This is a genomic window from Streptomyces griseobrunneus, from assembly GCF_046713465.1.
GTDB lineage: Bacteria > Actinomycetota > Actinomycetes > Streptomycetales > Streptomycetaceae > Streptomyces > Streptomyces microflavus.
The window spans coordinates 8,013,153-8,124,509 of the sequence record NZ_CP177080.1; the positions used below are offsets into that span (position 1 = coordinate 8,013,153).

Genomic DNA, 111,357 nt, shown 5'->3' on the forward strand with positions numbered 1-111,357 from the left:
CGCCTCCGTGGCGATGTCGTGCTCGGCGCCGAAGGCCCGTACCTCCTCCTGGGTGAGGTAGGGGTGCACCTCGACCTGATTGACGGCGGGCACCACCGTGCTGCTCGCCAGGAGCCGCCGCAGGTGGTTCGGCTGGAAGTTGGAGACCCCGATCGCCTTGGTCCGCCCGGACCGGTAGATCTCCTCCAGGGCCTTCCAGGTCTCCACGAAGTCCCCCGAACCCGGCAGGGGCCAGTGGATCAGGAAGAGATCCAGGTACTCGAGACCGAGCTCCTCCATGGTGCGGTCGAACGCCCGGAGGGCATCGTCGTGCTGGTGCGCGTCATTGTTCAGTTTGCTGGTCACGAAGACGTCGGCACGGTTGAGACCGGAGTCCCGGACCGCCTGGCCGACCTCCCGCTCATTGCCGTACATCTCCGCCGTGTCGATGTGCCGGTATCCGGTCTCCAGAGCGGCCAGCGTGGTCTCGCGGGTCTCCTCCGGCGGGATCTGGAACGTCCCGAAACCGAGCTGGGGGATCGTCACACCGTTGTTGAGGGTGATGTCGGGCACTGCGGGCACAGTTACTCCTCTTGTTGTCGATGCCTCGGAAGGCGGCGAGAGATGTGTACGGGATGGCCGGTCGTACGGGTCCGTCTGCGGCCGGGTACGCCGGGCCCATGGGAATCGCACTCCTGGGGCGGGCGCGGCAAAGCCAGGGGGCTCCTCAGCCCGCGATGCCGCTCAGTTCGGCATCGGGCGGCAGCACGCGAACGAGCTTGCGGTTGACGAACTCCTGCATGCCGAGCTTCGAGAGCTCCCGCCCGTAGCCGGAGCGCTTGATCCCGCCGAACGGCAGATCGGGCTGGGTCGAGGTCGGGTGATTGACCCAGACCATGCCGGTCTCCACCCGCTCGGCCACCCGGCGGCCACGCTCCACGTCCGAACAGAAGACGGACCCGCCCAGGCCGTACTGGCTGTCGTTGGCGAGAGCGATCGCCTCGTCCTCGTCCTGGACCCGGTAGATCACCGCGGCGGGGCCGAAGAGCTCCTCCGCGTACGCACGCATGCCCGGCTTGACGCCGGTGAGGATCGTCGGCTGTACGAACGCACCGGGACGGTCGATCCGGCCACCGCCGATGACCAGCTCAGCGCCCTGCTCCACCGTCTCGCGGATCTGCTCGGCCAGGCCGGAAGCCGCCTGCTCGGACGAGAGCGGCCCCAGCGTCGTGGCCTCGTCGGACGGATCGCCGGGTTCCAGGCCCTCGAACGCGCGCCGCATCCCTTCGACGAAGCCGTCGTAGACATCCGCCAGCACGATGAACCGCTTCGACGCCACACAGCTCTGACCGGTGTTGGCCATCCGGCCGGCCACCGCGGCACCCACCGTACGTTCCAGACCCTCACCGTCCAGAACGATGAAGACATCGCTGCCGCCCAGCTCCAGCAGACTGGGCTTCATGTTCCGGCCGGCCCGTTCGGCGACCTGGGCCCCCGCACGTTCGCTGCCGGTCAGGGACGCCCCCTTCACCACGGGGCTGTCGATGATGCGGGAGATCTCGTCGTGGCTCACGAACAGGTTCGTATAGACACCCTCCGGCGCGCCCGCGTCGCGGAACAGCACCTCCAGTGCGAGCGCCGACTGCGGGCAGATCCCGGCGTGCTTGACCAGAACGGTGTTGCCCAGCACCAGATTGGGCCCGGCGAAGCGCACCACCTGGTAGAGCGGGAAGTTCCACGGCATGACGCCGAGCAGGGCCCCGAGCGGCTCGTTGACGAGGTACGCCTCGCCCTCCTCGACGTCGAGCGGCTCGCGGGCCGTGAATCCGGGCCCGTGCTCCGCGTAGTACGCCAGGATCGACGCGGCGAGGTCCACCTCTCCGCGGGCTTCGGAGATCAGCTTGCCCATCTCCAGGGTGATCAGGCGCGCCAAGGTCTCCTTGCGCTCCCTCATCAGCTCGGCGACGCGCCCGACGAGCTCGGCACGCTCCTCTACGGTCCGCTTCCGCCACGCGTCGAAGGCGCCGCCCGCGGTCTCCAGGACGGCGTCGACCTCCGCGCCCTCGATGGCCGGGAACTCCGCGAGGGTCTCCCCGGTGTACGGATTGACGGTGGCGAACGGACTCTTGCGCTGCTCTGACATGAAATCTCCAGAACGACGGTTGATGCGGTGAGGCGGAACGCTGCGCTCCGCCTCACTGCGGGGTACCCGACTGAGCGCACAGGAAACTACCTAAAAGCATCTATATGGCCAGTAATCGCTCACGTGGCGTTACGGAGTGCTGCTCTCTTCGCTCCTGCCCTCGTGCTCGGCACTCAAAGGGCCGCAGATGGGGGATCCCTCAGCCGAGGGCGCCGACCAGCAGGGCGAAGGCGGCGATGATGACGGCGACGCGGACGTAGTGGAAGCGGTCCCAGCGGTTCATCTGCTGCTTCCAGTCGCCGGGGAGACCGTCGGCGGTCCACGTCTTGACCCGGTTGTTGATCGGGACGAGCAGCAGGACCGACATGGCGACGCTGAGGATCAGCAGCGCGGCGGCGGTGACGACGAGGCCGGTGCCGTGGTGGTGCCATCCGGCGACGGCCCAGACGGCGACGAGGACGAGCGAGCCGATGTACCAGAACGGCATCACGGCGCCGAGCAGCCGGGCCCCGTGGGTGCGGCCGCGCAGACCGTTGTCGCCGGGGAGGCCGTCGAGGATCGGGTTGACGAAGAAGGCGACGGAGAACTCCACCCCCACCATGACGCCGACGGTCACGGTGGTGAAGACCTCGAGTGCGCTGAGCATGGTGACTCCTCCTGCTGTCTAGCGTTGCTAGGTGACAGTTCAATGCTAGCCTTGCTGTCGCTCGATTGTCTAGCGGTGCTAGGATTTCCTCATGTCGGTACAGGAACGCAAAGAGCGCGAGCGGGCGGACAGGCAGCGCCTCATCGTGGCGACGGCTCGCGAACTCGCCGAGGAGCAGGGCTGGGACGCGGTGACCACCCGCCGGCTGGCCGAGCGCATCGAGTACAGCCAGCCCGTCCTCTACAGCCACTTTCGTGGCAAGCGCGAGATCATCGGCGCCGTCGCCCTCGAGGGCGCCACCGAGATGGCCGCGGCGGTTCGGGCCGCCGCCTCCGCCGCGGACAGCCCGCGCGCCCGGGTCACCACTCTCGCCCTCGCCTACCTCGACTTCGCCGAACGCCACCCGGCTGTCTATGACGCCATGTTCCAGCTCGACGGCGGCCTGGCCTTCGCCCAGGAGGACACCCCGGAGCCCCTGAAGGACGCCTTCGCCGCCCTGTTGGAGAGCCTCGGCGAGGTCGCGGGGGACGGCGTCCACCCGGCGCTGTTCACCGAGGTGTTCTGGGCGGCCCTGCACGGGCTGGCGACCCTGACCCGGGCGGGACGGCTGCCACCCGGGGACGCGGGGCGGCGGGTGGAGCTGCTGGTGGAACGGCTCGCCATCGTCTGACGCACGGACGGGCCTTCCGGTCCCGGACCGCGACACCGCTCGCCGGTCTCACGGCCACGGCATTTCCTCGGGATCTTGGAAGTCCGTTCCGAACGCAGTGCCGAACAGGCCCTGCAGTGCCTCATGATGGGGCGGCCATGGTGACCGCCGCGCCCCCTGCCGAACGCTCCGCCCGAGAACTCCGGGCCGGAGCGGCGGTGGCGGCTGGCCGGTCCCTGGTGTTCGCGGTGACCAGTACCGGACTCGCTGTCTGCGCTCATCATCCGGCGTCCGGACAAGCGGTCCCAGGACACGCCGTGCTCCTCGCGGGCGGGATGCTGTTCATTCTCGCTCTTCCTCTCGCCGGGCGCGCTGGAACTCTGCCCGCGGTGGTCGTGGCCACGGGCGCGGGACAGGCCGCACTGCACCAGTTCTTCGGGGCCGTGCAGAGCGGCACGAACGCCATGCGGCCCGTGATGCACCGGCACGACACCGGGCTCGGCGCCGACCACGCATGGCACGCAGGCCATCACCACGCCGTGGCGATGGCGGCCGGACACACGATCGCGTCGCTCCTGGTGGGCTGGTGCCTCCAGCGTGCGGACAGCGCGTGCCAGTCGGTCGCGCGCCACCTGGACCACACGCTGGACCGATGGTTCAGGCACCTGGTCCCAGGACGTCCGTTTCCTGGACGGCAGCTCGGTACGGGCCCGCTACGGGCATGGTCCTGGCCATCGCCGTACAACCGCACAGCGCTCAACCACACGGTGGTACGCCGGGGACCTCCCGCGACGATCTGGTGCTCGCCGCTCTTCCCCCCGGGCCCGCTTCAGCGTGCCCCCACACCGTCACACCCCCTGGGAGATACCTGTGTCCACCCCTGCACGCGCCCGAACCGTCCGCCGGAGCGCCGGAGTCGCCGCCGCCGCGATCACGGCGTGCCTCCTTCTCGCCTCGCCGGCGTCCGCTCATGTGGAGGTCGAGTCCGAGGGCGCCCGTGCGCTCGCCGAGAACGTCACGCTGAGCTTCAGCGCCGCGACCGAGTCCGCCTCCGCGGGCATCAACAAACTGGAGGTGTTCCTCCCCAAGGGCATCACCCCGGCCGACGTCACCTACGAAGAAGGCCCCGAGGGCTGGAAGTTCACCGCGACCAAGGAGGGCTTCACCGTTTCGGGCCCGGCCATGGCCGTCGGCGAGGACGCCGCGTACTCCGTTGTCGTTCGGCAGTTGCCGGACGCGAAGTCGCTGGTGTTCAAGACCCTCCAGTCCTACGACGACGGCCGCGTCGACCGCTGGATCGAGGTGGAGAAGTCCACCGGCGGCGGACATGGACACTCCGCGCCCGTGCTGGAACTCAAGGAAGCCGCCCCCGGTGCCGAGCTGCTCACCCCCACCCCAAGTGCGAGTTCCGCCCCGGCGGCACCCTCGCCCTCGAGCCCGCCCGCCTCGGAGACCGCGGCCGCCGAGCCGGCGCCTTCGGGCAGCGCGACGGCCGCGACGGAGGATGAGGGCTCATCGCTCGCCCTGCCGATCGGTGTCGCTGTAGCCGTCCTGGTGCTGGCCGGCGGTCTGTGGTGGTTCCTCAGGCGCCGCGGCACCGGCACGGCCTGACCCACGCACCCCACGGCCCCGCCCCGGGGGCCGTGGGGTGCCCATTGCCCGGCCGTGCTTGCACAAGGGCGCACGCGTGCACAGTCAAGACGATCGCCTACGGAGGCATCGCACCGCCGGCCGTCGCGGGCGCGGACCATGTGCCTCTCCTGGCCCTACTCATCGCGCTGGGCCTCACCGTGCCGGTGTCGCTCCGGTCCTCCCGTCCGTCACCCGGTCCGGGCCGACCCGTCGTCGAAGGGGATGCCCAGCCGGCCGGCCAGGGTGGTGAGGGCCGTCCCCAGTGGGAGCGCGATACGGGTGACGGCGTGGCGGTCGCCCCGGGTCGGATCCCTGTTGACGATCAGCACCGGATGTCCGGCCTGGGCTGCCTGGCGGACGAACCGGAGCCCGGACATCACCGTCAGCGAGGAGCCCAGGACGAGCAGCGTGGAGGCCTCGCGGACCAGCGCGCGGCAGTGCTCGACCCGCTCAGGGGGCACCGCCTCCCCGAAGAACACCACGTCGGGTTTGAGGACGCCGCCGCAGACGGTGCACGGGACCACGCGGAAGTCCCCGACCTGCTCGTCGGTGAGGTCGGCGTCACCGTCCGGGTTGATCGCTGCGGCCACCGGCGCGAAGCCCTCGTTGGCCTTCTCCAGCCGCCGGGCGAGCTCGCGGCGCGCGCTGAGGGTGCCGCAGGAGAGACAGACCACCCGGCCCAGATTTCCGTGGAGCTCCACGACGTCGTCGCTGCCGGCGGCCTGGTGCAGACCGTCGACGTTCTGGGTGATCACACCCGAGAGCATGCCGTGCCGCTCGAACGCGGCGACGGCCCGGTGGCCGGCGTTGGGGCGGGCTCTGCCGAAAGTGCGCCAGCCGAGATGGCTGCGCGCCCAGTACCTGCGACGGGCCTGGGCGTCGGCAGTGAAGTCCTGGTACGTCATCGGGGTGTGCCGACTCAGACTCCCGCCCTCACCCCGGTAGTCGGGGATGCCCGACTCGGTGGAGATGCCCGCCCCGCTCAGCACCAGCACACCGCCACTGTTCAGCGCGTCGGCGACCGGCTCCAGATCGGTGGTGCCCGGCGACAGCTCCTCGGTGGGGGTCCAGCTCAGAGTGGGGCGCATGCGCATGCCCCCAGGGTACGGAACAGGCCGCTGATACCCGGCGCCGCCACCGATACGCGCCACGGCTGCCCGAGAGTCCCGGCGCTGTCCCGTGCCCCTGGGGACAGGCGCTATCCAGCCACGGCTGCGTGGGCCTCGTACCGGCTGGTACGGGAGAGGGCTGCCGACCCACGGTCGGGCACAGGTGTGTTTCCGGCCTACGTCGAATGACAGGAGCATGGCGAACCCTTCTTGATGGGCATAGGTTCTGCGGCTCCGGAGGTTCGGTAACCGGCCCTTCGGCCGGGCCTGTTCGCAGCAACCGTCCTCCCGCACTGTCGGTTCCGCCCGGGACCGAGCCCCCCCCATGAGTGAAGGGACAGCAATGCTGGATTCGATATGGCTGAAGGCGGCCGGTATCGCCGCAGCAATCACCCTGACCACGGTCACGGCGGCGAACGCCACGCCGGCGCCGACTCCGCGCGCCGCCGAGAGCGCAGCAGCGGTGGTGACAATCCGTTACGACGACAGTCGCGCGGGCGGCTGGGAGGCGGCGATCGCGGCTGGGGTCGCCTCGTGGAACTCCAACGTCGACAACGTCAAACTGGTCGAAGCCGCGCCCGGCACGCGCGCCGAGATCCAGATCGTGGCCACCAGCGGCTGGCCGCAGGCCACGCTCGGCCCGGTGCGCCCGGGCGGCCAGGTCCGGGTGGAGCTGGGCAGCCAGGCGGTCACCCAGGGCCATGACAAGACCCGTATCGCCGCCCACGAGATCGGCCACAGCCTTGGCCTGCCGGACACCAAGCCCGGCCCGTGCTCCCAGCTGATGTCCGGCTCCAGCGCCGGTACCAGCTGCCGGAACGCGGTCCCGAACGCGACCGAGCAGTCCCGCGTCGAGTCCTTCTACGCCAATGGCTTCACCTCACGCACCCCCGCTGACGGACGGGTCCTGGTGGACGCGTCGTAACGCCTCGCACAGCGAGCGGGAGGTACCCGCCCCATCCCGAACCGCTCCTCAGTCACTCCGGTCCTCGGGCGGCTTTCCGCCGGCCCCCGGGAACCGGAGTGCTGGGCCTCCGCCTTCCGGAGCGTGCTCCCGTACGGGAACGGCACGGGGTTCAGCTGTCCTGCGGGGTGCTCCGGAGCCGCTCCCGCCTGCCGAGGGCGGCCTTCGCGGGGAAAAGGGCGAGCCAGCACCACATGGCCGCTTGCGGGGCGAAGAAGGCGATGGGCACGGAGGCCCCGAACACGACGACCGTCGCACCCAGGTCCGCCGCGGTGTCCCGCCACTCGCCCACGGCGCGTACCCCGTGCCGGCCCCTCAGTGTCGCGAACATGGCGAGCTGCAGCAGATCGATGAGGCAGATGGTCGCGGCGTACATCGCCACCGCCAACGGCTCGCGGGTCCCGTACTCGGCGAGGATGGACGTGGGGAACGGGACCAGGGCGATCATGCCGAGCACCGCGAGGGCCAGATGCTGGGGGAGACCGCCCGTCTTCGCGGACATCAGCAGGATCTGACGCTGGTCGCGCCAGAAGATGTACAGGATGAGGAAGCTCAACGCGTAGGCGGCGAGCTGGGGAGCGGCCTCACGCAGCGCGTCGTGGAACTGCTCGGAGTCCAGATCGGGCGCGACCCTGACTTCGAGGGCGAGGAGCGTCATGGCGATCGCGAAGATACCGTCGGACAACGTGATCAGACGGTCGGGGCGTGCTGATGAAGGGCTGCCGTTACTCACCCGGTTCACCCTGGCCCCTCGCCCGCAGGCGAACGTGAATTGCTCCGACTGCGGGCACGCCGCCCTCCACTACTGATGACGGCCAGGGCCACGGCTCGGGAGCCACGACCGACAGCTCCGGCCTGGCCACGGGTCCCGCCGATGGACCGCCGCTGCTCGTCCGCAGCGTCAACTTCCCCCGCTGCCGATTCACCCTGTGCGGAGGTGAGGGCGGCGGCGCACGGTGAGCTTCAGGCCATGACAGGGGTGGAGGGAAGAGTGACGTGAGGCGAGTGGGGCGGGAGCGTTCCGACGGCGGTGGAGGGGCCGGGGGAACGACCGGGAACCGCGGCGCAAACGCGTGGTGAGGGGTTGGCCGACGATCACCCGATGTCGCTTTACGCAACAAGTCGAATGCGTTGAGCTACTGGCTGTTCGGTCCCGCTACGGCGCATGGAGGTACGTGCCGAAGGGCGGTGCAGTCCAAGAGCATCGACTTGAGGGGAAGACCCATGTCCACACCTTCTGCTCCACTCCGCGTCGCCCTGGCCAACGGCAGTTTCGAAGAGCCCGTGGTGACCGGAGTGGAGATCCTGCCGGACTCCTCGCAGACACAGGCCGCCAAGCGTGTCCCGGGCTGGCTGACCACCGCTACCGATCACAGGATCGAGCTGTGGCGCTCGGGCTTCAACGGGGTGCCGGCGGCCCACGGCGCCCAGTTCGCCGAACTCAACGCGAATCAGGTGTCCACGCTCTACCAGGATCTGCCGAGCACTCCCGGTACGACGCTGTACTGGCGGCTCTATCACCGCGGCCGCCAGGGGAACGACACCATGGCGCTGGACATCGGTGCGCCCGGCTCCGCGGTGGAGCAGCGGCGATTCACCGACGGTACGACCGCCTGGGGCTACTACACGGGCACCTACACCGTTCCGGCGGGCCAGGTGCTGACGCGCTTCGCGTTCCGCTCCATCTCGGCCGCCGGTGGCAATCAGGGCATCGGGAACTTCCTGGACGGCATCTTCTTCGGCACGGCCCCCTACGTGGAACTCAGCAAGACCGCCGTTCCCACGGGGCCACTGGAGGTGGGGGACACCGTCACCTACCGGGTCACCGCCAAGAACGAGGGCGGGGGAGCGGCCGAGAGCCTCGTCCTGACCGACGTCATCCCGCAGGGGACGACGTATCTGCCCGGGTCCCTGCGCGTCGTGGACGGCCCGAACGCCGGGACGAAGAGCGACGCGCAGGGCGACGACCAGGCGTACTACGACGCCGCGGACGACAAGGTCGTCTTCCATCTCGGCAACGGCGCTTCGGGAGTCTCCGGCGGCAGCCTGCCCAACACCGAGACCCTGCCGGCAGGGACCACCGTTGAGTACCGGGTCGTCATCTCCCGGGAAAGCGGCGGCAGCCAGATCAGCAACACGGCGACCGCCTCCTACGAGAACCGGCTCGGCGACACACCGCAGCCACTGACGTCCACCTCCAACGAGCAGATCACCCAGGTCAAGCCGGCCGCCGACCTGACCGTGACGAAGGCGGCCGACGCCACGACGGTCACCGTCGGCCAGACGGTCACGTACCGCATCACGGTGAGCAACACCGGCCCGAACCCGGCCACCGGGATCTCCGTCACCGACCGACTCCCCGAAGGCCTCACCTTCCTGTCCGCCGACGGAACCCAGGGCGGCTACGACCCGACGACCGGCCGCTGGGCCGTGGGAGACCTGGCCGACGGCGCCACTGCCACGCTCGTGCTGCGGGCCAAGGCCACCAAGCCGGGCCCGATCACCAACACCGCGACGGTCACCGGCCAGGAGAAGGATCCCGACGTCACCAACAACACCGACACCGTCACCATCTGTGTGGAACCCGCCCCTTCCTGCTGCGACCCGTGCTCCACCGGAAAATAGCGACGAGGCCGAGGTCCAGGCCCCACGCGCTGCTGTCGGCATGAGCCCCTCGGCGCTCATGCCGACGACAGTGCCCCGAGCGTGCTGAGGTTGCCTACTCCTTGATGAACGCCAGGAGGTCGGGATTGAGGACCTCGGGGTGCGTCGTCAGCATGCCGTGAGGAAAGCCGTCATAGCTCTTGAGACGGCCGTTCTTGAGGAGTTCGACCGACAGCGGCGCCGAGTCGTCGTAGGGCACGATCTGGTCATCGGTGCCGTGCGCCACCAGGACCGGCACATCGATCGCCTTGAGGTCCTCGGTGAAGTCCGTCTCGGAGAACGCCTTGATGCACTCGTAGTGGGCGTTGGCGGCACCCTGCATACCCTGGCGCCACCAGTTGTCGATCACTCCCTGGGGCACTTCGGCACCGGGCCGGTTGAACCCGTAGAACGGCCCTGAGGGAACGTCGACGTAGAACTGCGCCCGGTTGGCGAGGAGGGACGCGCGGAACCCGTCGAACACCTCGATCGGCAGGCCACCGGGGTTGGACGGCGTCCGCACCATGATCGGTGGCACCGCCCCGACCAGGATTGCCTTGGCGACTCGTCCCGGCTTCGCGCGCGCCACATACCGGGCGACTTCGCCACCGCCGGTCGAGTGGCCGATGTGGACGGCCCCGCGCAGGTCGAGAGCGTCGGTCACCGCTGCCACATCGGCGGCATAGGTGTCCATCTCGTGACCGCTCTGACTCTGGGAGGATCGCCCATGGCCTCGACGGTCGTGGGCGATCACGCGGTAGCCCTCGCCGAGGAAGAACAGCATCTGATTGTCCCAGTCATCGGCGCTGAGCGGCCAGCCGTGGTGGAACACGACGGGCTGCGCGTCGCGCGGACCCCAGTCCTTGTAGAAGATGCTCGTGCCGTCGCTGGTGGTGACCTTGCTCATGGCAGACCTTTCCGCCTGGCGGATGTGAATGGTGAGTTCGGTGATCCTTCAGCCGGCCGCGAGGTACGCGGAGGACGAAAACTTTCCTCCGTCGCCCGGGGGCGCGGCACGGCCAGTACGGCCAAATGCGACATTACACCCAAGCTGAATATTGGGCATATGTGCTCCCCGGCTTACGGCCGGGCCTGCGGGCCGACGGCGTTTGTCGCCGATGCCGGCGGCTTTCCCGCACCTCCTGGCGATGCCGGGCCGTGTCTGTGCGGGATCCCGCCCGAGGGCAGTTACCCACACGCACCCTTGGAGGAGGAGACCACGCTCGGACTACGGACTACGGACTACGGACTACGGGTTGCGGGTGGAGTTCGAGTGCCTCCTCGTCCGTCCCTGCCGCTCAAAGGCATCGGCGGTATCCTGAGGAGACGGCGGCTGGGTTCGCCCCCACCCGACCGAATGCCGGTTGCGCGACTGCCGAGGGCGTGCTGCTGAAGCAACCGCCTGCTGCGGTTCCGTCCGGGGCCGCCCTTTCCGGGAGAGGCGTATGAGTACTCAGTTCGAGGCCACCGTCACTGTCGACCGCCCCATCGAAGCTGTCTTCACGTACCTGGCGGACGGGCGGAACGACCCCGACTTCAGCCCGCGTGTGCTCAAGATCGAGAAGACTCCTGACGGAGCCACGACGGCAGGTACCGTTTTCCACAGCACCGTCAAGGATGCGGGAATGAAGTCCCAACGGGACTTCGAAATAACAGAGTTGACCACCCCGAGGCGAATTCGTTGGCGTGAGGCCTCGCACAACTCGATCACTGTGCGAGAAGGCGGCTACGACCTCGAGCCGACTCCCGATGGAGGCACGCGTGTACGCCTCTTCAACGTCCTCGACGGTCACGGCGTAGGCAAATTGCTGCTCCCGCTGGCCGGCGGTGCAGCACGCAAGGACGCCCCGGAGTTCGGCCGGCGCATCAAGGTCGCTGCCGAGCGGGCGATCTGATTCAGAGTATCGACCGTATGTGGTGAGAGGTGTCGCTGCGGTGAGCACCACCGCTACGCGGAGCCCGCTGGGCCACCGTGTCTGCGGCGAGGGCCGGTGTTCACCTCGGCCGTCGCTTCGCTGTGCCGCTACTGCCCCGCCTGGAGGTCGCTTCCTTGCTCGGGGACGCCCGGAGTCGTGGAGTCGAGGACTTGCCAATTGGTAACCCATGGGTTACCGATAAGGAGTGGACCCGTTCATCGCCCTGGCCGACCCCATACGCCGTGATCTGCTGCGTGCACTCGCCTCCGGCCCGGCCCGAGTGGTCGACCTCGCGGCACGGCACCCGATCAGCCGGCCTGCGGTGAGCAAACATCTGCGACTGCTCACCGAGGCAGGGCTGGCCACCGTCGAGGACCACGGTCGCGAGCGCCACTACGCGCTCGCCCGCCCGGGCCTCGCCCCGGTCCGCGCCCTGCTCGACGAGCTTGCCGGGGGCCGCCCCCCGATCCCCGAGAGCGCCTTCGACGCCCTCGACCTGGAGGTCCGCAGAACCGTCCACGACCGCCGGGCCGGCACCGACGCCGCTCCCGGCACCGGAAGACCTCAGGAGGAATCCGCATGACCAGCACCCCCACCGGGCGTCGCGTGACCATCGACGGCCTGGACAGCATCGCCTTCGACCGCACCTTCCGGGCCGGCATCAAGGACGTCTGGGCGGCGGTCACCGAGTCGGACCGTCTGGCTCGCTGGATCGGCGAATGGACCGGCGACCCGTCGACCCGCTCGGTCGACTTCCGGATGCTCTACGAGGGCGACGAGCACCAGGCCGAACTCCTCACCATCCAGGAGTGCCAGGCCCCCCACCGTCTGGTCCTCACGTCGCAGGTGCCCGGCCAGGAACTCATCTGGCACATGACTCTCACGCTCATCGAGCATGAGGGCACCACCACGCTCACCTTCACCCAGTCCGTCGGCGACGACCCAGCGATGGCCGGTGGAGTCGGCCCCGGCTGGGACTACTACCTCGACCGACTCGTCGTCGCCGAGACCGGCGGTGACCCGGCATCCGTCGACTTCGGCGACTACCACCCGGTCCACGCACAGCACTACCTCGACATGTTCAGCTGAGCCCGACGAGAACGCCGAGTACGAGGGTCGGCGGCTTTCGTCCTGGAGGTGCTCCTGCCGGGGAACGAGCCGGACTCGGCGAGTGCGGTGAGGATCACCGGGCCGGGCCGGGCCTGGCAGGAGTCGAAGTGGCCCAGGCGGGCGGCGGGCCCTTCGTCGGAGAGCTGCGGCTCGGTCCGCAGCGGCAAGCGGGGAAAGCCGCGCGACCGGTAGCCACCCACGGCGTCCCGGACCGGCTTCGAAGCATGCGCCCATATGCGTCGCTCTCGTCGGTGAGGTGAACGCCACCCCGAGGCGGTGCTCTCGTTGGTGAGGTATCCGCCGTACCTCTGGGGAGCACCCGTCCGATGCGAAGCAACCGCAGTACCAAGCACCTCAGCCTCATCGGGATGCTGCTGATCGCCGTGGCCTTCGCCGGGCTCCAGCTGACAGCCGTCACCGGAAGGGCCTCGCCCGACACGAAGAACTACCTCTCCTACGCCCTGTCCCTCAGCGGCGAGAGCCGGGCCGAGGCGGGCCGCCGCGCCATCGACTACTCCTGCGCCAGCCAGCAGCACGGTCCCCTGTCCTCCATCCCCTGGACCAGCAGGAAGATCGCCGGGGAGTCGCAGGAGCAGTGCGTACGCCGGCTGAACGACTCGGTCGCCCATTGGTCCCGCAACGGCAACACCTCAGGGATGATCGCGCCGTTCGCGAACCATCGCTTCATGGCCATCTTCGAGGCCCGCCCGGGGTATCCGCTCTTCCTGGCCCCCTTTGTCACGGCCTTCGACGCGACGTGGGGTCTCTGGCTCGCGGGCCTGGTCGTCGCGCTGGCCGGAAGCGTCTGCGTCCTGCTCACCCTTCGCTGCGCGGGCGCCTCCCGGCGCGCCGGCCTGGCAGGTCAGGCGCTGTACCTCGCGCTGCCCACCGGAACGGTCGCCATGAACCCGCTGAGCGACGGGCTCTCGCTGGCTCTGGGCATGGCGGTCGTCCTCGGGTGCACGCTGCTCTCCCTGGACCGTACCCGTACGGGCGTGGCGCTCGTCGTGTGCGGCCTGGCCCTGATGTTCCTGGTGCGCTACTCGCAGGCGCTGCTCCTGGCGGTCGCTCTCACGGCCGGGTTCGCACTCCGGTGGGCGTGGTTGCGCCGCTGCCGGCGGCCGTCGGCACGGACGGGGCAGGCGGCCGTACTGTGCGGGGCCCTGGCCGTGGCCGTCTACGCGGGCGCGCACCTCCTGTCCTGGCCCACGGGTCAGGACAGCGCCCAGGATCTGCTGACCGACCACTACCGGCGTCCCGATCTGCCCAACCCCTGGCCGGAGTTCCTCGTCCAGGAACGGGTCTTCTGGACGGCATGGCTCCGTCGCCAGGCCACCTATCCCGTGCTCCCCGTCCTGCTCGCGCTCTCGGCCTGGGCGCTGCTGAGGCGGCGCTCGGCGGTCCTGCCGGTCGCCCTGGCGGCGGCGTCCGCAGGAATCCTCAACCAGGCGGGCCACCCGAACCTGGACCAGCTCCTCGGCCATCGCCTCATCGTATTCGTCTGGCTGCTCCCGGTCCTGACCGTTCCGCTGCTGCTGGACCGGGAGCCGACGCCGCGGGCGGGAGAAGGGCGGCAGCGCTCACCTCTGAAGCGCCGGCGGCAGCGGGACCCAGCGGCGAGCCGTGCCGCGGCCCGCCGCCGCCCGGCCGTCGCCGACGGTCATTCCGGCCGCGGCACAGGCGTAGGCGAGAACGTCGGCGCCATACGCGAACGCTGACCCGCGCTGCCAGAAACGGAAGGTCCAGTAGGCCGCAGGATCCGACGCCTGCGGTGAGAGGCCGATCTCCTCGCCGGTGACGATGCCGCCGTCCCGGGCCAGGGCGCCGAACGTTCCTCCCTTGGGATTGAAATACACCCCGTAACGACCTCGTGCACGGTTAGCGGTGAGACGTCGCAGTGCCAGGCGGAGCCGTGGTGCTCACGTTTGCCAAGCCAGGATCCGGTCTGCGGTCTGCGGTCTGCTGTTGGGACAGTAGGCTGGCAATGGCTTGGACGGTGTCGTCCATGTGCTCGCGGCGGCCGAGGTGACGGGCCAGCGCCCGCCAGTTCTTCAGGTGGGCGATGCCGTGTTCGACCCGGATGCGGCGTGAGGAGTGCGCCTTGCGCTGGCGTTCGTGCATTTCCTCGTACCAGTCCGGGGCCTTCTTCCTGAACTTGCGGTGCGGTGGCGTCACGGCGCGTCCGCCGGTCTGTGCTCCGAGTCCTTGATAGCCGGCATCGGCAAGGATCTCGACCCCCGGACCGTCGGCCAGGAGCTTGACCAGCCCTAACTCGCGGGCGTGGGTGATGTCCGCACAGCTTCCGGGCTTGGTCGGGCTGCAGAACAGCAGTCGCCCGTCCCCGTCGGTGAACACCATGGCCTTCACGGCGTCTGCTTGTTCTTGCCGGAGATGAACTTGTCCCGGTCCTTGTGGCCGAGGGCCGGGCGGCGGACCCGGATCTCGGTGCCGTCGATGATGCCGGTCTTCCCGGCCTGGCCGAGATGATCGACGACCTCGGCCAGGGTTCGCAGCCGCACGTCGGGGCTGACCGTGCATCCTCGCTCCGCGAGCAGGGGCCGCACCTCGCCGATGGCCCGGGTGATGGTCGAGCGGTCCACGGCGAACCAGCAGGCCAGCAGGCCAGCACGTCATGAGTCACTCCGTGGCGAAGGTGCACGAGCGTGGCCAGGAGCCGGTCGACGAAAACCATGCGGTGCTTCGCACCAGCGCCAACCGCACGCTTCCGCGGCCTGGACGCAAGCCTGGCCTGATGACGTTCATGCCACAACGGCCCCACCTCAGCAACGGTTTCAGCGATCACAGCGGCCGACAAGCCCGTGATCCTCCGGTCGCTGATGATCGCTGTGCGCGTCACGTTCCCCACCACACAGCCATGATCGCCGATCCGAGATCGACGTCTCACCGCTAACCGTGCACGAGGTCGTTAGGCGGCTGCCGGGGCCAGGACGCGGCTGAGCTCTCGCAGTGCGTTCCCGCGGGCGGCGGCGCGTCCACGTACACGATGCGGTGGGCGCAGCCGTCCGGGAGGCCGGTGTTCTCCACCACGGCGACGCGCAAGCCGCCGCGGTCGGCGCCGTCAAATCGTGGCTGACCGTCCAGAGCTTGGCACGCTGTATGGGCGCTGTAGCCCCGCGAGGCGTTACACCTCAGACCTGTGCACCAGTGCCTTCCTGCTGGGGCTGAGGCTGTCCGACGCTCTCCCGGATTACCGCGTCGCTCGCCCGCAGCGCCTCCCTCATCCTTGCGAGCCAGGGCTCGGGGAGGCTGCCGCTTCCCAGCGCACATACACGGACAAGCTGCTGGGCTGCCTTGACCTGGCGCGGCTCGGCGAGGGCAGTGAACCGGGCGTCGGCCAGGCACTCACGGGCGGCGTAGCCGTCCGTAGCCGCGATGGCCCGGCGGTGGAGCTCTTCGACCATCCGGTGCGCTGCGTCCTCCTGGTGCGGCTCCAGCAGGTCCAGGATCGTCAGACCGAGGCGCGTGTCGAAGACGGTCATGCCCTGGTCTGGTTGGTGCTCGACATAGTCCTCGACCAGCGCGTCGAGGATGGTAACGGCTGGGCCGAGAAGGGCTTGGTTGCACATCACGTTGAGGCAGCCGGTGACGGCGTTCTCCCAGCGCTCTCCCGGGGTGGTCACGGTGACGAGCGCGGCTGCGTCGGCGGGGGAGTGGCCGAGCGCGGCCAGGACGGCGACCTGGCGGCCGTCCAACATGCGCTGCCCGACGCCCCGGTGCTCCTCGATGTGGGCCAGCGCTTCCGCCCAGCGGCCGGCCGTGGTCAAGGTGCGGGTGCCGTCGGCCAGTACGACCTTCCACAGCCAGGTGCGGACCTCGTGGCGGTCGGTGTCGGTGGGGGTGAGGTCGGCCGGGACGTGGACCCCCTCGACTTGAGTGCTGGTGCCGTTGGTGACGGTGTTGAAGAGGTGCAGCAGACGATGGCGCCCGTCGTCGGCGGCGCCCGCGCGGATCTGGAGGCGGGCGAGGTTCATGACGGGTTCGAGGGCGCGGATCGCGGTCATGCCGGGCAGGGGCGCGGCGTGGAGGTAGGCGGCGGCGTGCTGGTGGCACATCTTCCGCGCGAGGTCGGGCAGCCCGAGCCGCCCGGGGCCTGCATAGCCGCCCAGACCCTGGCCCTTCCCCTGCGTGCTGTCCGTGTTCGATTACCTCCTCACGAGCCAGGCGGAAACCTGTGGTGGCTGGGGTAGACATTGGATGGTGGTGTGGTTATGGTTTCTCTCGTAGCCCAGAGGACAGCAGGGCCCGGCAGAGATGAACTGCCGGGAGCAGCACCGCAGTACACGCAGGACCGTAGTTGCAGGATGTTGGACGGTTCGGTGGTGGAGTTCCGAAGCCAGAGCAGTTGCAGGACGGCGACGGAACTGATCCCGGACCGGGTGGCCCGCAGTGATCAGGGGCTGCCGTGAGGAAGTACCGCAGTACACGCAGTGGCATCACACAGCAGCAGGACCAGAGCAGCACCTCGGTGAAGGCGTCTGGCTGTGGACGTGCGCACCGGGAAGTTCGGCAGTGGGGTTCTAAGCCAGAGCAGTTGCATCACGGGTGACGGGGCTGGCTGCCGGAGGAGTGGCGCTTTCACAGGTCACTGAGCAGTACGCACCACCAGTAGTACGCAGTGAAGCAGTACCGGTAAGTGATTCAGAGGGTAAGAAACGGAGGAGTTGGGCGCCATCAGGATCGCCCGGGCGGAACTTTTGGGCCCGGGTACCGCAGGACATCGTGAGTGAGGTGGTCTCCGGTCGAGCAACCGCGATCCCGCACGTCCCTTTCCCTCCCGGGTGGACGAGCGGAACAAGAAAGGCCGGCAAAGCTGTTCACAGCCGGCTGATGGTGTAGCAGTTCCTTCGGGGCCCTGGTGCCATTGGCACCAGGGCCCCTCCACGCGTGTTCCCGCACCCTCGAGACTTCTATCAATCCCACACCCCGAGACTCCGCTTTCCCAGTGAGGTGCAAGTGACAGCAGACGACTCGTTCCACCGCCTTGATGATGATGACTATCCCGCCTACACGATGGGCCGGGCCGCCGAGATGCTCGGCACCACCCAGGGCTTCCTCCGCGCGATCGGCGAGGCCCGCCTGATCACCCCGCTCCGCTCGACGGGCGGTCACCGCCGCTACTCCCGCTATCAACTGCGTATCGCGGCCCGTGCCCGCGAGCTCGTCGACCAGGGCACACCGATCGATGCCGCGTGCCGCATCGTCATCCTCGAGGACCAGCTCGAAGAAGCCCAGCGCATCAACGCCGAACACCACCGCACCACCGACCGCTGATGCGGCTGCCCATGACTGAAAGGGTGAGAGACCGGTGCCGTGCGGCCTCCGGCCCATCATCGCGACTGGCCTGGCCCTGCTGCGCGAGTAGGGCCCTGCCGGCCCGGTGTTCCTCCGCTTCGACACACCCGCATGAAGCCACTGCGCGAAGCGATCGGCAACCCCTGCCGTGAGGCAGCCGGCACTCGCGAATTGGAGGAGTGGCGGGCCGCCCAGCAGCAGTGCCGGGAGCGGAGGCGGTGTGAAGCCGAGCGGAAGGCTGCCGAACACGGAGCCCGCCGCTCGTGTGTCTCATGGGGGGCGAGATTCACCGGCGATCGGTGGGGAAAGCAGCCGAGACCACCCCGAAGCTCGGACCGCGGTGGGACCAGGCTCTGAGTGACCCGTGTGTGAGGACAGCACTGTTGCCCACCAGCTGGCCGAGCGCGAGCGCCAGGACGTGCCCGAGCAGAAGGTCGGCGGCTGGATCCCGAGGCTGCGCACCTGACCGGGGCAAGCCTTCCTGGCCGGCGGCGCGGGTAAACCAAGGCCTGGGTATCCCCGTGTTTGTTGGTGGCAGCTGGGAAGCTGGGACTCATGAACAGGGATGACGAGTTGCCGCGGGGGCGTATCTACGGGCAGGATCAGGATCACCCCAGGCCCGGTGCGGTGCCAGGCCGGGACTACGCCGATCTGGTCGGCGGGCCGCTGGACGGGATGTTGCTCGACATCACCGGCTGGACTGCGCAGGAGCTCCAGACCGGCGCCGCACTGATGACCGAGGCCGGGCAGTACGGCGCCGGCGGCCGCGCCCGGTACAGTCCGCGTCCCGGGGAACGGAACCGGTGGGACTGGACCGGAGATGCTCCATGAGGCGCTGCCGGAGCGGATGTCCGGGGATGTGGACAGGCGGGTGACCGCTCTTCCCGTCAGGTCCACGATGAGGAAGGAGAGCTTCGTCGCGGAGAAGCGCCGTCGCAGGTTCTCCGCGACCACGTCGACGGCCTCGACCGGCGCGGACGCCGCCGCTGCTGTCAGGAGCCGGGACGGTTCACCGCGCCAGCCGCTCGTGGACGGCTCCTTCCGCAGTTGGACCGGGCGTCCCACTCCTCTGACGGCTGCTGGCGACCCACATGCTCCTGGGTCATGCGTTGGAGTGCGTGAAGGCGAACGCGGCTGAGAACTCGTCCGGGAACCTGGTGAGCGTGTAAACACACCGACCTCACCCTCGCCGCTGGCCTGTCCGGCTTCGTCATCAGTGCACAGGGCCTATGGCTGCACGTACCCCTCGCCTCATGCACGGGCCCGAGACTTCAAGGCTCTGCCGGAACGGGCGATTTGTCATACCCGCGAGCGTTGACGGAACGAACGGACATGTATCCCCTGCCGTCCGGGCGCGGCTCACCGTAGGCGCTGCCGACCTGCCACGCCGGAACCCGCCAAACCGCGCATATGCCCTTAAAGTCACCACTAAGTTGCCTTGGGTGACGGTGCTGGGCATGGAGCCCCCCGCCGGGGCCGTCGCGGGCCTGGGGTGTTCCGTTTCGCCTGCGCGAGGAGCCTGATGAGTAGCCAGTGGGCCGTGGTGGTGGCAGGCGGAGCACTGGCCTGTTACAGCATGTTCTCGCGGCGGTTGTCGACGACCCCGCTGTCCGGGCCGCTGGTCTTCGTAGCGGTCGGTCTGGCCATCGGTCCGCTGGGCCTGGACCTGCTGAGCCGGGCCAAGGAGCCAGAAGTGACGAGGGCGTTGCTGGAGAGCGCGCTGGTTCTTCTGCTGTTCACCGACGCGGCCGCGATCCGCACTCAAGATTTGCGACGAGAGGAATTCCTCCCGGTGCGTCTGCTCGCGATGGGCCTGCCGGCCGCAATCGTGCTGGGGTGGCTCGTGGCATGGCCGCTGCTGCCAGGCTTGGGCATGTGGGAACTGGCGTTGGTCGCCATCATCCTGGCACCGACAGATGCAGCCCTGGGGCAGCAGGCGGTCTCCGACAAACGGGTACCGGCGCTGGTACGCGGTGGCCTGGGGGTCGAGTCGGGGCTGAACGACGGGTTGGCCCTGCCCTTCTTCGTGCTGGCACTGGCCGCAGCCGGCGAGGACCACGGCCGGACGGGCGTCGTGGAAACATTCCTACGGGCACTGCTGCTGAGCAGCGTGATCGGCCTCCTCGCCGGCTGGGCCGGAGCACGCGCACTGCGCTGGTCGGTAGCCAGGGGCTGGAGCAGCCCCGACTGGCGTCCGTTCCTCACCCTCGCCGTCCCGGGCCTCACCTACGGACTGTCCCTCGCCGTGGACGGCAGCGGGTTCATCGGCGCCTGGGCAGCCGGCCTTGCCTTCGGCACCGGTCTGCGCCGACCGCTGCTCGGCCCAACCCCGCAGGAAGACACCTCCGACCCCCTCCAGAGCGTGACCTTCACCGAGCGCCTCGGACTCCTGCTCACCTCACTCAGCTTCCTCGTCTTCGGCGCGGTCATCCTGGGACCCGCCCTTCAACATCTCACCTGGCGGACCGCGGTCTACGCGCTGATCAGCCTCACCGTCGTACGGATGCTGCCGGTCGCCCTCGCCCTGATCGGCACAGGACTGCGCCCGGCATCCATCGCCTACATCGGCTGGTTCGGCCCACGCGGACTCGCCTCGCTCGTGTTCGGGCTTCTCGCCTTCGAGGAACACCTGCCCGGAACAGATTTGCTCAGCGACACCGTCGCGATCACCGTGGGCCTGAGCGTCCTCCTCCACGGCGCCTCCGCCCCGTTCCTCGGCAAACGCTACGGAACCTGGTTCGCAAGAACGCTGCGCACAGAACCCCACCTCCGTGAGAACACGCTCGCAACCAGCAAGTGAAGTGACCGGGCCACCGAGCGCACACCGAGACCGCATACCCGCGCCCCGTCCGGCCACATGCGTCGTCGAAGGCCGGACTCTGAAACCGGCACGGTTGGCGCCCGCCGTTGGCCTGGTCCGGCTTGGTTACCAAGACGCTGTCCTCACCGAGCCCCGCCGCCCGGCAGGAGCCTCAGCGGCCGTACGTCTGACAGCAGAGCCGGGAGACTGCAAGAGACACGACCTCCCCGGCTCGCAGGCACAGGCCCAGGGGGCGGGCGTACGGAGCGGTGAGATACGGCGCCGGATCGGCAACTGACGGAGTGGGGAAGCCCGGGGTAAGGGCCCACGGGGCTACGCGGCGCGGTACAGCAGCCGGCGGGTGGACGGGTTCACGCAGTGCCAGGCAGAGCGGGAGGGTCTGCACTACGCCCCTGTCGGCTCCGGGGATCGTCCTGGCCGTGGTGCCGTGCGTCTTCTCGGACGCGCCCTGGCTGAACCCGGGCGAGACGGCCAGGCTGCTGGCGGTGGCCGGTATCGTGCGGCTGGCTCATGGAGGACCCAGGGATCGTGCTTGGAGACCGACGTCCGTTACGCCCCGGCCGCCTGGCCCCGCCCTGCCGGGCGGGAGCACCAGCGAAGCCCTTCATGGCCACCTGCTCCCGTCCGGCGGGGGCACAGGGACCGGCGCCTGGGCTGGGGCCGAATTGTGAGTGGCCGCTCGTACCGTCGAAGACAGGTACCGGCGGGACCGGACCTGGATGAGAACGGAGCGGGCCATAGGCCAGGTCAACATGAGCAGCCACAACCGCGAGCGGCTCTGGCCCCGACATCGTCCGCATCCCGGCCGCTCCTACCAGACGGCGTCGCCGAGCTCGCCGAATCCCGCCGGGCCGGCGGGCTGCGGAGATCGTTGCCCTGCCGCGCCGTGCGGCGGACGGAGCGCTGCTCGGGTTCATGGCCGCGGGCTTGTACGAGCGCCTGAGAGCCGTTCGGCCTGCCCTGCTCCGGTTCTTCCGAAGGACACTGGAGAAGGGGAACGAACGGAGGCCCTCAACGCGCACCCTCTCCCCGGCCCGACTGGCCAACACACTTGCGACGCCCGACCGGGAACGCCTCATGAAACACGGTCATGAGGCCAACTTCGCCGAGGGCACTCGGCTCTTCGAAGAAGGCAGCACCGCCGACCGTTTCTGGATCGTGCGATCCGGCACCGTCACTCTCGACATGCGTGTACCCGGCAGGGAGCCGACCCTCATCGAATGGCTCGGCCCCGGGGAACTCGTCGGCTGGTCCTGGCTTCTTCGGCCTTTCACCTGGCACAACAGCGCTGAGGCCGAGACGCCGGTACGCGTGTATGAGTTCAACGCAGTGACTGTACGTATGGCCATGGACGCAGATCCGGCCTTCGGTTCACTGATCGGCAACTGGGTGACATCAGTGCTTACCTATCGCCTGCAGGGCACCCGGCTCCGGCTGCTCGACGAATACGCGCTTCATGGCGGCGCCGACACTGTCTGAACAGCGCTGCTGTATGTCGTCAGGTGACACGGTTCTTACGTGGTGGTCAGGCGGGTAGCCGGGTGGCCAGGCCGTCGAGGACGATGTCGAGGCCGTTGATGAATTTGAGGTCGCGGATTGTGACGGGGTCCAGGTCGGCGGTGGCGTTGTGGTCATCGGGGTCGTGCCCGTGTTCGGCGAGCGGGGGTTGCAGGAGCCGGGCGAGCAGTTCGGCTTCGGTCTGTCCCGAGCGGGCGACTGTGGTCAGCCATGCTGACTCGGTGGTGGTCATGCCGATGGAGTAGGAGAAGAGGGCGTCGACCGCAGTGTGCGGATCGGCAAAGCCTGTGTGGGTCAGCAGGTTGCGCAGGTGCTCGATCATGGACGCCAGGTTGGGGCCGAGGTAGGCGAGGCCCGCTTGGCCTAGTTCCGTGCACACCCAGGGGTGGCGCAGGGCCGTGGCCCGGAATGACTCCGCGCATGCGTTGACCGCATCCCGCCAGTTCCTGGCGCCGTCCTCCGGCACGACGACTTCCCCGAGGACCTCGTCCACCGCCAGTTCCATCAGTTCGTCTTTGGTGGCGACGTGCCGGTACATGGAGGTGGCGCCGGCGTTCAGCCGGGCGCCGAGTTTGCGCATGCTCAGTGCCTCGATGCCGTCCTCGTCTAGCATCGCGATCGCCTCGCGAACGATCGTGGCCCGGTTGAGGGCGGGCGACCGGGGCGCTGTCGTGGGGCGTGTCCACACCGAGGGGACGGGCTTCTTCTCTGCCACGGGTGTTTTCCTCCAGTGCGCACGATGTTCGCATGAAGGGTACAAGGGGGGGCGACTGTGCCCACGCACGGTAGAGGTGGGAGGCGAGTGTCGAGTCTCTTCTTGCTCTTCCGGCGCACACGGTCGAAGTTGCGCACGATGTTCGCATACGGGTACAGTGTGCCCACCTGTCGGGGGCCTGCACGGGGGAAGAAGTGAGTATGGCTCCCGGCAGGGCCGACTCGCCGCCAAAGGTTGTCCTGTTGAACCCGACTTGCCGCCTGCAGTGAGACCTCAGCCAATCGGTGCATACCGGACTGCGTCGAGCGGCACGATTAGTTACGGGACAGCCTTTAATTCGACCTCAGCAGGAGTCTTGTGTGAAAAAAATCGCCCGCTCTCTGATGGCCCTCTTTGCCGCGTCTGTGGTTTCTCTCTCGATCAGTACGCCCGCCAGTGCAGCTGGACAGGGATCGGCATGTTATACCGCCCATGTGGCTGGCAATGGATGGGATGCCAATTGGTCCTGCAACGGGAATGTTGTTGGCACGTGGGGCAAGAATAAGGCACTGGAAGCCCTGGGTGTTTCAATTGGCGGAGTCGGCCGCTACTGCGTGAACGCTCACCTGCGTGATTACGGTTGGCAGGGAGAGAGATGCTCGGACGGCATCGGAGCCATTCATTCTGTCACGGTGGGAACAACAGGACAGAATCGCCCGATTGAGGCACTGGAAATCTGGACCGAGTATGGGTACATTCACGGGGTAGCTCATGTGCAAGACATGGGTTGGATGGACGAGGCTCACGGACGAACCATCCGCTTGGGTGTCACAGGAAAGGCTTTGAAAATGGAAGCTGTTGGACTGTGGTTCTGAGTTGACGAAGGCTCCGGTCGCCGCCGTAGAGCGCCGCAAGTATCAACGCAGGGCGAGGCATTCCCGGGTCGACGCTGTGGTGCAGCCGCGCGACGTGTGCGAGCGCGACGGTGCCTTGGTGTTGCCGGGTGGGATCGGTGGCGCGCAGCGCCTGGGCGACGCGGTGCAGGATGGTCCGGGGGTCGGGGTGGTGCAGGGCGAGCCCGATGACGACGATGCAGGCGTGCTGCCTTCGCGCTGGGAATCGTGCCAGCGCAGCCGCTCCGGGCGAAGACGGCGCCGCAGTCCCTCTCGCCTGATTCGCTTGCCGCATGCGCTGCCTGCGACCAAGAGCAGGAGCAACGCCATCAGGGTGGCCATGACCGCCTGGGCCGTGCAGGCTATGGGCAGATCAGCCGAGGACAAGCCGTAGGCGATCGTTGCCGAACATGCCGACCCCGTGCTCAGCACCAGCACTTGCCGGCCCGTCGGATCAGGCACCGCCTGCCCGTGAGCGGCCCGCTGAGCCTTTTCCAACCTCACGCTGATGTGTGGTGAAGGACGAGGACGGCCTTCACCACGTCGGTGATTCGGTTGGTGCTGCAGCGGAGCTTCCGTAGGAAACGCCAGCTCTTGAGTGTGGCCATGGCCTGCTCTCCGAGGCAGCGGATCTTGGCGTGGGTGGTGTTGTGGCGACGCTTCCATCGCTTGAGGCGGCTGCCCCGAAACGGAACCCGGACGGATCCGCCGGCGCCTTGATATGCCTTGTCCGCCCAGCATTTGAGCCCCGCATCGGCGAGGGCTTCGATGATCCCGTGCTGCCGCGCGGCGGTCAGGTCGTGAGTCGAGCCGGGCAGAGCCGGCGAGGCCCAGAGCAGTCGTCCGAAGGGATCGGTGAGGACCTGGACGTTCATGCCGTGGCGTTTATGTTTCCCGGAGTAGTACGGGGTATCGGCGGCGATGCGGTCGATCGGCAGCAAGGTGCCGTCGAGGATCACGAACGCCTTCGCCCGGATCGTCGTCATCGCCTCGTCCAGGGACGGGGCGAGGGCGGCCAGGGCCTGACGTCCGGCAGGAAGGCGCCGCCACCGCGTTCCGATCTCCTGCCGCCGGAATGTCAGTTGCCTGGTCAGGAACCGCAAAATGCGGCTGGACAGATCAATCGAGGACGGGTAGACAAGCACGCGAAGCTCCTGGCGGACACGGGTGATCTTGGTCGAGAACCCGTCTACCAGGAGCTTCGTTGTTCCGCAGGACAGTCCAACTCGCGGTCAGCGGCCAGCTTGAAAAGGGCTCACTGCTTGAGGCCTTCAGCGAACCAGAAGTCCACCAGCCCCAGGGCTCCGAGCGCTGACAGCAGCACGGCCAGGCCGAGGTCCGCAAAGAACTCCATGTTCGCCATGCTCTGGCAGGCGGCCAGCAGCCCGCCAGAGTACGGCTACTCAGATACGCGGCTTGCACGGCTTCACCGACAAGTGCAGTCAACACACCACGTTCGGACAAGAGAGGCGGTGACGGCCGACAGGCCGAGGGCCGAGTGCAGCAGAAGGTGGGGTCGCGGCTGGCTCGAGTGGTCAGCGGGTGAGCTGGAAGGCCAGACCGTCGAGGACCAGTTCGAGGGCGTTGTCGAAGTGGTCGTCGCGGATGGTGCGCGGGTTCTGGGTGTCTGCGCCGGAATGCCCATCACCGTCCGCGGAGGGCAGCAGGCGGGCCAGGAAGTCGCTTTCACTCTGCTGGGAGCGGGCGACGGTGTTCAGCCAGGCCAGCTCGGTTGTGATCATTCCGATGGTGTAGGAGTAGAGGGCGTTGATCGCGCTGTCGGGGTCGGGGAAACCGGCGTTGGTGAACAGAGCGGCCAGTTGCCGGGAAACGCTGCTGAGGTTGGGCCCCAGGTGCGCCAAGCCTGCCTGACCCAGGACGGCGCACAGCCACGGGTGGCGCAGGGCGGTCGCTCGGAAGGATGCGGCGAACTCCGTGATGGCTGTACGCCAGTCTGTAGTGTCCTCGGGTGGTGGGACGACTTCACCCAGAACCTCGTCCAGCGCCAGTTCCATCAGCTCGTCCTTGAGCGCGACGTGGCGGTAGAGGGAGGTGGCGCCGGAGTTGAGGCGGGCGCCGAGCTTACGCATGCTCAGTGCCTCGACCCCTTCCGCGTCGAGCATGGCGACCGCCTCCCGGACGATCACCGTGCGGCTGAGAGCGGGTTGGCTCGCTGCAGGCGTGGCGCGCGTCCAGACGGACGGGACTTGGTCGGTCGGTTCTGCCGCCATGCGACTCCTATTATTGCAGTGCGTACGATGTTCGCGTAGAGGGTACAGCGTGTGCCTTCGCATTTCCTGCACGACTCCTCGCCGACCACCCGCGGCCCATCGATGGACGACCCCGGCGAGGTCGATGAGTGGGCACCGGCGCACTCGCCGGTCGGCCGCACTGCAGCGGATTCCCGGTCTCCACGCGCCCGCCTGGCGCAACTAGCCCTCCGCTGGTGATGCGGCCCTCCGGGGGGCCGGTGCACATGGTGGCTCGTGCGGATCACTGCCTCTCACCCCGCTGCACCCAGCGCGAGAGATCGCGCCTGGATGATCTCATCCACATTGCGCACACTGTTCCTGTGAGCGTACGATGTGCGCATCCCGGTGGGGTGCCTGCCCGGGCGCCATGAGCGCAGGCCAAGTCCGCAGTAGCAGCATGCCTGGGACAGATCGAGCCCTACGGAGCTTCATCCGGCATGGGCCGGTACCGCGCGACCTGCGGGCCGGTGACACTCGTAGATTCTGAGGAAACATGATTCGCAAGATATCGACCGCGCTGTTCGCGCTGGTCGCCATGATCGGGTTCAGCTCGCTGACCGCAAGCCCGGCGCAGGCCGTCGGTACCTCTGTCCTATGGAACACAGAGAACAAGTGCGCTACCCCCGAGGGGAATAGCACTGCCAACGGCACAGTAGTCACGGTCTGGTCCTGCACGGGCAGCAGCCTGCAGAAGTGGCACTGGAACGGCGCGCTCCTCGTCCACGACGCGAGCGGCAAGTGCCTGACACCTCGCGGCAACGCCTCGGGTACCAACGGCGCCGTACTCACCCTGTGGACCTGCAACCCCAATGCAACGCCCAGCCCGCAGCGGTTCTACAACGAGCACGACAACGAGCGCATCTACACCTATCACGGCTCGAAGTGCATCACCGCCAAGGGCAACTCCCTGGCGAACGGAACCTGGCTCACGCTGTGGACCTGCGGCGCGCCCTTCAACCACCCCCAGTCATGGGTCGTCGTCGGCTAACAGCACCGCCGATCCACCGGCACCACTGACAACCCGGCACAGCGACATTGCCCCACCCCGCCTGCCGTCAGTCGCGCCAGGACGAGCCCCGCGGCGCTCCGCCCCGACATACGAGACGCTGTTGGTTAATTCGGAGCTCGGCGTGACGTCGGCCTTCAAGACATGGTTGTGGTCTTGAAGGCCGACGTTGTCGTATGGGGTGGGTGCCGATGTCGATGCAGCCGACGGAGCCGGGAGACGTTCCCGCTGAGACCCTGCGGGTGGCGCGGGCTGCCTTCCCGAAGGGGAGTCTGGCAATCCGGATCCGGGACGAGCTGGGGGTACTGTTCCGCGATTAGGAGTTCGCAGACCTGTTCCCCGCGCGGTAGGCCTGCGTGGTCGCCGGGTCGGCTCGCCGTGGTGTTGGTTCTGCAGTTCGTGGAAGGCCTGCCTGACCGGCAGGCCGCAGAGGCAGTGCGGGCGAGAATCGACTTCAAGTACACGCTCGGACTGGATCTGACCGATCCGGGCTTCGACTTCTCGGTGCTGTCGGAGTTCAGGGACCGTCTGGCCGGGGTGGATGCAGGACGTCGGCTACTGGACGGCATCCTGACCGCGGCCCGGGAGAAGGGCCTGCTAGCCAGTGGTGGGAAGGCACGGACCGACTCCAGTCATGTTTTGTCCACGGCTCGGGAGCTGAGTTGGCTGGAGGTGGTGGCGGAGACGTTACGCGCCGCGCTGAACGAGCTGGCCCTGGTTGCCCCCGGGTGGCTGACCGGGGTCGCCGCCCCGGATTGGTTCCGGCACTACGCAACCCGGGCCGAAGATTCGAGGTTTCCCAGGGCTCGCTCCAAGCAGGACGAAATCGGTCGGCGGATCGGCGCCGACGGCATGCGGCTGCTCCAACTTGTGACCGCGTCGGATGCGCCCGGCTTGCTGAGGTCTTTGCCACAGGTGGAGATCCTGCGGCAGATTTGGATCCAGCACTTTCACCTGGTCGAGGGCGAGGTGCATCGCAGGGACCCAAAAGACCGCCCGCCTGGCTCAAAACGCCTGGTCACCCCGTATGACTCCGAGACCCGCACCGGCTCCAAACGAGACCTGGACTGGGACGGTTACAAGGTCCATCTGACCGAGACGTGCGGCCCTGGGGACGTGCGTCTGATCACGAACGTGGCCACCACCGCCGCTGCGATCAATGACGACCGCATGGCTGCGGTGGTCCATGCCAGTCTGTCCCAGTGGGAGCTGCTACCTGAGGAGCACTGCGACACTGAGATCGTTTCATCTTGAAGTGGCTGGTCACGGTGCTGGTGTGATCGTTCAGGGTGGCTCTCGCCCTGGTCGGCGGGTTGATCAGTAGCAGGAGATCGTCTGTCAGGGGGCAGTTCGCCGGAACTTCTGTCCGGGCCTTGTCGTGTCTCCTACTGTCCGCAGGGCAGCGGGAGTTCGCGGACGGGAGGATGTGCTGGTGGCCGAGGTGTTGACGTGGGTGATCCAGCGACGGGTCGTGCTGGCTGACCGGGCCGAGCAACTGCGCAAGGAACTCGTGGAGATTGAGGCCGAAGTGGCCCGGCTGGAGGCCGCCGAGGTCGTGATCGGCCAGTTCATCGAGGCCGAACGCGTGGGTGAGGCTGATGATCCGGCCATGGACGTGGAGTTGGAGCGGGTCACCGCCTCGCCTGGCGCAGGCGGGATGCGACTGATCCCGGACCGCGGGCCGGGCATGAGTACCGACGTGTTGCCCGACGACTACCAGGCGATCATGAAGGTCGTGGCGGACGCCTCCGAACCGGCCCAGGCCGGGCAGGTGAGCGAGGCTCTCGGCAAAAGCACGCTGCCCGGCCAGGTCGAAGGGGTCCGCGCGAAACTGAAGCGGCTCGCCGAGCGGGGCTGGCTGCACCGCACCCCGGGCGGCCGATTCACCACCCTCGGCGACCGGCCACAGTGATCAGCGTCACCCGTAACGAGCGGGCCCCCGAAGCCAGTTGGGGTGTTCATGCCGATGAACGCCACTGCCGCCGACGGCCCGGACTCGCTTGTCTACCAGTGCCGTCTGCCGCTGTCGAGTACGACCCTGGACCTGGTCGCGGACCTGATCAGGGCCCGCCTGAAGAAGATCGGCTCGCGGTGGCGCAAGCTCCCGCCGGGCCGCATCGCCCTGATCGTCCTCGCTGTCCTCCGGCATGATCAGCGCCTCGCCGACATGGCCGGCGCCTACCAGGTGTCCGCCTCGACTGTGCGCCGCTGGCTGCTGGAAGTCGTCCACCTGCTGGCCGCCCGCGCCGAGCGCCTGGACCGTGCCCTGAAGAAGATCACCAAGAGGGGCGGGCAGGTCGTGCTGATCGACGGGACGCTGATACCCACCCGGCGCCGCACCGGGAAGGACGACCGCCCCAACTATTCGGGCAAACGCAAGATGCACGGCCTGCACGTCCTGGCACTCACCGACGAGAAGGGCAACCTGATCTGGGTCTCGGCCGCCCGGCGCGGACGCACCCACGACATCACCGCCGCCCGCCACGACCACCTCACCGCCCACCTGCGCGAGGCCGGACTCGGCGCGATCTGCGACCTCGGCTTTCTTGGCCTGGACGACGACGCGGACAACCCGGTGATCATCACCGGCTACCGCGCCGCTCGCGGACGCCGCCTGACCGCCGCGCAGAAGGAGGCGAACAAGCTCGTCGCCCGCGAACGCGCGGCGAACGAACACGGCTTCGCCGACCTCAAGAACTGGCGCGTGCTCACCAAGCTCCGCCTCGGCGCCCGTCACGCCACCGCCCTGCTACGGGCCCTGCTCGTCCTCACCCGCGCCGAAGTCTCCCGGTGACAGACGATCTCCCGCTACCGATCAACCCGCCGACCAGCGCGAGAGCCACCCTGAACGATCACACCAGCACCGTGGCCAGCCACTTCAAGATGAAACGATCTCACTGGCTACGCCAACAGTCCTGCCATGGTTGCCGCCCGCCGCGACTACGGGGTTGAGCTGCACAGCCCTCTCCAGGCGGTCAACAGCGTGCAGTCCTCGCGCGGTGATGGTGCTTACGGCCAGGATGCCTTCACCATCGACTGGGATAACGAGCGCGTGACCTGCCCGAATGGTCGCACCAGTAGATCGTGGGCCGTTCACAGCTCACAGCGGCGGATGCCTGTGCTCCGGGTCGGCTTCTCGGTCCTGGACTGCCGCCCCTGCCCGCACCGGCGTGACTGCCTGAGCACACCAACGACGCAGCGACGACAGATCACGCTGCGGCCCCGCGCAGAGTACGACGCCCTCCGGCAGACTCGTGTTCTCCAGCAGACCGACGAGTGGAAAGAGCGCTACAAGATCCGTGCCGGCGTCGAGGGCACCATCGCTCAAGGCGTCCAACGTTGCGGTATACGCAGGTCCCGCTATCGCGGCCTGACCAAGACCAGCCTCCAGCACCAACTCACCGGCGCTGCCATCAACCTCGCCCGCATCGACGCCTGGCTCTCCGGTACCGGCCATGCCCGCACGCGCGTCTCACACTTTGCGGCTCTTCAGCAGAGCGAGGGCTGAGCAGTGCTCACGGATTGATGGCCCCAAAACCCCTTACAACTTTGCCGATGTCGGATGGCCAATTGGGCCTGTATCGGGCAACGAAGTCGGCGAAGTCCTCGCACAGGTACTCCGGGTCAGAGGGCTTCAGCCGTATCTGCTGGTGACCGCTGTGCACCCACCAGACCTCGAAATCGGTCACTGTTCCCTCGACAGGCCAGTCCTCGCTTCGCCGACGAGGCAAGAGCACGACGTCGACGAATCCTCCGACACTGAGGCCAATGTCCACGAAGACACCGATCGCCCCCGGCCTGGGCACCCGGACGACAGTGCCCGTGAAGACCTGACCGAAGCGCAGCTCGCCTTGCACTCGCTCCCACTCTGCTTCCGTCACCACTTACGCATCCTCGCACCTCAGCCCCGGCATGGACAGGAGAGCCCGGTGCGAGCTTCAACTCACGCCGGGCTCAACATCTGAATTCGCCAACAGCGTCATACGAGGCGGGGCGCCGCTCCATAACCGCCCCGACCTGGGTGCCTGACGCCGCGGGAGTGGTCGTGCCCTAGCCCTAGCCTCCCACCACCACCGGGGGCCCTGGTGAGTTCCACTCACCACAGCGGCCGAGCCGTCTTCTCGACAGCCTGGCCGAGATCGGCCCACAGGTGGTAGCGGTCAGCGACCTGCTCGGCTTGCGGCGCCCCGACACGTGCACCTTCTGCGTAGCCGCTTCGGGATGGTCGCGGAGCCAGCCGGCCAGGTCTTCGCCTTTGCGCCCGTCGTAGATGTGCAGTGGACGGTGGGTGGCCATGTCGATCAGTACCGTGCCGTAGTGGCGGCCCTTGCGGAAAGCGAAGTCGTCGACGCCGAGGACCTCCACTTGGCCGACCTCCGGCTCGGGCAGGGCCCTGACCAGCCGCAGTAGTGTGCACTTGCCAACCGTGATGCCGACTTCGGAGGCCAAGCGGACTCCTGCCCGGCCGGCCAGGGCCAGCCCGATCTGCGTCAGCACCCCACTCAACTGCGGGGTCTGCCGGCTATGCGGGGTCGTCAGTCCCACGATCTGTTCAGCGAACGTCACCGCCGGGCAGGCAGGGTTCTCGCAGCGGAAGCGGCGTATGCATAACTCGATCACGACACCGAGTCCGCCCACGGCGACGTCACGGAGCTTGCGTACATATCGTCCGTGCACCCGTGCCGAGATCCGGCCGCACTGGCAGGCCGCGGTTGCGGCCCGCACCCGCGTCCGCAGCACCACCTTGTCCGGACGCCGCTCGACCTCCTCGATCAACAGGGCGGACAGATATGGGAACAGCTCCAAGAGAACATCACGAGAGCACGCGATGCATGATCGCGAGCATCCAGAACGGCTCGCTTACGCGTCCGGATCACAAGATCATCGACAGAACCCGGATCTTTACGTGGATGGCGTCGATGAAGACCACCGGGTAGACGGGCCGGTTCTGCCATTCGGCCATGCCTTCGAGGACCTTGTCGGTGATCGTGGAGATCGTCTGGCGCGACACGTCGGCGCCATAGACCTCGGCCAGGTGGGCCTGGACCTCGCCGGTGGTCAGGCCCTTCGCCGCGAGTGAGATGACCATCTCGTCGACGCCGGACAAACGCTTCTGGCGCTTCTTGACGATCTTCGGTTCGAAGGAGCCCTCGCGGTCGCGGGGCACGGTTATCTCCACTGGGCCCACGTCAGTCAGTACGGTCTTGGCGCGGGTGCCGTTGCGGGAGTTGCCGCCGTTCTTCCCCGCCGGATCGTGCTTGTCATAGCCGAGGTGGTCGGTGATCTCGCCCTCGAGGGCCGACTCCAGGAGCCGTTTGGTCAGCTGCTGGAGCAGCCCGCCCTCGCCGGTCAGCTGCAGGCCCTCCGCCTGAGCCCGGCCCACCAGCTCGTCGATCAGCCGGTCGTCCACAGACTTCGATGGCACCGTCTCAGACGGCTCGACGGGCTCGGCCTTGGTCACGTTGTTGCTGGTCATCGATGCATCTTCCATGATCGGGAGTTACACCGAACGTTTTACAGTCCCGTCGAGAACGAGACGGGTGGTTCGCGGTCAGCGGAGAAGCTACCGATGCCGGTACGCGGGAATCGGACATATGAGCCAAGGGCGACAGTCACCCGATTGGCCGGTCAGGATCCTTTCGCGCCGTCAGACTCTGGGAGGGAACGCGCCGGTGGGGCGTGGGTATGGGCGAGACGGGGTGGGCGTGACCGAGCGCGGTAGAGCCGACCGTGCCGTTCCGGGTGAGACGGGGCTGGGCGTGACGGACCACGGTGCCCCGCCCGCCCGCCCGGCCACGAAGGACCGGCCGGGCGGGCAACAGTACGGCGACGAGCTGCGGCAGGACGACAGGCCGGTGCGTGCGGTGCCGCGACACGTAGCCTGCGTGATGGACGGCAACGGCCGCTGGGCGCAGCGGCGTTCGCTTCCCCGGACAGCGGGCCACCGGGCTGCGGAGACGACCGTCATCGACATCATCGAGGCGGCCCGGGCCGCCGGTGTCGAGTGGCTCAGCCTGTACGCCTTCTCCACCGAGAACTGGAACCGCCCGGGCACAGAGGTCGACTATCTGATGCGCTTGGTCCGCCGGGTCGTGCGGAAGCATGCGCCGTTGCTGCTGGCCCGTGGCATCCGCTGTCGCTTCCTCGGGGTCGCCGACCCGCGTATCCCCCGTGAACTGGCCCGAGATTTCGACGATCTGGCTGCGCTGACCGCCGACAACCGCGGGATGACGCTGACCGTGGCCTTCGACCACGGCGGGCGCCGGGACATCGTGGAGGCCGCAAGATCGCTCATCCGCAGCAAGACGCCCGCTGATGAGGTGACCGAGCGGCTCTTCGCGGACCACCTGCCGTTCCCCGACACCCCCGACGTGGACCTCGTCATCCGCACCTCCGGCGAACAGCGCATCTCCAACTTCATGCTCTGGCAGGTTGCCTACGCCGAGTGGATCTTCCCCGAGGTGCTCTGGCCGGACTTCCGAGCCCCCGAGTTCCTCGCGTGCCTACATACCTACCGGCGTCGCGACCGCCGCTTCGGCGGCGTGCCGCCCCGGACGAACGGAGACCCATCATGACCGCCGAAACCACGGACACGGCCGACGAGGCAACCCTGTTCGGCCCGGAATCGCAGTTCAGCGCCTTCTTCGACGACCCGCGCTGGGCGCTGGCCATGATCCGCGCCACCGTGTTGGAGGCCGCTCACCCGCAGATCGGCGCTGCCCTCGTCGACAACTCCACCTTCGTCGCCCACCCCTGGCGTCGGCTGCGCAACACCTTCCTCAGCATGCGGCGCATGTTCGGCACCGACTTGGCGGAGCGCGAACGGGAAGCCGCCCGGCTCAACCGGCTGCACGCCCGCATGAGCGGCTCCGACTCCCGCGGCCGCGCCTACGACGCGATGGACCGCGCGACCCGGGCCTGGGTGGTCGCCACCCTCTTCGAGAGCGCCGTCACCATGTGCCGGCTGAGCGGCCAGCCGCTCGACCAGGACACGATGGAGCGGATGTACGCCGAATACCGCACGTTCCTCGCCGCGCTCGACGGCGACGCCGCAGAACTCCCCGAGGACCTGAACGACTTCTGGCGATACTTCGACCGGGTCGTCGAAAACGAGCTCGAGAACACCGAAGCGGCCCGCGTCATCCTCTACCGGCTCTTCGACCACCTGCCCGCCCCGGCACTGCTCGACGGCGCGCCGACGCTGTGGGCGGCCGGCCGGGCCGTCGCCGGCCCGCTCCTCGGCGCGATCACCGTCGCCTCACTCCCCGAGCCGTACCGGCGCAGGGCCGGGCTGCCGGAGATGCCCGGTGCCCAGACCCTCATGCAGGGCGCCTACCTCACCGCCGGACTCGCCCGCTTCCTACCCGAGGGCTGGATCAGCGCCGAAAGCATCATCGAAGTCCTCTCCCTCTCGTCTGGCAGCGACGACCCCCGCGCCCGCACCGTGGCCGCTCTGCGCGCCCGCATGAAGCGGGCGTCGGCCCTGCTCCGTCTCCTCACACCACTGGGCGGCGACGCCGGCCCCGGCCCGGACCCGGCGCCTTCCGCGGGCGCGGGAGAGGGTCGACGCTCGGCGGGAGAGTTCTTCCGCCAGGTGCTGGACCAGACGGGCGACGGCTACCTCGACTGGCCTGACCTCGCCGCCATGGCCCGCGAACTGTCCACCCGCCTCGACCTGGACGAGCCCGAGGAGACCCGGCTCTACGACGCCTTCGCCGCCTGGTGGCGCGAGCTCCAGGCTGCCCTCGACACGGACGGCGACGGCCGCGTCAGCGCCGACGAGTACGCCGCCGCCATCCCCTCCCTCGCCGGACCCGCGCTCATCCGCGTCGCGGAGGTGCTCTTCGACGCCACCGACAAGGACGGAAGCGGGAGCATCGATGCCGACGAGTACCGGACCCTCTTCCGCACCGCTTTCCACCGCGACATCACCGCCACCGACGGCGCCTACGGCCGGAGCACCTTCGTGGGTGACTTCCTCTCCTTCATGTCGGGCCGCCGCACGAGCACTCCGTACGACCCCCTTCTCGCCGACGCCTAAGCTTGACGTTTATCGTCCGTAGTCGAACGTGACCTCGAACTTGCCGACGTTTCAGCTGAGTAGCTGACGTGAGAGCGGCCTTCGTCTGATCCTGTGCTCCGTCACAGAGGCACTTGACCAGTACGAAGGCCGTAGCCATGAGTCTGCCGCAGCGGGATGCCCCGCGGGATGCGTTTGTCGACCTCGCTTCCTTCCGGACGGAGTTGTATGCGTGTCTGACCGGACGGCGCGACGCGTTGTTCGAGCTGAGTGACGCCTTGCTCTGCGCGGACGGCCCGGTGAGGACGCTGGTCGAGCTCTCGCTGACCCCTGAGTACCGGCGTGGGCATGGTGCGTTGTACGGCGGAGTGAATCGAGGGCACCTCGACGTGTCCCGGCTGCGTAGGGCGCTGGTGGGACTGCCGCTTCCACGGACGGCGGAGGGGCAGCTGGTCCTGGCGGTCGATGTGAGCAACTGGCTGCGGCCGGATGCGAATACCAGCCCGGACCGGCTGTTCTGTCACACGTATGGCCGTGGCAGGGGCTCGGCCCAGATGATCCCGGGGTGGCCCTACTCTTTCGTGGCCGCCCTGGAGCAGGGGCGGACGTCGTGGACTGCCATGCTGGACGTGGTCCGGCTGTGTCCGTGGGACGACGCGATCGCCGTCACCGCCGCCCAGATTCGGGAAGTGTTCCAGCGACTGTATGTAGCAGGCCAGTGGCAGATCGGAGATCCGCCCGTCCTGGTCGTCGCCGATGCCGGCTACGACGTGACCCGCCTGGCCTTCCTGTTGACGGACCTGCCCGTCGAGATGCTGGGTCGGATGCGTTCGGACCGCGTCCTGTACTTCCCACCCCCGCCGCAGCCGCCGGGCAAAGTCGGCCGCAAGCCCAAGCGCGGGGCGGAGTTCGCGTTCGAGGTTGCGGCAACTCAGCCGGCCCCGTCCGTCACCACGGCGACCGACACCACTCATTACGGGAAGGCCGTCGCCACAGCCTGGGACCGGCTGCACCCGCTACTGGTCCGGCGCTCGGCTTGGGCCGAATACCCCAAAGGAGAGCTACCGGTCATTGAAGGCACCGTCATCCGCCTTCAGGTCGACCACCTTCGTGGGGACCGCAGTCCCAGGCCAGTCTGGCTGTGGTGGTCGGGCACCGCTGCTACTGCCGGTGACGTGGACCGGCTCTGGCAGGCGTTTCTGCGCAGATTCGATCTTGAGCACACCTTCAGGATGCTGAAGCAGACAATGGGGTGGACCACTCCCAAACTCCGAGAGCCGGCCGCCGCCGACCGCTGGACCTGGCTCGTCATAGCTGCCCACGCCCAGCTCCGTCTTGCCCGGCCCCTCGCAGAGGATCTCCGCAATCCTTGGGAACGGCCCGCGCGTCAAGGGCGCCTCACACCCGCACGCGTCCGTCGAGGATTTCGCCGCCTCCACAGGAAGACCCCTCAGCCGACCGGCGCACCGAAATCCACCATTGCAGGCCCCGGTCGGCCAACCGGCACGAAGAACAGACATCGTGCACGTGTGCACCCCGTCGGGAAACGGGACAAACCAGACCCGCCGCTGTCGTCATAGTCAGCACGACTGGATAAACGTCAAGCTAAGAGGGCGTTTGATCTAGTCAGATTGCCCTTTATCTTCTAGTAAGTTCCTCGCCAGGTGGGTGTGGTCTCGTCCGTTATGCGCTTGGCGAGGTTGTCGATCGATGCGATGTGGATCATGGCTTCGGAGCTGGTGGTGAGGGTCTCGTAGTCGCGGGCGAGGCGGCGGTGCATCATGATCCAGCCGATGCTGCGCTCTACCACCCAGCGCCTTTTCACGACGTGGAAGCCGCGTTTCTCGGGATTATGGTTGACGACCTCGACGTCGATTCCGAGGGCGGCGCCGTGTTCGATTACGGCATTTTTGAAGCCGGTGTCGACCCAGCTTTTCGCGATGGTGGGGTACATCTCCTTGGCCTGGTCGAGGAGGCGTATTCCCATGGCGTTCTCGGAGAGGCCGGCGCCCGCGACGGTCACGGCGAGGATGAGTCCGATCGTGTCGGTGAGGATGCCTCGCTTCCGGCCGACGATCTTCTTCGCGGCGTCGATTCCCTGGCTGGCCAGGGGCACGTTGGTGGAGGTCTTGACGCTCTGTGTGTCGATCACCGAGGCGGTCGGTTCGGGCTTGCGGCCCTCCTTCACGCGGGCGAGCGCGGTCAGGTCGTAGTTGAGCTGGGTGAAGATTCCTTCGTCGCGCCAGGCGGTGTAGTAGAAGTAGACGGTGCCGTGGCCGGGGAAATCGTGTGGGAGGTATTTCCAGGGGATTCCGGTGCGGTTCAGGTAGAGGATCGCGTTGAACTCGTCGCGCAAATCGACCCGGGCCGGTTTTCCGGTGGGGCGGCGTTCGAGCCGGGCATTCCGCCAGGCCGTCAACGTCGGCTCGATCAGGGCCCATCGGGCGTCGGACAGGTCGCTGGGGTATGGCTTGCGCTCACTCACGGCACAGTGTGAGCATGGACATGCCGGAAGGCCCTGTTCCGCAGGAGAGTGGGAGGTTCTGGAGTATCTCTACGTCAGACGGGTTTCAGTGGTGATCGTGTAAGTGCGGCCGCCGTCCTCCAGCGCGAAGGTCGCCAGCTGCCCGGCGGGCACGCCGGTGAGCGGGGCCGCATCGGCCTGCCACGCCTGGAGCGGGGTCTTGCCGTTCAGGGCGGCGGGGCGGTGGCGGGTGTTCCACCAGGCCAACCAGTCCAGCAGCAGGCCCACGAACGCCTCGTAGACCAGCGGCGGGGCGTCCGGGTCCGCCGTCCGGGCCGCCGGTCAGGGTCTGGCGGTGGGTGTAGCGGGGGAGCGAGACGAAGAACATCTTCTCCACCGCGTCGTTGAGCGCCTCGATCGTGCCCTTCAGATGCGGGGTGTAGGCTGGCATGTCCCGCACGGGGACGGCGCACGCGCCCATCGCGGCGGTGACGGTGGCGCACAGGAACTCCTTGCCGCGGTCGACCCGGATCTGCCTCGGCAGCCCGCCGACCGGTCCGAACGGTTCGGTCCGGGTGATGGCGATCCGCAGGCAAGCCAGCACCGCGTCCCGGCTGGGCGCGTGGGCGGTGACCGCAACCCCGGTGACCACCTTGGTCGCGCAGTCGATGAACCAGGTCACCCACGGGGTGGCCAGCTCGCCCTCCACATCGACCTCGACGGGCACGTGCTTGTGGTCGCCCTCCCAGACCGCGTTACGGTGTGTCGGGGGCCGCTGGCCGAACACGTCGTGGGCGCGCCGCGCGGCTTCCCCACTCTTGAGCCCGGCCCGCTCGCCGCGGCTCAGGTCCCGCCGGACCGCCCGGTGCAGCGTCGACAACGACGGCACCGCCGCCCTTCCTGGATCCTTCCCCGCCCGGTCCACCAGCTCTGCGTGGACCCGTGAGGCGTTGCCGCCCCACAACGCCAGCAACCGCCGGATCTCGGCGGTGACGGCGAAGTGCGACGCTTCCACCCGGGCGAGCCGCTGATCTTTTCGGGCGGCGGCCAGCCAACGCCATACCGTCCGCTCCGACTTCCCCAACGCCTGGGCTACCAGCCGCACGTGCGCCGACGTCAACTCCCCCTGCTCCTCCAGGGCCACCAGCCGGGGCATCGCCGCCGCCCGCCCCGTCCCCGGTAGGAACACGGCCGCAGGGCCTTTGCCGGCGTCTTCGGCAAGCGGTCGTTCCATACGCATGCCCCTCTCCTCTCACCGCCGGCACAGGCGGCCTGCTTCGTCACCGAGGCCTCAGGTGTCCCAGGTATCCGGCACCCAGCTGACCGGTATCGGCATACGGCTGACGGCAGTTGTCACCACCCGCTACAAGGCCGCCGGCTCTGGCCGCCGCCCCGTCTGGCTCCCTGGCCGGGGATCGGGGTTGGGCGGCGGCCCGGCCCCGGTCTCGGCTACGCTCGGCGGGCGGCTGGTACCCGCCGTGCAATCGGATTGAAAGCAGCTCACCGCCGTGGCAACTGTCCCGCGTGTCACCGCCACCCCCGTCGACGTCACCCTCATTGACGAGGCATTCGGCGCCCCGCCGGCTGTCGTGGACCTGGCCCGGCTTGGGGAGCTGGCTGCCTGTGCCGCCGTTTTCCTGCCTGCTGACCCGCCCCGGCTTGGCCGGGTGGCCTTCTGGCGTAGCGACGGTCACGCTCCGCCTGTGGTGACCGGCCGGCTGACCGTGGTGAGGCCGCATGGCGTTTCTGTGCGGCGCCGTGATGTCGACGCCATGATGGTGCCAGTCTCCCAGGCCCTGCCTGCACTCGGCCGGATGCGCGGTGTGCCGGGTGCGGACCGGGCCGCCGCGTTCTGGGGCGCGGCGAGCGTGCTTGCTTTGCAGTTGGTCGCCCGTGGCAGGCTCTTGCCCGGTGTCAGCCCCGCAGGTTTCGATGCCTGGCGTATCGGGCCGTTCGACCAGCAGGACGTGGTGCGGGTGCGGGAGTTGGCTGCTGCGATGCCGCCCGAGGCCCGGGCGGTGCCGCTGGCCGGTCCGGCGCCGGTTCGCCTGCCCGAGGCCGAGCAACTGTTGCGGGCCTTCCTCGATGCGGTGGCCGATGCGTTGCCGCGTACGCCCGCCGCGCCGGCGGCCGCCGGCGCCACGGCCTGGACCGCTCAGGTGCCGCAGCCGGTGCCCCACCAGCGCGGCTGGGCGGCGGAGGTCGCCGCCGGGCTCGACGCCGGGGTGCGAGTCTCGCTGCGGCTGGAACTCCCCGGCCTGCCGGCCCGCGACCGCCACGACACCGGCGATCCCGACGACTGGGCCGACGCCTGGGAGGACGAAGACGAGGGAAGTCCCTTCCGCGCTGTCGTCCAGCTGCACAGTCTCGGCGATGCCACCGTGGTGGCCGACGCCGCGGACATCTGGTCGGGCCGGTCAGCGGCTGGCGCCGTTTTCGGTCCGCGTACGAAGATCGACACCTTGCTGACGCTGCGCCGGGGCACCAGGGCCTGGCCGCCGCTGGGCCGGCTGCTCACCGCGGTGGCTCCCGCCGAGCTGGAACTCTCCGACACCGAGGTGTCCGAGCTCCTCGGGGAAGCCGCCGCCCCTCTGGCCGCCGCGGGGATCCAGTTGCACTGGCCGAAGGAGCTGGCCCGCGAACTCCTCGCCCGCGCTGTCGTCGAGCCCGCAGACAAGGCCGGCTCCGACCTGCCGTCCATGCTAGGCGCCGACACTCTGCTCACCTTCCGCTGGCAGCTCACAGTCGGTGGCCGCGAGCTGGAAGCCGCCGAGCTCGACCGGCTCGCCGAGGCGCAGCGGCCCGTGGTGCGACTGCGCGACCAGTGGGTGCTGATCGACCCCGAAGTGCTGGCCCGGGCCAGGGACCGCAAGGACCGCCAGCTCACCCCCGTCCAGGCGCTGGGCGCGGTCCTGAGCGGCAGCGTGGAGGTCGGCGGGGAGCGGGTTGAGGTCACGGCCGGCGGCTGGCTGGCCGAACTGAAAGAACGGCTCGCGGACCCCGAGGCCACCGCCCGCCGGGCACCGCTCGCGCAGCCCGCCGCGCTGAAGGCGACCCTGCGGGACTACCAGCTGCGTGGTCTGGCCTGGCTGCACCAGATGACCTCGCTCGGACTCGGCGGCTGCCTCGCCGACGACATGGGCCTCGGCAAGACCATCACGTTGATCGCCCTGCACCTGCATCGGCAGAGCCTCCCGGGCCTGTCCGGGCCGACCCTGGTGGTCTGCCCGACCTCGCTGCTCGGCAACTGGAGCCGCGAGATCGAACGGTTCGCCCCGGGCACGCCCGTGCGCCGCTTCCATGGCCCGGCCCGCAGCCTGGACGACCTGGCGGCAGGCGAATTCGTCCTCACCACCTACGCCACGATGCGGCTGCACGCCGAGCAGCTGACCGCGGCGGGCGCCTGGGGCCTGCTGGTCGCGGACGAGGCCCAGCACGTGAAGAACCCCTTCTCCGCCACCGCCAAGGCTCTGCGCACCATCGGCACCCAGGCCAAGGTCGCCCTCACCGGCACACCGGTGGAGAACAACCTCTCCGAACTGTGGGCGCTGCTGGACTGGACCACCCCCGGCCTGCTGGGCCCGCTCAAGGTGTTCCGCGACCGCTACGCCCGGGATGTGGAGAGCGGACAGGACCCGCAGGCGGCTGAGCGGCTCGCCGCGTTGGTGCGGCCGTTCCTGCTGCGCCGCAAGAAGTCCGACCCGGGGATCGCTCCCGAGCTGCCGCCGAAGACCGAGACGGACCGGACGGTCGCCCTGACGAAGGAACAGATCGCACTCTACGAGGCGGTGGTCCGCGAGACCCTGGCCGAGATCGGGCGAAGCGCGGGCATCGCCCGGCGCGGCCTGGTGGTCAAGCTGCTGACCGCCCTGAAGCAGATCTGCAACCACCCCGCCCAGTACCTGAAGGAACAGGGCGGCACGATCGCGGGCCGGTCCGGAAAGATCGAACTCCTCGACGAACTCCTCGATACGATCCTCTCGGAGGACGGCGCGGTGCTGGTCTTCTCCCAGTACACCGCGATGGCCCGGCTGATCGAGGCGCACCTGACAGCACGCTCGGTGCCCGTCCAGTTCCTGCACGGCGGCACCCCGGTCAGCCGGCGCGAGGAGATGGTGCGGCGCTTCCAGGACGGCGAGGCCCCCGTCTTCCTCCTCTCGCTCAAAGCCGCGGGTACCGGCCTCAACCTGACCAGGGCCGGGCATGTCATCCACTTCGACCGCTGGTGGAACCCCGCCGTGGAGGACCAGGCCACCGACCGCGCCTACCGCATCGGACAGACCCAGCCGGTACAGGTGCACCGCATGATCGCGGAGGGCACGGTAGAGGACCGTATCGCCGAGATGCTCAAACGGAAGAAAGATCTCGCCGAGTCCGTACTCAGCGGCGGTGAAGCGGCCTTCACCGAGCTGACCGACGCCGAACTGGCCGACCTGGTCCGACTTCAGGTGAGCCCCCGATGAGCCGCAGCGTCGTGAAGAAGGCCGACGACGGCCGTACCCGGACCTTCCCGCCGCTGTCTCCGGCCCGGGGGCGGCGGTCCTTCGCCGAGTCCTGGTGGGGCAACGCGTGGGTGGAAACTCTGGAAGGCAAGCAGCGCCTGGCGACGGGGCGCCTCGCGAGGGGGCGGACCTACGCGCGCGGCGGCAACGTCGGTGAGATCACCGTCACCCCCGGCCGGGTGGCCGCCCGGGTCCAGGGCAGCCGACCCACGCCGTACCGAACCTCAATGGACATCCCCCAACTCAGCCCCCGCGACTGGGAGCTGCTGCTGGACACCGCCGCCGCCCAGGCCGGGCATATCGCGGCCCTGCTCGACCGGGACATGCCCACCACGCTGGTCGACGACGCCGCCCGAGCCGGTGTCCGACTGCTGCCCCGGCAAGGCGAACTGACCCCCAGCTGCTCCTGCCCCGACTGGGGCTACCCCTGTAAGCACGCCGCCGCAGTCTTTTACCAGGTGGCCCGCCTCCTCGACGAGGACCCGTTCGTTCTGCTTCTGCTGCGCGGGCGCGGCGAGCGCGAACTCATGGACGAGCTCCAGCGGCGCAACACCGTCCGGGCGGCGGCTGATGACGCCGCGCCGCAGGCACCCGCCCCGGCCGGACCGCTCGGTGTGTCCGCCCGCGACGTGTACGCCGCCGCCCGCGCAGGGATAGCGGCCCTCCCTGCCCCGCCGCCCGAGGCTGACCGCCCAGGGCAGGTGGCATCGTTCGCGACCGCGGGCGACCCCATACCCGGACTGGACCCGTCGGCCCTGGAGTTCCTGGCGGCCGACACGGCCGCCCGCGCGGCACGACTGCTTCACCAGGCCGCCCTGCCCCACGACGTCCCGCACCGGCCCACCGGCCCGGCCAGCCTCACCGCGGCCGAGGATCTCGTACGCCTCACCGCGGCCGAGGATCTCGTACGCCTCACCGCGGCCGAGGATCTCGTACGCCTCGCGGCGGCCGCACCCCCATCGGAAGTCTTCGCCCGGCTCTGCAGGCACGCAGGCCGCACCCCACAGGCGCTCACACGAACGGTACGGGCCTGGCAGCAGGGCGGCGCCGCAGCCCTGCCGGTCCTGGACGACGCGTGGGACCCGGACCCATCGCAACTCAACCTGGCCCGCGAGGCGATCAAGCAAGCATGGGAGGGCGAACAGCCCCCAGGACTGCGAACCACGCGCAACCGGCTGACAGTGATCGGACACGAGGTCCAGCTACGGCTGGGCACCGACGGACGCTGGTACCCGTACCGCAAGGAACAGGGCGGCTGGTGGCCGGCCGGTCCCCCAGACCGGGACGTGACAGCAGTACTGACCGGGCTGCTCGCCAGCCTGGATGTCACGCCCACTCCACGCCCAGCTCCGTGAGGGCGCCACGTTGGTCGGCGGTGAGTTTGCCACGGCGGCTTTTGGTGTTGGAGATCCACACGCCGAGCTTCACGACCACCGGCGTGGTCTCGCCCTCCACCGCGATCGCTTCTGCGTGGGCTCTGGGGACGCGCTGGTGGCCTTCGCGGGCGCATGTACGGCGTGAGGGCCGCCCACGCCCCGCTCGAAGGCTGCTGACGTCTTCCCGGCGCCCTTGCCCGCCGCTGCCGCGGCGACCCGCTGAGCGGGCTTCACGCCCAGCACGGAAAGCCGCTCCTGCTGTTCGGCGGACAGCTGCGCCCAGGAGTTCGTCTGCCGCTGCAGCCGCTTGCCCAAGTCGTCGCCCTCGAACAGCACGCCGGGCTGGATCGCGGGCAGCAGCCGTGGGCCTCGGTGTCGGCGAGGTCGGCGAGGTCGGCGAGGTCGGCGAGGAAGCGATAGTGGCGCTGCCAGTCGAGTGGCCACGGGCAGTGGGTCGGGCGGGTGCGGTTGCCCGGTGGGTACGACCCGGCTTCGCCCCTCGTGTGACCCGACTCCGGCCTCGTACGACCCGCTCCCGCTCTTCCGCCGCCCCTGGCCCCGCACGACCGGCCTCAGCCTGGTCCTGACCATGCTGGCCGGGACGGTGGTGCTGCGCGGTGCGTGGCGCGCTCGGGCGCCCTGCGTCTTCCGCGGGCCGCCGAACCCGCGCCGGACGTTCCCGTGCCGGGACCGCGGTCCTCGGCGCGGGCCAAGGCCGACCAGGAGCGGTCGGTGCGGCTGCTGAAGGCGATCGACGAAGCCGCCGACGACGGCCGGCCGGGGGACAGTCTGTTTTCTGGCTCTGGCCCGTAGTCGGTGGTGACGCCGGGTAGCGGTCAGGGTAGGAGGATGCGGTGCCGGAGGAGGTCGAATCCGGCGCGTCCACGCATCTGTCTCATGATCTTCTTGGTGCGGGTGTTGACGCCCTCGGTGTGGCCGTTGTGGTGAGGCCGGCGTCGACGGCGGCCCGGTCGATTTCGAGGCCGTTGGTGAGACTGCGCAGGTGAGGCATGGTGACGGCACGGGCGGCGGCAATCCACTCGGTGAGTTTCACATCGTTGCCCTCAGCCGGTTGCAGCAGGGCGGCGAAGCCGCGTACGAGATCGGCGAGCGCGGTCATCTCCGGGCAGGCCGCGGTGATCTTCTCCAGCAGGGCGGTCTCCTTCGGGCGCAGAGTCTCGGGGTCGGTGGGCAGGAGGCGGCCGGCGTGGCGCGGGGTGGTGACGGGGCGGTCGGCTTCGGCGCGGCCCTGGTTGAGGTAGCGGACCAGCAGGTTGGCGCTGCCGGTGTAGTCCAGCTTCCGGATCTCGCGCAGTAGGTGGGTGACGGGGATGGCGGGGTCTGCCTGGCGCCGTTCGCGTAGGTGGTCGCGGTAGGGGTCGACGAGGGTGGGCCGGTAGGAGGGGGTGATGCGCAGGGCGGTGGGTTCGGGCATGCGGGCGTAGTGTTTGACGGTGTTCAGGGCCAGTTGCAGGCGGCGGGCGCATTCGAGCAGGCCGATGCCCTGGCCGAGGAGGTCGTGGATCTTGTTCCAGCGTTCGCGGGTGGTCTGCTCGCGTACTCCGCCGGGGCGGGGCGGGGCGGGTTGATGGTGGCCCAGCAGCCGGCGTGGGCGCGGGCCTCGAGCTGGACCTTGTCACAGAGGTTCCGCCAGAGGTGCCATCGGTCGCTGACCTGCACTGCGTCGGGCAGGGCGCGGCGGACGGCCTCGGCGTAGGTGGCCGATCCGTCCCGGCACACGACCTCGCTGCCGTGCTCCCGCAGCCAGGACTCGAGGGTGGCGGCCTCGCGGTCGGGGAGGACCGCGACGCGTCGGCCGGTCTCGGCATCCGTGATGATCGTGGCGTATCGGTGTCGGCGGCGCAGGGCGAAGTCGTCCACGCCGATCACTTGCGGCACCGCCTGCTGCGGCACCGGCAGGCGCCGCAGCAGGCGCAGCGCGGTGCTGCGGGAAACGGGCACGGCCGACAGGGCAGCCATGCGTGCCGCCGCCCGGCCGCATAACTCCCGTGCCACCTGCGATATCTGGCCCGCCAGCCGCACTGTGCGGCGCTGATGGCGCTCCAGCAACCCGGCAATCTGCTCGCGGAAGGTCTGCCGTCAGCAGCCCAGCACCGGACAGACCAGCCGCCGGACCCGGACGCGGACGAGGACCGGGCGGCCATCGACCGGCACGTCCGTCACCATCCGGCCGTAGTACCCGTGCACCTTGGCCCGTCTGGATCACGCTGCCGCCGTGACCGAGTGACTGACTTGACCATCAGCGAATCGGATACCCGAAGAGCTGACAGGACGTTCATGCTCGCCCCGTAAGGCGATCTGGACACATTCGGGGCTGGCAGGAGTCGCCCGGGGCGGTCGTTCCGTCACCGGCGCCACACGCCGGCCGCCCGCCCCGGGCCCGCGCAGCCTCCCACGCCGACCGCGCCCACCGCGGATCGGGCCGAGCTCCTGGCGGTGGTCCGGCCCGGCTCCGGAAGTTGCCGGGGGCCGTCGGGGCCGCTGGGGCGGGCGTGGTGAGTGCGGTGCGAACTCACCACGGCAGTCACAGCGCCCGCGCCCCCGGAACTCACCATGGCGGTCGGCTACTCACCACGCGGCCCGCCGTACTCACCACGCAGCTCACCATGGGGGCCGGCTACTCACCGCGCCAGGGCGGGGACTCACCACGTCCGGCCGCCCGGTGGGCGACCGTGAGTCGGACTACCGCTCACGGCGTACGCGCACCTGTCGGTAACGGTCATCGGAGCCGGCGGGGGCGCTGCGCTGGCTGTGGGGCCCGCGGAGGCTGACTCCGGGCGCCACACGCGTGCTGCTCGTGCGGCGGTGGGTACTGCACAAGGCAGTGGCGCCGTGCAGCAGACGGAGCTGCTCTGCTGCACGGCGCCACTGCATCCGATCAGCCGACGGGATGCTCCCTGCCTGGGCCAGGCAGGATGATCAGCAGCCCCCTACCCACAGGGAGCTGATGTTGTCGTTCCGGTTGTACGTCGACGTGTTGCCCTGCCAGTTCCCCACGGGCCAAGGGCCACTGTCGCGGTTGATGTTCAGCCACGTGCAGAAAGTCCTGCCCGTCCTGTTCCATACCGAGGAGATCTGGTCGTTCAGGTTGAAGTCCCGCAGGTCGTCGGAGCCCGTCTGGAAGCGCGCCATCCTGCCTTGGCCGCCGGCGTGCTCCCAGGCGCAGAACCAGCCGACCGGGCAGTCCTGGTACGCGGTGATCGTCAGGTCACGTTCCACGGTCACCGTGGACGCCTGGGCAGTCGGCACAGATGCCACTACTCCGGCCACAGCGAGGCCCAGAGCAGTACAGAGACTTGTGAATCGTTGCATAAGGATGTTGCCCTTCTTCGATTCGAGTACAGCCAGGGTGTCCGGCCGTTGCCTGTTTCTCTTCGGGCAGCGCGGCTTCCTCGCTTGGCCGATCCCCTGAACTATGGGAAGAGACTGAGGTGGGTGACAAGCTGTTAAGTCCTGACTTAAAGGTGGCCGAGGGGTCTGCTGCAGGGTTGGGTGACAGGTCGGTCACGCGGCCTGGAGGGCCGGTGCGGTCATGACGGTTTCGTATTCGACGGGGGTCAGTCGGCCGAGTGCGGTTTGTCTGCGGCGTCGGTGGTAGGTCCGCTCGATCCAGGTCACGATCGCGATCCGCAGTTCCTGGCGGGTGGCCCACTTCCGTCGGTTAAGGACGTTCTTCTGCAGCAGGCTGAAGAAGGACTTCATGGCCGCGTTGTCGCCTGCTGCCCCAACTCGACCTATCGAGCCGGCGATCTGATGCCGCCCAAGCGCCCGGACGAATTTCCGGGACCGAGATTGCGACCCACGATCGCTGTGCAGGACACAGCCCGCGACGTTGTCGCGTCGGGCAACAGCGTTGTTCAGGGCCGCGACGGCCAGAGAGGACTTCATCCGCGAGTCGATGGAGTAGCCCACGATCCGCTTGCTGAAAACATCCTTGACCGCACAGAGATACAGCTTGCCTTCCGCAGTGGAATGTTCGGTGATGTCGGTGAGCCACAGCCGGTTCGGGCCGGCCGCGGTGAAGTCCCGGCGGACCAGGTCGTCATGCACGGGCGGACCGGCTCTCTTGCTCCTGCCGCGCTTCTTGCCGAACACGCTCCACCAGCGGTTGTCTCGGCAGATCCGCCACGCGGTCCGGTCCGCCATCACCGCTCCGGCGCCGCGGGCTTCGTCGGCCAGGAAGCGGTAGCCGAACTCCGGGTCGTCACGGTGGGCGGCGAACAACGCGTTCGCGCGAAATGCCTCCTCGAACTCAGCGCTGGTCACTGGCTCCTCGAGCCATCGGTAATAGGGCTGTCTGGCGAGCTTCAGGACCCGGCACGTCACCGCGACGGGCACCCCGTCCACAGCGAGCTCCTTCACGAGCGGGTAGATCCTTTTCCCGGCAGGTTCGCCTGCGACAGATAGGCCGCGGCCCGGCGCAGGACCTCGTTCTCCTGTTCCAGCAACTTGATCCGCTGACGGGCCTCGCGTAGTTCCGCACTCTCCTGGCTGGACGTTCCGGGCTTGGTCCCGTCGTCGACGTCCGCGCGGCGCATCCACTTCCACAACGTCATCGCGTGGACCCCGAAATCGGCGGCCACCTGCTCGACGGTCACGCCCGGGCAGCGGTTCCTCGCGACTCGTACGACATCCTCGCGGAACTCCTGGGGGTAAGGCTTGGGCACAGCGACATCCTTCCCACCTGCCCTACAGGGCAAGCCACTTCAGATGTCACCCGATCGTGCGGCAGCCCCGAATCCCCGCTGCTCACGGCCTTCTCCAGACGGGTGAATACACTCCGGTGCTTGAGGTCGTGCCCCTCAAGCCAGTTACGGGCCCGTACGGCCGTGTTCTCCAGGAGAGCGAGAGCCGGGCCTTCGCAGCGGCTGGCCTCCTGGGCGGCTTGCTTGCACAGCTCCCGTACACGCACGACATTCTTGCTGCGGACCGCGGCAGTGATGTCCCTGGCCAGACCGCCGATCTGCACATCAGGAACATCCGCGCCAGGTTTCGGTGATGTCACGCGCTGTGCCGGCGGTGCGGTGACCGCCGGGGGCGGCGACGCGGGCCGACTGCTCCTGGCGCTCGATGCGCGTCGGACACGGGGGTCTTGAGTCGACCGTCCTCGGTGATTTCGCAGTCCTCGAGATCGATGCCCCAGACCGTGCTCTCGCCGAAGACCTCCGTGCCCAGGACCAGGACGCGGCGGTGGCCGTCGGTGATGAACTTGACGCGGTTGACGTAGCCGAGCTGTTCCAGCCTGTCGGCAGGAATGCGCACACCGGGGCCGAGGATGAGCTCTCCGACTTCCGGGTCGCTCCAGTCGGGCGGCACCTGAGCGCTCGCGACGCCCCGCCTTGGCGAGCGTGGAAGCATGCGGTCATGCCCAACCCTCACCCTCATGGCCACTACGCGATCACCGCGCTGTACTCCGTAGCCGATGACGCCTGGTACTTGGAACTGGAGCTCGCTGCCGAGCAACTCCACCTTGTGACCGCGGTCATCCCCGACGAGGATCCTGCACGAGAACCGACGGTGTGCTTCGACTCTTGCGGGCGTCACCTGGAAGTTCCCTACGAAGTCATGCGCTGGTTCATGGAACAGGTCGACGAGGAGATCCGTTCATCTCGTGCCTGGATGCAACTACGGCCCGAGCTCGTCGAGGTTATTTACCGACTGCGCCAGGAATACCTGGGCTTCATCGACGACGAGGACTTCCCTCAGGTCGTCGCTGAGATGCGTGACGCACTTCCGGAGGCGGATCTACCCGCCGTTCTTTCGGCAGCCTTCGGGCGGAATCCAGACGGCACCACCGTGGACCATCCGGAGGCGCCTGCAGATGACCACGGAGACAGCCCTGGCTCTGTGACAGGGGCAGACACCAGCTCGTGAGCGCTGCGGCCGCTTCGGCGCGGGCCCGTGTGACGGCCAGCCGGTACCGGAGGCCTCATTGCGAAGCCACGAAAAGGGTAACGGGGGGCGGCGGCCGGTGGCCGGGTGCTCGGTGGCCCCCAATGCCTGTTCCTGGGCTTCCTACGGAGCTGCTCAGTGGTCGACGCTGGAAGTCCTTCGCGGGGTGACTTGAGAGGTGGGGCCGAGCGGTGATCGGCGATCTCACGTCCTTGGGCGCGGTCATGGTCAGGCCCGTGTGCGGGGAGAACTCCAGGACGTCGATCTGCCCGAACCGTGCGATCGCGGCCTGGAGCGCGCCGGTGAGCTGGTCGGGGTCGGCGACGTCGGCGGGAAAGCCCTCCGCGGTGATGCCGGTCTCGGAGAGTTCGGCGACCAGGGTGTCGAGCTTGTCCTTGTTGCGGGAGATCAGGGTTACGTCGAAGCCGTGGCTGCCGAAGGCCTTGGCGATGGACAGACCGAGCCCGGGGCCGGCCCCGACGATGGCAATGGTGGGCATGCGAAAATTCCTTGGGGCGGTGCGATCCCGGCCGGTGGGCCGAGTGAAGCTGAGAGAGGGAGAGGGTGTGCGCGGGGTTCAGCCCCGGCCGGACGGCGGGGTGACCCCGGGCCAGTCGGTGGGGCACGGCGCGTCGAGGGCGCCGAGGATGCGCTGGGAGGCGAATGCCGACTTCGCCTGGGCCGGGCCGACGGCTTTGACGCCCTTGATCTGGCCGGGCCAGATCGCGACGGCCGCCGCGGCCAGACCCTGTCCGAGGAGGTGCTGGGCGATGAAGCCTCCGACGGAGTACCCCACGAGGGCGGGTGGGGCGCCAAGGGTCCGGATGGCCTTGGCGTGTGCCTCGGAGATCTCAGCGAGACCAACGCCGCCCTGGTCGTCCGGGCGACGACGGGCCTCGGCGACGGTGGCTGGGACGCCGGGCCACTCGGGCAGGACCGGTTCGTATCCGGCATCGCGGAACGTGTCCGCCCATCCCTGCCAGCTCGTCGAGTGGAGCCACAAGCCGTGGATGAACATCACGGGAGTGCGCTGCGTGGTCATGACAGCCTCCTGACGGACAGCAGTCTCAAAGCGGCATGACCTGAAGCCATGAACGCCAAGCGAGCGGAGCGGCTGCCGCTCTGACGCTGCAGAAAAGACGGATGCCCCGCTTCGGCACGAACCATCTCATTCCATCGCATCTGAACCAGAGCCTCACATTCGCAGATCCCCCACGGGTGCATGGCCGCCAACAGGTCTCCAAGATCCCTCTCGTGTCCATCACCACCGGGCTTCCGTCCTCACGAGAGTTTCCGCCGGAGATTGCCGTGCCAGCCTCACCAGCAGGCGCGTATCCAAGGTGCGAGCCCTCCGCGTGGTAGCTGCGGCCCCCCGCTGTGAAGCCGGCCGTGGTCGGAGGTCGGCGGCTTCGGGGTGGTGTCGAAGTGGCGCTTGGCCCGAGGTCACCACCTTGACGGAGGTCTTGTCGGGTCCTTTATCGGGCGAGGAAGGCGCTGACGGTTTTGCCGCCGGAGGGCCGGTGGATCACGGTGGTGGTGCGGGTGAGGTGGTTGACGATGCGCCAGCCGAAGCCGCCGGTGGCGCCGGTCAGGTCGGGGGTGCGCATGTGCGGTACCTGTGGGCTGGGGTCGTCGACGGCCACCTCGATGAGGTCGGGGTGGGCGATGAGGCGGAGGGTGTAGGTGCCGCCGCCGTGGCGCAGGGCATTGGCGACGAGCTCGGAGACGACCAGGAGCACGTTCTCGGCCGTGCGGGCGGCGACAGCCGGCTGTGGGAGGGCTTCGAGGAAGCGTCGGGCGGTCTCGCGTGCGTCAGCGGTGGTCCTGGGGCGGGTGGCGGTGGCGTCGGTGCGCATCGTGTTCATCAGCTTCACCCGTCTTCTCGGCTCGTCGTTACCCGTTCGTGCCTGGGTGCCACATCTGCCCCGTCCTGCCTTGCTTAAGCGGCAGGGGTCGACTACCTGCCCATCAAGCACCCAAAAATCTGTCGTGGCTGAAGTAGACATTGAGTGCGGGTGTGGTTATGGTTTCTCTCGTAGCCCAGAGGACAGCAGGGCCCGGCAGAGATGAACTGCCGGGAGCAGCACCGCAGTACACGCAGGACAGTATTCGCAGGATGTTCGACGGTTCGGTGGTGGAGTTTCGAAGCCAGAGCAGTTGCAGGACGGCGACGGAACTGGCCCCGGGCTGGGTGGCCCGCAGGTTTCAGGGGCTGCCGTGAGGGAGTACCGCAGTACACGCAGTGGCATCACACAGCTGCAGTATCAAGAGCGGTACCTCGGTGAAGGCGTCTGGCTGTGGGCGTGCGCACCGGGAGGTTCGGCAGCGGGGTTCTAAGCCAGAGCAGTTGCATCACGGGCGACGGGGCTGGCTGCCGAAGGAGTGGCGCTTTCACAGGTCACCAGCAGTTCGGTTCGGTGGTGGAGTTTCGAAGCCAGCGTGGTTGCAGGACGGCGACGGAACTGATCCCGGATTGGGTGGCCCGCAGTGATCAGGGGCTGCCGCAAGTAGTGGCATCACACAGCAGCAGGACCAGAGCAGTACCTCGGTGAAGACGTCTGGCTGTGGACGTGCGCACCGGGAGGTTCGGCAGCGGGGTTCTAAGCCAGAGCAGTTGCATCACGGGCGACGGGGCTGGCTGCCGAAGGAGTGGCGCTTTCACAGGTCACTGAGCAGTACGCACCACCAGCAGTACGCAGTGAAGCAGTACCAGTAAGTGATTCAGAGGGTAAGAAACGGAGGAGTTGGGCGCCATCAGGATCGCCCGGGCGGAAGTGTTGGGCCCGGGTACCGCAGGACATCGATAGTGAGGTGGTCTCCGGTCAAGCAACCGCGATCCCCGCAACCCCCTACCTCTCCCAGGTGGGAATGCGGAACAAGAAAGGCCGGCACAGCTGTTCACAGCCGGCTGATGGTGTAGCAGTTCCTTCGGGGCCCTGGTGCCAATGGCACCAGGGCCCCTCCAACGCGTGCTCCACAGGAAGGTACAGATGACAGCAGACGACTCGTTCGGCCGACTCGACGACGACGACTACCCCGCCTACACCATGGGCCGGGCAGCAGAAATGCTCAACACCACACAAGGGTTCCTCCGCGCGATCGGCGAGGCCCGCCTCATCACCCCGCTCCGCAGCCCCGGCGGCCACCGCCGCTACTCCCGCTACCAGCTCCGCATCGCCGCCCGCGCCCGTGAACTCGTCGACGCCGGCACCCCGATCGATGCCGCCTGCCGCATCGTCATCCTCGAGGACCAGCTCGAAGAAGCCCAGCGCATCAACGCCGAACACCGCCAAGGCCTCAAGCCGGGCAGCACACCGCCCGCGGCCTGAAACTCGAACTCTGCGCGCCCGCCGGGATACCGGCGGGCTTCACGCGTACCGGCCGCTGATCAAGACCACGCACAGTCGCGCCGCGAGCTCGGCAGCCGCGGTTGAGCGAAGCGTGGACCAAGTCGGAGAAGAAGAATGGGCAGCCGACCGCAGCGACCGCCCAGACCGCCATCGGCAGCCTGCGCTACGGAAAGCCGCAGAAAGCCACCCGACGCCCCACCGCCCTGCGGAGGCGTACCGAGGGAGCCGCACAGACGACCGTCGCGCCGCAACAGAAGAGAGGCGCTGGTCTCTCCGGCAAGAGCGGGTAGAGAAGCCCGTCTGTACGGCGAGGGCCGCAGCCGATGAAAGCGCGCCCCGACAGGTGGCGGAACCCTCGCAAGTCCGGTGATCGTGGCGAAGCAGATGCTGCCGGAGCCAAGCGCGGCAAGGGCTGTTGACGCTTGCCCGGCAGTTTCTCCGTGAGGGCGGCATCGGGCCCGCGGATTGCTGGGTGTGCGGTTCGCCGAGGTCGGCTGTGTGGAGACCTCTGGCCACCTCTGCGAAAAGAGGGGCGGGGCGGTCCCGGGGCGGGCGTCCTGCCGGCGGTGGGGGTTGCCCGGCAGGACTGCATCAGGGGGCCGCCCCGGGACCTAGTTCTGTGGGTACCCGGCTGAGGTAGGTCTAGACCTTAATCCGGCCATGCTCGTGATCGGTGTTTCGGTAGCCCGTACAGGTGATCGCCTGGCGTTGCGGCGGAGTGGTGGAGGTCCCGGGGTGGTTGTTCCGCCGGGAGGTGGTCCGGCGGGTGCCGGTCAGGGCCGCCCCGGGCTCGGGGGTTCGCCGCCAAGGGCCTGGGTCAGGGAGTCCGCGATGTCGAAGTGTTCCAGTACGTGGGTGACGGTCAGGAGCAGCAGGATGCTCGGGGGGAGGGGGCCGACGAGGACCAGGCGGCGGCCGGCACTGTGGTGGAGCGCGCGGGCTTGGAGCAGGGCGTCGAGGAAGGAGCTGTCGCCGAAGGTGACGCCGGACAGGTCCAGGACGGTGAGGGGCAGGGCCTGTTCGTCGGCCTCGGCCCAGGCGGCGGGGAGAAGGTCCTGCTCGTCGGTGTCGAACTCACCGGAAGCGGTGATCACCAGCGCGCGCTGCATCTGGCGCACGTGGACGCGGGCCCGGGATCTCCAGGGCATGCGGGTACCTCTTTCCTCTCCTGGGCATTGGTCCAGACCAATAGGGTTGGGTTGACCCTATGTCAACAGCGCCCGCGCGGAGCGTCGTGTTACTTCCACCGGGCGGTATCGGCCTCAAGCCGCCATACACCGGCCCTGGCTTGGCTGTCCGGGCGGATCCGCCTGAGACGTTCGCCGGAGCGTCCCGGGCGCGATCTCTCGGTTCTGTGACAGCGAAGTGAGAGACAGTGAGAGTCTGTGCGTTGGCGCAGGTCAGCACCGGTCTCCCGAGTGGAGCGCACTGTCATTGGTGCGAGAGATCGCGTTGATTCCACTGCCACAGGGCGGTATTCGTGCAGGTGGCGCACTGACACGAAACCGAGAGATCGCACCCGGGACGCGGCAAGCGAACGGGACACCGTTTCCGATCCTCCAGGCAGACGCCCACTCGCCGAGCAGGAGCACGAAGCCGTTCGCCTGGGGAATGCTTCACAGACCGCTGCCTCGACGACAGTGCCGCCAGCCTGAGCGTCCTCACCTGCACCACCGGGCGGCAACGGAAGCGGGGATGAGGCGGCCTCACGGAGAGCGGGGCCAGGCAAGGCCAATGCAGTTGCTTTTGGCTCGGTCCTCCAGGGAACGACGGGACAGCACCTGACGGAGGAGGTTCCGGGCCTTGCGACGGGCGCGTCCGGGCCGCGCGGCTGTACCTTTCGCGTTCGGCGCCCTTCCACCGCGCCGAACACTTTCGAGATGGGTGATCCACATGAACGCCCCTGCGGGCCCCTTCCCACCCGGTCCTCATGACCTGGCACCGACCTTCAAGCTGGGGATGGTGCAGGCCACTGCCTTCCTTCTGGGCGGCTTCCTCTGCGGCACCGCTCTGGCCTACCTCCTCGTGGCGGCCACAGGCGGTCACATGACGGCGGCGGAGCTGTGGTCGTGCCTGTCGGCGGCTGTGGTCGCGAGCGTGCTCGTTCCGGCCCTGCCTCCTCACTACCGCGTCGAGCTCAACGACCACTGCCTCGTCCTCCGCGGGGACGGGCGCCGCGAGATCCCTTGGCGGGAAATCATCGGCCTGGAGATCCGGAAGACCGTTGGGATCCGGATGGTCGTCGTGCAGGTGTCCGGCGGCCGCCGGATACCACTGCGCGCGCCGATGTCCTTCGCGGACCGCGGCTTCGACAACAAGGCGAAGGTCCTCACGGATTGGTGGGGCGTCCGCCGGGGTGGCCCCGAGGGCGTGTAGCGGCCCGTTGTTTGCCGGGCGGACTACGCGGCCGAGTCGGCGCGAGGAGCGGAAGCTGTGTGCAGCTCGCAGTCCGGGTCAGCACGCGGGCGCGTCCTGACGCTCGGCGCGACCGGCTTCTTGAGGAGCTTTCCGGTGTGCCGGAGGTACCAGCCGTGGTGCGTGCTCTGATCGGCTGGCTGGTGGCGGCCGCTCTCGTCGTGGGTCCCGTCTACCTGAGCTACCAGGCCCCGCGGTGGAGCAACGCGATCATGGCGGGATGGACAGCTCTCGCCGCCATCGTCGCGCTGGGGGGGCCTCCCGGTGGTGGTGCTCAGGAGAAGCAGGTGGTGAACCGGATGTTTCTCGTGCATCGGCCCCCTGCTGTAGTGGTCGGTCAGGTGGTGAGGACGGTGTAGAGGAGGGCGAGGACGGTGGTGGCGGTGACCATGGAGGTGCCCAGGGCGGGGTTCTTGTAGGAGAGCCGGCTGATACCGAGCCCGGTGAGGGTGAGCAGGAGCAGGACGGTGATGAGGTGGCCGGTCATGGTGTTCCTTCCCGTTCGGGCCCCGCAGAGGGTGGGGTTCGGCCATTCCCGCGACATGCCGTACGGGAAGAGCCCAACCCCACTGCTGTCGAGGCGAGTTGGCTTTACAGTGACCGGGCTGTCGGGTGGTGGGCGACCGCGCCGCGACAACGGTTTTCGGTGCTGGAGAGCACCGGCCGGGGTGGTGAGGGGGAGCACAGGTGAGCCAGCACGAGAACGGTCAGGGTGAGGGTCTGCCCGCGCGTCGGCAGGCGCGTGAGGAGAGGGACCGGCTGAAGGCCGGGTTCGGCGCCCGGCTGCGGGTCCTGCTGGACCTCACGGGGCTGAGTTCACGTGAGTTCGCCGCCCGGTTCGCGCTTACAAGGACTCCACGGTCCGCAAGTACACCCTGGGCACCAACCTGCCCCCGTGGGACTTCCTGAACGACCTCCTCACCGAAGTCGCCCGCCGCACCGACGACCCCGCCGCCCCGCAGCGCCGCACGGAGCTCTTCTCCGCTTACCGCACTGTCCTCATCGACACCGGCGCCACCACCCGGGGCAGCGACCAGAACTCCCTCCTGCTGCGCCTCCTGGACGGCGAGGAAACCCTCCACCGGCTCGCCGCGGAACTCGCGGAGATCCGCGCACGGGAGAACCAGCTCCGCCTGGACCTCGAAGAGGAGACCCGCCGGGCACAGCCCCCCGGCACAGGCACCGGAGGCCGGCAACGCCGGAGCCGGCTCGAGGAGGAGGCCCGGGCCCTGGCCGAACGCCGCGGCGAGCTCGTCCGGCGACGCGGTGCCCCTGTCACGGAGCTGGACGACTCCCGAGGGCGTCTGGCGGTGATGGAGGCGGCCGGGAGTTCGGGTGACCTGGTCCCGGCGGGAACCGGGACCGGTGCGGGAGCGCACCAGGCATCGGCGCCGCCCCTGCCTCCCGGACCCCCCCACCAGCTTCACGGAACCGTCACTGTCCGGCCGCCGCCGGCGTCCCCTCGTGCTGATCGCCGCAGCGGCGGCCGTGGTGTGCCTGGCGGGCGGCGGCGCCGCGGTCGGGATCTGGGCGGCCGGCACCGACGACACGGACAACCGGGCCACCCCAACGGTGTCGGCAACCCCCCGCACCATCCCCGCCACCCCGACATCCTCACCTCCGACGCCCTCGGCCCCGGCGACACCTGCCGCGCCTGCGCCGGCGCCGGAGCGGAGCAGCTGGTCGCTGATCGAGGACCTGGTGCCGATGGACGTCTACCCGGAGGGCACCAAGCGTTCGTTCACCGCCGGTGCCCTCACCGTCAACAACCGCGCCTACCCCGCGACCCTGTACGCGTTCGAGGCTGAGCGCACCTGGCAGCTCGGCCGCGAGTACAAGACGTTCACGGCCAGCGCCGGTGTCTCGGACGCCACGCCCTCCGGCGACGTCATCACCTTCACCGTCCAGCTCGACGACGGCGTCGCCAAAGAGTTCACGATGGCTCCCGGGGACACGGTGAAGAAGGTGTCCCTCGACATCAGCGGCGTCTTCCGGATCAAGCTCACCACCCAGGAGTCCTTCAGCACCCACGAGGGCTACGGAGCGTGGATCGACCCCACCGTCACCAAATAGGTTCCCCCGGGAGCAGTCCCGGCCGGGGAAGCCGCGGCGGGATCGGGGCCTGCGGGAGCGTTCAGCCGGAACCCGGCCGCCAAGAGGACGTCCACCGGGATGAGCCATCCCCGGGTCTCGTCCGAGACCGCGCCGGGCAGGTCCCGCGCCTCACGGCGGCGGCGGATCGTGGACCGGCTCACACCGCACGCGGCGGCCTCCCGCTGGGTCAGCATCGGACGCGTCATGCCCCCGTCCTCCCCGGCCCAGGCGCCCGGAGGCGGACCGCACCGCCCGGACGGCATTCGACTCGATCACCCTTGGGGGGAAGGGGTTGCGCGGCTTACCCCGCTGCGCCGCAGAGTGCTTCCACCAGTCCGGGCCACCCGACTGTCCAGCCGCCGCGAATCCTTTCTACCACCCGCCCGCCATCGGACCGCCTTCCCATAACAAGGGGGGTTGCGCGGCTTACCCCGGCGCAGTGCAGTGTTCGGCCACACCCGTCGCACACCTCGCACGCATGAGAGCCATCGCACCAGTGATACGAGTGCGAGGCGGCAGAGCCGTGCTCCTGGTGGTGCTCGTCCTCACCGCGGTGGTGCCTGCCCGCACCGTCGCGGGGGCGGTGGAGTCGGTGTTGTGGCGCTGTCGCCCACCACCGGACCGTCCCGTCACGGTGGGGTCAGCAGCCCGCCCGGTGGGACTTGCAGTACTAGTGTCTCGTGATTCCGTCAGCGTTACTTGATCTTGTGTGGCAGGGTTGTTTGGTGTGGAGCTCTCCGTGGAACAGGCCGCCGAGTTGCGGGAGTTGGTGAACAGCCGGGACGTGCCCGCCGACATGGCGACGCGGGGCCGGATCGTGCTGTGGTCGAGCGAAGGCCGTCGACGCAAGGACATCGCCGCGCTGCTTGGCGTATCGCTGCCGACAGTGGACCGCTGGAAGCGGCGTTATGCCGAAGTCGGACTGGCCGGGCTGGAAGGCGACCGGCCCGGCGGAGCCCGGGAACAGGTGCCGGCACGGGTACGGGCCCGCGTGATCGCGCTGACCCGCATGACGCCGCCGGATGGCACGGGGCTTTCGCACTGGTCCACACGCGAGTTGGCGAAATATCTGAAGCGGACCGAGGGCATCTCCGTGTCCTGGCACTACATCGCGCGAATCTGGCGCGAGGAGCATCTCAAGCCGCACCGGAACGGCACCTTCAAGATCTCGAAGGACCCCGCGTTCGCGGAGAGGGTCGCCGACGTGATCGGCCTCTACCTCGCCCCACCGGGTGGCGCCGTGGTCCTCTCGATCGACGAAAAGACGCAGATCCAGGCACTGGACCGGACCCAGCCGGTGCTGCCGGTCGCCTTCGAGGCGAGCGAGAAACGCACCGCCGACTACGTCCGGCACGGCACCACGAACCTGTTCGCCGCCCTGAACGTGACCACCGGCGAAGTGCTCGGCGAGTGCAGGCCGACCCGGAACGGCCAGGACTTCCTGGCCTTCTTGAAGAAGGCCGTCAGACCACACGCCGGGAAGGACATCCATGTCGTCCTGGACAACCTCTCGACGCACACCACTCCGGAGGTCAAGGAGTGGCTGGCCAAGAACCCGCACGTCCACTTCCATTTCACTCCCGTCGGCTCCTCGTGGCTGAACCAGATCGAGACCTAGTTCGGAATCCTGACCCGGCAGTCCATCCACCGCGGCACCTTCTCCAGCGTCAACGTCCTGATCAAACAGATCCGCGACTACATCAACTCCTGGAACGAAAGCGCGAAACCGTTCACCTGGACCGCGACCGCCGGCGAGGTCCTCGCGAAGGTCAGACTCGTCCCGACCAACGTGAAGAAACTCGTCAATAACAACTCGAACTGACATGAACAGAATCACGAGACATTAGGGGGCGCTGTCCGTGGTCGCCGGGCCACTGGGTGAGGTCGTCCGAGGGGTTGTGCAGGACCTCGGAGTGCAGTTCGTGCGCCACCGTTCACGGCCTCCCGAGCGGTTCCGGCACGGCCATGGGGAGCGTCGCCTCGACCACCTGCAGCACCTTGCCGGACGTGGGGTCGCAAGCTCGAAAGCGCAGCCGGTGCTCGCCTGGTTCCCAGGCCGTGAACGTGAACCGCGCGGGTGTCTCGTCATCCGTCGCACAGGATGTCGCGGGCGGTTCCAGCGTCGCGGAGGAGAGCGGCGTGGCGATCACGAGTACGGAAACGGGATCCGTCTTGTCGAGCTCTGCCTCCCGGGGATCGATGGCGGCCAGGGTGAACTCGACGGTGGCCGATGTGCCGATGTGCACAACGTCCTCGGCCAGGGTCAGCCGCGCCCGCCGCCGGGGTCGGGCCGGCGTTGGCGCGGAGGGCATGGTCGGCTCGGGCGGTGGCGGCGGCAGCCGTACGTTCGATCTGGTGCTGGGGGCGGACGGGCTGCACTCGCACACCCGCGGGCTCCTGTTCTGACCCGAGGAGCGTTTCCACCGCTATCTCGGCTACTGCTTCGCCGGGTTCACCCTGCGCAACAACTTCGGGCTCGTCCGCGAGACCACGATGTGGTACGCCCCGGGCCGGGCCGCCGTGCTGTACGCCGTGGGCGACGATGGCGACGTGCACGGCTTCCTCAACTTCGCGCGCACGGAACCGCCGTTCGACGCGTTCCATGACCCGGAGGCCCAACGGGACCTGGTCGCCGAGGTCTTCGACGTGGTCAGCCAGATCCGCATGCCCCGCTGGTCCAGCGGCAGAGTCGCGCTGGTGGGCGACGCCGCGTACGCGCCCTCGTTCCTCACCGGACAGGGCTCCAGCCTCGCCCTGGTCGGCGCGTACATGCTCGCCGGATCCCTGGCGGCCGAACGGGATCACGCCGCGGGCTTCGCCACCTACGAGCGTGACACCCGTGCGTTCGTGACCCTGAACCAGGATCAGGTCGGCAAGGGCGAGGCCGCCCTCTTCCCGACCACCGCCCGGGCGCTGGAGCAGCGCAACACCATGCTGCGCGGTCTCGGCTCCATGCCCCAGGCAGAGGGGCGGCCAGCCCATTCGGCGCTGGTGCTGCCGCAGTTCAGGCTCCCTGGATGAGGCCGGCTTCTGTCTGGCGGGGGACCCGCAGGGGGTTGTCGTCGCGGAGTTCGGAGGGCAGGAGGGCGTCGGGGAAGGACTGGTAGCAGACCGGCCGCAGCCAGCGCTCGACGGCGAGGGTGCCGACGCTCGTCGCCCCGGGCGAACTCGTCGCGGGCCACGGCCCCCCGTGCACCATCGCGTGGCAGACCTCGACGCCGGTGGGCCAGCCGCCCCACAGAACGCGGCCCGCCCGCTCCTCCAGCACCGGCAGCAGCCCGAGGGCCGTCGAACGGTCGGCGTCCGTCCCGTGCAGGGTGGCCGTCAGCTGGCCCTCCAACTCATCCAGCAGGCGCAGGAGTTCGTCCGTACCGGACCAGCGCACGACGAGCCCCGCCGCGCCGAAGACCTCGCCCGTGAGGTCCTCGTGCGCGGTGTACGTGGCCGCGTCGCACGCCAGGACGACGGGGGCCGGCGTGTACGGGCCGGCCCCCGTCGTGCCCCGGGCCACCTCCCGTACGCCTGGGACGTCCTCCCACCGCCGTACGCCCTCCGTGTACGCCCGGGCGATGTCCGGGGTGAGCATGACCTGCCCCTCCGTTGCCTTCATGGCCAGGGCCACGGCCGAAAGGAAGGCGTCGCCCGCCGGTCCGGCCGGCAGCAGCAGGAGGCCGGGGTTCGTGCAGAACTGCCCCGCGCCGGCCGTCAGCGACGCCACGTACTGGGCGGCCGCCTGTTCCGGTCGGGCGAGGGCCCCGTCGAGCATGATCACGGGATTGACCGCGGACATCTCGGCGTGGACCGGGATGGGCACCGGGCGCGACCGGCCGGCCGCGATCAGCGCCAGCCCGCCGGCCCGGGAGCCGGTGAACCCCACCGCGGTGATCCGTGGATCGCCGACCAGGGCGAGGCCGACGTCGTGGTCCCGGCCCACCAGCAGGGAGAACACGCCGGCCGGCATACCGGTGCGCGCGGCGGCGGTCGTGACGGCGCGGGCCACCGCCTCCCCGGTGCCCGGGTGCGCCGGGTGCGACTTGACCACCACGGGGCAGCCGGCGGCCAGCGCGGACGCGGTGTCGCCGCCCGCGACCGAGAACGCCAGCGGGAAGTTGCTCGCACCGAACACGGCCACCGGGCCGAGAGGGACGCGCCGGAGCCGTACGTCCGTGCCCGAGGGGCCGGTGTCGATTCGGGCGCCGAGGGCCGTCCCGCTCCTGACGAGGTCGGCGAAGAGGCGCAACTGCCCGCAGGTGCGCCCACGTTCACCGGTCAGTCGGGCCGGCGGGAGTCCGCTCTCCCGGGCCGCGAGTTCCAGCAGGGCGTCGCCGAGCGCCTCGATCTCCTCCGCGCAGGCGTCGAGGAAGGCGGCCCGCCGCTCGGGCGGCAGGGCGCGGAAGGCGCGGGAGTCCGCCGCGGCGAGCCGGGCGGCCTCGGTGACCTGTTCCGTCGAGGCGTCCCGGTGCGGGGGGCCGAACGGTTCGCCGGTCGCGGCGGCGACCGCGTACCAGGCGTCCCCGGTGCCGGGGACCTCGCGACCGGCTAGGAGCGAGTGCCCGGTCCGGAGCGTGTGTCCGGCCAGGAGTGAGTGCCCGGTCAGGGGGGCGGGTCCGTTCGGGAACGAGTCCCCGGGCAGAGATGGGTTTCCGGTCGGGTTCACAGCGATGCGTCTCCCTGTGCGCGCCGGTGGGCGGCGCGCCGTCGTCGGGTGCCCGGGTGAAAGTCACCGGGGCGGTGGCGTTGTCCTCGGGTCGTCCGGATGTATAGCCTAAGCAATGGCATGTGACATTGCACTAAGGAGCGGCCATGAAAGTCGTCGTCGTCGGAGCGGGCATCGTGGGCGCCGCGTGCGCGTTCCACGCCGCCGCGGCGGGGCTCGACGTCACGGTCCTCGACCGTGGTCCCGTCGGCGCGGGCACGACCAGCCGGGGGGAGGGCAACATCCTTCTCTCCGACAAGGAGCCCGGCCCCGAACTGGAGCTGGCCCGGCTCAGCCGTGACCTCTGGGACGAGGCCGGCGAGGAACTCGGCCCGGAAACGGTCGAACTGGAGGCCAAGGGCGGCCTGGTCGTCGCGAGCACACCCGAAGCCCTCGGGTCCCTGCACGCGTTCGCCGCACGCCAGGCGGGCGCAGGCGTCCGCACCGAAGCCGTCGAGCGCGTCGGCGAACTCGAACCCCATATCGCGCCCGGCCTCCCCGGCGGCGTCCACTACCCGCAGGACGCCCAGGTGCAGCCCGTTCTCGCGGCGGCCGCACTGCTGCGTGCCGCGGTCCGGCACGGCGCCCGGACGCACACCGGCGAGGCCGCGGCCGCGGTCACCGGGGCCGACGGCAGGATCACCGGAGTGCGCACCGCAGATGGCACGGTGCTGCCCGCCGACGCCGTGGTCAACGCCGCCGGCACCTGGGGCGGCGAGGTCGGCCGCCGGCTCGGCGCACCCGTCGAGATCCTGCCCCGCCGGGGCTTCGTCCTCGTCACCGAGCCGCTGCCGCCGATGATCCGGCACAAGGTCTACTCCGCCGACTACGTGGCCAACGTCGCCTCCAGCGACGAGGGGCTGGAGACGTCGTGCGTCGTCGAGGGCACCCGCGCGGGCACGATCCTGATCGGCGCCAGCCGCGAACGCGTCGGCTTCGACACCGCGATGAACCCGGCCGTGGTGGCCACGCTCGCCGCCCAGGCGTGCCGCCTCTTCCCGTTCCTGCGCGGCGTCCACCTGATCCGCGCCTACCGGGGCTTCCGACCGTACTGCCCGGACCATCTGCCGGTCATCGGCCCCGACCCCCGCGTCCCCGGCGTCGTCCACGCGTGCGGCCACGAGGGCGCCGGCATCGGCCTCGCACCCGGGACCGGCGCCCTGGTCACCGCCCAACTCCTCGGCCGCCCGTGGCGCGGCGCCGATCCGGCCGCCCACACCGGCCTCCTGCCCGACCGATTCCTCACCACCGGAGGTGTGCCGAAGTGACCGCAGTGACCGCGTTCACCGTGGACGGCGAACCGTTGCCGTTCGTACCGGGACAGACCCTGGCCGCCGCGCTCGTCGCCTCGGGCCGGGTCGCCTGGCGGACCACCCGGGGCGGGCGACGGCCCCGGGGGATCTTCTGCGGGATCGGCGTCTGCTACGACTGCCTGGTGACCGTCGACGGAACGGGCGGGCAGCGCGCCTGCCTGGTGCAGGCCCGCGCGGGCATGGCCGTCACGACCGGGGAGGGCGACGATGAGTGAGTCCCGTGACCTCGTGGTGGTGGGCGCGGGCCCGGCCGGCATGGCCGCCGCCGCCACCGCCCTGGACGGCGGGTTGCGGGTCGCTCTCGTCGACTCGGGCGCCGCCCCGGGCGGCCAGTTCTGGCGCCACCCCCCGCTCTTCGCACGAGAGGCCGTTCCGACCGCGGATCTGCACCACGGGCTGAGCACCTACCGGGCGCTGCACGCCACCCTCTCCGCCCACGAGCGCACCGGGAGACTCGCGCTGCTGCTGAACCACCATGTGTGGACCACGGCCCGCGACGAGGTCGGCTTCGCCGTCCACGCCATGGACCGCGGCCGGGTGCCCGAGGAGAAGGCCGTCGTGCTGCGCGCACCGGCCCTGCTGGTGGCGACCGGCGCCTACGACCGCCAACTCCCCTTCCCCGGCTGGGACCTGCCCGGTGTGCTCACCGCCGGGGGGCTCCAGTCGCTGCTCAAGGGTGGGGGAGTCGTCCCCGGCCGCCGGGTGGTCCTCGGCGGCACGGGCCCCTTCCTGCTGCCGGTCGCCGCCGCGCTCGCCGCACGCGGGGCGAAGGTCGTCGCCGTGTGCGAGGCGGCGGCGCCCTCGGCCTGGCTGCGCCACCCCGCAGCCCTGCTGCGCAACCCCGCCAAGTGGGCCGAGGGCGCCCAGTACGCGGGCACCCTCGCCCGGCACCGCGTCCCGGTCCGGACCCGCACCGCGATCGTCGGCGCCGAAGGGGAGGGGCGGGTCGCCGTGGTGCGCACCGCCGCCCTGGACACCGACGGGCGCCCGCTCCCGGGCACGGAGCGCCGGATCGAGGCCGACACCGTGGGCGTCGGCTGGGGCTTCGTCCCCCAGCTCGACCTGGTGCTCCCGCTCGGCTGCGGCCTCGGCGACGCGGGCGACGGCACCATGGCCGCCGCCGTCGACGACGGACAGCGCACCACGGTGCCCGGGCTGTACGCGGCGGGCGAGACCTGCGGCGTGGGCGGGGCCGCGCTCGCGGTGAGCGAGGGCCGCGTCGCCGCCGTCTCGGTGCTCACCGACCTCTCCGCCCCTGGCCGGCCCGGCACCCGCCGCCCGGCCGCGGAGCGCCGGGCGGTGGCCCGGCACCGCGCCTTCGCCCGAGCGATGGCGCAGGCACACCCCCTGCCCCCGGCCTGGCCCGCGTGGCTGACCGACGACACACCGGTCTGCCGGTGCGAAGAGGTCACCGCGGGGGCGGTCCGGTCCGCCCGCGCCGACGATTCGGCAGCCGACCACCGGCAGGTCAAACAGCTGACCAGAGCCGGTATGGGCTGGTGCCAGGGCCGGATGTGCGGGCCCGCCGTGCACTGCCTCGTCGCCCGCGGCGAGCCGTACGCCCCCGCCGAGCGGCTGATCGCGACCCCCGTCACCCTCGGTGCGCTCGCCGATTCCGGCGAGTCCACTTCCGACCACACCTGAGGAGTTCCCATGGCCCTGGACCGCACCTCCATCCGCACCCGCATGCCCTGGCACGGCGTCATCGTCGCGACGAGCCTCCCGTTCGGTCCGGACCTCGCCGTCGACCACGGCGCCTTCGGGGACAACGTCGCCTGGCTCGCCGAACAGGGCCTGCACGGCGTCGCCCCGAACGGCTCTCTGGGCGAATACCAGACCCTGACGTACGAGGAACGCGACCGCGTCGTGGAGACCGCCGTCGCGAACGCCCCCGAGGGTTTCACCGTGATGCCGGGCGTCGGAGCGTACGGCGCGATCGAGGCGAGGCGGCACGCGCGGTTCGCCAAGGACGCCGGCTGCCAGGCCGTCATGTGCCTGCCGCCCAACGCCTACCGAGCCGACGACCGCGCCGTCCTGGAGCACTACGCGATGGTGGCCTCCGCCGGACTCCCCGTCACCGCCTACAACAACCCCATCGACACCAAGGTCGACCTTCGCCCGGAGCTGCTGGCCAAGCTGCACGCCGAAGGATTCATCGTGGGCGTGAAGGAGTTCTCCGGCGACGTCCGCAGGTGCTACGCCATCAACGAACTCGCCCCCGGGCTCGACCTGATCGTCGGCACCGACGACACCCTCCTGGAAGTCGGCGTCGCCGGCGCCAAGGGCTGGGTCGCCGGCTACCCCCAGGTCTTCCCGCGTGCCTGCCTCGACCTCTACAACGCCTCGCTGGCCGGCGATCTCGGCACCGCGCTCCCGCTCTACCGACAGCTCCACTCCGTACTGCGGTGGGACAGCAGGACCGAGTTCGTCCAGGCGATCAAGCTCGGCCAGGACTTGATCGGCCGGACCGGCGGCGGCTGCCGTCCGCCCCGGCAGACCATGGACCCGGAGACCGAGGCCGTCGTCCGCTCCGCCACCCAGGCCCTCATCGACGCGGGGGTGAACTGACGTGCGCTCGAAGGTCTGTTACCACGCGGTCGACTCGCACACCGAGGGAATGCCGACCCGGGTCATCACCGGCGGGGTGGGTGTCCTGCCGGGCGCGACGATGTCCGAGCGACGGCAGCGGTTCATGGCGGAACGCGACGGCCTGCGCACCCTGCTCATGTGCGAGCCGCGCGGGCACGGGGCCATGTCCGGAGCGATCCTCCAGCCACCGACCCGGCCGGACGCCGACTTCGGCGTGCTGTTCATCGAGGTCTCCGGCTGCCTGCCCATGTGCGGCCACGGCACCATCGGCGTGGCCACGGTCCTCCTGGAGACGGGCATGGTCGAAGCGGTCGAACCGGAGACCCTCATCCGCCTCGACACCCCCGCCGGCCTCGTCCTGGCACGGGTCGCCGTGCGCGACGGCCGCGCGGAGTCCGTCACCCTGGAGAACGTCGCCTCCTACAGCCACGCGCTGGACCAGGTCGTCGAGGTCGAGGGGTTCGGCCCGGTCCGATACGACATGGCGTACGGCGGCAACTTCTACGCCATCGTGCGCACCGAGGACCTCGGCATCCCCTTCGACCGGGGAGAGAAGGGGCGGCTGCTCGACGCGGGCCTGGCCGTCATGGGGGCGATCAACGAGCGGCACCCGGTGGTCCATCCGGAGAACCCCGCGATCGGCATCTGCCACCACGTCTATCTGGAGGCGCCCGGCTCGACCGCCGAGCACTCGCGGCACGCCATGGCCATCCACCCCGGGTGGTTCGACCGCTCGCCCTGCGGGACGGGAACCAGTGCCCGGATGGCCCAACTGCACGCGCGGGGACAGCTGAAGACCGGGCAGGACTTCGTCAACGAGTCCTTCATCGGCTCGCGCTTCACGGGCCGGATCCTGGCGGAGACCACGGTCGGCGGCAGGCCCGCCGTGCTGCCCTCCGTCACCGGCCGCGCCTGGATCACCGGGACCGCGCAGTACCTGCTCGACCCCACGGACCCCTATCCGACGGGATTCACCGTATGACGGCCGACCCGCACACCGGGCCGATCGGGACGGTCGACTGGCACACCGGTGGCGAGCCGTTCCGGATCGTGCCCGTGTCCCCGCCGGCCGTGACCGGGCACGGGCCCACCGTCGCCGAGCGCCGCACAGCCGCCATGGCCGACGCCGGGGTGCAGTGGACCCGGGCCCTGCTGTGCGGCGAACCGCGCGGCCACGCCGACATGTACGGGGCCTTCCTGGTGCCGCCGGACGACCCGGGGGCCCACCTCGGCGCCCTCTTCTGGCACAAGGACGGCTTCTCCACGGCCTGCGGGCACGGCACGATCGCCCTCGGCGCCTGGGCGGTCGCCACCGGCCTGGTCCCGGCGTCGGCCGACGGCACGACGGACGTCGTCATCGACGTCCCCTCCGGCCGCGTCACGGCGAGCGTGCGCACGGTCGGTGGCCGGGTCGCGGACGTGACGTTCGTCAACGTTCCCGGCCATGTCCACGCGCGCGGCGTCGAGGTGGCCACCTCACAGCGAGCCGTCACCGTCGACATCGCCTTCGGCGGCGCCATGTACGCCGTGCTTCCGGCGTACCGGCTCGGCCTGCGGGTCCGGCCGCGGGACGTCACCGCGATCGTCGCGGCCGGCCGCGAGATCCGCGACGCGCTGAACGCCGCCCACGCCGCCGAACACCCCGAGGACCCACGGCTGTCCGGCGTCTACGGGACGGTGTTCACCGAGGAGGCCGGCGCCCCGGTCGAACGGCCCGACGGCACCTGGCTGCTGCACCACCGCAACGTCACGGTGTTCGCGGACGGCCAGGTCGACCGCTCCCCGTGCGGCTCGGGCACCGCGGCCCTGGTGGCGCTCCTCGCCGACGCCGGGGAACTGCGCCTCGGCGACGAGTTGAGGCACGAATCGGTGGTGGGCTCCGTCTTCCGTGCCCGGATCGAGCGGCTGGCCACGGTCCACGGCCGCCACGCGGTCGTCCCGGCCGTGACGGGCACCGCGTACGCCACCGGAACCAGCCGCTTCACCGTCGATCCCGACGACACCCTCGTACCCGGGTTCGTGCTGCGATGACGGTGACGCTCGACGCGGCGGAGGTGTTCGCGCTCGGTCCGGCCGGGGCCGTCGCCGCGGTCCGGGAGGCGCTGGCCGGGGGGCTCGATCCGGACGGCGACGTACCGCGGGCGGTCGTGCCGCTGGCCCACGGTCAGGGGCTGCTCATGCCCTCGGAGTCCGGCGGCTGGTTCGGCGTGAAGATCGCCACCGTCGCGCCCGGCAACGCCGCGCGCGGGCTGCGGAGGATCAACGCCACGTATCTGCTGCACGACAGCGCGACCCTGACGCCGGTGGCCCTGCTGGACGGGGTGGCGCTGACGACCCTGCGCACCCCCGCCGTCTCGGTCGCGGCCTGCCTGGACCGGCTGCGCGCGCTCGCCGGCGGGGGCGGAGGGCTGCGCCTGGTGGTCTTCGGCGCGGGCCCCCAGGGGGAGGGGCAGGTCGCCGCCGTACGGGCCCATGTCCCGGTGGCCGACGTCACGGTCGTCACCCGGCGCGGGGGGCCCGTGCCCGGCTGGGCGGACCGGCGCCTGACTGCGGACGGCGCGGGAGCGGCGGATTGGGTGCGACGCGCGGACGTCGTCGTCACCGCGACGTCCGCGCGCGAACCGGTGGTCGACGGACGGCTGGTGCGCGACGGTGCGGTGGTGCTGGCGGTCGGCTCGCATGAACCGGACGCGCGGGAGCTCGACAGCGTGCTGATGGGGCGTGCCACCGTCCTGGTGGAGAGCCGCGCCACCGCCCTCCGCGAGGCGGGCGACGTCGTCATGGCGGTCCACGAGGGCTCGCTCGCCCCGGACGACCTCGTCACCCTGGCGGAGCTGACCGGTTCACGGGCGGACGTCCCGGCCGACCGCCCGCTGGTCGTGAAGACGTGCGGGATGGGCTGGCAGGACCTGGTGGTCGCCGTCGCGGCCCACCGGCGGAAGGAGGGGAGGCCGGGGGAGCGGAGCTGACCGCCTTCCGACGCCGGCTCCCGGAGGGGGCTTACGCCAACACGCGCCGCCCCGAACGGACTTCGGCGTCAGCGTGCGCCGCCGCCGACCGCACTTGGCGTCAGCGCGCGCCGAGCTTGCGGGACGGGGCGGCGCGTTCGGCTTCCCCCTTCCGGGCCGCCCACAGGGTCCGCACATGCGCGAGATGGCGGCGCATGTGCTCCTCGGCCTCCTCCGCGTCCCCCGCGATCATGATGTCCAGGAGCGCGGCGTGCTCCCGCGCCGAACCCACCAGCGACCCCTCCTGGGACAGGTCGGTGAGTCCGTAGAGCCGGGAGCGCTTGCGCAGGTCGGCCACGGTCTCCACGAGGCGGGCGTTCCCGGCGAGGGCGAGCAGGTCGAGATGGAAGCGGCGGTCCGACTCCAGGTAGGCGATCAGGTCGCCGCCCTGCGCGGCGGTCACGATCTCCTCGGCCACCGGGCGCACCGCCTCCAACTGCTCGCGGGAGGCGGTGCGGGCCACGCGGCCGATGGTGGGGATCTCGATGAGCGCGCGGATCTCGGTGTACTCGTCCAGGTCGCGCTCGGAGAGTTCGGTGACGCGGAACCCCTTGTTGCGCACCGCCTCGACCAGGCCCTCGCGGGCCAGATCCAGCATGGCCTCGCGCACGGGCGTCGCGGAGACGCCGTACTCGGCGGCGAGCGTGGGCGCCGAGTAGATCACGCCCGGCTGGAGTTCCCCCGCGATCAGCGCGGCACGCAGGGCGTTGGCCACCTGGTCGCGCAGATGCTCCTGCACCGAGATGAGTTTGCGGGACTTCAGCTCACTCATGCGTTCCCCTTCAATGATGTGGCACCGCACTATACAATGTCACGTTGCGCGGTGCCTCATCGGCCGAAGGTCAGCGCTGTCAGCTGTCCAGCAGGCGGGCCATCCACTCCTCGACGCCGTCGACCGTACGGGGCAGCGCGCCGGAGAGCAGCTTCGCCCCGTCCGCGGTGATCACCAGGTCGTCCTCGATGCGCACGCCCATGCCGCGCAGCTCGGGCGGCAGCGTCTCGTCGTCCTGCTGGAGGTAGAGCCCGGGCTCGACGGTGAGGACGTGGCCCTCCTCCAGTACGCCGTCGAGATAGGTCTCCGCGCGGGCCCGCGCGCAGTCGTGCACGTCGATGCCGAGCATGTGCCCGCTGCTGCACAGGGTGTAACGGCGGTACAGGCCGCTGTCGTCGGCGAGCGCCTCCTCGGGCGGGACCGGCAGGATGCCCCACGCGTGCAGTCCCTCGGCGATGACGCGCATGGCCTCGCGGTGGAAGTCCCGGAACCGGGCCCCGGGACGCAGGACGCCGATGGCGGCCTCCTGCGCGGCCAGCACCAGTTCGTAGACGTCCCGTTGGGCCGGCGAGAAGCGGCCCGACAGCGGGAGGGTGCGGGTGATGTCCGCGGTGTAGAGGGTGTCGGTCTCCACCCCCGCGTCGAGCAGGAGGAGTTGGGACGGGTCGAGCGGTCCGTCGTTGCGGATCCAGTGCAGGACGCAGGCGTGCGCGCCCGCCGCCGCGATGGTCTCGTACCCCGTGCCGTTGCCCTCGCTCCGGGCGCGCAGCTGGAACACGCCCTCGATCCAGCGTTCGCCCCGGGGGTGGCGCAGGGCGTCGGGCAGTGCGCGCGCGACGTCCTCGAAGCCCGCCGTGGTGTGGTCGACGGCCAGTTGGAGCTGGCCGACCTCCCAGGAGTCCTTCCGCAGCCGGAGTTCGGCGAGCGCGGCGTCCAACTCGGCGTCTCCCGCCGGAGTATGGGACCGGGCTGCCAGCAGGCCGTCCACCCGGGCGTCGACGCCGGCGAGCAGGCGGGTCGGCGGCTGCGGGCCGGTGAGGAGTTTCGCCAGGTCGTCGAGGTGGGCGCAGCGCAGCCCGGTCAGCGCCGCCGTCTCGTCCAGGTCGGGGCGGCGGCCGACCCAGAACTCGCCGTAGCGGCGGTCCCGGTAGAAGTCGCTGGTGTTCCGGGAGGAGCGGGGGCGGACGTGGAGCACCGCCTCGTGCCCCTCGGGGCCGGAGGGTTCGAGGACCAGGACGTGGTCGGGCTGCTCCTCGCCGGTCAGCCCGGTCAGCCAGGCGTAGGCGCTGTGCGGCCGGAAGCGGTGGTCGGTGTCGTTCGAGCGGACCTTGAGCGTCCCGGCGGGTATGACGAGCCGCTCGCCCGGGAAGCGGGCCGACAGCCGCTCCAGGCGGTCCGGCAGCAGGGCGCGGCCGGGGACCTGTGCGCCGGCGGGCAGTGGGGACGGCGCCCAGTCGGCCGCCATGAAGGCGTCCAGGGCGACCGGGACGGGCAGATCGTGGCTGCCGGTGTGTACCTGGGCCGGGGACTCCGAGGTCATGGGTCTCCTTCGAGGGTGAGTGGAGGATGCCGTAGCGGCGGGCGGGTGAGCGTTCGTCAGCCCCGGTGTCCGCGGCGCTCCCGGGCCGCTGGGCGGCCCGCGTCGAGGGGACACGTTTCGGTAACGGGGTGACGCACTCCTTGGCTGTGCAATTTCACATTACTATGTTACGGGTCACACCACATGGATGCGGGCGCATTCACCGGCCCGCTCCGCTTCGCGTTCCGCAAGCAGTCGCCCTCCGGGCCGCTCGGGCGCCCGGATCACCGGGCCCCTCCGGGCCGTCCCTTTCCTCCCGGCCTGATCCCGTATTCGTCCTCCGGCCTGTTTCCGGTCTGCCACGTCCCTTCCCCGTACGAGGAGTGCACCCATGTCCCGTCCCACCCGGATGCTGTCCGCATCCCTGAGCACCTCGCTCGCCCTGGCCCTGCTGGGCGCCTGCACCACGCAGGGAGGTGACGACCGCGACCCGGACAAGCGACAGCCCGGTGTGGCGACCGGCACCGTCATCGGCGGCACGCCGAAGCGGGGCGGCACCCTGACCGTGTTGTCCAACCAGGACTTCGCCCACCTGGACCCGGCCCGCAACTGGGTCATGCCGACGATGGACTTCGGCACCCGGCTGATCTACCGCACCCTGACCACCTTCCGCGCCGCACCCGGGAAGAAGGGCAGCGAGATCGTCCCCGACCTCGCGACCGACCTCGGCAGATCCTCCGACGGCGGCCGCACCTGGACCTTCACCCTCAAGCCCGGCCTCGTCTACGAGGACGGCACCCCGATCCGGGCCCGCGACATCAAGTACAACGTCGAGCGGTCCTTCGCCCCCGACCTCGCCGGCGGACCCGACTACGCCCAGCGTTATCTCGCCGACGCCGAGGGGTACGCCGGCCCGCTGGACGGCAAGCACCTCGACTCGATCCGGACCCCCGACGACCGGACCATCGTCTTCGCGCTGCGCAGGCCCGTCGCCGAGTTCTCCTACACGGTCACGCTGCCTACCTTCTCGCCCGTGCCCGAGTCCCGTGAGAAGGGCGTCCAGTACGACCTGCGACCCTTCTCCTCCGGCCCGTACCGCATCGAGAGCTACGCGCGCGGCAAGAAACTGGTGCTGGTCCGCAACACCCACTGGGACGCGGCGACCGACCCGGTGCGCAAGGCCTACCCCGACCGCATCGTCGTGATCCAGGGGCTCAAGGGCGGCCAGATCGACGACCGGATCATCGAGAGCGCGGGCGTCGACGCCTCCGCCGTCGAGTGGTCTGACCTCCAGCCCTCCAGCGTCGCCAAGGTCCTGCCGAAGCCGGAGATCCGTCAGCGGCTCTCCGCCGAGCGCACCGGCTGTACGGACATGCTCGCGCTGAACACCTCCAGGGCCCCGTTCGACGACCCGAAGCTCCGTCAGGCGATGCAGTACGCCGTCGACAAGGAGGCCCAGGTGACCGCCAACGGCGGACCGGCCCTCAATGACGTCGCCACCGCCTATCTGCCGCCGTCCCTCACGGGCGGCCGTGCCGCCGCCCCGGTCCACGGTGGGCCGGCCACCGGTGATGTGAAGAAGGCCGAGAAGCTGCTCGCCGAGGCGGGCGAGGCCGACGGCTTCGACACGACGATCACCGTGTCCACCGGTGACAAGACCCGCGCCGAGGCGCTCCAGCAGAGTCTGGCCCGGGTCGGCATACGGCTGCGGATCGAGACCGTCGACCCCTCGGTCTACTACGACACCATCGGTGACACCGCCAACGCCCCCGACATGGCCATCAGCGGCTGGTGCCCGGACTACCCGTCCGCCGCCACCTTCCTGCCGTTCGTCTTCGACGGCCGCACCATCAAGCCCAAGGGCAACCAGGGCAACGTCTCCCAGTTCCGCGACAAGGCCGTCGAGCGCCGCATGGACGAGATCGCCGCGATGTCCGACGCGAGCGCCGCCAACAAGGCGTGGACCGCGCTCGACCGGGAGATCCAGCGCACGTCCCCGGCCGTCCCCCTGCTCTGGGAGCGCAAGCCGCTGCTCGTCGGCGACAACATCGCCGGAGCCTTCGGGCACCCCTCCTGGACCGGCCAGTTCGACTTCGCCGTGATCGGTCTCAAGGACCCGTCCCGAAGCAAGGGCTGAGGGGACGAGGACCCATTCCCATGAGCATCGTCACCGCCCCGGCCACCGGACCGGGCGACGCCCCGGCAGCCGGCGGCCCCGGCTCACCCGCCCTGCCCGACTCCCCCTGGCGGACCACCTGGCGCCGCCTGTGGGGCGACCGGGGCAGCCGGACCGCCCTGATCGCCGCCGCCCTGCTGATCATGGTCGCCCTCACCGCGCCCCTGCTCAGCCGAATGGGCGGCTGGTCGCCCACCGCCTTCGACGCCGACGCCATCGACCCCTACCTCGGCGGCCTGCCCCACGGCGCCCTCGGCGGCATCAGCGCCGAACACTGGCTCGGCGTCGAACCGGTCACCGGCCGCGACCTGTTCGCACGCGTCGTCCACGGTGCGCAGGTGTCCCTGCTGATCGCCTTCGCCGCCACCGCGATCGTCGTCGTCACCGGCACCGCCGCGGGCATCGCCGCCGGCTACTTCGGCGGGCGCGTCGACACCGTACTGAGCCGGCTGATGGACCTCACCATGTCCTTCCCCTCGCTCATCTTCATGATCGCGATGATGTCGGTGGCCCAGGACGTCAACCGGGTCGTGCTGATGACCGTCGTCATCGGCGTCTTCGGCTGGCCCGGCATCGCCCGCGTGGTGCGCGCCGAGGCGCTCTCCCTGCGCCACCGCGAGTTCGTCGAGGCCGCCCGCGCCTGCGGGAGCGGGCCCTGGCGCATCCTCACCCGGCAGGTGCTGCCCAACATCTCCGGGCCCGTCATCGCGTACACCACGCTGCTGATCCCCGGAATGATCAGCACGGAGGCGGCGCTCAGCTTCCTCGGGGTGGGCGTGCGCCCGCCCACCCCCTCCTGGGGCCAGATGATCGCCGAGGCAGTCGCCTACTACGAGACGGACCCCATGTACTTCATCGTCCCCAGCGCCTTCCTCTTCGTCGCCGTCCTCGCCTTCACGGTCCTCGGCGACGCGCTGCGCGACATCCTCGACCCCCAGGGAGGACGCCCGTGACCGCCTACCTGGTCCGCAGACTCCTCGGCGTGGCCGGCGTCCTCCTCGCCATCTGCGCCGTCACCTTCGTCATCTTCTACCTGCTGCCCGCCGACCCCGCCTCGGCGGCCTGCGGCAAGACGTGCAGCCCCGAACGGCTCGCGGAAGTAAGCCACTTCATGGGCCTGGACCAGCCAGTGTGGCGACAGTTCGGCGACTACCTCGTCGGCATCTTCGCCGGCCGCGAGCTGGGCACCGGCCCTCACGCGCTGCAGTGCGGCTTCCCCTGCCTCGGCTACTCCTACGAGAACGCCCTGCCGGTGTGGGACCTGCTGATGGACCGCCTGCCCGTCTCCGTCTCCCTGGCGTTCGGCGCCGCCTGCCTGTGGCTGGTGCTCGGGCTGAGCGCCGGAGTGACCGCAGCCCTGCGCAAGGGAGGACTGCTCGACCGCACCCTGATGGTCGGCGCGGTGGCCACCGCGTCCCTGCCCGTCTACTTCACCGCGGTGATGCTCCTGTATGGCCTGGTCCGGCTGACCGGGCTGCTGCCCTACCCCGCCTACGTCCCGCTCACCGACGACCCCCTCGCCTGGGCGGCCAACCTGCTGCTGCCCTGGATCGCCCTGGCCCTGCTCTACGCCGCCATGTACGCCCGCCAGAGCCGCAGTTCGATGATCGAGACGATGGCGCAGCCGTACATCAGGACCGCCCGCGCCAAGGGTCTGCCCGCCCGGACCGTCGTGGTCAAACACGGGCTGCGGTCCGCGATGATGCCGGTCCTCACGCTCTTCGGCATGGACCTCGGCGCCCTGCTGGCCGGAGCGGTCATCACCGAGTCCATCTTCGGCATCCCCGGCGTCGGCAGGCTCTTCTACGACGCCCTGCAACGCGCCGACCAGCCCGTCGTGCTCGGCGTCACCCTGCTCGCCGCCTTCTTCATCGTGGCGGCCAACGTCGTCATCGACCTCCTGTACGCCGTCGTCGACCCGAGGGTGAGGAACTGACCCGTGCCGCCCACCACCGAACCGGACCACCCCCTGCTGCGCGTCCACGACCTGCGGGTCGCCTTCGACACCCCCGCCGGAACCGTCCAGGCGGTCGACGGGGTCAACTTCACCGTGGAGGCCGGCCGCACCCTGGGGCTGGTCGGCGAATCCGGCTCCGGCAAGTCGGTCACCTCCCTCGCCGTGATGGGCCTGCACCGCAGGGCCAAGGTGAGCGGATCGATCACCCTCGCCGGACAGGAGCTCCTCGGCCTGAGCGACCGCCGCTTCGGCCGGCTGCGCGGACGCCGGATGGCCATGGTCTTCCAGGACCCGCTGTCCGCACTGCACCCCGCGTACACCGTCGGCGAACAGATCGCGGAGGCCCACCGCCACCATTTCGGCAGTGGCCGGCGCGTCGCCCGCAGACGAGCCGTGGAGATGCTCGGCGAGGTCGGCATCCCCGAACCGGCCCGCCGCGCGGGGGAGTACGCGCACCAGTTCTCCGGCGGCATGCGCCAGCGCGCCATGATCGCCATGGCCCTGTCCTGCGAACCCGAACTCCTCGTCGCCGACGAACCGACCACCGCGCTCGACGTCACCGTCCAGGCGCAGATCCTCGAACTGATCGCCCGTCTCCAGCAGGATCGCGGACTCGGCGTCCTGATGATCACCCACGACCTGGGCGTGGTGGCCCGCGTCGCCCACGACGTGCTCGTCATGTACGGCGGGCGCGGCGCCGAACAAGCCCCGGTGGACGAGCTGTTCCACAGCCCCGCGCACCCCTACACCCGGGGCCTCCTGGACTCCCTGCCCCGACTGGACGACCCGGACGACGCACCGCTGCGCGCGATCCCCGGCTCCCCGCCGTCACCGGCCGAACCGAGACCCGGCTGCCCCTTCGAACCGCGCTGCCCCAGGGCCGCCGCCGCCACGGCCCCGGAGCGGGCCCGCTGCGCCGGGGAGAGCCCCCGCCCCGGGGTCGTGCCCGGCGGCGGCCGGCTGGTCGCCTGCCACCTGCCCCTCGTCCCGACCGTCCCGCACTCCGGTCCGCCCGGCGGGGCCCCCGTACCGGCCGAGGAGGCCCGATGAAACCCACGCTCTCCAAGTCCCCTCATCCCAAAGCGAGTTCCACGGAGAATGGTGCCGCGTCCCTGCTGTCCGTACGCGGTCTGGTGAAGACGTTCCCCGGCCGCCGCGTCCTGGGCCGCGCCGCCGCGCCGGTCCGCGCGGTGGACGGCGTCGATCTGGAGCTCGCCGCGGGGGAGACCCTGGGGCTGGTCGGAGAGTCCGGCTGCGGCAAGTCCACCACGGGCCGGATGCTGGTCCGGCTGCTGGAACCCACCGCGGGGACCGTCGAGTTCGAGGGCCGCGACATCACGCATCTGTCCCAGCGCGAGCTGCGGCCGGTCCGGCAGCGCCTCCAGATCATCTTCCAGGACCCCCACGCTTCACTGAACCCCCGGCAGACCGTCGCCCGGATCATCTCCGAACCCCTGCTGGTGCAGGGGGCCACGGTCCGGGCGGCCCGGGACCGGGCCGCCGAACTGCTCGACCTGGTGGGGTTGGGCTCCGAACACCTGGACCGGCACCCGTACCAGTTCTCCGGCGGCCAGGCCCAGCGCATCGGCATCGCCCGCGCCCTGGCGACCGGCCCCCGCCTGATCGTCGCCGACGAGCCGGTCTCCGCGCTCGACGTGTCTGTGCAGGCCCAGGTCGTCAACCTGATGGAGCGTCTGGGCGGGGAGCTGGGCCTGTCGTTCCTCTTCATCGCCCACGACTTGTCCGTCGTGAAGCGGGTGTGCGACCGGGTGGCGGTGATGTATCTGGGCCGCATCGTCGAGATCGGCGACAAGCGCGAGCTGTACGACAGGCCGGCGCACCCCTATACCCGGGCGCTGCTCTCGGCGGTCCCGCTGCCCGACCCGGCGGCGGAGCGCCGCCGGGAGCGGATTCTCCTGCTCGGCGATCCGCCGAGCCCGGCCTCGCCGCCCAGCGGCTGCGGCTTCCATCCGCGCTGCCCCAAGGCGCAGGCCGTGTGCCGTACCGAGCGGCCGCTGCTCCAGGTCGTGGGCTCCGGCGCGCGTACAGCGGCCTGTCACTTCCCCGAAACGGGCTGAGAGGCCCCCAGCGGCCCGCCACACGCCCGGCGGGCTACCCCGCCCCGCCTGGCCGCGTTCACCGGAAAGTCGTAGCGGATTCGGCCACATGTCTTCCCAGTGATGTGTGACCTGTGCCATTGTACATGTCACAGGACGTGGGCATGTCAACTCCGGAAATCGACCCCATTCCGTCCGGCCGACAACACGGCACGACAACACCCCCTGCCCCACGCCCTGTGCATCCCATCGGTCACGCATGCGCGTGCCTCCGATCCCTCATGGGAGGAAACAACGTGAGAACCACACTCGTCCGCCGAGGTGTGGGTGCCGTTCTGCCCCTGGCTTTGGCCGGGGTGATGAGCGTCGCGCTGCTCGCGCAGCCGGCCCAGGCGCAGCCGAACTCCCCTTCGGCCGCCCCGGCATCGAACGCGTCCCAGCCGTCCCGCCCCGCCGGGTCGGCCGACCCCGCGCCGCAGGCGCAGCAGTCCCCCACCTTGGACACCGGCCACCAGGCCAAGGACCGGTAGCGCGGGCAAGCCACCCTCGGATGGCGGCTTGCCCACCCCGGCCGGAATGGGCTGAGGTGGGCAAGCCGGCCCGGGTATCACGGCCTCGGACCGGAGAAGGGGGACGCGGTGCGCGGATTAGAGACGGGCCAGACGGTCGTACGGCGCGGTGTCCACCGCTCCGGCCGGGTGTGGAGCGAACTGGCCCTGCGGGTCGTCGATGACACCGACGCGGCGCTGGTGACGGCCTGCACACCCGGCGCGCAGGCCCGGTGGCCCGCCCTGTACGCGCAGGCCCGGCGGGGGACCGAAGGTGTGACCGGGAGTGGGAGCCCGGCAAATCGGACACCGCCCGTTGTTCCTGGGGTCAGCACCGCTGGGCAAGCCCGTCCGCGCCGACGACACCTCTTTCCCACGCAGTAGCCGTGGGGCAGAGGTCCTCTCCCGTCCGGGGCCAGCGGCCAGGACGAGACGCTAACGAACTCGATGCTCTACGGTCCCGCCCGCTCGGTTCGCGACCGCGTCTCCAACCGGGAGACCAGCGCGGCCGGGCGGAAAGGACCGCCACCATGACCTTCATCGAGTCCGGCTTGCACGTACGCAACGGCTTCGCCGAAGGACCGCTCGCCGACGCCGCGCTGTCCCGCGCGGCTCGCGCCGGTCAGCTCCTGAACGCTCAGGACTGGACTGTGCACCCGGCCAAGATTGCCGCGGTGTGTCGGGTGACATGCGGTGGCTGGTACGCGCTGAGCCCGATCGGTGTGGTCAGGGGGCGAGCAGATTGGGTGATGCCGGTGCCGCGCTGGTCGGTGAGGCGGTGGCGAGGGCCGTGGCGATAGCTTCGCTGCGCCAGACGAGCATCGGTATGCCGGACATGTAGTAATAGGTGCCGCTCGTGAGGTAGCCCAGGGCGAGGAGTGATTGCTGGGGTCTGCCGGTCCGGTCGAGGAGCCGTCCTGTTTCCGGCTCTACGCGCAGTCCACCGTCGGGGTGGCGCTGTGCGCACCCGTTGTCGGTCAGTGAGTCCATCAGCTCATGTGCGCCTGCGGGCGCGGCCGGACGGGCTGCCGGTGTCGCCGTCGCAGCACAGATCACGACGTCGGCTGCCATCATGCGGTCGTGTGCCGTGACGGTGAATCCTTGCTTGGCGGGTGTGACGTCCTCAAGTCCGCGCAGGATCTGGAGCTGGCCGCTGTCGGCCATCTCCAGGAGGGTTTGGGCGGTCGCGGCGGGCATGGGGGAGGTGAAGCTGGCCCACAGCCGGTGGTAGCGGCTAAGGAACTTTCTGCGGTCTCCGGGGGGTAGGGCGGGCCACCAGTCGTGCACGGTGGTGATCAGGGCCCATGTGGTGACCTGAAGCCAGTCGATGTCTTGTGCATGTTTTCGGTCGGCGAGTTGTCGGTGTAGTCGTCCCACCCCCCAGTCCGCGAGGGACAGCTCGGCGGCGATCTGCCCCGGTGCTGCCCCGGCGAGAAGTGCTTCCTTTCTAGCCATGGCGGCTACCTCCTGCCAGCGCAGGGGTGGTGACGGACTCTCGAGGCGCTTCCGGACAGCGTGGGGGGTCAGCACCGCGGGCTGGCCGGCCTGCTGGGGGCGGCGTACGGCGGCCAGGATTCCGTCCCGGGAGAGCAGGGTGATGGGCCCCTGGTGCCGTTTGGCCCGTAAGCCCAGGACGGCGTCGACGGCGGTGAGGCCGCAGCCGATGACGGCCACGGACGCCGAGGGGCGAACGCCGCCCAGAGCTGACGCCACGGGGTAGGGGCTGGGAATGTAGGACGGGTGGCCGGTGAGTTCACAGGGGTCGTAGCGGGAGGGGTTCCCGACGCACAGCACTGCGTGGTCGCAGCGGATGCTGCCCCCGCCGTTCAGGCCCACCACCGCCTTGTCACCATCGGGCGCGGCACTCACCGCGCGTCGGCGTACCCATGTCACGCGCCAGTCGGCGGCCGTCAGACCGTCCAGGGTCTGGGAGAGGCTCTCCTCGAGATAGCGCCCGTAGGCGTGCCGAGGTGGGAAGACTTCCTGCGTCCACGAATGGCGAGCACCATGGCCGTCCTCGCGGGCGAGCCACCGCTGCGCGTGCCCGGGATCGTCGGGGACCAGCGTCATCATGGCGGCCGGGGCGTTCACCACGATCTCGTCACGGTCCATCCGGTAGGCGCTGCCGCGCCACAGCCGGTCCGAGGGCTCCACGATCACGAGGTCGACGTCGCGTGAGCCCAACGTGCGGGCGAGGGCCATAACGAGACAGGCCGCGGCCGTGCCCCCGCCCACCAGGCAGATACGCATCGCAGCCCTAAGCTCCGTTCGCATTGTGGGCCGTTGGGTGCTTGTGGGCCAGCGCGAAGCGGTAGGTGATGCTCCCGACGAAGCCCTCGTCGTGTGCCCTGCGCCGTGCCTCGTCTTTCAGCGAGCGGGCGAGGTCCTTGCCGATTGTCCCGCTGTTGAGCATGGTGTCCACGCCGCGGTCGATGATGGTGTAGGCGTAGGCCGAGTGGGCGGCGGTGTAAGTGTGGGCGCCGGACTGCGTGAGGTGGAATCCTTCCGCCTGCAGCAGCCGCGGCAGGGACCGTAGTGCGTGAGTGTTAAGGACGTAGTGCGCGCGCCAGGCGGCCACGCAAGCGTTCAGCGGATCGTTCTCGCCCAGCGAGAAGTCCGCCGATGCGTAGTCGCCGTCCAGTACGGCGACCTGCCCTCCCTGGCGGCACACCCGGTGAGCCTCGCGGAGCACCGACGGGATGTCCGGGGTGTGACTGAGCAACGTGTACATGAGGACCGTCTGAAACGTCTCGGCGTCGAACGGCAGCCGGTGTGCGTCGGCCGCCAGAAGCCTGAGGTTCCCCGATGCCGACTGGGCCTGGCGGGCTGTCTTCAACAGGTCGAGGCTGTGGTCGATGCCGACGACGGTGGCGGTACGCGCCCGGTCGCAGAGGTCGGTGAGGAGTTCACCGGAACCACAGCCGACCTCCAGCAGCGGTCCGCCGGTGACATCGAGGGCCGTGAGGAGACGCTGCAGCATCCGGCGCTGCTCCGGGTCCTGCTTGCGGGAGTGCAGCACCGACGCGATCTGCTGCGTGGTCTCCCGGCCGCTCGTGGCCAGCGAGGAGAACACGTCGCTCATGGGCGGCCGCTTCCCGTGGCCGGGCCAGCAGAGATTCGGAAGAGGGCCCCTTGGTCCTCAAGCCTGTTGAGTTCCTTCAAGGACTCCTGGACCACGGCCTCCTGGGGGTGGACGAAGTAGACGATCCCTGTCCTGCCTTTGGTCAGGGTGTTCTTGCGGACCGGTTGTCCGACGTGCGGGAGTCCCCGCGCGCTGTGGAAGCCCGGGAGCCGGCGCACGGACGAAAGGCCGGGCACCGCCGTGAGTACACCGGAATCCCAGCAGCGCACAAATGCCTTGCCCATCACCTGCGGCGGGGCATAGGGCTGACGGACGCGGGCCGCGAACGCAGCAGGGTCGTCCAGGCTCTCCGCCAGAACGTGCTGCTGACTGTCACCGAACGCGGCGAAGTACGGATCGGGGTGGAGCACCGGCCCCAGGATGCGTGCATTGACCTCGATGAGGCGCGGACCTTCACTGGTGAGGCGCACATCCGCGTTGGCCGCGCCGTGACGCACCCCCAGAGCGTTCAGGCAGTCCAGGGTGTAGGACACCACTTCTTGCTCGGCTTCCCCAAGGCTCTGAGAGGGCGGTATGTGACGTAGTGCCGCGTTTGTTGTCGCTGGAACGTGTGGCACAGGCGTATCGGGGCTGATCAGGGGGTCTTGTCGTGCTGGAGTGTTCTTCGTGAGCGACCGCCAGCCCTACAAGAGCGACCTGTCCGACGAGCGGTGGGCCCTGATCGAGCCCGTCATCGCCTCCTGGAAGGCTCAGCATCCCTCCGTCAGCGGCCACCAGGGCGCCTACGAGATGCGGGAGATCGTCAACGCCCTGCTCTACCAGTCCCGTACCGGCTGCCAGTGGGACTACCTCCCCCACGACCTGCCCCCGGTCGGCGCGGTGAAGTACTACTTCTACAAGTGGCGCGACGACGGCACCGACCAGACCATCCACGACCTGCTGCGCTGGCAGGTCCGCGAGAGCCGGGGGCGCAAGGCCGACCCGAGCTTGGTGGTGCTCGACACCCAGAGCCTGCACGCGGCCGTCGGGGTGCCCGCCGGCACCACCGGAAGGGACGCGGCAAAAAAAGTCCCGGGCCGCAAGCGCGGCCTGGCAGTTGATGTTCTCGGTCTGGTGATCGCGGTGGTGGTGCTGGCCGCGTCCGCGCACGACAACGCCGCTGGCATCGCCTTGCTGGACAAGGTCGCCGCCGACACCGACACGGTACAGAAGGCCCTGGTGGACCAGGGGTTCAAGAACGCTGTCATCGACCACGGGCGGAAGGTCGGCATCGACGTCGAAGTCGTCGAGCGCAACCCAACGACCAGCGGGTTCGTGCCGCAACCGATCCGGTGGCGGGTGGAGCAGGTAAACGGGATCATGATGCTGCACCGCAGACTGGTCCGCGACTACGAACACCGGCCCGCCTCGGCCGAGTCGAGGGTGTACTGGGCCATAAGCGACCGGATGTCCAGGATGGTCACTGCGACCTCCACCCCCACCTGGCGCGGCGCATGAACAACGACGGGCTCACCCTGGGGGCGGTCCTCGCCCGCCTGGAGGAGCAAGAGCGCGAGATCGCCACGCAGGCCGAAGCGACGCGAGCGCGCATCACGGAACTCACCGCGCAACTGGAGGAGTTCGGCCGAGTCGCCGAAGAGGTGCGCATCACCCGCAAGACACTGCTGGCACTGCCCGAGCCGGCCTCGCCGACACCGCCGCCCGCGAAGCTGCCGGACCATCCGGCCTACCAGCAGATCATGGCGGTGTTCGCCGCAGCCGACGCCCCGCTGCGGGCACGGGCGGTCTGCGAGGCGTTGGACCTGGAGATCGCACCCAACAACGTCAACAACGTCCGGCTCAAGCTCAAACGGCTGGCCGAACGCGGAATCCTGATCGAGCCCGAACAGGGCTTGTTCACCAAGCCGCAGTCGTAGCCGCCTGGTCAGGCCACGACCAGCCCGACAGCCCCACCCGAAAGCCCGAAACGGGCATCACGTCACGTACCGCCCTCTGACAGCTGACGTTGTACCGGCGCACCGGAAGGCCGTCGAGCTCCTCGATGACCGTTCGTGCCACTTCGCACACCACATGCCGGCCGTCCAGGCTCACCGTCGTCACCACGTACTGCTCACCGTGGAGGTACTCCTGCACGTAAATCTCGTCGTTCGCCAGGCCCACGAGGTTCATCTGCCGGTGAATGTCCCGAAAGTGATTCACCGCCGCCGCTTCCGACCAACAGACCCTGCAGCCGTCACTGCCGGAGCTCTGGCTGGGCTTCACGACGACCGGAAGCCCAAGACGCCGCACCGCCCTGGTCAGCTCCTCCACCGTTGCCGCCGAAGCCTGCCCCGCACAGGGCACGCCGGCCTTCCGGAGAACTTCCCCCATCAGCGCTTTGTCCCGTCGGGCGGCCGCTGTCTCGTCGCTATTACGAGCCAGGCCCAGGGCTGCTGCCAGCTCATGGGCCAACGCGACCCCGAACTCACTGCCGGGAACCACATGCCGGACCCCCCGGCGGCGCAGCGCGGCCACCGTCTCCGCCGTATCTCCGCTGACGATCAGCACAGGCGCGCTCGCGTCACTCCTGGCCGCACCCGAGAAGCGTTCCTCGTAGACGTGGAGACGGTCCTGGCCGCGTTCCCTGAGTGCTGAGGAGAGGAACACGCCACTGGAAAGAGGGTCGACCAAAGCGATCATGATGGTCCTCTAGCTCACAAGGGCAATGGAAGCTCCGTCTTGCACCTGCCCAGACGGGGTGCGCGGATACGCCGTGAGGAGTCGGTCGGCAGCGCGGCTGCGGGGCCTCAGCCCCCGGTGGAAATCGCGAAGCGCACCGGGCACCCACCACACGCCCGACGCCAGATCCCGCCCCATCCGCTCTTACCAGTTCAGTGCAACCACCCCGACCTTCCCCGACTATGACGCTCCGTGATCGATCGACATCAGATGGCCACAGGCTAGGCGCGGGAGAAGCAGAAAATTCGGCAAAGCTCCCAACAGGCCATGGAGAAGCTGAAAATGCTCCCTTGACTTCTGAGCCTGGTCCTGGCGGCAGAGGCCCCAACCGGGAGGCAGCCGGCTAGTGACATGCGCGCTGCAAGGCAGCCAGCCGGGGTGACGATCTCGCATCTGCCCGCCAGGCCTACTGGATGTTCCGTGCGAGCCGTGGGAGGGGAAGAAGGAGGCCCTGAGACCGCGGCAGCGGATCCAGCTCTTCTCGCGGGCTGGTCAGCGGGTGAGTATGTGGCCGTCGTGGGGGCGGTGGTCGCGGGAGCGGCGCAGGTCGGTGGTGACGTAGGTGCGTTGGAGCCAGCGGTCCGCTCCGTCGTATCGGGGGTGGAAGGCGGTGCGGCTGTGGACGGCGACGCGGTTGTCGATGATGACGAGGTCGCCGGGTGTCAGGCGCAGGGTGCGGGCACTTGCCTCGCAGGCGCGGCCGAATTCGGCAAGGGCGGTGGTGGCCCGGGGGGTGAGCGGGGTGGTGACGAGTTGGGCCATGCGTATGTCGGGATCCTCGACCGCGCCGGACAGCACCGGCCGGGGCTCGATGTCCGGCTGGCTCACGTCGGCCTTGGAGGCGAAGGAGGGGGGTGGTGTGGTGATGAACTCCGGTGCGAACAGGGCCTGGCGGCTCTCCGGGGTGAGGTGGGGCAGTGCTTGGCGGAGGCCGGCGACGCGCATGCCGGCGCGTCGGTCGTGGTCGGCGCGTAGGCACAGGAAGACGACGTAGTCGGGCGGGTGGGGGTGGAAGCCGTTCTCGGTGTGGAAGGACAGCGGTACTGATCCGGCGTTGCCGTGGAAGGTCTCCTGCCCGGGTACGGGCACGACGTCCTGCACGAGGGCGCCGGATTTCTCCGCCAGGTAGGCGAGCGGCTCCCCGAGCCCGCAGGCCACCATGGTGAGCACCGCGGCCGGGATGGTGGCCTGGCGCTGGACCGAGCCGGGGACGGCCGGTGTCGGGGGCAGGGCCGCCCGGTCGACCGGCAGGCCGCCGATCACCAACGTGCCGTGCGGGCCGGAATGCCTGCGAAACCGGCGTATCTCGCGGCGCAGCAGGAGCGGAAGGTCTTCCCAAGCGTCCCGGGCCCGTGCCACCCACTCGGGGCTGTCGACCTGGTCGTCCCTGCCGGTGCACATCCCGCGGGCCACCCGCTCGCACGCGGCGCCATCAGCCGGACCCAGTTCCCGGTCGACGAGGGCGCTCCGGGTGGTGTCGGGCGTCGTTTCGGGCATCAGAGTCTCCTGCCGGGGTGGTGGGGGCGAAGGTCACGCGGCTTCACGAGTGGCGCAGGCCGGCCACGGCATCGGCGATGTAGTGGTCCCCGAAGCGGATCAGGGGGGCGTACTGGGCAGCCCGGCGGTGGCGCATGAGGCGCAGTTCGGCGACGGCGTTGTCGGGGCCTTCGGGTTTCTGGGCGATGGAGCGATGCAGATGCACCATCGAGTACGCGAGGGTGACGTGGCGTTCACCGTCGATGATGCCGGCTTCCAGGAGAGCGCCCCGCGCCTGGGCCAGCTCCGGGGCGCGGGCCGCCAGGTGCTCGTAGGTGTCGGGAACGACGGCCAGGAGGTCTTTCATCGCCGCCCGGAACAGCTTGTATCCACGGTGCTGGCGCCCGCTCAACGGGACGTCCACCGACGGAGGCGCCATGGTCTGGCGTATCGCCACCATGTAGTAATCGGCCGGGATCGTACTGGCATGCGTCATGGCCGCCGGGAAGCCCCGCACATACGCCGTCGCGTCCGCTAGTCGCACCAGCGCGGCGTCGCTGTCCCCGTGCCGCAGGTGGCAAACAGCATCGGCCACGGCGACCGCGGCGCAGACGTTGAACAGGACATGAACCTGGTGACCGATGAGCCACCGAGCAGTCCACACGTCCTCCAACGAAACCCCCGCCCCAGGCTCGGGCACCGCCACTGACCCGACCGCGTCACGGTCGGTGCCCGGTGCTGCGCCGGTGAGGTCGAGCACCGACTGACGCATCCCGGCCACCTCCAAGGCCAGGTCGGCGCCCGACAACGGAGCCTCACACAGGTCGTCCAGGCCGCGCTGGATGACCAGGAGGCCGTGCAGGGCAGCCTGCTGATCGGACAGCTCGCACTCACGGACCCGGAAGAAGGACTGGCTGGCCGACTCGGCCCGCAGCCCCTCGCCGACCACAGCCGGCGCCTTATCCGCCAACGCCGCTGTCAATTCCCTGGCAGCAGATGCGGCGTCTTGCAGAGTGAGGGTCCGCTCGGCAGGGCTGGCATGGGTCACAACCCCAGCTAGCATGCGCACGGTTCGCTGCGCCTCAGCCTCGACGCGAGGGCCCAGCACCGGGACGGAGCGGCCGCCTCGGGGCTCGCGGAAAACAGCGACAGCGGGATGATCGACAACCGGTGATAAGCCCATAGTCACAATCTTTCGCCATGGGTACTTCGCTCCAAACGCTGTTCTGCGCCATTCCTGGGCGGTGCACTGGAATGAGGCCGATCGCGGCCAGCCGGGCGAGGGCGCATGAACCGTTCCGGGGTCGGTAGAAATTTCAGATGCTGGTTGTGGCCAGGGGTTTAGTGATGCTCAGGTAGTGGTTGCTTTCGTACTCGGCGAGCGAGATGTGCCCCCTCGCACCGTGCAGGCGGGGGGCGCTGGTACCAGTCGGACCATTCGGCGGCCCTCGAGCACAGGCCGCCCGACAGGAAGAACAGCGCCGCGCCCTGGCTGACAGCGGCCACCCGGAATTCCCCAAGTACGGCCAGCACAGAAGTGACGCTCAGTAGTGATGCGGCGGGAGGAGTCGGCACTGCCATTGAAGTGATCATGGTGTCCGACGCGGTAGTGATTCGTTTCTGCTCATGGGGCGGTCATGGGGACCGCCGATCATGGAAAGAGCACTCCTCGATGACTCAGCCCGTTCGTATCGTGTTCCGCTCCGCACTGCGTGACGCGCCCGCCGCCGGCGAGGGTCTGCGGGTGGCGTTGTACCAGGGCCAGGGCCCGGTCGGCAGCCGGGAGGCGGTGCGGCAGAACATGGACCGGCTGGCCGAGGTCTCCGCTCTGGCCGCGGCCTACGACTGCCAGGTGGTGGTCTTCCCGGAGAAGTACACCACCGGCTACGCCATCGACCCCGGCCAGTGCCGGGAACTGGCAGAGCACCGCGAGGGCCCTTCCATCGACCGGGCCCGCCTGGCCGCCAAGGAGAACGGCCTGGCCGTGGTCCTGCCCTACCCCGAATGCGACGGGAGCGACTTCTACGACTCCATCAGCGTGATCTGCGCCGACGGGCAGGTGGCCGCCAACTACCGCAAGACCCACCTCTACGGAGCGGCGGAGCGACGCAACTACTCCTTCGGCCAGGAACTGCCGCCCCTCGTGACGATCAACGGCATCACGGTGGGCGTGCTGAACTGCTACGAGTGCGAGTTCCCGCCGCTGTACCAGTACCTGGCTGAGCACGGCGCACAGATCGTGCTGGGTCCCACCGCGGCCGACGGCCACTTCCGTCTGGCCGACGGCACCATGAGCCGGGTGCCGTACCAGGACGCCACCCGCCACATCATCCCCGCCATGGCCAGCATCTGGCGTCTGTTCGTCGCCTACGCCAACCGCCGCGGCTGGGAACAGGTCCCCGCCGGCGCCTGGCAGTACCAGGGAAACTCCGGCATCTGGGGACCCGACGGCGAACCCCTGGTGGTGGCCACCGCAGAGGACCGCCACCAGGACTGCCTCCTGATCGCCGACTGCTTGCCTGCGACCATCCCGCCTTTCAGCCCCGAAGGCCACCACCCCACCGACAACCGCCTCGCCCTCAATCCCCTCCTACGTCTCGCCCGCTGACAACAGAAGCCAGCCACCTGGCGATCCACACAGCGTCACCATCCACGGCCAGATAACTCCCCGCCGACTGGCCGCCAGCGGGGAGATCTAATTGGCCACGATCAGCGAGACCGGCTGTTGATCACCCGCTGCGCCCGTTGGAGGTGTCTGCCAGGAGCGGCTGTATCTCTGTGATCGCGCGGTGATGGTGGAGCGGTCGACGCCTAACAGCAGGCCGAGCACCGCGCGGCAGGTCGTGCCGCAGAGGGGTCAGCGCCTTCATGCTGGAATCCGCAAGCGGACCGAAGGCGCTGGACCCGCCACCAGCTGGTGTTCGTCGACCGGTTGGTAGGAGTCCGTCGCCCGCGCGGGGGCCGAGCGGGCGGCGCAGCGCCCGGCCGAGGACGTCGCGGCGGGCACGGCGGCCGAAGCGGAGACATCGAGGGCCCGGGGTCTGTTCAGGCGTCGCGGGTAGCTGCGCGGCCCCGGTGAGTCTGGGCAAGCTGCCCTTTTCGAGGACGGCTTGCCCAGCAGGAGACGGCTGGGCTCACAGTGCCTGTCTTCGATCCTGGCTCAGCGGTGATGGTGGGGCCGATCCGGAACTGCTGCGCACAAAGCCGTGCAACGGCCAGGGCCCACCCGGCGGCCGGGTGGGCCCTGGCCGGGGCGGCAGTCGGGTTGTCCCGGCTGCCGACCCGGCGTTGTGCGGTGTCCGGTGCCGTTATCCGGCGAGACTGAATTCTCCGCCCGCGGCGATGAGCGAGATGCTGCTGAGGCTGTTGATGGGTGCGGTGAGGGCGGTGCGGTTGACGGCGGTGCCGTCGCCGATCTGGCCGTTGTTGTTGTAACCCACGGCGCTGACCTTGCCGTCGCGGTCGAGGACGAGGGTGTGGTAGTTGCCGGCCGAGATGGCGCGGATGTTGGTGGCGCCGTCGAGGGTGATGGGGGCGGGGCGGTTGGTGAGGGTGCCGTCGCCCTGCTGGCCCTGGGCGTTGTAGCCCCAGGTCTTGACGGTGCCGTCGGCGAGGCGGGCGACGCTGTGGTAGACGCCGGCGCTGATCTCGCGAGCGGTGCTGATGCTGTCGACCTTGACCGGAGTGAGGCGCTGGGTGACGGTGTTGTCGCCGAGCTGGCCCTCGGAGCCGCGGCCCCAGGCCCAGACCGTGCCGTCGGCGAGGCGGGCGAGGCTGTGGACGTTGCCGGCCGCGACACTGCGGACGTTGGCGAGGCCGGTCACGGTGACCGGGGTGGTGCGCTGGGTGAGGGAGTTGTCGCCGAGCTGGCCGTTGCCGTTGAGGCCCCATGCCTTGACGGTGCCGTCGGCGAGGACGGCCAGGCTGTGGGCGCCTCCGGCGGCGATGGCCTCGACGTTGGTGAGACCGGACACGGTGACCGGGTTGGTGCGGGTGGTGAGGCTGTTGTCGCCGAGCTGGCCGCTGGAGTTCAGGCCCCAGGCCCTGACGGTGCCGTCGGCGAGGAGTGCCAGGCTGTGGTTGGAACCCGCCGCGATGGCGACCACACCGCGCAGCCCGCTGACGGTCGACGCCTGGTCCTGGTTGGTGACGGTGCCGATACCGAGCTGGCCGCTGGTGTTGAGGCCCCAGCCTTCCACGGTCCCGTTGGAGAGCAGGGCCAGGCTGTGGCTGCTGCCGGCCGAGATGCTCTGGATGGCACCGCCGGTGAGCCCCGGCACGGTCACCGGGGTGTACTTGGCGTTGCCGACAACGCCGCCGAGCTGGTAGCTCTCGTTGGCTCCCCAGCCCTTGAGCCGGCCCTCCTGCGCGGTGGCGGCGGAGGGCAGGGCCCATGCAGTGAGGATTGCCAGCAGCGCCAGCAGACCCATGAGGACGGGGGACCTGCGGTTCCGGCAGCGGGAAAATAAGTTCATGTCGGTCCTTATTGATCGGGTGGTACGGGCGGGGCCGCGAAAGCGACCCAGTCCGTCACCCATGGAGACGAGAAGGTCGCTCTGAGTATCCGCCCTAATGGATCTTCACTGGCCCAAATGGCGGGTGCTTCACCCGAAGTGATGGCACAGCCTGGGCGTGTCACACGTGACATGGAGGCTGCGGAAGTCGGCGTACGTTCCGGAAGTCGCCCGTACGGGTGGGGCGAGCCCGCGACTGAACCGGTAGTACCCGCACCCTCAGCGCGTGGCGGCGAGGCGTCCGCACCACGAAGGCCGGCTTCGGACGCCGAATCCGAAGCCACCCGCGCCCTGGCACTGCGGCGGGCCCGTGCCGAGCGAGCGGCTCGGCAGGACGGCACCGCGGCGGGGCACCTCGACTCGAGGGGTCAGCCAGCGCGGTGGAGCTGGAGCGCACGGCCTGACCAGAAGCTGCCGGGCTGTTGCTGCTGAGTTCGGTGACCGAGGCCCGAGGCCCACTGGCGAATGCAAGGATCGAGGCCTGGTGGCCGCGAAGGTGAAGGAGATCCACGACGATGCCGAAGAAGCGCAAGAAGGACCGCAGGGCGCCTCGGAAGCAGACCTCGGTCCGGACCGCTCCCGCCCAGCACGCGGGCCTCGAACCGGTGGACTGGGACGACGCCCCGCAGGAGGCCATCGACATGCCCGAGGCCATGGTTGAGCGATTCCCCACTCCTGCCGACGGGGTGAAGGCCGTGCCCGGCCGGTGGGCCCGTGGAGTGGACGGGCAGCATCGACGGGTCGACGATGCGCCACCGTGTCCTCCTGGCCGACGACGGCACCGCCACCGTCGAACAGGCCGTCTTTGTCGGCGGCCCACTGGAGGAGCTCCTGCTGTGTGCCTGGCACCAGGCCGGGGAGCAGAGGCGGGAGTCGCTGGAGGCCGGAGTCCTCGCCGCCCTGGACGACCTTCACACGGTGATCCGGCCGGTCCTGGAGGCTGAGATCCGCAAGGTTCGTCCCGACTACACCGCCGCTGTTCCGCAACCCTTCCGCGAGGAGCCGGAACCGCACGGGCCGGGCATGCCGGTGTTCGGATGGCGCCTTCTCCACCCGGTCGGCCCGGACACCACCTGGGAGGACACCCGCGATACCGCTGCCTGGAACACTTCCCAGGCCATGTCCGGCTGGCTCGGCTACTACGACCACGTCCCCGAGCTCCAGCAGACCGGACTTGCTGGCCTACTGCGCAAGCGCGATGTCCCCGTCGTGCTCTGCGCGGATTGCGGCCAACCCATCACCGACCGCCACTCGCGGTGGACCGGTGTCTGGGTCACTCCCGACAGTGAGCACGGCCCTGTGTGCGGAGAACTCCACGCCGCTCCTGTCACTGCGAAGCCTCTGCTCGGCACGTTCACCGACCAGGGCTTCGGCGGCCCGCACCGTCCCGCCTGAGAACACGGCCCAGACGCGAATGGGGCGGCTCTGTGCCTGTTTCTGAACCTCTGACGAGGCAGGGTTCCTTCGGGGTGCAGACGGTTCCGGGGCGGCAACTCAGTAACACCCTGTAGTCAATTCGGGTATACCGGGCGGGCCCGGCTCCGTGCACACCCGCCACACCACGTCCAGCTCCTCCACCGTGTGCAGCGACTTCACCCAGGCCCGCAGCATCTCCTTCGTCCAGGCCGGGTGGTCGTACCGGCTGGGCGGCTTCCACACCACGTCCTCCGGCCGCACCTCCGGCCGACCGCCCGGCTCGGGCTGCGGCTTCCCGTAGGCCGCGCGCACGGTACGGATCGCGTCCTCGTACGAATCGGTCTCGGTGTCGATCGTGAACTTCAACGCCCACCCCTCAAGTTCAGCGCACTGTGCCCGGAGGCTATCCGGCGCGCACTGCCGCAACGGGGCGTTCCGGGGAGTAGGCAAGCCCAAGGAGACCCTGGGCAAGCCTCCTTGGCGGGTGGCTTGCCCACGGTGGGCGGCCTGGAGGTGGGAGCTGGCCTGGCCAACCCCGTGCCTTCCCCGGCCCACGGCAGCCGCGGAGAGGGTTGCACCGGAAGGGGGCTGAACGGTTGCCTGGACGCTCGCTTTCAGCGGGGGACCGAAGGTGTGACCGGGAGTGTGAGCCCGGCAAATCGGACATCGTCCGTTGTCCCTGGGCAGCCCTACTGGGCAAGCCTGTTCGCGCCGATGACACCTCTAATTCGTTAGTAATTGGAGGTCCTGGATCTCTGACACCCACTACCGGCGCCGCCGGGCAGGAGGGGACTGGCACATGCAGGCCCTGCGGCACCTGTTCAACCGGATGCTCGGCCAGCTCCACCACTGCCTTCAAGCGCGCAGTCTGTTCGACGAAGCGATCGCCTTCCCCGCCAACGCCGCTACGGGGTCACTGACGGGAGCTCCTCCTCCGGCGCAGCCTTGACGAGGCCTGAGCTGACGGGACGCTCGTCGTTGACAAGGATGAGCCGGTTGCGGGCCCAGGTGTCGAGGCGGTCGCATGCCCAAGCGGGGTCATACGCTGCCGTGGGTAGCTGAGGTATGCGCTTTCGGCCGGTGTCGTCGGGCCGGTAGGGAACCTGAAAGGCCGTGTTCCAGTTGTCTAGGTTCGCGCCAAACCGCTCTTCCGCTTCTGCTGGACCGATGCCCAGGTACTGGGCGATCTCCGTCCAAGAGCTGCCTCGCTCCCGTTCGTAGATCACGGCCGAGATCAGAGGGCGGTACGTGACGTGATGCCCGTTTCGGGCTTTCGGGTGGGGCTGTCGGGCTGGTCGTGGCCTGACCAGGCGGCTACGACTGCGGCTTGGTGAACAAGCCCTGTTCGGGCTCGATCAGGATTCCGCGTTCGGCCAGCCGTTTGAGCTTGAGCCGGACGTTGTTGACGTTGTTGGGTGCGATCTCCAGGTCCAACGCCTCGCAGACCGCCCGTGCCCGCAGCGGGGCGTCGGCTGCGGCGAACACCGCCATGATCTGCTGGTAGGCCGGATGGTCCGGCAGCTTCGCGGGCGGCGGTGTCGGCGAGGCCGGCTCGGGCAGTGCCAGCAGTGTCTTGCGGGTGATGCGCACCTCTTCGGCGACTCGGCCGAACTCCTCCAGTTGCGCGGTGAGTTCCGTGATGCGCGCTCGCGTCGCTTCGGCCTGCGTGGCGATCTCGCGCTCTTGCTCCTCCAGGCGGGCGAGGACCGCCCCCAGGGTGAGCCCGTCGTTGTTCATGCGCCGCGCCAGGTGGGGGTGGAGGTCGCAGTGACCATCCTGGACATCCGGTCGCTTATGGCCCAGTACACCCTCGACTCGGCCGAGGCGGGCCGGTGTTCGTAGTCGCGGACCAGTCTGCGGTGCAGCATCATGATCCCGTTTACCTGCTCCACCCGCCACCGGATCGGTTGCGGCACGAACCCGCTGGTCGTTGGGTTGCGCTCGACGACTTCGACGTCGATGCCGACCTTCCGCCCGTGGTCGATGACAGCGTTCTTGAACCCCTGGTCCACCAGGGCCTTCTGTACCGTGTCGGTGTCGGCGGCGACCTTGTCCAGCAAGGCGATGCCAGCGGCGTTGTCGTGCGCGGACGCGGCCAGCACCACCACCGCGATCACCAGACCGAGAACATCAACTGCCAGGCCGCGCTTGCGGCCCGGGACTTTTTTTGCCGCGTCCCTTCCGGTGGTGCCGGCGGGCACCCCGACGGCCGCGTGCAGGCTCTGGGTGTCGAGCACCACCAAGCTCGGGTCGGCCTTGCGCCCCCGGCTCTCGCGGACCTGCCAGCGCAGCAGGTCGTGGATGGTCTGGTCGGTGCCGTCGTCGCGCCACTTGTAGAAGTAGTACTTCACCGCGCCGACCGGGGGCAGGTCGTGGGGGAGGTAGTCCCACTGGCAGCCGGTACGGGACTGGTAGAGCAGGGCGTTGACGATCTCCCGCATCTCGTAGGCGCCCTGGTGGCCGCTGACGGAGGGATGCTGAGCCTTCCAGGAGGCGATGACGGGCTCGATCAGGGCCCACCGCTCGTCGGACAGGTCGCTCTTGTAGGGCTGGCGGTCGCTCACGAAGAACACTCCAGCACGACAAGACCCCCTGATCAGCCCCGATACGCCTGTGCCACACGTTCCAGCGACAACAAACGCGGCACTACGTCACATACCGCCCTCTGAGGGGGCCGGGTCACGGCAACGTGATCCGGCTACCCGACCACAGGTGACAGCGAACATTGAGCGCCGTGCATCGGACGTTGAGCAGTATCCGCGGCCGCATCCCTGATCCGCTCAGGAGACGCACCCAGACACCACCTTGATCGTTGAGAGGATCATGACGAACTCAAAGCGCCTACTCGCCACTCTTGCCCTGGTCGGAGCCGGCCTTGCGCTCACGCCCCCGGCCCAGGCCGACGCGCCCGCTGACGCTGCCGAAGTGGTGTTTGAACCCATCCAGCCGCTTGTTGTAGATACCTTCAAGAACGTCGAAGGGCTCTCCCGGATCGCGTTCCTCGACGGAAACACCGCTGTCATGCTCGGCAAGGTCATTGCCATGGAATACAAGTAACGCTGCGACGGCGGAGTCCTCATACCTCATCCCGGAGGGTGCCCCCGGCCTGATGGCCGGGGGCACCCTCCGCGGCGAACGGGCGCTGCTCAGCCTTCAACGGCACGCGCTCAAGGTTCACTGAAGCAGGACACGCCGATTGATCACGATGCGGTCACGGCGGGGAGGTTTTCCAAGGTCAACTGGCGGGGAGCGTCATTCCGGTTATGCGGTATTCCCCTTGGCGAAGGTCGTACGGCCGCTCATCGTCCAGCTTGTGACCCACGCGAGGGCGCCCAGCTCCAGAATCCGAACGGTGGGTTCGGGTGGCCGCCTCGCCCTCAAAGTGGGTCAGCGCCCGCTTGCCGCTTGCCGCAGTTGAGCGGTGATTCCCTGCCGGTCGATCTGTATCCAGTATTCGACGATGCGTCCGTGCTCGACGCGATAGACCGCACTGGTCATCGCCGTGACCGGTGCGCCCGTCGGCGGATAGTGCTCCACGGTGCCGACGTGCCGCCCGTTCTGGGTCCAGCGGGCGTAGACCCGGTCGCCTTCGGCGAGGAGCTCGTGCACGGTCAACATGAAGGGGCCGTATGCCGCGAGCATTTCCTGGATGTGCTCGGTGTACTGCGGTGGCGTTCGTTCCACCACTGCCGGCGACTCCGAGACAATCTGATGGGCCCGGACCCGGTCGGCCATGAAGTGAGTGGCTCGGTCGGGGTGGCGTCCTTCGAGTGCGATGCTCCATGCGGGGCACCCCGGGCCGGCGTTCGGCGCAGAGCGTCGGTCCGAGGTGCGGAGTTTTCTCACAGCGCGGGCAGTGCTGCGTGCAGTGCCGCGGCCACCCGGCGGGCGTCGGCTTCGGTGGTCCGCCAGTTGCTGAAGGCCGCCCGCAGCGCGGGCACGCCGTCGAGGACGGTGGGGGTGAGGAAGACCTCGTCGGACAGCCGCGCGGCGAGCACGGCGAGCCGTTCGGCGGTGGGGTTCTCGACGAGGGTGAAGCAGACGACGTTGAGGCGGACCGGTGCCAGGAGCCGCAGGCCGGGTGCACTCTCGACAGCGTCACCCAGCACACGGGCGCAGTCGATGCATCTTGCGGTGATCTCGCGGTGTCCGTCCCGGCCGTAGGCCCGCAGGGTGAACCAGGCCGCGAGAGCGCGCAGACGGCGGGAGTTCTCCGGGGTGAGGTGGGCCATGTCGGGGGTGTCCCCGAGCGGGCCGAGGTAGGCCGCCGCGTTCTGGAAAACGCGCGTCTGCAGGTCGGGGCGGCGAGTGAACTGCACTGCGCTGTCATAGGGAACGTTCAGCCACTTGTGCAGGTCGACGCAGATCGAGTCGGCCAGGTCGAGGCCATCCACCAAGTGGGCGTGTTCGGGGGACAGGGCGGCAAAGGCGCCGAACGCCGCGTCCACGTGCAGCCAGAACGAGTAGCGCTCGCGCAGCGCGGCGATGGCACGCAGGTCGTCGAAGTCCACGGTGTTGACCGTCCCCGCGTTGGCGACCACGATGCACGGGCCGTCGCTCTCGCCTTCGGCGAGCGTGTGCTCCAGGGCCGCCAGGTCGACCGCTTCCCGCCCGGGGCGGGTCGGCACACGGACCAGGGACCGGCGCCCCAGACCGAGCATCGACAACCCCTTGGCCACGCTGGAGTGCGCGGCCGCAGACAGCACCCGTACCGGCCCGAGTGCCCCCGCACCCTGCTCAGCCGGTGAGACGCCCCGCTGTTCTCCGAGCCACTCGCGGGCGACGGCGAGGCCAACGGTGTTCGACATGGTGGCGCCGCTGACAAAGGTCCCGTGGTGGTCCTCGGACAGGCCGAACAGGGTCCTCAGCCAGCCGATCGTCTCGCGCTCCAGGTGCTGTCCGGCCCCGTCCAGGGACGACATCGCGTTCTGGTCCCAGGTCGCGGTCAGCCAGTCCCCGGCCAGCGCGGCCGGCGTCACGCCCCCGGTGACGAATCCCAGATAACGCGGTCCGGCGCTTGCCGAGAGGGCCGACTCCCATCGGGCGGCGAAATCGTCCACCGCCGCCTGGAGCCCCGCCCCCAGTGCGGGCAGGGGGTCCGGATCCGGCAGCGGCCCTGAGGGGACGACCTCTCGTTCGGAGATCCCTTCGAGCAGGCCGACAGCGTGTTGACGAACAATCTCCAACAGTTGCGGCAGGGCGTCGCGGTCGGCGGCAAGTCGCGGGTGCACGGTATGTCTCCTTCGTCGTGTGTTCACGACCGTACGGAGCCCACAGTTCCGCTTACTGGTCCAATTATGGAAAACTGGACCAGTGCGAATAGGAGACAACCAGCTGGCCCAAGCCCTGGGCCCCTGGCGGAGCACCACGGCGCCGCTCAGCACAGCGCTGGCCGACGCGATACGGGCCGCGCTGCTCGACGGCCGGGTCCGTGCCGGGAGCGAGCTGCCCGCCGAGCGCCGTCTGGCCGCGGCTCTGGGCGTGAGCCGTGGCACGGTAACGGCCGCCCTGGACCGGCTGCGCGATGCCGGATGGGTCCGCACCCGGCACGGCAGCGCCAGCACCGTGCAGCTCCCCGCCGTCGCTGCGCAACGCATCGCCCCTCTCTCGGCCACGGGCGAGGCCGGAGACCTGATCGACCTGCGCCGCGCCGTTCCCGCCGCGCCCCAGGAGTTCTACCTGGAGGCGACGAAGCGAGCCGTCGAGCGGGCAGGACCCCTGCTGGCCGAGCACGGCGAGCCCGGACCGGGCATCACGGAGCTGCGCACCGCGATCGCTGCCCGGTACAGCCGTGAGGGCACCGCGACACGACCCGATCAGATCCTTGTCACCAATGGCGCCAGAGCCGCACTGGCCCTCCTCGCGGCGCATTTCCGGCCTCGCGTCGCGGTGGTGGAGATCCCTACATACTTCGATGCGCTTCGGGCCCTGCGGGCACCGGGAACGAAGCTGGTCGGCTGCCGGGTCACCACCGAAGGCTGGGACCTGGAACAACTGCAGGACGCCTTCGCCGCCGCGCGCGGGAACCTCGCGTACCTGGTGCCCGACTTCCACAATCCGACCGGAGCGCTGATGTCCCCGGAGGTTCGCCGGACCGTGAGCCGGCTTGCTGCCGAGCATGAGGTGACCCTTGTGGTGGACGAGACCATGCGCGATCTCGACCTCGGTGACCGGCCTGTTCCCGCTCCCCGCATGCGGGGAGCACTACTGATCGGTTCGACCAGCAAGTCCATCTGGGGCGGACTGCGCATCGGCTGGATCCGAGCCTCCGCCACACTCATCAGGAAACTTCAGGCCCATCCTCTGGCCGGACCACTGTCCCCGCCCCCCATGCAGCAGCTCGTCGCGGCCGAGCTGCTCGGCGACCTGGAACCGTTGCTGCATCGGCGCAGGCGTGAACTGCGGCGGCAGCGCGACCACCTCAGCAGCCTGCTCGTCACTGCCGGCGAGGACCGTTGGCACTTCACCCTCCCGCCCGGCGGGCTCGCCCTGTGGCTTCGGCTGACCACCGCCCTCGCCGACACGGTCGTCGAACGAGCCGGCCGGAACGGGGTCGCACTCGCGGCAGGTCCACGCTTCGCGGCCGACGCCACCCTCGTCCACCATCTGCGCGTGCCCTACACGCCGCCCCACCACGTACTCGATCAGATCGCCGCCGTTCTCGACGATGGCTGCTGAAGCGGAGCACGAAGCCCCGAGCCCACCTGCCTCAGGGGCGCACCCAGATCAGGTCTACCACTTGGCCGACAACGTCCCCGTCACTACGGTCGCCCACCGGCAGAGCGGTCACTAGTGTCTCGTGATTCCGTCAGCGTTACTTGATCTTGTGTGGCAGGGTTGTTTGGTGTGGAGCTCTCCGTGGAACAGGCCGCCGAGTTGCGGGAGTTGGTGAACAGCCGGGACGTGCCCGCCGACATGGCGACGCGGGGCCGGATCGTGCTGTGGTCGAGCGAAGGCCGTCGACGCAAGGACATCGCCGCGCTGCTTGGCGTATCGCTGCCGACAGTGGACCGCTGGAAGCGGCGTTATGCCGAAGTCGGACTGGCCGGGCTGGAAGGCGACCGGCCCGGCGGAGCCCGGGAACAGGTGCCGGCACGGGTACGGGCCCGCGTGATCGCGCTGACCCGCATGACGCCGCCGGATGGCACGGGGCTTTCGCACTGGTCCACACGCGAGTTGGCGAAATATCTGAAGCGGACCGAGGGCATCTCCGTGTCCTGGCACTACATCGCGCGAATCTGGCGCGAGGAGCATCTCAAGCCGCACCGGAACGGCACCTTCAAGATCTCGAAGGACCCCGCGTTCGCGGAGAGGGTCGCCGACGTGATCGGCCTCTACCTCGCCCCACCGGGTGGCGCCGTGGTCCTCTCGATCGACGAAAAGACGCAGATCCAGGCACTGGACCGGACCCAGCCGGTGCTGCCGGTCGCCTTCGAGGCGAGCGAGAAACGCACCGCCGACTACGTCCGGCACGGCACCACGAACCTGTTCGCCGCCCTGAACGTGACCACCGGCGAAGTGCTCGGCGAGTGCAGGCCGACCCGGAACGGCCAGGACTTCCTGGCCTTCTTGAAGAAGGCCGTCAGACCACACGCCGGGAAGGACATCCATGTCGTCCTGGACAACCTCTCGACGCACACCACTCCGGAGGTCAAGGAGTGGCTGGCCAAGAACCCGCACGTCCACTTCCATTTCACTCCCGTCGGCTCCTCGTGGCTGAACCAGATCGAGATCTGGTTCGGAATCCTGACCCGGCAGTCCATCCGCCGCGGCACCTTCTCCAGCGTCAACGTCCTGATCAAACAGATCCGCGACTACATCAACTCCTGGAACGAAAGTGCGAAACCGTTCACCTGGACCGCGACCGCCGGCGAGGTCCTGTCGAAGGTCAGACTCGTCGCGACCAACGTGAAGAAACTCGTCAATAACAACTCGAACTGACATGAACAGAATCACGAGACACTACTGAACTTGAATGTGTGATGTCTGAGCTTGTTCCGCTTTGACGGACACCATTGGTGTGGTGGTCAGGCTGTGAGTGCGGTCTCGTACTCGGCGGGGCTGAGGTAGCCGAGGCTGCTGTGCAGTCGGTGCAAGTTGTACCAGCCCTCGATGAAATCGAAGATCGCGGTTCGGGCGGCGGCCCGGCTGGGCCAGGCGGAGGTGCCGAGCAGTTCGCGTTTGATGGTCGAGAAGAACGACTCGGCGAGCGCGTTGTCCCAGCACTGGCCGGTGCGGCCGACCGAGAGTCTGACCCCGAACTGGGCTGCCAGGGAAGCGAATTGCTGGCTGGTGTATTGACAGCCGCGATCCGAATGGAAGATCACGGGGTGGGTGGGGCGACGCTGCCGGCAGGCGGCTGTCAGCGACTCGGCCACCGGTTCGGTACGCAGGTGATCTGCGGTTGCCCAGCCGACTACGCGCCGGGAGGCGATGTCGATGACCGTGGCCAGATAGAGCCAGCCCTCCTCCGTCGGGACGTACGTGATGTCGCCGCACCAGCGGGCATCGAGCCCGGCGCGGTCGGGCTGGAAGTCCCGGACGATGAGGTCGGGACGGAAGGCAGCCCTGGGATCGGGGATCGTGGTCACGTGCCGTCGTCTGCAGTGCCGGCCCTGCAGCCCGGCGGCCCGCATCAGTCGTGCGACACGACGACGGCCACACCCGGCACCCTCGCGCTTGAGCACGGCATGCACGCGCGGGGACCCGTAGGTTCCGCGGGACTTCGCATGGGCCTCGAGAATCTGCTCGGTCAGCTCGGCATCCCGCAACGCGCGGGGTCCGGGCAGGCCGGAGCGACGGGCATAGAAGGCGGTCCGGGAGACCTTCATCAGCTCACACGCCCGTTTGACGCTGTGACCTGCGCGCTTCTCCGCCTCGATGAACGGGTGCACCGTCACCGGGTCTCCTTCGCGAAGAAAGCTGTGGCCCGCTTGAGGACGTCGACATCCTCACGCAGCCGGCGGTTCTCCCGCCTCAACGCGGCCAGTTCCTCGCGCTCGCTGCTGGTCAGCCCGTTGCGCTCGCCCGCGTCGACCTCGGCCTGCTTCACCCAGTCCCGCACCGCCGTCTCGGTCAGTTCGAAGTCTCTGGCGACCTGCCCGACCGAGCGGTCACCTCGTCGGCACAGACCGACGATCTCGGCCTTGAACTCCGGCGTGAACGAACGACGAGGGCGGCGAGGCTTCTTCTTCCCCATGCTCTCCATGATGGACATCCTCCCGGGGCAGAACCCCAGATCTCGAATGTCCGTCAAAGCGGATCAAGCCCAGTCGGCCTGATCGTGTCAACTGGTCAGGGTCAGGCCGGTACCTATGAGGCAGCTGTCGATAAGGTGCGGTCGGTACTGAATTTTCCTGAGACTGCGCTTCACGGCGGCGGCGAGCTGGTCGAGGTTCGCGGCGGCGAGGTTGCCGATCGTCCGTTTCACCAGAGACCAGATGCCTTCCTGCGGGTTGAGGTCAGGTGCGTAGGACGGAAAGTGGAAGACGGTCAGCCAGTCCTCGTTCGCTGCGATGAACTCCTTCATCCGCGGCATGAGATGGGTACGCAGGTTGTCCCAGACCAGGACGATGGGGCCTTTGAGCTGGTTGTGCGCCCGCACGATGAGGTCGCGGTAGTCCTGCCAGGTGAAGCCCTTGGGTTCGCCCTTGCGGCCCCGGTGGACGCGGAAGCTGTAGATCAGCCGAGAGCGGTCTCCGGGGCGGAAGCAGACCATTCCCGCCATCGAAACCCGCCCCGAACCCCGTCCCCGGACGCGCACGACCGGAGTCCGGCCGACCCGGCCCCAGGACCTCGCGCGTGGCGGCCTCAGCGACTGGCTGGCCTCGTCCTCGCAGACGATCCAGGCTCCGCGGGCCGCCGCGGTGCTTTTACCTGCGGCCACACCTCCTTCTTCCACAACTCCACTGCCTCGTCGTCCCGTTCGATCGCTCTGCGGGCCGGCTGCTGCCAGGACCAGCCATGACGCTTCAGCAGCCGCCATGTCCCCTCAACCGTGTAGCTGACGTGGAACAACCGCCCGATCAACGTCTTCACCCGCGCCAGCGTCCACCGCTGATCCACCCAGCCATGAGCAAGCGGACCACGCTCCAACTCACTCTCCAGCCGAGCTATTTGGGCTGCGGAAAGCTTCGGGCGACCTGGTGAGCCCTTCGACCGGACACCCTCCACGCCAGACTCCCGCCACTGACGGCGCCAGCGCTCCACCGACCGTTCACCGAACCGCAGCGCGGCCGCGATCTCCTTGTTCTTCGCGCCGTCCTCGAATCGACCGGCTGCCTCCAGCCGGACCCGCTCTCTCGCGGCTCTCCTGGCGTCGGTCAAGCCGCCGCCCTGCGCGTATCTCACACCACACAGGTACCGACCGACTCAGCCACTGTCAGGCGAACAGCCCGACATCACCCAATCAAGTTCAGTAGCGCCAAGTATCGAATTTCTTTTGGTGATACTTCTTTATCTGGAATTCGCTGAATGGTCGTAAAGTTTGGTTTCATCTGAAGATTCTACTTTCAACGCCTGTCCGGGCCGCGCTGCCGCCGTAACCGAGTGGCATGCAGCGACCCATCGGAGATAGGGCCCCGGAAAGCTGACAGGACGTTCATGCTCGCTCTACACGAACGTCGGTTGTCGGAAGGTTGGTCCTTAACCATCATCCCCAGCCATTTGTGAAGATTTTGTGGCCAGTTTGCTTCTTTCTGTCAAAGCTGGGTCTTCGTAAGATCAACGAGTTGGTTCCGGGCCAATGGAGCCGGCTCGGGTGAATATCCCGCTCCGTAATCACGCGGCGGGAAAATCGATTGAGGAGATAGAATTCCTGTGCGCCTCAAAGCTTTGACGGTTGCTGCCGCCGCTGCGGGAGCCCTCGTGTTCTCCGCCTCTCCTGCCAGCGCTGCAGCCAACTGGCAAGAAGTGAACACGAACAGCAACTGGGATTGCCTCCCTTACAAGACACACACAATCTCCGCGAACATCAAGTTCAAGCCGTGTGTCGTCACCAACGCCAATAATGACACGCAAGTGGTTCTCGTCATCCAGCACACAGGGACCGCCGCCGCCATCGTTTCCGGTGAGGTCATATCCAGCTTCGGCAGCAACACGCTGTGCAACAGCACAACCTTCAACCCGGGATTCACCCGCGGCTGCTACGCACCGACGGTCAACGTACCCTCGTCGGGAGGCGGGACCGTGAACGTGCGACTGAGCGTCAACGGTACGAGCAACTGGTACGCCTAACTCATCGTTGTGCGGGTTGATTTCCGGCATTGTTGGACACAGGCCCGCACGTGAATTGCGCACTTCCTCCGCCGATGGATCCGTCGGCCGGGTTGCAAACAGCGCGCCGGCGCTCGGCTGTGAGAATTTCACAGCCGAGCGCTTTCTGTACCCCGGCGTGCGACTCCATACCTTTCACGAATACGGCTGGATGCAGTGATGGCTAAGAGGATGTCTCACGTGGCGAGCTTCGCGAGTCTCTTGTAGCAGGTGAGGGCTGCGGCGAGGCCGAGAAAGGCGAGGAAGTGGCTGCCTTTTCGTTCGTACCGGACGGTGAGGCGTCGGTATCCGAAGAGCCAGGAGATCGACCGCTCGATCTTCCAGCGGTGCCGGCCGAGCCGCTCGCCGGACTCGATACCGGGGCGGGCGATCCGTGCGATGAGGTTGCGGCCGCGGAGCCAGCGGAGGTGCTCGGCGGAGTAGTACGCCTTGTCCGCACGGACCTTCACCGGCTTCCTCCGACGTGGTCCGCGCCGGGACCGGACGCCGGAGATGCCGAGAATCAACGCCTTGAACGCCTGGCTGTCGTGCAGGTTGGCGCCGGACACCGCCACGGCCAGCGGCAGGCCATGAGCCTCGGACAGCACGTGGAGTTTGCTGCCCTTCTTGCCACGATCGACCGGATTCGGCCCGGTCAGCGAGCCCCCCTTTTTGCCCGGACCGACGCGGCATCGACGATCGCGGCCGACCAGTCCAGCTCACCCCGGGCGCCGAGTTCGTCCAGCACCGCCCGGTGCAGCCTGCGCCACAACCCGGCCTCGGTCCACACGGTGAACCGGCGGTGCGCGGTGGCCGGTGAGACACCGAACGACTCCGGTAGATACCGCCACGCACACCCACTCGTCAGCACGTACACCACGGCCGTGAACACCGCCCGCTCGTCCACCGGAGCCGTACCACCACCCTGCGGACGGGACGTGAACCTCGGCAACAACGGAGCGGTCAGCTCCCACAGTTCGTCCGGCACCAGCCGACGCGACAGATCAGCACCCACGATCCAACATCATGCCGCATCGGCGGAGCGGCCACGTGAGACATCCTCTATGTCCGGGGGGTGACGGTCCTTCCGCTGCGCTCCGGGACCGAGCCGGGCTGAACTCCCCGGGCGGCGGCGGTCCGGGCCACCATCACATGCGCACAGAGGACACCGGTCCGCAGCCTGCACACCGAGCCGGACCCTGCACCACGGCAGGTCACGGCGCCTGTACCTCCGCCACTCACCACGGAGTGGTGAGCGGGCCGGGCCACTGCCTGTGGCGGCCGGGTTTGTCCCCGCGTTCCGCCAGCTCCTCGCACCAGCCGCACCCTGCTCGTCCGTTCTGCCCGGCCCGGGGATTGCAGGGGGTTGCGACGGCTACGGTCGGCCTCTCCTGTTTCCCCAGGTCAGGCCCCGGTTCCGGCGTGGTGAGTGGTCAGACTTCCTCTTCTGCTGCCCTTGGCCCTGGTGGTGGGGGAGTGGATGGTTGGGGGCGTTGGCGGTCATCGGAGCCGGCGGGGCGCTGCGCTGGCTGTAGGGGCCGCGTCGGCCGGTGGCCGCCGCGCCCCGGAGGTGGGGCGGGCAGGGCGCTCAGCCGCTCTCAGGGCCCCTACGAGCCGTCCTGGACCCTTGGGAGCACCAGGCCTTTCCAGTGCTGCGACTGGGCTGGTTCACCGTGATCGGAAGGCGGCTTGTGGGACGAGCGCATGCGAAACGGCTGGTATTACTGGGGCATGCAGGAAGAGACCGCACGCTCCGCGATCGACTTGTTCATCTCCGCGTTCAACGCTTCGGACGACAGCTATGTGACTGGCCTGCTCTCCCAGGCCCTGACCTCAGACGTGGTCTTCTGGGGACCGTTGGGTCGCAGCGAAGGAATCGAGGCGGTCGAGCGGTTCGTGCTGGACATCCGGCGCCACCCAGCGGGGACCGGCACGATGGTGCGCTGCTCGGCGGTGGACATGCCTGACGAATGGGCCCGGTACCAGTGGGTGTTCACCACCCCTGATGGAGGCCCCCGCCTGGCGGGAACAGACGTCGTCCATCTGCGGCGGAGCCTCATCGACCAGATCATCGTCTTCGCGGGGGAGATCAGGCCGTCCGCCTCCTGAGCCGTCCCTCTCTCGCTGTCCTTCTCCTGAACTTGCCTTCGGCGTTCGGGAACCGCGGTTCGCGGTTGGTCAGGTGCGGTGTCGAGGGGCTTCGCTTGGCTGAAACGGGTGCATCGTTGGTCTTGCGGGATTCCCTGTTTCCCGCATCTATCGGGCCCTGCCTGCCTGTAAAGCGGGCGGGGCCCGAACGTCCCTCCCAGCCTCCCCACGGGAGGGGCACACCCCCCTTGAGGCGCCAGACGCTGCCTCTGCTCGCTGCCCTCCTGGTTTCCTGGCGGAGGGCAGAAGTGGTCCGTGCGGAAGCGCCGGCGCTGCGGCTTCACGGGGAACGAGGAAGACTCATCGGAACACCCCGCAGCCGACCCCGGGTCATGATCCGTAACATCGACGTCGCCCCGATGCGGCCGGGCGGCAAACTTGAAGGCGAGACGCGCTTGTACCTCGACACCGGTATGGGGGAGGGGCGCTGCCCCCTCAGCGCTGCACTTCTGGTTCGGGGAAGGTAGAGAAATGAAGCTAGAGCTAGTTGAGCACGTGGATGAACAGGATCGGGTCGTCGGCCATGTGAGCCGCAGTGAGGCGGTACAAGGCCGGCTGCTCTACCGCATGGCGATGGTTCTGGTCCGTGACAAGCAGGGCCGCGTTCTTGTTCACCAGCGTCCCGATAGCAGCACGCGTTTCCCCGGCCAGTACAGCTGGCTCGTCGCGGGCGCCGTCGCGGTCGGCGAATCCTACGAGGCAGCAGCGTCCAGGGAACTGGCCGAGGAACTCGGAGTGCGAGGTACGGTCCGTCCGCTGTTCAAGTTCCGCTGCGAAGGCGAAATGAGCCCCTACTGGTTCTTCGTGTTCGAGACCGTCGTGGACGGTGAGCACATAGTCGCCGAGCCGGCCGAGGTGGCCTGGCACGGCTGGCTGACGGACGAAGAGCTCGATAAGGCGATGCAGGAGTGGCCCTTCGTCTCTGACAGCCGCGACGCCTACAGCCGGTACCAGGCCCTGGGGACGTCGACGTCGCAGCCACGCACGACCTGAACCGTCAACTGGCGGCCGAACGGCGTGGGCTCTTCCTGCGGGATGAGGCCAGGACGACCGCCTGAGCGCAGGAGCAGGCCGGGCCGTGCGAGTGCCCGCGGGTGCGCCCGCATGTGCAGGACACTGGTGAAGGCGTCGTTCACGGAGGCGGCAGTGACCATGTCACAGGCCCGCCGGGTCACCCAGTAGCCCGGAGACAGACTCCACGCTGCGGGCGCGGCGCAGCCCTGGATTCCTTATCCGGCCAGAGGTGTCGGGAACATGTGACCTGCAGCCAGCACAGAGAGCCGCTCGGCAGCCGCGAGGGTCGCGCCGATCGGTACCGCCAGGTCCTCGGGCATGAGCGAGGACGGCTTCAGGACGCAGACAGCCCCGTAGACCGTGCCGCCCCACAGAACAGGCGCTGCCACCGCACCCCACCCCGCGATCTCTTCACTGTCGACCGCATAACCCGCCTCGCGGACGTGCATCAACGACCCGGTGAACGCGGCTGCGGAGCGGACCGCCCCCGGACCGCAACGCAGGGGGAGAGGCTGCTCGACCACTCCGCTGAGGAGGAACGGCGGAAGGTGCGCGGCGATGACGCGACCGGCGGCGCCCACGCGCAGGGACTATTCGATCTCCATGAGGTCGGCGAAGCCCCAGGCCGAGCAACTCCCAGTCGTAGCGGCCCGGGGAGCTGGCGGTGCAGATCAAAACTTCTTATCGCGTCGGCCGGTGGCCGCCGCGCCCCGGAGGACAGCGGGCAGGGCGCTCAGCGGCTCCTCAGGGCCCCGGCGGGCCGTCCTGGTCCCCCTTGGGCTACCAGGCCTTTCTGGGGCCTGTACGGGCGACCAGCCGGTTCGGCCGCCTGGGCCGGGTCGGCTGACAAAGGGGGTGACATAGGGGGTCACACAGGAGGTGAAGCCGTACGCGGCCAGTTCACCGGCGTCGACGCCAACCTGGCGGGCGACGTGCTCGACCGCATCGCGCGGCAGCTCCAGCCGTATCTTGGGGAACCGGCCGCGCCAGAGCAGGAACTTCATCTGCACCGCGAAGCCGAGCCGGGTGGCACCGCTCTTGTTGCGCAGCCAGCGGTGCAGCTCAGGGGGCGAACTGCCCCATGGAGTTCCGCGACTGAACACCTCCGCCGCAACCCGGCCTAAGCTCCGCCCCATGCGCATCGATACGTCATCCATCGCCGAGGACCTGGCGCCAGCTGGCGTCCTGCGGGCCTCGATCAATCTGGGCAACCCCGTGCTGGCCCACGGCACACCGGCCGCCCCCACCGGTGTCACGGTCGATGTCGCGCGTGAGATCGGGGCGCGGCTGGACGTGCCGGTGGAGTTCGTGTGCTTCGACGCGGCACGGAAGTCCTACGAGGCCCTGACGGCGGGCCGGGCCGACATCTGCTTCCTGGCCGTCGAACCCGCGCGGGAGGCCGAGGTCGCGTTCACGGCGCCGTACGTCGTGATCGAGGGCGTATTCGTCGTGCCGCGCGGCTCAGACCTCGTCACGGCCGCTGATGTCGACCGCGCCGGCGTGCGTATCGGCGTGAAACACGGGTCGGCGTAAGACCTCTTCCTCTCCCGCACTCTTCGGCACGCGAGAGTCGTGCGCGGAGAGGAAGGGGTCGACGCGTTTCGCTCTCAGGGCTGGGAGGTCGCGGCCGGCATCAGGCAGCCGATGAACGAGTTCGTTGCGGCGCATCACGAGGTACGCCTGATCGAGGACCGGTTCATGCAGATCCAGCAGGCGGTGGGCACGACCACGACCCGAAGGCCGGAGACTGTCTCCTTCCTCCGGGACGTCGTCGAGGAGCTGAGGGCCGGAGGATTCGTTGCCGACGCTCTTCGTCGCGCGAAGCAGTCCGACACGCTGGTGGCCCCGCCCAGGTAGGCGCATGCCCGATCGGCGACCGTCACCGAGGCCCGGTCGCTCCCCGGTACGGGAAGCGACCACTTGCCCATCGGCGCTCGCATCAGACTCTGAAGCCGTCCTACGCCGCTGTGTCGTAGGTGTAATGCGGCGTGTGGTCCAGCATGTCGGCCGGCGTCACGTCGTTCCACGGGCGCATCGTGTCGCGCAGGTCCACGACGTTGGGGGTGCCGGCGGCCGGGAGGTACGGGGAGTTCGGGTGGCGCTGCTGCCACTGCGACCAGAGTTTGTCGATGAAGGCGTGGTGCATCCAGAAGACCGGGTCGTTCGGGGAGGCACCGGTTCCCATCTGACCGCCGACCCAGACATGGACGCGGTTGTGCAGATTGACGCCGCGCCAGCCCTCGAGATGGTTGCGGAACCCGTCCGACGCGCTGTTCCACGGAGCGGCGTCGTACGTGGACATAGCGAGTACGGAGTCGACTTCGGCCCGCGTCGGCAGCTGGCGGCCGTTCGCGCCGAGGGTGCGCCGCAGGAAGGTGCGACCGTCGACGCGGACGGTGACGGGCCAGGCCCCCGAGGTGGCCGCGAACGGGCCGTCCATGACCTGGCTGTCCCGGCTGCGGCCCGTGCCGCCGAGGAAGTCGGCCGCCCAGAGCGAGGAGGCGGCGGTGCGGTCGACCGTCCAGTCCCAGTACGGGACGGCGACGGACGGGTCGACGGACTGCAGCGCCTGTTCGAACTGTATGAGGTATCTGCGGTGCCAGGGCAGGAAGGACGGCGAACGGTGGCCGACACGGTCACCGTCGTCCGTGTCGCTCATGATGAACGCGTTGTGCGTGGTGACGAACGCGTCGTACTGCCCATTGCGCTTGAGCGCGAGGAGTGCGTTGACGAAGCGCCGCTTTTCGTCGGCGGTGAGCTCGGCCTGGTTCTTGCGTACGGTCATTGCGGTGGTGCTCCGGATCAGGAGGAGAGGGACGCGAGCGGGACGAGGTCGGCGCCCTGGAGGTCTATGACGGCGGCTCGGGCCAGGGCCCGCAGGGTGGATCGCGGTTCGTAGTGGTTGACGACGCTGATCCAGGTGCCGTCGGCGTTGCGCATCACGTGCAGCTCGTCGCCGTCGATACGGACGGTGAAACCGCCCTCGTGATGACCGCCGTCATGGCCGCCGTGACCGCCGCCGTCGGCGGGCCCGCCCTGTATGCGGCGGCCCCGGTAGACCTCGTCGAAGGAACCCGGTGCGGCCTGGTGGACAGCGTGTTGGGATCCGGCGGCCTCGGTCCGGCCGGTGCCGCCCGATGCGGCGGCCTGCGCGGTGCCGAACGCGGCGCCGGTCACGGCGAGGCCGGCCGTGGCGCCGACGGCGGCGCTCAGGGCTTGGCGGCGGGTGAGTCTGGACATGCGTGATCCCCCTGTGGTGTGTGGGTGCTGGGACGGCGGCCCGTTGGTCGGTCGTACCGCCGTGGCCATGCCTACAGGTCGCGGAGCGATCGGCAGTAGTCGCTGCGGAAGGGTTGGCTCCGATACGGACATGGCGCCACGCGTAGTGCAGAGTTGAACGACGTTGATCTTGCGCTATTTGGCCCCGCGAACCCCGAAGCATGCAAATCCTGCGTCGATTATGGCGATCAGGTGAAGAATCTCCCGTGGGGGTGAGTGGGCCGTGCCGGGCCTCACAGCGGAAAACTGTCCGGAACATATGCCAGGCGGGCTCGCCTTCACGCTGCACTTGCCGCGAATGCGCGCGATGTACTGGCGAGCCCGCCGGCAAGGTGCTCGTACGGCACGATGTCCCTGACGGGGAACCAGCCCCTGACGGGCAACCAGCTACGTCCTGAGCGCGGGAGCGAAGACAGCGGATGGCATGGACCACGTTTCGTATCGGCGGGGATCTGGAAGTACGGCGGCCGGGGTTAGGGGCCATGCGGCTGCCGACCGAGCCGGGTCCCGACCGCGTGGCCTCGCTCGCGGTCGCGCGGCTGGCCGTCGAGCTCGGCGTCACGCTGATCGACACCGCCCACATGTACGGCTGGGGAGCGAACGAGGAGCTCCTGGCCGAGGCGCTCCACCCCTGCCTGCCGTCCTGCGGCAGGCAGGGCACGAGCTCAGCCCGGCCCGGGTGCTGGGCCTGTACCTGGACTCCACCGCCGCACTCGGCGCTCGCTGGACGGCCGGCTCGCTGAAGAACGCCCTGCGCACCTACGCGGCGGCCACCGGACTGGAGAGCCTGCACGGCCTGGGCCGCTGAACTCCGAAGCAACGCCCGGCGTCCCGCCGACCAAATGACAGTCAGCTGGGCACCGGGCGTCTCCGTGCGATCTACGGGCCCTCGATACCGACGATCGTGCCGAACGGATCGCTCAGCTGAGCAATACGCCGGACGCCGGGCTCAATCGTCAGCGGACCGCGGTGGTGCTCGCAGCCGGCCGCCAGCATCCGCTCCCGGACGTGATCGACGTCGTCCACCCCCCAGTACACGACCGGACTTCCGCCCCGCGGGTTGCGCTCGTCGTCCACCGGATGGAAGCCGACCTCGACCCCACCGATCTCCACCCAGGCGTAGACGGCCCCGGTGTCACTGACATCCACCTTCACAGGGACGTCCAGGAGCTCACCCCACCACCGCGCCGACGCCTCCGGGTCCACAGCGAAGGTCATTACGGTACGAACGGCGCTGAACACGGCCCACCTCCACGATTCGACGTGCGAACCTTCGCCGACGAGTATCCCGCGACCCGCATGATCACGGCAGCAGGTCCGCCGCGTGCTCCCAACGGTTCTCCACGGCCCGCTCCCGCGCCGCGCTGCGCCAGCAGGTCAGCCGACGGCGTGCAGCGAACCGCGCCTCCTGGCGTTCGCGGCCTTCTTCGCGGCGGCTGCGGCGGCGCGCTTCTTGCGTTGCTCGGCCAGCTGGTCGTGGTACGCGGCGACGGCCCGGTGGTAGTCCGACACGTAGGTCTTGCTGTCGAGCCGGTCGGCCTTGGGCATCGCTCTGACGGCGTCCAACGCGTCCTCGAGTCGTAGCCCGCGAGCATCGGGTTGATCTGGTAGACGCGGTTGCGGATCTTCTGAGCCCGAGGAGCTCCCCGAGGGTTCCCTGGTGCATCGCGATCCGGCCGCCGGCCTCGCTGGCCCCCCGCATCTTCAGCAACGCCCGGTAGGCGGCAGATTCAGGTCGGCGAGAAGACCTCGGCAGCGAGCGGCTCACGGCCGAAGGCCGGACCGATCAGGCCAAGGGCGACGCCCGTCAGGCCAAGGAGAAGGTCAAGGATGCCCTCACCGACTGACACCCTCCAGTCAGCTGCACCGGGCCCCGCGGAGCTCTGCCCCAGCGGGGCCCTGCTGTGTCCGTATCTGATGCCGAGACAGAATCCTCTCTCGCCCAGGGCACAGAAAGGAATTCAGTATGTCAGAGCCACACGTCGGATGGACGACCGAGCAGCGAGCTGCCGTGAAGCGGTACGTTCAGTTCGCTGCGGTATTCGCGGTCCTGGGAATTGCCTTCTCCATTTTTCTACTTGCTTCCGGGAATAGCGCAGGGTGGGCGCTTCTTGGGATTCTCGGGTGCATTTCTGTAGTGGGCTACTTTTTCATTCAGAGGGGGAAGAATGGGCGAGCCTGACAACAGAGTTCGATTGGTCACGACGGGGATCATGGTGCGGGCGCGGGCGCGGGCGCGGGGGTGACGGTGGCGTTCAGACACGCTGTGACACATCAGCTGGCAGAGGAGTTGCGGCGGCGCAGCCTCCAGAGCCGCTGGTATGTGCGGCCGCCGCGCCGGGGGAGGGCTGCGGGGGTCCTCGCCGTGCACGGTGGGGACGGTGGCTTCCGGGGCGGGTT

Annotated in this window: 110 protein-coding genes and 7 pseudogenes (1 of these 117 cut by a window edge); 61 read left to right on the forward strand and 56 right to left on the reverse strand. The window is 69.2% G+C overall.

From position 1 onward, the window contains the following. The 3 genes from ACK8N7_RS36325 to ACK8N7_RS36335 all read right to left on the reverse strand — a co-directional run. Positions 1-561 carry the 5' portion of an aldo/keto reductase gene (locus ACK8N7_RS36325; protein WP_403218076.1) on the reverse strand. Its footprint begins 267 nt before the window's first position, so only the first 561 of its 828 coding nucleotides appear in the window; it begins with the start codon at positions 559-561; its stop codon lies off the left edge, out of view. 145 nt (positions 562-706) lie between these two features. Then, positions 707-2,122, reverse strand: a complete 1,416-nt coding sequence (locus ACK8N7_RS36330; protein ID WP_403218075.1) for an NAD-dependent succinate-semialdehyde dehydrogenase — start codon at positions 2,120-2,122, stop codon at positions 707-709. Between the two features lie 199 nt (positions 2,123-2,321). Beyond that, positions 2,322-2,768, reverse strand: a complete 447-nt coding sequence (locus ACK8N7_RS36335) for an anthrone oxygenase family protein (protein WP_500445358.1) — start codon at positions 2,766-2,768, stop codon at positions 2,322-2,324. Positions 2,769-2,859: 91 nt separating this feature from the next. Here ACK8N7_RS36335 and ACK8N7_RS36340 point away from each other — a divergent pair, with 91 nt between their 5' ends. After that, positions 2,860-3,438, forward strand: coding sequence for a TetR/AcrR family transcriptional regulator (locus tag ACK8N7_RS36340; RefSeq protein ID WP_403218073.1), 579 nt, complete (start codon positions 2,860-2,862; stop codon positions 3,436-3,438). Positions 3,439-4,287: 849 nt separating this feature from the next. After that, positions 4,288-5,028: a DUF1775 domain-containing protein gene (locus ACK8N7_RS36345; protein WP_500445359.1), complete on the forward strand. Its 741-nt coding sequence runs from the start codon at positions 4,288-4,290 to the stop codon at positions 5,026-5,028. Positions 5,029-5,237: 209 nt separating this feature from the next. Here the strand turns inward: ACK8N7_RS36345 and ACK8N7_RS36350 are convergent, their stop codons facing one another. Beyond that, the gene (locus ACK8N7_RS36350; protein ID WP_500445360.1) at positions 5,238-6,143 is read right to left on the reverse strand and encodes an NAD-dependent protein deacetylase; all 906 of its coding nucleotides are present in this window, start codon (positions 6,141-6,143) and stop codon (positions 5,238-5,240) included. Between the two features lie 358 nt (positions 6,144-6,501). Between ACK8N7_RS36350 and ACK8N7_RS36355 the strand changes: the two genes are divergently transcribed. Then, the gene (locus ACK8N7_RS36355; RefSeq protein ID WP_500445361.1) at positions 6,502-7,083 is read left to right on the forward strand and encodes a snapalysin family zinc-dependent metalloprotease; all 582 of its coding nucleotides are present in this window, start codon (positions 6,502-6,504) and stop codon (positions 7,081-7,083) included. Positions 7,084-7,234: 151 nt separating this feature from the next. Here the strand turns inward: ACK8N7_RS36355 and ACK8N7_RS36360 are convergent, their stop codons facing one another. Beyond that, positions 7,235-7,864 (reverse strand): TMEM175 family protein, encoded by a 630-nt coding sequence (locus tag ACK8N7_RS36360; protein ID WP_500445362.1) that lies wholly within the window; start codon positions 7,862-7,864, stop codon positions 7,235-7,237. 482 nt (positions 7,865-8,346) lie between these two features. Between ACK8N7_RS36360 and ACK8N7_RS36365 the strand changes: the two genes are divergently transcribed. After that, positions 8,347-9,747, forward strand: coding sequence for an isopeptide-forming domain-containing fimbrial protein (locus tag ACK8N7_RS36365; protein WP_403218069.1), 1,401 nt, complete (start codon positions 8,347-8,349; stop codon positions 9,745-9,747). A 94-nt stretch (positions 9,748-9,841) separates the two neighbouring features. Here ACK8N7_RS36365 and ACK8N7_RS36370 read toward each other — a convergent pair whose 3' ends face one another. Continuing rightward, a complete protein-coding gene (locus ACK8N7_RS36370; protein ID WP_403218068.1) occupies positions 9,842-10,672 on the reverse strand; it encodes an alpha/beta fold hydrolase in 831 nt (276 codons plus the stop codon). 538 nt (positions 10,673-11,210) lie between these two features. Between ACK8N7_RS36370 and ACK8N7_RS36375 the strand changes: the two genes are divergently transcribed. The 4 genes from ACK8N7_RS36375 to ACK8N7_RS36390 all read left to right on the forward strand — a co-directional run bounded on the left by ACK8N7_RS36375 (position 11,211) and on the right by ACK8N7_RS36390 (position 14,509). Further along, positions 11,211-11,660 (forward strand): SRPBCC family protein, encoded by a 450-nt coding sequence (locus ACK8N7_RS36375; protein ID WP_403218067.1) that lies wholly within the window; start codon positions 11,211-11,213, stop codon positions 11,658-11,660. Positions 11,661-11,886: 226 nt separating this feature from the next. After that, positions 11,887-12,264 carry an ArsR/SmtB family transcription factor gene (locus ACK8N7_RS36380; RefSeq protein WP_500445365.1) on the forward strand — a complete coding sequence of 126 codons (378 nt, stop codon included), beginning with the start codon at positions 11,887-11,889 and terminating at the stop codon, positions 12,262-12,264. Continuing rightward, positions 12,261-12,770, forward strand: coding sequence for an SRPBCC family protein (locus ACK8N7_RS36385; RefSeq protein WP_500445367.1), 510 nt, complete (start codon positions 12,261-12,263; stop codon positions 12,768-12,770). Before ACK8N7_RS36380 ends, ACK8N7_RS36385 begins: the two co-directional genes overlap by 4 nt. Before the next feature lie 347 nt (positions 12,771-13,117). Further along, the gene (locus tag ACK8N7_RS36390) at positions 13,118-14,509 is read left to right on the forward strand and encodes a hypothetical protein (RefSeq protein ID WP_500445369.1); all 1,392 of its coding nucleotides are present in this window, start codon (positions 13,118-13,120) and stop codon (positions 14,507-14,509) included. A 160-nt stretch (positions 14,510-14,669) separates the two neighbouring features. On the opposite strand, the gene ACK8N7_RS36395 is transcribed toward ACK8N7_RS36390, so the two are convergent. The 3 genes from ACK8N7_RS36395 to ACK8N7_RS36405 all read right to left on the reverse strand — a co-directional run bounded on the left by ACK8N7_RS36395 (position 14,670) and on the right by ACK8N7_RS36405 (position 16,864). After that, positions 14,670-15,149 (reverse strand): transposase family protein, encoded by a 480-nt coding sequence (locus ACK8N7_RS36395; protein WP_500445935.1) that lies wholly within the window; start codon positions 15,147-15,149, stop codon positions 14,670-14,672. A gap of 5 nt (positions 15,150-15,154) precedes the next feature. After that, entirely contained in the window at positions 15,155-15,391 is a 237-nt protein-coding gene (locus ACK8N7_RS36400; protein WP_403218062.1) for a hypothetical protein, read from the reverse strand. A 549-nt stretch (positions 15,392-15,940) separates the two neighbouring features. Beyond that, positions 15,941-16,864 carry a hypothetical protein gene (locus ACK8N7_RS36405; protein WP_500445371.1) on the reverse strand — a complete coding sequence of 308 codons (924 nt, stop codon included), beginning with the start codon at positions 16,862-16,864 and terminating at the stop codon, positions 15,941-15,943. Positions 16,865-17,765: 901 nt separating this feature from the next. Between ACK8N7_RS36405 and ACK8N7_RS36410 the strand changes: the two genes are divergently transcribed. The 4 genes from ACK8N7_RS36410 to ACK8N7_RS36425 all read left to right on the forward strand — a co-directional run bounded on the left by ACK8N7_RS36410 (position 17,766) and on the right by ACK8N7_RS36425 (position 22,404). Further along, positions 17,766-18,083, forward strand: coding sequence for a helix-turn-helix domain-containing protein (locus ACK8N7_RS36410; RefSeq protein WP_403218059.1), 318 nt, complete (start codon positions 17,766-17,768; stop codon positions 18,081-18,083). Positions 18,084-18,659: 576 nt separating this feature from the next. Next, positions 18,660-18,935, forward strand: coding sequence for a hypothetical protein (locus ACK8N7_RS36415; RefSeq protein WP_403218058.1), 276 nt, complete (start codon positions 18,660-18,662; stop codon positions 18,933-18,935). 691 nt (positions 18,936-19,626) lie between these two features. Beyond that, positions 19,627-20,904: a cation:proton antiporter gene (locus ACK8N7_RS36420; RefSeq protein ID WP_500445373.1), complete on the forward strand. Its 1,278-nt coding sequence runs from the start codon at positions 19,627-19,629 to the stop codon at positions 20,902-20,904. A 1,098-nt stretch (positions 20,905-22,002) separates the two neighbouring features. Then, positions 22,003-22,404, forward strand: a complete 402-nt coding sequence (locus tag ACK8N7_RS36425) for a cyclic nucleotide-binding domain-containing protein (RefSeq protein WP_500445375.1) — start codon at positions 22,003-22,005, stop codon at positions 22,402-22,404. A 46-nt stretch (positions 22,405-22,450) separates the two neighbouring features. On the opposite strand, the gene ACK8N7_RS36430 is transcribed toward ACK8N7_RS36425, so the two are convergent. After that, positions 22,451-23,158: a TetR/AcrR family transcriptional regulator gene (locus ACK8N7_RS36430; RefSeq protein WP_500445377.1), complete on the reverse strand. Its 708-nt coding sequence runs from the start codon at positions 23,156-23,158 to the stop codon at positions 22,451-22,453. Between the two features lie 359 nt (positions 23,159-23,517). Between ACK8N7_RS36430 and ACK8N7_RS36435 the strand changes: the two genes are divergently transcribed. Further along, positions 23,518-24,012: a hypothetical protein gene (locus ACK8N7_RS36435; RefSeq protein WP_403218054.1), complete on the forward strand. Its 495-nt coding sequence runs from the start codon at positions 23,518-23,520 to the stop codon at positions 24,010-24,012. Between the two features lies 1 nt (position 24,013). Continuing rightward, entirely contained in the window at positions 24,014-24,424 is a 411-nt protein-coding gene (locus ACK8N7_RS36440; RefSeq protein WP_500445379.1) for a hypothetical protein, read from the forward strand. Between the two features lie 106 nt (positions 24,425-24,530). On the opposite strand, the gene ACK8N7_RS36445 is transcribed toward ACK8N7_RS36440, so the two are convergent. Both ACK8N7_RS36445 and ACK8N7_RS36450 read right to left on the reverse strand, forming a co-directional pair. Further along, positions 24,531-25,175 carry a transposase family protein gene (locus tag ACK8N7_RS36445; protein WP_500445381.1) on the reverse strand — a complete coding sequence of 215 codons (645 nt, stop codon included), beginning with the start codon at positions 25,173-25,175 and terminating at the stop codon, positions 24,531-24,533. A gap of 390 nt (positions 25,176-25,565) precedes the next feature. Next, the gene (locus ACK8N7_RS36450; protein ID WP_403218312.1) at positions 25,566-26,261 is read right to left on the reverse strand and encodes a TetR/AcrR family transcriptional regulator C-terminal domain-containing protein; all 696 of its coding nucleotides are present in this window, start codon (positions 26,259-26,261) and stop codon (positions 25,566-25,568) included. 514 nt (positions 26,262-26,775) lie between these two features. Here ACK8N7_RS36450 and ACK8N7_RS36455 point away from each other — a divergent pair. From ACK8N7_RS36455 to ACK8N7_RS36475, 5 genes and pseudogenes are all read left to right on the forward strand, one after another. Continuing rightward, on the forward strand, positions 26,776-27,270 hold the full coding sequence (locus tag ACK8N7_RS36455; RefSeq protein WP_403218313.1) for an RICIN domain-containing protein: 495 nt from the start codon (positions 26,776-26,778) through the stop codon (positions 27,268-27,270). A 209-nt stretch (positions 27,271-27,479) separates the two neighbouring features. Beyond that, positions 27,480-28,515: pseudogene (locus ACK8N7_RS36460) on the forward strand (transposase); the annotation flags it as partial. Positions 28,516-28,720: 205 nt separating this feature from the next. After that, on the forward strand, positions 28,721-29,200 hold the full coding sequence (locus tag ACK8N7_RS36465) for a hypothetical protein (RefSeq protein WP_500445384.1): 480 nt from the start codon (positions 28,721-28,723) through the stop codon (positions 29,198-29,200). A gap of 54 nt (positions 29,201-29,254) precedes the next feature. Continuing rightward, complete coding sequence (locus tag ACK8N7_RS36470) at positions 29,255-30,082, forward strand: transposase family protein (protein ID WP_500445386.1); 828 nt, start codon at positions 29,255-29,257, stop codon at positions 30,080-30,082. A 126-nt stretch (positions 30,083-30,208) separates the two neighbouring features. After that, positions 30,209-30,796 carry a transposase gene (locus ACK8N7_RS36475; RefSeq protein WP_500445388.1) on the forward strand — a complete coding sequence of 196 codons (588 nt, stop codon included), beginning with the start codon at positions 30,209-30,211 and terminating at the stop codon, positions 30,794-30,796. Positions 30,797-30,803: 7 nt separating this feature from the next. Here the strand turns inward: ACK8N7_RS36475 and ACK8N7_RS36480 are convergent, their stop codons facing one another. The 3 genes and pseudogenes from ACK8N7_RS36480 to ACK8N7_RS36490 form a co-directional block, all read right to left on the reverse strand. Continuing rightward, positions 30,804-31,169, reverse strand: a complete 366-nt coding sequence (locus ACK8N7_RS36480) for a hypothetical protein (RefSeq protein WP_500445390.1) — start codon at positions 31,167-31,169, stop codon at positions 30,804-30,806. A 175-nt stretch (positions 31,170-31,344) separates the two neighbouring features. After that, positions 31,345-32,094: a transposase family protein gene (locus ACK8N7_RS36485; RefSeq protein WP_500445392.1), complete on the reverse strand. Its 750-nt coding sequence runs from the start codon at positions 32,092-32,094 to the stop codon at positions 31,345-31,347. An 88-nt stretch (positions 32,095-32,182) separates the two neighbouring features. Beyond that, positions 32,183-32,764 (reverse strand): annotated as a pseudogene (locus tag ACK8N7_RS36490) (transposase); the annotation flags it as partial. A 379-nt stretch (positions 32,765-33,143) separates the two neighbouring features. On the opposite strand from ACK8N7_RS36490, the gene uppS reads away from it, so the two are divergent. From uppS to ACK8N7_RS36505, 3 genes are all read left to right on the forward strand, one after another. Beyond that, on the forward strand, positions 33,144-33,863 hold the full coding sequence (gene uppS, locus ACK8N7_RS36495; protein WP_500445937.1) for a polyprenyl diphosphate synthase: 720 nt from the start codon (positions 33,144-33,146) through the stop codon (positions 33,861-33,863). Then, positions 33,860-35,329, forward strand: coding sequence for an oxygenase MpaB family protein (locus ACK8N7_RS36500; RefSeq protein ID WP_500445394.1), 1,470 nt, complete (start codon positions 33,860-33,862; stop codon positions 35,327-35,329). The genes uppS and ACK8N7_RS36500 overlap by 4 nt, the downstream gene beginning before the upstream one ends. Before the next feature lie 137 nt (positions 35,330-35,466). Next, complete coding sequence (locus ACK8N7_RS36505) at positions 35,467-36,888, forward strand: NF041680 family putative transposase (RefSeq protein ID WP_500445396.1); 1,422 nt, start codon at positions 35,467-35,469, stop codon at positions 36,886-36,888. Between the two features lie 65 nt (positions 36,889-36,953). On the opposite strand, the gene ACK8N7_RS36510 is transcribed toward ACK8N7_RS36505, so the two are convergent. Continuing rightward, positions 36,954-37,793 carry an IS5 family transposase gene (locus ACK8N7_RS36510; RefSeq protein ID WP_500445398.1) on the reverse strand — a complete coding sequence of 280 codons (840 nt, stop codon included), beginning with the start codon at positions 37,791-37,793 and terminating at the stop codon, positions 36,954-36,956. An 85-nt stretch (positions 37,794-37,878) separates the two neighbouring features. Continuing rightward, entirely contained in the window at positions 37,879-39,012 is a 1,134-nt protein-coding gene (locus ACK8N7_RS36515; RefSeq protein WP_500445400.1) for a TnsB C-terminal domain-containing protein, read from the reverse strand. 316 nt (positions 39,013-39,328) lie between these two features. Between ACK8N7_RS36515 and ACK8N7_RS36520 the strand changes: the two genes are divergently transcribed. Both ACK8N7_RS36520 and ACK8N7_RS36525 read left to right on the forward strand, forming a co-directional pair. After that, positions 39,329-42,235 carry an SCO1167/SCO6262 family helicase gene (locus tag ACK8N7_RS36520; RefSeq protein WP_500445938.1) on the forward strand — a complete coding sequence of 969 codons (2,907 nt, stop codon included), beginning with the start codon at positions 39,329-39,331 and terminating at the stop codon, positions 42,233-42,235. Beyond that, a complete protein-coding gene (locus ACK8N7_RS36525; protein ID WP_500445402.1) occupies positions 42,232-43,629 on the forward strand; it encodes an SWIM zinc finger family protein in 1,398 nt (465 codons plus the stop codon). Before ACK8N7_RS36520 ends, ACK8N7_RS36525 begins: the two co-directional genes overlap by 4 nt. Here ACK8N7_RS36525 and ACK8N7_RS36530 read toward each other — a convergent pair. From ACK8N7_RS36530 to ACK8N7_RS36555, 6 genes and pseudogenes are all read right to left on the reverse strand, one after another. Further along, positions 43,601-43,729, reverse strand: a complete 129-nt coding sequence (locus tag ACK8N7_RS36530; protein WP_500445404.1) for a helicase associated domain-containing protein — start codon at positions 43,727-43,729, stop codon at positions 43,601-43,603. The genes ACK8N7_RS36525 and ACK8N7_RS36530 overlap by 29 nt on opposite strands. After that, entirely contained in the window at positions 43,699-43,986 is a 288-nt protein-coding gene (locus ACK8N7_RS36535) for a hypothetical protein (protein WP_403218321.1), read from the reverse strand. The genes ACK8N7_RS36530 and ACK8N7_RS36535 overlap by 31 nt, the downstream gene beginning before the upstream one ends. Before the next feature lie 500 nt (positions 43,987-44,486). Continuing rightward, positions 44,487-45,861 (reverse strand): annotated as a pseudogene (locus ACK8N7_RS36540) (ISL3 family transposase); the annotation flags it as partial. Between the two features lie 729 nt (positions 45,862-46,590). Further along, a complete protein-coding gene (locus tag ACK8N7_RS36545; RefSeq protein ID WP_403218323.1) occupies positions 46,591-46,896 on the reverse strand; it encodes a peptidase inhibitor family I36 protein in 306 nt (101 codons plus the stop codon). A 279-nt stretch (positions 46,897-47,175) separates the two neighbouring features. Continuing rightward, positions 47,176-48,338 (reverse strand): IS3 family transposase gene (locus tag ACK8N7_RS36550; protein ID WP_500445406.1). Its coding sequence is split into 2 segments (ribosomal slippage): positions 47,176-48,051 and positions 48,054-48,338, totalling 1,161 coding nucleotides; the frame shifts between segments, so codons are not numbered across the junction. Between the two features lie 334 nt (positions 48,339-48,672). After that, positions 48,673-49,029: a hypothetical protein gene (locus tag ACK8N7_RS36555; protein ID WP_500445408.1), complete on the reverse strand. Its 357-nt coding sequence runs from the start codon at positions 49,027-49,029 to the stop codon at positions 48,673-48,675. Between the two features lie 6 nt (positions 49,030-49,035). Here ACK8N7_RS36555 and ACK8N7_RS36560 point away from each other — a divergent pair, with 6 nt between their 5' ends. Next, complete coding sequence (locus tag ACK8N7_RS36560; RefSeq protein WP_403218326.1) at positions 49,036-49,545, forward strand: hypothetical protein; 510 nt, start codon at positions 49,036-49,038, stop codon at positions 49,543-49,545. 55 nt (positions 49,546-49,600) lie between these two features. On the opposite strand, the gene ACK8N7_RS36565 is transcribed toward ACK8N7_RS36560, so the two are convergent. From ACK8N7_RS36565 to ACK8N7_RS36575, 3 genes are all read right to left on the reverse strand, one after another. Continuing rightward, the gene (locus ACK8N7_RS36565) at positions 49,601-50,062 is read right to left on the reverse strand and encodes an SDR family NAD(P)-dependent oxidoreductase (RefSeq protein ID WP_500445410.1); all 462 of its coding nucleotides are present in this window, start codon (positions 50,060-50,062) and stop codon (positions 49,601-49,603) included. Positions 50,063-50,140: 78 nt separating this feature from the next. Continuing rightward, complete coding sequence (locus ACK8N7_RS36570) at positions 50,141-50,605, reverse strand: alpha/beta hydrolase (RefSeq protein ID WP_403218327.1); 465 nt, start codon at positions 50,603-50,605, stop codon at positions 50,141-50,143. Positions 50,606-51,038: 433 nt separating this feature from the next. Next, complete coding sequence (locus ACK8N7_RS36575; RefSeq protein WP_403218328.1) at positions 51,039-51,428, reverse strand: ATP-binding protein; 390 nt, start codon at positions 51,426-51,428, stop codon at positions 51,039-51,041. Positions 51,429-52,553: 1,125 nt separating this feature from the next. Between ACK8N7_RS36575 and ACK8N7_RS36580 the strand changes: the two genes are divergently transcribed. Next, complete coding sequence (locus tag ACK8N7_RS36580; RefSeq protein WP_500445413.1) at positions 52,554-52,892, forward strand: MerR family transcriptional regulator; 339 nt, start codon at positions 52,554-52,556, stop codon at positions 52,890-52,892. Positions 52,893-53,686: 794 nt separating this feature from the next. Here ACK8N7_RS36580 and ACK8N7_RS36585 read toward each other — a convergent pair. Beyond that, positions 53,687-54,061: an STAS domain-containing protein gene (locus tag ACK8N7_RS36585; protein ID WP_500445415.1), complete on the reverse strand. Its 375-nt coding sequence runs from the start codon at positions 54,059-54,061 to the stop codon at positions 53,687-53,689. A gap of 811 nt (positions 54,062-54,872) precedes the next feature. Here ACK8N7_RS36585 and ACK8N7_RS36590 point away from each other — a divergent pair. After that, positions 54,873-55,289 (forward strand): hypothetical protein, encoded by a 417-nt coding sequence (locus tag ACK8N7_RS36590; protein ID WP_500445417.1) that lies wholly within the window; start codon positions 54,873-54,875, stop codon positions 55,287-55,289. Between the two features lie 137 nt (positions 55,290-55,426). Next, positions 55,427-55,687, forward strand: a complete 261-nt coding sequence (locus ACK8N7_RS36595) for a hypothetical protein (protein WP_500445419.1) — start codon at positions 55,427-55,429, stop codon at positions 55,685-55,687. On the opposite strand, the gene ACK8N7_RS36600 is transcribed toward ACK8N7_RS36595, so the two are convergent. Then, positions 55,666-55,815 carry a hypothetical protein gene (locus tag ACK8N7_RS36600; protein WP_403218332.1) on the reverse strand — a complete coding sequence of 50 codons (150 nt, stop codon included), beginning with the start codon at positions 55,813-55,815 and terminating at the stop codon, positions 55,666-55,668. The two genes, ACK8N7_RS36595 and ACK8N7_RS36600, sit on opposite strands and share 22 nt — an antisense overlap. Positions 55,816-56,792: 977 nt before the next feature. Between ACK8N7_RS36600 and ACK8N7_RS36605 the strand changes: the two genes are divergently transcribed. Continuing rightward, the gene (locus ACK8N7_RS36605; RefSeq protein ID WP_500445421.1) at positions 56,793-57,401 is read left to right on the forward strand and encodes an NPCBM/NEW2 domain-containing protein; all 609 of its coding nucleotides are present in this window, start codon (positions 56,793-56,795) and stop codon (positions 57,399-57,401) included. On the opposite strand, the gene ACK8N7_RS36610 is transcribed toward ACK8N7_RS36605, so the two are convergent. Next, complete coding sequence (locus ACK8N7_RS36610) at positions 57,365-57,628, reverse strand: hypothetical protein (RefSeq protein WP_403218334.1); 264 nt, start codon at positions 57,626-57,628, stop codon at positions 57,365-57,367. The two genes, ACK8N7_RS36605 and ACK8N7_RS36610, sit on opposite strands and share 37 nt — an antisense overlap. A gap of 521 nt (positions 57,629-58,149) precedes the next feature. On the opposite strand from ACK8N7_RS36610, the gene ACK8N7_RS36615 reads away from it, so the two are divergent. Together ACK8N7_RS36615 and ACK8N7_RS36620 are read left to right on the forward strand one after the other, a co-directional pair. Beyond that, positions 58,150-59,040, forward strand: a complete 891-nt coding sequence (locus ACK8N7_RS36615) for an IS630 family transposase (RefSeq protein WP_500445423.1) — start codon at positions 58,150-58,152, stop codon at positions 59,038-59,040. A 9-nt stretch (positions 59,041-59,049) separates the two neighbouring features. Continuing rightward, on the forward strand, positions 59,050-59,244 hold the full coding sequence (locus tag ACK8N7_RS36620) for a hypothetical protein (RefSeq protein ID WP_500445940.1): 195 nt from the start codon (positions 59,050-59,052) through the stop codon (positions 59,242-59,244). A gap of 112 nt (positions 59,245-59,356) precedes the next feature. Here ACK8N7_RS36620 and ACK8N7_RS36625 read toward each other — a convergent pair whose 3' ends face one another. Beyond that, positions 59,357-59,734, reverse strand: a complete 378-nt coding sequence (locus tag ACK8N7_RS36625; RefSeq protein ID WP_500445425.1) for a hypothetical protein — start codon at positions 59,732-59,734, stop codon at positions 59,357-59,359. 16 nt (positions 59,735-59,750) lie between these two features. Here ACK8N7_RS36625 and ACK8N7_RS36630 point away from each other — a divergent pair. After that, positions 59,751-60,443, forward strand: a pseudogene (locus ACK8N7_RS36630) (FAD-dependent monooxygenase); the annotation flags it as partial. Here the strand turns inward: ACK8N7_RS36630 and ACK8N7_RS36635 are convergent. Continuing rightward, on the reverse strand, positions 60,427-62,079 hold the full coding sequence (locus tag ACK8N7_RS36635; RefSeq protein WP_500445427.1) for an aldehyde dehydrogenase (NADP(+)): 1,653 nt from the start codon (positions 62,077-62,079) through the stop codon (positions 60,427-60,429). The pseudogene ACK8N7_RS36630 and the gene ACK8N7_RS36635 overlap by 17 nt on opposite strands. A 146-nt stretch (positions 62,080-62,225) precedes the next feature. Between ACK8N7_RS36635 and ACK8N7_RS36640 the strand changes: the two genes are divergently transcribed. The 7 genes from ACK8N7_RS36640 to ACK8N7_RS36670 are packed head-to-tail and all read left to right on the forward strand — an operon-like array spanning position 62,226 to position 68,989. After that, positions 62,226-63,386: an NAD(P)/FAD-dependent oxidoreductase gene (locus ACK8N7_RS36640; RefSeq protein WP_500445429.1), complete on the forward strand. Its 1,161-nt coding sequence runs from the start codon at positions 62,226-62,228 to the stop codon at positions 63,384-63,386. Next, entirely contained in the window at positions 63,383-63,646 is a 264-nt protein-coding gene (locus tag ACK8N7_RS36645; protein ID WP_079251489.1) for a (2Fe-2S)-binding protein, read from the forward strand. Before ACK8N7_RS36640 ends, ACK8N7_RS36645 begins: the two co-directional genes overlap by 4 nt. Continuing rightward, complete coding sequence (locus ACK8N7_RS36650; RefSeq protein ID WP_500445431.1) at positions 63,639-65,075, forward strand: FAD/NAD(P)-dependent oxidoreductase; 1,437 nt, start codon at positions 63,639-63,641, stop codon at positions 65,073-65,075. Before ACK8N7_RS36645 ends, ACK8N7_RS36650 begins: the two co-directional genes overlap by 8 nt. A gap of 9 nt (positions 65,076-65,084) precedes the next feature. Next, positions 65,085-65,999 (forward strand): dihydrodipicolinate synthase family protein, encoded by a 915-nt coding sequence (locus ACK8N7_RS36655; RefSeq protein WP_403218340.1) that lies wholly within the window; start codon positions 65,085-65,087, stop codon positions 65,997-65,999. 1 nt (position 66,000) lies between these two features. After that, on the forward strand, positions 66,001-67,002 hold the full coding sequence (locus tag ACK8N7_RS36660; protein ID WP_500445433.1) for a proline racemase family protein: 1,002 nt from the start codon (positions 66,001-66,003) through the stop codon (positions 67,000-67,002). After that, positions 66,999-68,051, forward strand: coding sequence for a proline racemase family protein (locus ACK8N7_RS36665; protein WP_500445435.1), 1,053 nt, complete (start codon positions 66,999-67,001; stop codon positions 68,049-68,051). The genes ACK8N7_RS36660 and ACK8N7_RS36665 overlap by 4 nt, the downstream gene beginning before the upstream one ends. Continuing rightward, positions 68,048-68,989: an ornithine cyclodeaminase family protein gene (locus tag ACK8N7_RS36670; RefSeq protein WP_500445437.1), complete on the forward strand. Its 942-nt coding sequence runs from the start codon at positions 68,048-68,050 to the stop codon at positions 68,987-68,989. The genes ACK8N7_RS36665 and ACK8N7_RS36670 overlap by 4 nt, the downstream gene beginning before the upstream one ends. A 100-nt stretch (positions 68,990-69,089) precedes the next feature. On the opposite strand, the gene ACK8N7_RS36675 is transcribed toward ACK8N7_RS36670, so the two are convergent. Together ACK8N7_RS36675 and ACK8N7_RS36680 are read right to left on the reverse strand one after the other, a co-directional pair. Continuing rightward, on the reverse strand, positions 69,090-69,800 hold the full coding sequence (locus ACK8N7_RS36675) for a GntR family transcriptional regulator (RefSeq protein WP_403218344.1): 711 nt from the start codon (positions 69,798-69,800) through the stop codon (positions 69,090-69,092). Positions 69,801-69,879: 79 nt separating this feature from the next. Continuing rightward, positions 69,880-71,340, reverse strand: coding sequence for an aminopeptidase P family protein (locus ACK8N7_RS36680; RefSeq protein WP_403218345.1), 1,461 nt, complete (start codon positions 71,338-71,340; stop codon positions 69,880-69,882). A gap of 370 nt (positions 71,341-71,710) precedes the next feature. On the opposite strand from ACK8N7_RS36680, the gene ACK8N7_RS36685 reads away from it, so the two are divergent. From ACK8N7_RS36685 to ACK8N7_RS36710, 6 genes are all read left to right on the forward strand, one after another. Then, on the forward strand, positions 71,711-73,456 hold the full coding sequence (locus tag ACK8N7_RS36685; protein ID WP_403218346.1) for an ABC transporter substrate-binding protein: 1,746 nt from the start codon (positions 71,711-71,713) through the stop codon (positions 73,454-73,456). 20 nt (positions 73,457-73,476) lie between these two features. Then, positions 73,477-74,448: an ABC transporter permease gene (locus ACK8N7_RS36690; protein ID WP_500445440.1), complete on the forward strand. Its 972-nt coding sequence runs from the start codon at positions 73,477-73,479 to the stop codon at positions 74,446-74,448. Further along, positions 74,445-75,431, forward strand: a complete 987-nt coding sequence (locus ACK8N7_RS36695; protein WP_403218348.1) for an ABC transporter permease — start codon at positions 74,445-74,447, stop codon at positions 75,429-75,431. The genes ACK8N7_RS36690 and ACK8N7_RS36695 overlap by 4 nt, the downstream gene beginning before the upstream one ends. A 3-nt stretch (positions 75,432-75,434) precedes the next feature. Further along, positions 75,435-76,502, forward strand: a complete 1,068-nt coding sequence (locus ACK8N7_RS36700; protein WP_403218349.1) for an ABC transporter ATP-binding protein — start codon at positions 75,435-75,437, stop codon at positions 76,500-76,502. Further along, positions 76,499-77,530 carry an ABC transporter ATP-binding protein gene (locus ACK8N7_RS36705; RefSeq protein ID WP_403218350.1) on the forward strand — a complete coding sequence of 344 codons (1,032 nt, stop codon included), beginning with the start codon at positions 76,499-76,501 and terminating at the stop codon, positions 77,528-77,530. Before ACK8N7_RS36700 ends, ACK8N7_RS36705 begins: the two co-directional genes overlap by 4 nt. A gap of 275 nt (positions 77,531-77,805) precedes the next feature. Then, entirely contained in the window at positions 77,806-78,039 is a 234-nt protein-coding gene (locus tag ACK8N7_RS36710; protein WP_500445443.1) for a hypothetical protein, read from the forward strand. A gap of 744 nt (positions 78,040-78,783) precedes the next feature. On the opposite strand, the gene ACK8N7_RS36715 is transcribed toward ACK8N7_RS36710, so the two are convergent. The 3 genes from ACK8N7_RS36715 to ACK8N7_RS36725 are packed head-to-tail and all read right to left on the reverse strand — an operon-like array spanning position 78,784 to position 81,672. Then, positions 78,784-80,307 (reverse strand): FAD/NAD(P)-binding protein, encoded by a 1,524-nt coding sequence (locus ACK8N7_RS36715; protein WP_500445445.1) that lies wholly within the window; start codon positions 80,305-80,307, stop codon positions 78,784-78,786. A gap of 7 nt (positions 80,308-80,314) precedes the next feature. Next, a complete protein-coding gene (locus tag ACK8N7_RS36720; protein ID WP_500445447.1) occupies positions 80,315-81,139 on the reverse strand; it encodes a methyltransferase domain-containing protein in 825 nt (274 codons plus the stop codon). Next, positions 81,136-81,672 carry a hypothetical protein gene (locus ACK8N7_RS36725; protein WP_500445449.1) on the reverse strand — a complete coding sequence of 179 codons (537 nt, stop codon included), beginning with the start codon at positions 81,670-81,672 and terminating at the stop codon, positions 81,136-81,138. The genes ACK8N7_RS36720 and ACK8N7_RS36725 overlap by 4 nt, the downstream gene beginning before the upstream one ends. 133 nt (positions 81,673-81,805) lie before the next feature. On the opposite strand from ACK8N7_RS36725, the gene ACK8N7_RS36730 reads away from it, so the two are divergent. Both ACK8N7_RS36730 and ACK8N7_RS36735 read left to right on the forward strand, forming a co-directional pair. Continuing rightward, a complete protein-coding gene (locus ACK8N7_RS36730) occupies positions 81,806-82,636 on the forward strand; it encodes an IS5 family transposase (RefSeq protein WP_500440301.1) in 831 nt (276 codons plus the stop codon). Then, the gene (locus ACK8N7_RS36735; protein WP_500440300.1) at positions 82,633-83,055 is read left to right on the forward strand and encodes a hypothetical protein; all 423 of its coding nucleotides are present in this window, start codon (positions 82,633-82,635) and stop codon (positions 83,053-83,055) included. Before ACK8N7_RS36730 ends, ACK8N7_RS36735 begins: the two co-directional genes overlap by 4 nt. Here ACK8N7_RS36735 and ACK8N7_RS36740 read toward each other — a convergent pair. The 3 genes from ACK8N7_RS36740 to ACK8N7_RS36750 form a co-directional block, all read right to left on the reverse strand. Next, the gene (locus ACK8N7_RS36740; protein WP_500445451.1) at positions 83,036-83,818 is read right to left on the reverse strand and encodes an ATP-binding protein; all 783 of its coding nucleotides are present in this window, start codon (positions 83,816-83,818) and stop codon (positions 83,036-83,038) included. The genes ACK8N7_RS36735 and ACK8N7_RS36740 overlap by 20 nt on opposite strands. Before the next feature lie 531 nt (positions 83,819-84,349). Continuing rightward, complete coding sequence (locus ACK8N7_RS36745) at positions 84,350-85,354, reverse strand: TauD/TfdA family dioxygenase (protein WP_500445453.1); 1,005 nt, start codon at positions 85,352-85,354, stop codon at positions 84,350-84,352. Between the two features lie 43 nt (positions 85,355-85,397). Continuing rightward, complete coding sequence (locus ACK8N7_RS36750) at positions 85,398-86,516, reverse strand: 3-methyl-L-tyrosine peroxygenase-related protein (protein ID WP_500445455.1); 1,119 nt, start codon at positions 86,514-86,516, stop codon at positions 85,398-85,400. A gap of 489 nt (positions 86,517-87,005) precedes the next feature. Between ACK8N7_RS36750 and ACK8N7_RS36755 the strand changes: the two genes are divergently transcribed. Further along, positions 87,006-87,941 carry a nitrilase-related carbon-nitrogen hydrolase gene (locus tag ACK8N7_RS36755; protein ID WP_500445457.1) on the forward strand — a complete coding sequence of 312 codons (936 nt, stop codon included), beginning with the start codon at positions 87,006-87,008 and terminating at the stop codon, positions 87,939-87,941. Between the two features lie 700 nt (positions 87,942-88,641). Here ACK8N7_RS36755 and ACK8N7_RS36760 read toward each other — a convergent pair. Beyond that, complete coding sequence (locus ACK8N7_RS36760; RefSeq protein ID WP_500445459.1) at positions 88,642-89,808, reverse strand: RCC1 domain-containing protein; 1,167 nt, start codon at positions 89,806-89,808, stop codon at positions 88,642-88,644. A gap of 786 nt (positions 89,809-90,594) precedes the next feature. Here ACK8N7_RS36760 and ACK8N7_RS36765 point away from each other — a divergent pair. After that, a complete protein-coding gene (locus ACK8N7_RS36765) occupies positions 90,595-91,242 on the forward strand; it encodes a hypothetical protein (protein WP_500445461.1) in 648 nt (215 codons plus the stop codon). A gap of 99 nt (positions 91,243-91,341) precedes the next feature. Here ACK8N7_RS36765 and ACK8N7_RS36770 read toward each other — a convergent pair whose 3' ends face one another. After that, the gene (locus tag ACK8N7_RS36770; RefSeq protein ID WP_500445463.1) at positions 91,342-91,629 is read right to left on the reverse strand and encodes a hypothetical protein; all 288 of its coding nucleotides are present in this window, start codon (positions 91,627-91,629) and stop codon (positions 91,342-91,344) included. Between the two features lie 388 nt (positions 91,630-92,017). On the opposite strand from ACK8N7_RS36770, the pseudogene ACK8N7_RS36775 reads away from it, so the two are divergent. Then, positions 92,018-92,212: pseudogene (locus ACK8N7_RS36775) on the forward strand (hypothetical protein); the annotation flags it as partial. Here the strand turns inward: ACK8N7_RS36775 and ACK8N7_RS36780 are convergent. From ACK8N7_RS36780 to ACK8N7_RS36790, 3 genes are all read right to left on the reverse strand, one after another. Next, positions 92,169-92,489 carry a hypothetical protein gene (locus tag ACK8N7_RS36780; protein ID WP_500445465.1) on the reverse strand — a complete coding sequence of 107 codons (321 nt, stop codon included), beginning with the start codon at positions 92,487-92,489 and terminating at the stop codon, positions 92,169-92,171. The pseudogene ACK8N7_RS36775 and the gene ACK8N7_RS36780 overlap by 44 nt on opposite strands. 88 nt (positions 92,490-92,577) lie before the next feature. Next, entirely contained in the window at positions 92,578-93,000 is a 423-nt protein-coding gene (locus ACK8N7_RS36785; protein WP_500440300.1) for a hypothetical protein, read from the reverse strand. Then, on the reverse strand, positions 92,997-93,827 hold the full coding sequence (locus ACK8N7_RS36790) for an IS5 family transposase (RefSeq protein WP_500440301.1): 831 nt from the start codon (positions 93,825-93,827) through the stop codon (positions 92,997-92,999). Before ACK8N7_RS36790 ends, ACK8N7_RS36785 begins: the two co-directional genes overlap by 4 nt. A 259-nt stretch (positions 93,828-94,086) precedes the next feature. On the opposite strand from ACK8N7_RS36790, the gene ACK8N7_RS36795 reads away from it, so the two are divergent. Next, positions 94,087-94,320, forward strand: coding sequence for an elongation factor 1-alpha C-terminal domain-related protein (locus tag ACK8N7_RS36795; RefSeq protein ID WP_403218875.1), 234 nt, complete (start codon positions 94,087-94,089; stop codon positions 94,318-94,320). 330 nt (positions 94,321-94,650) lie between these two features. Here the strand turns inward: ACK8N7_RS36795 and ACK8N7_RS36800 are convergent, their stop codons facing one another. Next, positions 94,651-95,040, reverse strand: a complete 390-nt coding sequence (locus ACK8N7_RS36800) for an ester cyclase (RefSeq protein ID WP_500445942.1) — start codon at positions 95,038-95,040, stop codon at positions 94,651-94,653. A gap of 65 nt (positions 95,041-95,105) precedes the next feature. After that, on the reverse strand, positions 95,106-96,494 hold the full coding sequence (locus tag ACK8N7_RS36805; protein WP_500445467.1) for a pyridoxal phosphate-dependent decarboxylase family protein: 1,389 nt from the start codon (positions 96,492-96,494) through the stop codon (positions 95,106-95,108). A gap of 82 nt (positions 96,495-96,576) precedes the next feature. On the opposite strand from ACK8N7_RS36805, the gene ACK8N7_RS36810 reads away from it, so the two are divergent. After that, entirely contained in the window at positions 96,577-97,941 is a 1,365-nt protein-coding gene (locus ACK8N7_RS36810) for an aminotransferase-like domain-containing protein (protein WP_500445469.1), read from the forward strand. Positions 97,942-98,109: 168 nt separating this feature from the next. Then, positions 98,110-99,204, forward strand: a complete 1,095-nt coding sequence (locus tag ACK8N7_RS36815) for an IS630 family transposase (RefSeq protein WP_500445471.1) — start codon at positions 98,110-98,112, stop codon at positions 99,202-99,204. 86 nt (positions 99,205-99,290) lie between these two features. Here the strand turns inward: ACK8N7_RS36815 and ACK8N7_RS36820 are convergent, their stop codons facing one another. The 3 genes from ACK8N7_RS36820 to ACK8N7_RS36830 all read right to left on the reverse strand — a co-directional run bounded on the left by ACK8N7_RS36820 (position 99,291) and on the right by ACK8N7_RS36830 (position 101,613). After that, entirely contained in the window at positions 99,291-100,163 is an 873-nt protein-coding gene (locus tag ACK8N7_RS36820) for an IS3 family transposase (protein WP_500440357.1), read from the reverse strand. Continuing rightward, a complete protein-coding gene (locus tag ACK8N7_RS36825; RefSeq protein WP_032774357.1) occupies positions 100,160-100,471 on the reverse strand; it encodes an IS3 family transposase in 312 nt (103 codons plus the stop codon). The genes ACK8N7_RS36820 and ACK8N7_RS36825 overlap by 4 nt, the downstream gene beginning before the upstream one ends. Positions 100,472-100,549: 78 nt before the next feature. Continuing rightward, positions 100,550-101,613, reverse strand: a protein-coding gene (locus ACK8N7_RS36830) for an IS630 family transposase (RefSeq protein ID WP_500445473.1) whose coding sequence is annotated in 2 segments (ribosomal slippage) — positions 100,550-101,149 and positions 101,152-101,613 — 1,062 coding nt in all. Because the reading frame shifts where the segments join, the coding sequence is not laid out codon by codon here. A gap of 468 nt (positions 101,614-102,081) precedes the next feature. Here ACK8N7_RS36830 and ACK8N7_RS36835 point away from each other — a divergent pair. Further along, positions 102,082-102,498: a hypothetical protein gene (locus tag ACK8N7_RS36835; protein ID WP_500445475.1), complete on the forward strand. Its 417-nt coding sequence runs from the start codon at positions 102,082-102,084 to the stop codon at positions 102,496-102,498. A 215-nt stretch (positions 102,499-102,713) separates the two neighbouring features. On the opposite strand, the gene ACK8N7_RS36840 is transcribed toward ACK8N7_RS36835, so the two are convergent. Further along, a protein-coding gene (locus tag ACK8N7_RS36840; protein WP_500445477.1) for an IS5 family transposase occupies positions 102,714-103,531 on the reverse strand; the annotation gives its coding sequence in 2 pieces (ribosomal slippage) (positions 102,714-103,192 and positions 103,192-103,531; 819 coding nt in all). Between the two features lie 716 nt (positions 103,532-104,247). Here ACK8N7_RS36840 and ACK8N7_RS36845 point away from each other — a divergent pair. Together ACK8N7_RS36845 and ACK8N7_RS36850 are read left to right on the forward strand one after the other, a co-directional pair. Next, positions 104,248-104,625, forward strand: coding sequence for a nuclear transport factor 2 family protein (locus tag ACK8N7_RS36845; RefSeq protein WP_403218362.1), 378 nt, complete (start codon positions 104,248-104,250; stop codon positions 104,623-104,625). Positions 104,626-105,135: 510 nt separating this feature from the next. Next, a complete protein-coding gene (locus ACK8N7_RS36850) occupies positions 105,136-105,657 on the forward strand; it encodes an NUDIX hydrolase (protein ID WP_500445479.1) in 522 nt (173 codons plus the stop codon). A gap of 236 nt (positions 105,658-105,893) precedes the next feature. On the opposite strand, the gene ACK8N7_RS36855 is transcribed toward ACK8N7_RS36850, so the two are convergent. Together ACK8N7_RS36855 and ACK8N7_RS36860 are read right to left on the reverse strand one after the other, a co-directional pair. Further along, entirely contained in the window at positions 105,894-106,259 is a 366-nt protein-coding gene (locus tag ACK8N7_RS36855; protein ID WP_500445481.1) for an IclR family transcriptional regulator domain-containing protein, read from the reverse strand. Positions 106,260-106,349: 90 nt separating this feature from the next. Continuing rightward, on the reverse strand, positions 106,350-106,781 hold the full coding sequence (locus ACK8N7_RS36860; protein ID WP_500445483.1) for a DUF4158 domain-containing protein: 432 nt from the start codon (positions 106,779-106,781) through the stop codon (positions 106,350-106,352). Positions 106,782-106,812: 31 nt separating this feature from the next. Between ACK8N7_RS36860 and ACK8N7_RS36865 the strand changes: the two genes are divergently transcribed. Both ACK8N7_RS36865 and ACK8N7_RS36870 read left to right on the forward strand, forming a co-directional pair. Next, a complete protein-coding gene (locus ACK8N7_RS36865) occupies positions 106,813-107,211 on the forward strand; it encodes a transporter substrate-binding domain-containing protein (protein ID WP_500445485.1) in 399 nt (132 codons plus the stop codon). 111 nt (positions 107,212-107,322) lie between these two features. Then, complete coding sequence (locus tag ACK8N7_RS36870) at positions 107,323-107,535, forward strand: hypothetical protein (protein WP_500445487.1); 213 nt, start codon at positions 107,323-107,325, stop codon at positions 107,533-107,535. A gap of 100 nt (positions 107,536-107,635) precedes the next feature. On the opposite strand, the gene melC2 is transcribed toward ACK8N7_RS36870, so the two are convergent. Further along, positions 107,636-108,463, reverse strand: coding sequence for a tyrosinase MelC2 (gene melC2 / locus ACK8N7_RS36875; RefSeq protein ID WP_500445489.1), 828 nt, complete (start codon positions 108,461-108,463; stop codon positions 107,636-107,638). A gap of 17 nt (positions 108,464-108,480) precedes the next feature. Then, entirely contained in the window at positions 108,481-108,918 is a 438-nt protein-coding gene (gene melC1, locus ACK8N7_RS36880) for an apotyrosinase chaperone MelC1 (protein ID WP_500445491.1), read from the reverse strand. 458 nt (positions 108,919-109,376) lie between these two features. Here melC1 and ACK8N7_RS36885 point away from each other — a divergent pair. Both ACK8N7_RS36885 and ACK8N7_RS36890 read left to right on the forward strand, forming a co-directional pair. Next, positions 109,377-109,589 (forward strand): annotated as a pseudogene (locus tag ACK8N7_RS36885) (aldo/keto reductase); the annotation flags it as partial. A gap of 47 nt (positions 109,590-109,636) precedes the next feature. Beyond that, complete coding sequence (locus tag ACK8N7_RS36890) at positions 109,637-109,765, forward strand: hypothetical protein (protein ID WP_403218385.1); 129 nt, start codon at positions 109,637-109,639, stop codon at positions 109,763-109,765. 71 nt (positions 109,766-109,836) lie between these two features. Here ACK8N7_RS36890 and ACK8N7_RS36895 read toward each other — a convergent pair whose 3' ends face one another. Both ACK8N7_RS36895 and ACK8N7_RS36900 read right to left on the reverse strand, forming a co-directional pair. Beyond that, the gene (locus ACK8N7_RS36895) at positions 109,837-110,175 is read right to left on the reverse strand and encodes a VOC family protein (protein WP_500445493.1); all 339 of its coding nucleotides are present in this window, start codon (positions 110,173-110,175) and stop codon (positions 109,837-109,839) included. A 159-nt stretch (positions 110,176-110,334) separates the two neighbouring features. After that, positions 110,335-110,523 carry a hypothetical protein gene (locus tag ACK8N7_RS36900; RefSeq protein ID WP_403218369.1) on the reverse strand — a complete coding sequence of 63 codons (189 nt, stop codon included), beginning with the start codon at positions 110,521-110,523 and terminating at the stop codon, positions 110,335-110,337. 182 nt (positions 110,524-110,705) lie between these two features. Here ACK8N7_RS36900 and ACK8N7_RS36905 point away from each other — a divergent pair. Continuing rightward, a pseudogene (locus tag ACK8N7_RS36905) lies at positions 110,706-110,804 on the forward strand (CsbD family protein); the annotation flags it as partial. Between the last annotated feature and the right edge of the window lie 553 nt (positions 110,805-111,357).

Excerpts from the sequence above, each read along its gene's own strand:
- ACK8N7_RS36330 (WP_403218075.1), bottom strand. The coding sequence starts at position 2,122 with ATGTCAGAGCAGCGCAAGAGTCCGTTCGCCACCGTCAATCCGTACACC.
- ACK8N7_RS36335 (WP_500445358.1), bottom strand. The coding sequence starts at position 2,768 with ATGCTCAGCGCACTCGAGGTCTTCACCACCGTGACCGTCGGCGTCATG.
- ACK8N7_RS36340 (WP_403218073.1), top strand. The coding sequence starts at position 2,860 with ATGTCGGTACAGGAACGCAAAGAGCGCGAGCGGGCGGACAGGCAGCGC.
- ACK8N7_RS36350 (WP_500445360.1), bottom strand. The coding sequence starts at position 6,143 with ATGCGCATGCGCCCCACTCTGAGCTGGACCCCCACCGAGGAGCTGTCG.
- ACK8N7_RS36355 (WP_500445361.1), top strand. The coding sequence starts at position 6,502 with ATGCTGGATTCGATATGGCTGAAGGCGGCCGGTATCGCCGCAGCAATC.
- ACK8N7_RS36365 (WP_403218069.1), top strand. The coding sequence starts at position 8,347 with ATGTCCACACCTTCTGCTCCACTCCGCGTCGCCCTGGCCAACGGCAGT.
- ACK8N7_RS36370 (WP_403218068.1), bottom strand. The coding sequence starts at position 10,672 with ATGAGCAAGGTCACCACCAGCGACGGCACGAGCATCTTCTACAAGGAC.
- ACK8N7_RS36375 (WP_403218067.1), top strand. The coding sequence starts at position 11,211 with ATGAGTACTCAGTTCGAGGCCACCGTCACTGTCGACCGCCCCATCGAA.
- ACK8N7_RS36385 (WP_500445367.1), top strand. The coding sequence starts at position 12,261 with ATGACCAGCACCCCCACCGGGCGTCGCGTGACCATCGACGGCCTGGAC.
- ACK8N7_RS36390 (WP_500445369.1), top strand. The coding sequence starts at position 13,118 with ATGCGAAGCAACCGCAGTACCAAGCACCTCAGCCTCATCGGGATGCTG.
- ACK8N7_RS36395 (WP_500445935.1), bottom strand. The coding sequence starts at position 15,149 with ATGGTGTTCACCGACGGGGACGGGCGACTGCTGTTCTGCAGCCCGACC.
- ACK8N7_RS36405 (WP_500445371.1), bottom strand. The coding sequence starts at position 16,864 with ATGTGCCACCAGCACGCCGCCGCCTACCTCCACGCCGCGCCCCTGCCC.
- ACK8N7_RS36415 (WP_403218058.1), top strand. The coding sequence starts at position 18,660 with ATGAACAGGGATGACGAGTTGCCGCGGGGGCGTATCTACGGGCAGGAT.
- ACK8N7_RS36420 (WP_500445373.1), top strand. The coding sequence starts at position 19,627 with ATGAGTAGCCAGTGGGCCGTGGTGGTGGCAGGCGGAGCACTGGCCTGT.
- ACK8N7_RS36425 (WP_500445375.1), top strand. The coding sequence starts at position 22,003 with ATGAAACACGGTCATGAGGCCAACTTCGCCGAGGGCACTCGGCTCTTC.
- ACK8N7_RS36450 (WP_403218312.1), bottom strand. The coding sequence starts at position 26,261 with ATGGCGGCAGAACCGACCGACCAAGTCCCGTCCGTCTGGACGCGCGCC.
- ACK8N7_RS36455 (WP_403218313.1), top strand. The coding sequence starts at position 26,776 with ATGATTCGCAAGATATCGACCGCGCTGTTCGCGCTGGTCGCCATGATC.
- ACK8N7_RS36470 (WP_500445386.1), top strand. The coding sequence starts at position 29,255 with ATGAACGCCACTGCCGCCGACGGCCCGGACTCGCTTGTCTACCAGTGC.
- ACK8N7_RS36475 (WP_500445388.1), top strand. The coding sequence starts at position 30,209 with ATGGTTGCCGCCCGCCGCGACTACGGGGTTGAGCTGCACAGCCCTCTC.
- ACK8N7_RS36500 (WP_500445394.1), top strand. The coding sequence starts at position 33,860 with ATGACCGCCGAAACCACGGACACGGCCGACGAGGCAACCCTGTTCGGC.
- ACK8N7_RS36505 (WP_500445396.1), top strand. The coding sequence starts at position 35,467 with ATGAGTCTGCCGCAGCGGGATGCCCCGCGGGATGCGTTTGTCGACCTC.
- ACK8N7_RS36515 (WP_500445400.1), bottom strand. The coding sequence starts at position 39,012 with ATGCGTATGGAACGACCGCTTGCCGAAGACGCCGGCAAAGGCCCTGCG.
- ACK8N7_RS36525 (WP_500445402.1), top strand. The coding sequence starts at position 42,232 with ATGAGCCGCAGCGTCGTGAAGAAGGCCGACGACGGCCGTACCCGGACC.
- ACK8N7_RS36555 (WP_500445408.1), bottom strand. The coding sequence starts at position 49,029 with ATGCTTCCACGCTCGCCAAGGCGGGGCGTCGCGAGCGCTCAGGTGCCG.
- ACK8N7_RS36560 (WP_403218326.1), top strand. The coding sequence starts at position 49,036 with ATGCCCAACCCTCACCCTCATGGCCACTACGCGATCACCGCGCTGTAC.
- ACK8N7_RS36565 (WP_500445410.1), bottom strand. The coding sequence starts at position 50,062 with ATGCCCACCATTGCCATCGTCGGGGCCGGCCCCGGGCTCGGTCTGTCC.
- ACK8N7_RS36570 (WP_403218327.1), bottom strand. The coding sequence starts at position 50,605 with ATGACCACGCAGCGCACTCCCGTGATGTTCATCCACGGCTTGTGGCTC.
- ACK8N7_RS36575 (WP_403218328.1), bottom strand. The coding sequence starts at position 51,428 with ATGAACACGATGCGCACCGACGCCACCGCCACCCGCCCCAGGACCACC.
- ACK8N7_RS36580 (WP_500445413.1), top strand. The coding sequence starts at position 52,554 with ATGACAGCAGACGACTCGTTCGGCCGACTCGACGACGACGACTACCCC.
- ACK8N7_RS36585 (WP_500445415.1), bottom strand. The coding sequence starts at position 54,061 with ATGCCCTGGAGATCCCGGGCCCGCGTCCACGTGCGCCAGATGCAGCGC.
- ACK8N7_RS36590 (WP_500445417.1), top strand. The coding sequence starts at position 54,873 with ATGGTGCAGGCCACTGCCTTCCTTCTGGGCGGCTTCCTCTGCGGCACC.
- ACK8N7_RS36600 (WP_403218332.1), bottom strand. The coding sequence starts at position 55,815 with ATGACCGGCCACCTCATCACCGTCCTGCTCCTGCTCACCCTCACCGGG.
- ACK8N7_RS36610 (WP_403218334.1), bottom strand. The coding sequence starts at position 57,628 with ATGACGCGTCCGATGCTGACCCAGCGGGAGGCCGCCGCGTGCGGTGTG.
- ACK8N7_RS36625 (WP_500445425.1), bottom strand. The coding sequence starts at position 59,734 with ATGCCCTCCGCGCCAACGCCGGCCCGACCCCGGCGGCGGGCGCGGCTG.
- ACK8N7_RS36640 (WP_500445429.1), top strand. The coding sequence starts at position 62,226 with ATGAAAGTCGTCGTCGTCGGAGCGGGCATCGTGGGCGCCGCGTGCGCG.
- ACK8N7_RS36650 (WP_500445431.1), top strand. The coding sequence starts at position 63,639 with ATGAGTGAGTCCCGTGACCTCGTGGTGGTGGGCGCGGGCCCGGCCGGC.
- ACK8N7_RS36655 (WP_403218340.1), top strand. The coding sequence starts at position 65,085 with ATGGCCCTGGACCGCACCTCCATCCGCACCCGCATGCCCTGGCACGGC.
- ACK8N7_RS36665 (WP_500445435.1), top strand. The coding sequence starts at position 66,999 with ATGACGGCCGACCCGCACACCGGGCCGATCGGGACGGTCGACTGGCAC.
- ACK8N7_RS36670 (WP_500445437.1), top strand. The coding sequence starts at position 68,048 with ATGACGGTGACGCTCGACGCGGCGGAGGTGTTCGCGCTCGGTCCGGCC.
- ACK8N7_RS36675 (WP_403218344.1), bottom strand. The coding sequence starts at position 69,800 with ATGAGTGAGCTGAAGTCCCGCAAACTCATCTCGGTGCAGGAGCATCTG.
- ACK8N7_RS36680 (WP_403218345.1), bottom strand. The coding sequence starts at position 71,340 with ATGACCTCGGAGTCCCCGGCCCAGGTACACACCGGCAGCCACGATCTG.
- ACK8N7_RS36685 (WP_403218346.1), top strand. The coding sequence starts at position 71,711 with ATGTCCCGTCCCACCCGGATGCTGTCCGCATCCCTGAGCACCTCGCTC.
- ACK8N7_RS36690 (WP_500445440.1), top strand. The coding sequence starts at position 73,477 with ATGAGCATCGTCACCGCCCCGGCCACCGGACCGGGCGACGCCCCGGCA.
- ACK8N7_RS36705 (WP_403218350.1), top strand. The coding sequence starts at position 76,499 with ATGAAACCCACGCTCTCCAAGTCCCCTCATCCCAAAGCGAGTTCCACG.
- ACK8N7_RS36715 (WP_500445445.1), bottom strand. The coding sequence starts at position 80,307 with ATGCGTATCTGCCTGGTGGGCGGGGGCACGGCCGCGGCCTGTCTCGTT.
- ACK8N7_RS36720 (WP_500445447.1), bottom strand. The coding sequence starts at position 81,139 with ATGAGCGACGTGTTCTCCTCGCTGGCCACGAGCGGCCGGGAGACCACG.
- ACK8N7_RS36735 (WP_500440300.1), top strand. The coding sequence starts at position 82,633 with ATGAACAACGACGGGCTCACCCTGGGGGCGGTCCTCGCCCGCCTGGAG.
- ACK8N7_RS36740 (WP_500445451.1), bottom strand. The coding sequence starts at position 83,818 with ATGATCGCTTTGGTCGACCCTCTTTCCAGTGGCGTGTTCCTCTCCTCA.
- ACK8N7_RS36745 (WP_500445453.1), bottom strand. The coding sequence starts at position 85,354 with ATGCCCGAAACGACGCCCGACACCACCCGGAGCGCCCTCGTCGACCGG.
- ACK8N7_RS36750 (WP_500445455.1), bottom strand. The coding sequence starts at position 86,516 with ATGGGCTTATCACCGGTTGTCGATCATCCCGCTGTCGCTGTTTTCCGC.
- ACK8N7_RS36755 (WP_500445457.1), top strand. The coding sequence starts at position 87,006 with ATGACTCAGCCCGTTCGTATCGTGTTCCGCTCCGCACTGCGTGACGCG.
- ACK8N7_RS36760 (WP_500445459.1), bottom strand. The coding sequence starts at position 89,808 with ATGAACTTATTTTCCCGCTGCCGGAACCGCAGGTCCCCCGTCCTCATG.
- ACK8N7_RS36765 (WP_500445461.1), top strand. The coding sequence starts at position 90,595 with ATGCGCCACCGTGTCCTCCTGGCCGACGACGGCACCGCCACCGTCGAA.
- ACK8N7_RS36785 (WP_500440300.1), bottom strand. The coding sequence starts at position 93,000 with ATGAACAACGACGGGCTCACCCTGGGGGCGGTCCTCGCCCGCCTGGAG.
- ACK8N7_RS36795 (WP_403218875.1), top strand. The coding sequence starts at position 94,087 with ATGACGAACTCAAAGCGCCTACTCGCCACTCTTGCCCTGGTCGGAGCC.
- ACK8N7_RS36825 (WP_032774357.1), bottom strand. The coding sequence starts at position 100,471 with ATGGAGAGCATGGGGAAGAAGAAGCCTCGCCGCCCTCGTCGTTCGTTC.
- ACK8N7_RS36845 (WP_403218362.1), top strand. The coding sequence starts at position 104,248 with ATGCAGGAAGAGACCGCACGCTCCGCGATCGACTTGTTCATCTCCGCG.
- ACK8N7_RS36850 (WP_500445479.1), top strand. The coding sequence starts at position 105,136 with ATGAAGCTAGAGCTAGTTGAGCACGTGGATGAACAGGATCGGGTCGTC.
- ACK8N7_RS36865 (WP_500445485.1), top strand. The coding sequence starts at position 106,813 with ATGCGCATCGATACGTCATCCATCGCCGAGGACCTGGCGCCAGCTGGC.
- ACK8N7_RS36870 (WP_500445487.1), top strand. The coding sequence starts at position 107,323 with ATGAACGAGTTCGTTGCGGCGCATCACGAGGTACGCCTGATCGAGGAC.
- melC2 (WP_500445489.1), bottom strand. The coding sequence starts at position 108,463 with ATGACCGTACGCAAGAACCAGGCCGAGCTCACCGCCGACGAAAAGCGG.
- melC1 (WP_500445491.1), bottom strand. The coding sequence starts at position 108,918 with ATGTCCAGACTCACCCGCCGCCAAGCCCTGAGCGCCGCCGTCGGCGCC.
- ACK8N7_RS36895 (WP_500445493.1), bottom strand. The coding sequence starts at position 110,175 with ATGACCTTCGCTGTGGACCCGGAGGCGTCGGCGCGGTGGTGGGGTGAG.